This window comes from uncultured Kriegella sp. (genome assembly GCF_963975415.1).
Taxonomy (GTDB): domain Bacteria; phylum Bacteroidota; class Bacteroidia; order Flavobacteriales; family Flavobacteriaceae; genus Kriegella.
This window is the reverse complement of record NZ_CAXBGN010000008.1, coordinates 115,344-230,344: the sequence shown is the minus strand read 5'-3', so window position 1 is coordinate 230,344 and position 115,001 is coordinate 115,344. Positions and strand designations below refer to the sequence as shown.

Below are 115,001 nucleotides of genomic sequence, written 5' to 3'. Positions count from 1 at the left end.
TTGTTTTAGAGAACTTTAAAGATAATGGACACGCTGCTTTTACATAGATGCTATACGTAATGCGGACTTTAGGGCAAAGCTGAAAGGTCTGTGTATATATATGAGGTCGCAAAATCTTCGGGATTTTGCTTTGAACAAAAAAACCTAAGAAACAAACAAGAATCTACAAGGTTGGAAACTAATTTAGTGTAAACCATGTCTCTTAACGAACATTTGGGCAATTAATTATCATCTATAAAGCTTAATAAATAAATTTTTAATGAAAAAAACATATTTCTTAATTAGCATTTTTATTTTGTCAATATGCTTTTTTTCATGTGCAATAAAACGGTCCAATTCTAAATTAAATATTGAAAAATGTGAATGTACTGTTGATTCAGCTTCTGTTGATTCGGTTTCATTGGAACAACAAGAACTTGACTATTTTTATTCCTTAATGGCATATGCAGTAGTTCATAAAGATTGGCAAGTTAACGCTCTTGAAGGTAGAGGATATAACATTGGTTCTGTGTTGGTGGATAGTGCTAAATATGTTGTTAACTGGGCGAGAAATTCAGTAAATATTAAAATGAACGGAACGCAACATGGAGAAGTACGAGTGATACAATCCTATTTAGACAGTGTTCCATCCTTTTCTTTAAAAGGCTTTTCAATATATACAACATTAGAACCATGTGCAATGTGTTCTGGCATGATGAAATTGACCAATGTACATAGAACCATTTATGGTCAAACAGATCCCACCTACGGAAAGGCACTGGAAAGACTCCAATTAGAATCAGGCTCATGTTGCAGAGGTGGTTATTTCCCATATCCACGACCTGTAATTTCAGATAAATCACCTGACCTTATATCAGTGGAAATAGATTCAGCATATGCAAGGTACAAAGGAAAATATATAGTTGATTTTTTAACAACACCAGTAGCTGAAAAATTATTTAAGAAAGCATCAAAAATGTTTCAACAATATAAAAAAGCTAAATATGTAGAAAATCAAAAGTATATTGATAGTGCTCATAAATTTTATAATTTAGTTGATGCCTCCATTAAGTAGCAAATAAAGAACTATTGGCACAACCTATAAAATTAATTGCTTGTTACTAGCCTACTTACGAAAATCCTCCCGGATTTTCTATCTAGTTTTTATTTTCTAAATTAGGTGCTTAAAAACGCCACTAACCATACACAAACACGTTGTGTGACACCATCGGTGGCAGTACTGTACTACGAATTCATATTACACACGAATTGGGTCAACTGTTTCAGACTTGTCGCCAAAGATTAGCTTTCTATGATTGACACCCCAATTGTGCAATTCAAAAATGACTTTTTCCAGCGTTTTAGAATGGTTTGTAGGTTTATATTCTGTTCTCACCGGAAAACCATTTAAAACTGTTCTAGTAATCAACTGATTTTCTTCCATATCTTTCAATTCCTTTGACAAAACTTTGGTGCTTAACTTCGGAATACTGCGCTCTATTTCCCTAAAGTGCTTATTTCCTTCCCAAACTGAAATCAAGATTAAAAGTTTCCATTTTCCACCGATTACATCTAAAGTGTCCCTTACGGGCAACAAAGCTGACGTACACTCTTTATGTTCTTTCTTTTTCATCTCCATTAATTTAATGATTACCTAAAAGTAACTGATCACCTTTAGGTAACTGATTACTAATGGTAATCAAAAATAGTTAATTTAGCCGTATTAATAATTATAACGATTTAAAAATGAAAAACAAGATTCTTACAGCTTTATGTATACTATTCGGATTAATGATGATTAATTCAGGTGCAAACAAATTCTTCAATTATATGCCCATGCCCGAAATGTCGGAAGAAATGATGCAAATTATGGGCGGATTTATGACCATTGAATGGATTTTTCCGCTTGTAGCAATTATTGAAATCATTGGAGGAGCTTTAATCGCAATCCCGAGAACAAGAGCATTGGGTGCATTAATAATCCTTCCTGTTATGGTGGGAATATTTGTTCACCATCTAGTTCACGACCTATCGGGCATTGGAATCGCATTACTATTATTCGCCATTAATATTTGGGCAATTGTTGCCAATTGGGATAAATACGAACCCATCATAAAAGGCAAATAGAAAAAAATAATAAAATGAGAGTTCATAGGCTATGAATATAATGACGGTGATGGCGTAATTGTTAATACCGGGACATCCAATATCGGTAAGAGCATTATAGTAAATGCTTCTACAGGTAATGTAAATTGTACTGACCTGGCCTTTGGAAAAGTTTCTGATTACAACCTGTTCGAACTGGCCTATGGATATACTTACATTGAGGTGAAAATTGATGATACATACTTTAGTGCCAAATCGAATGGTCTGCGTATATTTATAATGCCGTAATTTTTTCTGCCCCGACGCTTTCGGGTTTGTTCGGACAAGCATAAAATAAAACGGAACAATACGCTTTAGCTCAACCGCTGTACTCCGTTAGCGAATGAACCATAAAAAATGAAAGCATCAATACGAAGAAATTATTGTTTGCCAAGTCAATTAAAGATTGAGCAGATTGAAAAACCAATTCCAAAAGACAATGAAGTATTGATTAGGGTTTATGCTACCACCGTCAATAGAACAGATTGTGCCAACCTTACAGCTAAACCCTTTATCATGCGGTTTGTTTTGGGGTTATTCAAACCAAGGAAAATCATCGTGGGCACAGACTTTGCAGGAGAAGTAATAGCAATTGGAAAAAATGTCAACTCCATAAATATGGGAGACAGAGTATTCGGTTTTAATGATACAGGTTCCGAATCTCAAGCCGAATACTTAACAACTGTTACGGAAAATACCTTCACTATTCCAAAAAATATTGATTTCAAACAGGCAGCCGCAAGTTTGGAAGGAGCCCATTACGCTTACACTTTTATTCATAAAGTAAATATCAAATCGGGGCAGCGCATTCTAATAAATGGAGCAACTGGAGCCATTGGTTCTGCACTGTTACAATTTGTCAGGCAATATGAGGTCAACATAACCGCAACCTGCAACACTAAGAATATCGAACTAATACAAACTTTGGGAGCTGACAAAATTTTTGATTACACGAAAAAAGATTTTACCGATGATAGCGGAAAGTATGATTTTATTTTTGATACGGTTGGAAAAAGTACTTTTGGGAAGTGCAAATCATTATTAAATAAAAAAGGAGTTTACATTTCCTCTGAATTAGGCCCTTATAGTCAAAATGTCTTCTACCCCCTATTGAATGCTATCTCAAGTAAAAAAGTAATCTTCCCTATTCCATACCATAAGAGCGAAACCATACCATATATCAGTAGGCACTTAGCGAAAGGCAGCTTTAGGCCAGTGGTTGACAGAGAATATCAATTGAAAGATATCGCCAAGGCCTACGAATATGTAATCAAAGGAGAAAAAACAGGAAATGTTTTAATCAATATTAAGAATAATCAAAGTACAATAGAACCAAAACAGCATTCAAACACCGTTTAACCAGACGTTGTGCTTGATTCATCAATGGACTTATCGCCAAAAAGAGTTTGTAAAATAGCTGCATTAGGTTTTATAATTGATGTTAACCCTAAGGGCATCCTTAAAAAATCACTCGGGAACGCACTCAATTCCCCAATTTAAAATAGCATTTACCGTAAGCAGTTGCAACAGAAAACACATTCGCTTTAAATTCTTAATTACATATCTTTATAGAATTAGGGGTGTGACCAAAATCAGCAAAGCAAGGGGGTATGTCGCCATAAGTAAGATATTTGCTCTGTGATTGATATTCTTGGACCCATCCAAATATTTTAAACCGATCACCCATAAATGAAAAAAAATATTCCGCTAGTATTGATATTTTTCGCAGTGCTTCAGATAACGGCACAGCAATTCGATGGCCCATTACGTGTACACCCGGAAAACGGTCGATATTTCACCGACAATTCGGGAAGAGCCATTTATTTGACAGGCTCGCACACTTGGGCGAATTTTCAAGAAAGTAGAACGCCGAGCGATTCTCTTTTCGATTATCAGGGCTATTTAAAAATGTTAAAAACTAACAATCACAATTTTATTCGCCAATGGACATGGGAACATGCCAGAAAAGCTTCTTGGACAACCGATGATGTCGTTTTTTCACCATTGCCCTACAAAATGGTAAAGCATAAAGGCAAAGAACGTTATGATTTATCGCAATGGAACGAAAAATATTTCGAACGATTGCGAACTCGAGTTAAAGCGGCCGCCGATGTGGGTATTTATGTTTCCGTTATGCTCTTTCAGGGGTGGAGTCAGAATAGATTAGAGACACCTGGTAGCGACCCGTGGGTATATCACCCGCTTAATCCGGTCAACAATATAAATGGCGTAGGAAAATCGGTGAAGAACAATGGTTTTGACGATGAAACTATGGGTACTTTACATTCGATGAATAATGGCGATGTGCTTGAACAGCAAGAAGCGTATGTAAAAAAAGTGATTGAAACCGTAAATGATCTTGACAATGTACTTTATGAGATATTAAATGAGGGGGGAACGAAAAAATGGCAATACCATATGGTGAATTTAGTAAAGGAAATTGAAAAATCGATGCCCAAACAGCATCCTGTGGGCATGACTCATGCTTCGGTGGTAAGCCCACCAATGTTTAATGATGATTTATGGGAAAGTCCGGCAGATTGGATATCTCCGGCAACCGAACCCATTGCGTGGATGTACAAGGGCACTGATTATCTTCAAGATTATAAAAGCGATCCCCCTGCGAATTCCGGCAAAAAAGTAGTACTGCTCGATACAGACCATTTGGGAGGGCACTGGGGAAATTATAGCTGGGCATGGAAATCGTTTGTTCGCGGTCATAACCCAATTTTTATGGATTCGTGGGTACCATTGGCCGGAAACTATGATAGGGCGAAAAGCCCATCGATATTCTACGTTGGCGGGGTGACCAAAAATGACGCAGACCATCCGGATTATGAACCTCTACGTAAAAATATGGGATATATACTTGCTTTGGCAGACCGCATAGATTTAGCAAAAATGACTCCACAAGACCAATTATGCTCTACCCGGTTTTGTTTAGCCGACCCTGGGCAAGAATATGTTATTTACTTGCCAGAAGGCAAGGGAACGCTAGATTTGAGAAATGCGGATGTGGAATTTAATGTCGAATGGTTCTTTCCCATAATAAACAGAACTATCAAAGGAAAAGAAACCTTGAAAGGCGGCAGTTATAAGGCCCTTATCGCTCCGTTCACGGGTGCTGCGGTCTTATATTTGAAAAAGAAATGAAAAAATGGGTTATTTTTAAACAGCTTTATGGCATAAAGAATGCCATAATAGCACTGTTCAATGATCACTTAACTGATTTAAGATAAACAAAATGCTAAATTAAAAGATTTGGACCGTTTTTCAAATCTGCTACCCCGATGTCCACCGGGGATGAATTTGGTTTTAAAATAAAAGAAATATAAAAATAGACCGAGTGCCACTCCTTGAAAAAGTATGAAGAATAAGAAACGACCAAAACAGATATTTAGAATAGTATTGCTTGTTGGAACTATTATCTCGATGTTTTTTGTTCCATGGATCTTGGTAAAGGCGTGGATATTACCACTACCCGATACGGTACAAGAACAAGTTGATCAAGCCATTGACCATGATTTTGATGGAATGATCGTCTATGTCGATGAGCCAGGCAAACCGCCAGCATTCTATGCAGCTGGCTGGCATGATCGAAAAAACAAAATTCCTGCCGATCCAAAAGCCTTATTTAAAATAGCAAGTATCGGCAAATTGTATGTTGCCGTCGCCATAACAAAATTAGTTCATGACAACCGTTTGTCCCTAGACAAAACCCTTGCTGATTATTTTCCCGAACTTGTGGGGAAAATTGAAAATGCAAAAAAAATAACCTTACGCATGATGGTACAACATCGAAGTGGCATTCCGAACTATGTCGACCATCCTGAATTTTGGAATAAGCAACCTGGGAGTAATGACGAAGCACTTGAATTAGCAATTGATATGCCCGCCAGCTTTATGCCCGGTGAAGATTATGGCTATTCAAACACCAACTATTTATTGCTTCGCAAGCTCATAGACAAAGTTGTGGGCTATGATAATCACCAATATATCAAAGAGGAAATTTTGATGCCACTCGAGCTCAACAATACGTTTGGGTCCCTTAGTGAGGTGAATATAGACGATGTAATGAGTGGCTATTACGTTGGCTATGAGGAAGATTTTAAAACAGAGGAACGGGGAATGCTAGCTACGGCAGAAGACGTGGGCATATTCTTGAGGGCATTAAACGATGGCTCAGTGTTCCGTGAAGGGGAACAAGAAATTTATTCTTCCATTTATGTCTACGAACATACAGGTCTTGTTGTTGGTTATCAGAGTATAGCGAAATACCATGAAGACATTGATACGGTTGTCATTCAATTTAATAATACAACCAATTTTAATGGATATGACTGGAATTTATCGGAAATTATATACAGTCGTATTGTCAAAATTCTGAAAAACAAAAGAAGCTCATGACCAAGATAAGGAACATAAAACTGCCCGTTGGTTTACCCTTCCATTGCTAAAAAAAGGGCTTTAGTTGATGCCATAACGCCCAATTTTCCAAACTAACCAATCAAATAGTCCATTTGTAAACTATTGTTATTCCTTTTGGGAACTTATCCAATCATTGACCCTACGTTCCAATAATTCCAGTGGCAAAGCCCCGCCCCCGAGAATGGTATCATGAAACCCCTTAATATCAAATCGATCTCCCAATGCTGCTTCCGCATTTTTACGCAATTCCTGAATTTTCAGCATTCCGATTTTATAACCGGTAGCTTGACCCGGCATGACCATGTAGCGCTGTACCTCTGCTTTTGTTGCCCCTTCTGAAATGGAGGAGTTTTCCATGAAGTACTTGATTCCGTCCGCTTCTGTCCATCCCTTGACATGTAATCCGGTGTCTACCACTAGACGAATAGCCCTCCATATTTCATTGACCAAACGACCAAAATCATAATATGGATTTTGATACCCGCCCATTTCCTTGGCCAAAGCCTCTGTATACAATGCCCATCCTTCACTATACGCATTAAAGCCTGCTTGCGTTCTAAACTTAGGAACATCATCTAACTCTTGGGCAATGGACACCTGCATATGATGACCTGGGCTTCCTTCGTGATAAGCAACGCCTTCCAAGGTTGAACGGGGCATCGCATTCATATCCGATAAATGCACATAATACGTACCCGGTCTAGATCCATCAGGTGTTCCTTTCATATAGTGCTGCGGTGCACCATCTTGTTCCCTAAAGGCCTCAACACGCCTCACTTCCAATTTGGCTTTAGGTAGTATTCCGAAATAATCAGGTAACTTATTATTAATGGCATCCAAATATTTAGTGGATTCATCCAAATAGGCTTGTCTGCCTTCATCGGTATTCGGAAAATAGAACTGCTCATCTGTATTTACAAACGTAAAGAACGCATCTAAATCACCATCAAAACCAACTTTATCTTTTATAGCCATCATCTCCCCTTTAATTCGGGCCACCTCTTTAAGACCAATTTCATGAATTTCATCGGCAGAAAGGGCTGTCGTTGTTGAAACCTTTAATTTGTAATTATAAAAATCTTTGCCATTGGGGTGACGACTAACCCCTGTTGGCTCTGCCACTGCATTATCCAGCTCTCCCTCTAACCAGGATATCAGATTCTCATAGGCGGGTGTAAAATAATCTTTAATCGCCGATTCCGATTGTGCTTTAAGTGCGGTTGCCTCTTCCGAAGCGATTTTCTCCGCTGCCAAGAGGGTGTCTATTTTTCGTTTCATGTCTTCCAAAACGGGCGCGCCACTGAGTAAGCCCTTCGCTTGCCCAATTACGATTTCAAATGTAAATTTTGGAGGCAATATTCCCAAAGCAGCTTGGTCTTTTGCCCTATCTATCAATTGATTTATAGCCCTGCCCGTTTCCTGAATTCTAGAAATATAGGCGTTCATATCGGCAATACTGTCCACTTTATGAAAATTGATCAAATAGCTCGGTAGGCTGGTATGGTATCCGCGCATTTGGTCAAATACATAACTCATATCCCTATAAGCCTTACCCTCCTTTAATGTTTCATATTGATAGCCCCATAAATCATACGAAGTTTGATCGGTATCATTAAGGTTTTCGTAATCAAATCTTTCTTTTAATTCATTAATGCTCTCGGTATACCAAGCCAATTTTTTATCCTCGGCTTCCTTGCTCATGTCATCGATCTTGTCATACTGATCTTTTCTACCTTGAACGGTAAGACTTAAAGGGCTCATCTGCAACAACTCTTCGTATTTAAGATCAAACCATGTGTTGAGCTCTTCCGATTGATCGACTTCTTGTTTGGGTGTTTCTTTACATGCGGAAAATGATAAAAAAAGAAGCATAGTAAAACCGAGGAAATTATTTCTTTTCATAATATATCTGTTGGTTTAGTTCTTGAAAATGGTTAAAGAGCAAAGCAAATGCCAATAAAATTGGTAAGCTCTTCAAATTTATGGTAAGTTACTTAATTTGGTTCTTTATGTAGTATTTCAAGCCCCAAAAGAATTATAGCCTGTTTTCTGTCACCTTATGAACAAATCAAAAAAAATTATCGGCTATTTGAAAGAAACCGGCAACTAAAGTAAGTAAGCTTCATTAATTATTCCGGTCTTAGTATTTCACTACTTTCTATTTATCAATAGGTAAACTTTATCGAGTACTCAAAATCTACTACTGGTTAAAGAATTCTTGCAATGCTACTTAAAATCAAAAAAAAATAGACACATTTTTAAGAGGTATTTTACCTATCATACATCGTATTTTGTACTTTTTCCCACTCAAATGCAACCTTAGCAATTCTCTATTGTCTTTACTAATGAAATAGCGACAAAAAACCTGACCAACTCGTTGGAAACTGAAATCCGATTTACGCACCAAGCGCTTGTAGAGCAATCTAAGACAGGCCATCGCAGTTCGCAATACCAATTGTATTCGCTCTATGTTGATGCGATGTACAACACCGGTTTGCGAATGTTGGGCAATAAAGAAGATGCCGAAGATATTGTTCAGGACAGTTTCGTCGATGCTTTTAAAAATTTAGGAAGTTTTAAATACGACAGTTCGTTTGGGGCTTGGCTCAAACGCATCGTTATCAACAAGAGCATCAACTATCTAAAAGCAAAACGAATTGCCGTTGTACCAATGGATGACCATGAATATCATCTCTGTGAAGAAACTGATGAAAAGGCGGAAGCAGTCGATATTAAGAAGGTAAAGAAGGGAATTGAAGCACTGCCCACAGGTTACCAACAGATTATAAACCTGTACTTGATCGAAGGGTATGACCACAATGAAATTGGGGAAGTTTTAGGTATTTCGGTATCGACCTCCAAATCACAATACCATAGGGCGAAGAAAAAATTAGTTGAAATTATAAAGGAATTATGATGGATGATTTTGAAAAACACATTAGGAAGCATAGCAAAGAATTCGATGAACATACAGCGCATAGGGATAAACTTTGGGCGAACATAGCATCGGAATTAGATAATACAACGGTTAAAGTAGTTCCCTTATGGAAATCACCGTTCCTCAAAATAGCTGCAACAGTGGTAATTCTTCTAGGTATTGGCGCTTTTATTGGCCTGAGCATATTTGGCGGAAGTTACAACACCAAAGAAGATCGTTTTGCCTCTCAGGAACTGATGGATATCGATATGCACTATAAAAACCTAGTTTCGCACCAGGTACAATTACTACAGAACAATCCAAAGCTTTCCGATAGCGATAAAACCGCGTTTCTCTCCTTTATGGATGAGCTCGACGAAGAATATGATGTACTGCGACAAGAGATGCAAAAAAACTTGGATAATGAACTAGTACTCGAAGCCATCATTACCAATTACAAAAAGAGAATTGAACTGATAGAGAATTTGCTCAAGCAAATAAACAATGCTACACTAAAAGATGACAATTATGGCTATACCCTGTAAAAATCTGCTGATTATCATGGCTGCTGTTCTTTTTAGCCTGTCGTTGCCCGCACAGACGGAGGTGTCCAAAAAGATATCGAAAACCTATGATATGACCAGTGCTGGTGAACTATACCTTGATAATAAATATGGCGATGTTACCATTCAAGGCTGGAAAAAGAATTCAATTTCCATTTTGGTTGAAATTACGGTCACCCATAAAAAAAAGGAGAATGCCGAAGACCTTTTAAGTCGTATTTCTCCAAATATAAAAGTAATAAACAACTTTATATCGGTAAGTTCAGATATCGCCGAAAAAAGTACCGGCTTTTTTGCAAAATATTTCAACAAAGCGAATCCGTTTGATTTTGACCGAAGCAATGTGCAGATAAATTATACGGTCAATCTACCGGCAAAAGCAGAATTGGAGATTATAAATAAGTTCGGTGATGTCATTGTAGAGGATTATTCCGGAAAACTAAAGTTAGACGCACAACACGGCGATGTATGGATCAATGAAAACCTCAATAATGCCGATGTAAACCTAAGATACGGGAAACTCAGGGCCGAATCAATAAATTACGGAAGTATACGTCTAAAAAACGGAAGTCTGAATCTAGAAAAATCAAAAGATCTAAGGCTGAATAGTAGTGGGTCGAACATTGACATTGAAACGGTAACCGCTCTTGAAATCTATTCCAGTAAAGATGAAATTACCATCGACGAGGTCGAATCGATACAGGGATCATTAGAGTTTACCAATATGCAATTAAACAATGTAGACGACCAAATCAATCTCGGTATGAAAATAGCCGATTTTAAGGTACTTGAGGTTCATAGTGCTGATGCATCGATTGTCATTCATCAAGAATCGTCTGAAATCAGCCTGAATGTCGATGGCTTTTCGTTCAATTTCGATGCTACTTTAGAGGAAGGGTTGGTGCGCCTGCCAAAATCTTTTGAAAATGTGCATACCAAGATGCTCGATAAAGGAAAGAGAATTCGCGAAATAACTGCAAAATATGGGAATGATACACAAGGGAAAATTTCGATAACAGGCGAAAAAGGGGTGATTTTATTGAAAGAGTTTTAACACCTGTTGAGAACATGTCAATTAGTTTGTTTCATTTATCCCGATGACTTGAAATTTCATGTTTTTCCTTTTCTATGTAGGCGTACCACGACACTACTTTTTGAATCATTAGCTTGGCTTGTGCACTCTGCGTTTCGGCGAGGTTATGACGTTCACTAGGGTCATCGACAATATTATAAAGCTCGGGTCGGCTCCCGTCATAATCGCATAAAAGCTTCCAATCTCCTTCACGAACTGCCAAATCAGGAAGGTTCTCGAAACCGTAATAATTCTTTCTGTCGGGAGGTCGACTATAGAATATAGGCGAAGTACGAGACAAAGCTGACTCACCAAGAATCGTTTTTAGTACGTTTTCTCCGTCAATATTAGAATTTTGCGAAGCCTTTGTTCCTGCAAACGCTAACAAGGAAGGTGCCATATCGATGGCCGAAAAAACCGATTCCCTATTACGTGTCCCCTTTGCTTTTTTATCTATAAATGAGGGACCCCAAACGATTAGGGAAGAACGGATACCCCCTTCGTATAAATGGGTTTTATAGCCTTTTAATGCCCCGGCTCTCCCCGCGCCCAATTCAGGTCCATTATCGGAACAAAACACAATCAACGTATTATCGCGTAATGCATCGCTCGAGCGAATATAATCGAAAAGTTTACCGAACTGTTGGTCCATAGCCTCCAAAACCGCAAGGTATAACCCTCTTTTCCCAGCTTCTTTTGCGAGTCCGTATTCCTCGAATGGCGGCCAATAGGGGCTATGCACATCATCGGGCCATATATTTACGTAAAAGGGTTTTCGCTCTTTAGTTGCATTCCTCATAAATTGTATAGCTGCATCAATAAATCCGGTGGTGATCTCTGACCTTTGCATCCACGTAACTGGATTCCCAAGTATTTCGGCTTTTTCCCAAATCTGACCAACTTTCCCCGTTTCGTCTTTTGTTAGTGGGAGTAGCTTGGCACCCATTCCCTCAAAATTGGTCAATGATGCATCAAAGCCATATTCGGTGATTTCCGGTGCTTCATCGACATCGCGTTGTCCGCCCATATGCCATTTGCCAAAATGACCAGTGGCATATCCCGCCTTTTGAAGACTTCGTGCCAACATAGGGGCAGCAGGGTCCAACCAGTTGGCCATACCTCTTTTTGCATTATCCGCACGATGTGATAGATATGAGGTAATATTCCAACGCTGCGGATAGGTTCCCGTAGAAATAGCCACGCGCGACGGCGAACAAATGGGAGAATTCACATAAAATTGCCCAAAGCTGATACCTTCCGAAGCCAGTTTATCGATATTCGGGGTCTTGGCATCAGTATTACCAAAAGAAGATAAATCTGCCCATCCCATATCGTCAATAAATATCAGTATAATATTTGGCTCCCGGTCTTTTTCAATAGTTGAGCAACCACATAAATAAAGTACGGCAGCGACAATAAATAGCTTATGGATTCTTTTGCTAATGGTCATTCGTCTATTGTTTTTTTTAGGATAGGCACTCAAACGGATGAGGACAAATAATTAACACAATGTAACCATTTTTATTCCACTTTTACAATCCTATATGTTGTGACTTTGCACAAAATTCAGCTTGTTAAATTTTTTTTTTCGAATTCGGTGCAACTTTTTTAGAGTTGATCTGTCTATTAGGTATATCAACATGTCTTGTACATGGCTAGAATCAACTATTCAATCGAAAATCATCACAAAATGAAACAATTATTATTTAGCTTTTTGACCTTATTTTTCGGAGCCATTTTTTCAACCATGGCCCAACAAACAAACGACGACTATGTCGAATTCAACGACCGTAACAATGTTGTACATGGCGTTTATTTGGGTTTAAATATGCGTGTTGGCGAAGTCGAAAATAAAGATGCATATATGGCCGCACTTAAAATTGCTTATGTTGCCAACCAACAATTCGAAGTCGGTTTTGAGGGTAACTTCATTTATTCTGAACAAGATGTTTATAATAGCTCGTTGTCGAGACATGAAGATCTTGTGGGTGCCTACGGGGGGCTACACCTAGAACCGATACTTTTCAGCAAATCTAGGGTCAATTTATCTTTTCCCCTTTTAATAGGTGCAGGTGGAGTTGGTTATATCGGAAATAATTTTCATGATGAGGATTTTGATGAAGAATTGGACGAAGATGATTTTGATGGCTTTATTGTAGCCGAACCCGGTGTGAATTTACTGTTCAATGTTTCAAGATATCTTCAGTTGGAAGCAGGTGTCAAATATCGCTTTACGAGCAAAATCGATTTGGTTCCCGGTAGTCTTGAACGGGTCAATGGGTTTTCTGCAGGAATCGGCATCAAGGTCGGAATTTTCAACATGGGTAGAAATCGATACAAAAAAAATATCTAAGATGAAAAATACATCCGTCACCCGCTGTAGCATCTGCCACGATGCTATACAGACACAGCATGTTTTTTCCGAAAACGATCAGGTATATCTAAAAATCGATTCAGTCGAAATTGCATCAGAGAAAACTTTTGAAGACCAATGGTCGCCCATAAATTTTCAATGGATATCCGATTTCGAACTTAGAAAAAATTTCATCAATCAATCAAATCAATAAAATGAAAACTACAACAATTTTTTTAAGTCTTATTTTTGGGAGCCTTCTTTTTTCCTCCTGTGACCTTGACCATGTTCTGGTATCTAAAAGAATTACAACTCGGGAATTCACCTACTCCGATTACAGCGGGATAAAGGTTTCCAACGCCTTTAACGTTTATGTGACCTTTTCCGATACGGAAGAACGAATTGAAGTTGAAGCCAATGCAAACTTGCATGATAAAATTCGTGTTCAAAAGGAAGGAAATGATCTTGTCATTGAAATGAAAAAACACACGTTGATTCGCGGAAAATCGACTCTGGACGTTTATATCAAAACAAAAAATATTTCAAATTTCGATATTTCCGGGGCATCGGAGGTTTTCCTAGAAAACGAACTGATCACACAAAGCGCCAACATCGAGTTATCGGGCGCTTCTGATTTCTATGGCGCCTTGAACGTATCGGCGTTGGAGATACAGGCAAAAGGGGCTTCGAACATTGACCTATTTGGTAATGCAGCCCATTTAGACGCCTCCCTTTCGGGAAGCAGTGAACTAAAAGATTATGACTTTATCGTTGGGGCAATAGACCTTCGTCTTTCAGGAGCAAGCGAAGCCTTTCTTTCCGTTACGGAGTCTATTGATATCAACGCTTCCGGAGCCAGCACTTTCAATTATAAAGGAAATGCCACAATACGCGATGAAAGCTTATCAGGTGGCTCAAAGGTCAGAAGAAGGGATTAATGTTGAATCAATTTATAGAGTGAGGGTGTCTAAAAAGCTAAAATAGTAGTCATTGCGAACGAAGTAAAGCAATCTGCAGGTTCACAGTAAATATATTACAGATTGCTTCGTACCTCGCAATGATGCAGCACATGACTTTTTAAACACCCTCATTGCTGACAAAATTTTTCTTTAGTGCTTGAAGTAAAGAACAAGATTTGTCATTTTTCCGGCTGTACCATGATATTTAAATTTTGGGAAGACATGCTTCCCAACACTTTAAACCGTATGCGATATAACAGCGCTCCCCAGATAGGAAACAATCTTGAATCTTCGTCAATAGCTACCTCCTCTATCGTGGGTTCCAAAAGTTTCTGGTCATATTGCAATAGTAAGCCACCTTTTCGCTGACCAAGTCGCAATAGGCCAGGCTTAATAATTTTCGGTTCAAGAGCGGCCATAAAATTAAGTTGTGTTTCCCCAGTATTTTCTAAAAGGGAATATGTGTCCGAAATTTCAAATTTTTCACCTCGTAACAGGGTATAACTACGTTGCCAATTTTTCACTTTGGCTTCCTTCGGGTATGCGCCAGAGATATCAAGCGAATAGAAAACCTTATCCTTTTCGGCTGTATAGGAGCTATTCTTTGCCTTAAATTCCAAACCATCCTTTTGGTCTACCCCATTGATTGTAGGTAAATTATGGTAACCCGATTGCATGGTCCATATCGAATATCTTTCCTTGCTAAATGTTTTGGCAGTATAAGTATCGACGCCAACATCGATCAATGCCGGCATACCATTGTAGTACAAAATAAAAGTACCGACATCATTGTGATTGTGGCTTTCTGCATTATGCCCTCCTTTTGCCGCAAAATAGAAGCCATCTAGACTTTCTGCTTGATCTCGTGCTGCCATTATCTGAGTATCCGGCAGATAAAAATCTCCTAACAACGGTTCCTTGGCTTTGGCATTTTTAATTTCTTCCAAATTGAACAAATCATCGAGTGCCAATTCTATTTTTCCTTTAAAGGCATTTTTTCCAAAATCTTGCTGTTTGGCCAAAAAAGCTCCAAAACCACTCATTATTGAATCGTTGATACGTTTGCCATAGCGATAAATGGTTCCCGGCCGGGATTTTAATTTGGCTGATGCATCGGCAAAATTCACAAAATATTCTCCATTGATATAGGCCCTGTAAATATATTTTCCAATGTTCTGCACAAGTGCTTCATCATAGATATCTATTTTTCCCTTGCTTCCTTTATAAAGCAATTCTAAATAATCGAACAATTTTCCACCTGCGTGACTCCAATACGATGGGCCTTCTTCACAACCTCCATCATCTTTATAGTAATTCATAAACTCATCAACTGAGAGCATGCTTTTTTGCACGTTCACGCTTCGGGTTATGGAATCTTTCTCCATTAACAGCATACAGTTTAGGGCATTATAATTGCACCAGGGGTTCCAATTATTCACGCTTTCATTGGTATAGCCCATCCACCAAAAATCATTTCGGGTATAGTATGGCGTTAATACCTTTTTATCGATTTCAAGTCTTAACCGTTCTAATATCAAGGGGTTCACCTTATTAATTTCCTCCTCTAGAAAATGGTGCGTCCATGCTAAATTGGCCGCCACTTTACCAACGCCCAAATCAATCGTAGGTTCCAGCACGTCGGGCAATCCCGCTCCGGCGCGTTGAAGGGACAAATGGGCTGAATTTCCCCAGTACGTCTGTTCGCTATAGTAGAATATACCGTTAATGATATCTTTTAAAAAGCGGCCCTTTCCTTCTACTAACTCTGCCAGTACCAAAGCCTCAAAAGCTTTAATGTTTTCTCGATAGGGCTTCTCCATAATTGTACGGCTTCCACTTTTCGTAAATTCTAAATAATGTGAAACCGGAATATACTTCCAACTGTACTCTAAATAGGCTTCCCCATTTTTGATATAATCGGCCCTTAGGTTTTGAGGAATTTTTTCCCATTCGCCCCGATCATTATAAGCCGGATAAGGCACCCATGATTGATCTTTAACAATATGTTTTTTAATCGTATCGTAAGGATAATTTCCGCTCAACAAATTCCGATAGGCCTGCGCATTGGTAAAATGTGCGCTGATCAAAAGAATGAAAAGGAATAGTACAGTTCTCATGTTTTATTTAGAAGTTTAATTTTGGAAAGTTAAAATGACCGATTCAAATTCTTTTTGGTCGGAAGCAACACAAAAAAAGCCCCGAAACGGAGCTTTTCATATATGTTTGAAATAATTATGCTATGATGCCAAGTGCCTTTGTGGTTTTCCAAGCCCCACGGGTGAAATCAGGAAACTCTTGAGGCGCACCATTCTGTGCAACCGAAGCTTCGCTAAGCGGGCCTACGGCACTCCAGTAACAGCCTTCATATACATTTTGGTCTAATGGCTCCCCTTTTCTAAGACATTCTATGATACGGTAACGCATAATAAAGTCCATGCCGCCATGACCGCCCATTTTTCTTGCCAATTCTCCCAAACGTTTATACAATGGGTGTTCATATTTTTCGAAGATGGCTTTCAGCTGGTCGCCCTCGGCCCATTCATGATGATTGTCAGGCCCACCGGGAATACCCCCTTCTAAAGCGACACGGTTTGGAAATCCGGCCAATGTTCCTTTGGTACCTTGAATCAAATTATGACGGGAATACGGTCTCGGACTGGTCTCATCCCATTGTACCATAATGGTTCGTCCCATATTGGTTTTAATAATTGAGGTACTCATATCCCCTCCTTTATAATCCAATTGGTTCCACTGATGGTCGGCAGGAAAATTCTTTTTAGCGTAAAGTGCCCGACCTTTTGCCGGTGAAGAAAAAGAATTCATAAATTTAAAATTATCCTCACCTCTTGCCAAGTTCATATACTGGGCCACGGGCCCTAGGCCATGTGTTGGATAGAGATTTCCGTTTCGATTGGCATAATGATAGGTACGCCATGAACCGGTTCCGCGTTCCACCTCATTCATTTGTCCTCTTAACTCATGAATATAAGATGCTTCTCCATGTAAAAGCTCACCAAGCACCCCTTGGCGACACATATTTAAATAAATAAGCTCTTCGCGACCGTAGTTGACGTTTTCCATCATCATGCAGTGCTTATTGGTCTTTTCGGAAGTGTCGACAATCTCCCACATTTCCTCTAAAGTGAGTGCAAGTGGCACTTCAACAAATGCATGCGAACCACTTTTCATGGCCTCAATGGCCATTGGTGCGTGTAATTTCCACGGTGTACAAATAAAAACAGCATCGGGCTTTTCCTTTTGCAACATCTTCTTCCAATCATTCTCCCCGTCTGTATATAATTTGATTTTTTTGTGACGTTCCCCTTTCCCGTTCTCTTTGCATTTATCGGCTGACCTTTGCGCTAAATCTTCATACAAATCGCAAATCGCCACGACCTCTGTTCCCTCAATAGAAGCAATCTGATGGGCATGACCGGCACCACGAGCTCCAACACCAATAAAAGCACAACGTACGGTATCTAATTTCGGAGCAGAATAATCGCCCATGTAAGAGGCGCCGGGAGATGGTGATGGTACATCATTTTTTAGTATTTGACCTTGTGCATTTGACAATGCAGGTGTTACCGCCAGTCCCAGCCCGGCAATCGATGTTTTTCTAAGAAAATCCCTTCTATTTGTGCTCATTATATCTTTTATTGTTATGATCGTTGCTAAAGTACAAAAAAAGGGAAAAAGAAAGGACGAAATAGATTTACGGATTTAGTGGCGTGATTTTAACACCTTTTCCACATCGTGTAACGTAAAGCCTTTGGCCTGCAATAAAATCAAATAATGAAAAAGCAAATCGGAACTTTCATCTAAAAACAATCGATCATCATCGTCTTTCGCCTCGATGACGACTTCCACGGCCTCCTCCCCTACCTTTTGGGCTATTTTATTAATACCTTTTCTAAAAAGGGAGGCAACATAGCTTTTCTCGTTCTCCTTATTGTCTTTTCTGTCTTTGATAACTTTTTCCAACTCGGACAGAAAACCAAAAGAGGATTTATTCTCTTCGTTCCAACAGGTGTCGGTACCTTTATGACAGGTAGGGCCGACCGGATTTACGGTAATCAATAAGGTATCTTTGTCACAATCATTTTGAATGCTCACAAGGTTTAAAAAATTACCGCTCTCCTCCCCTTTTGTCCACAACCGTTGTTTGGTGCGGCTATAAAAGGTAACCTTCCTGGTCTCTTCGGTCTTTTTCAAAGCCTCTTCGTTCATGTACCCCAGCATCAATACATTTTTAGTAATGGCATCTTGTATAATAGCGGGTACGAGTCCGTCTTTATTCTTCTTAAAATCTATCTGCATAATTTTGTTTTTCATTGTTCACTTTACGTTGTTCGTTGTTGGTTACTCTCGAACAAACCATCAACCAACCCCGTTCCATGCTATTGTAATCTGACTGGAATTCCGTTTTCCTGTATTTCTTTTTTTAAATCTTTAATCTCTATTTCCTTAAAATGGAAAACACTGGCTGCAAGGGCGGCATCAGCCTTTCCCTTTGTAAAAGTATCTACAAAATGTTGCATGTTTCCCGCCCCGCCAGAGGCAATAATGGGAATGTTCAACTCGGTCGACAATCTGGCCAAGGCATCATTTGCAAACCCATCTTTGGTACCGTCATGGTCCATTGAGGTAAACAAAATCTCCCCTGCACCCCGTTCTTCAACTTCTTTCGCCCAATCAAATAAATTAAGTTCCGTTGGGACCTTCCCTCCTACCAAATGTACTTTCCATTCGCCATCAATTTGTTTCGCATCTATGGCTACGACAATACATTGTGATCCAAATTTGGCCACCAAATCATTAATCAACTGCGGATTTTTAACGGCTGAAGAATTGATAGAGACTTTGTCGGCTCCATTATGTAACAGAATATCGACATCTTCCACGGAAGAAATGCCACCGCCTACGGTAAAAGGTATATTTACTTTCTCAGCGACATGATAGACCAATTCGGCCAAGGTCTTACGCTTCTGTTCTGTAGCCGATATATCAAGAAATACAAGTTCGTCGGCACCGGCCTTACTATAAATTTCCGCTAGTTCTACAGGGTCGCCAGCATCTCTGAGGTCTACAAAGTTAACCCCCTTAACTGTACGACCGTCTTTAATATCCAAACAGGGAATTATTCGTTTTGCAAGCATTCTTTTCTTATTGATTTAATATAAAATTTTCCAATTGTTTTAATTGGATACGATTTTCATAAATCGCCTTACCGATAATGGTACCCTCACAGCCTATTTCCCGCAATCTTGGAAGTTCGTCAAAAGCCGATATACCACCACTAGCTATTAGTTTTAAGGAAGGGTCACATTGCGATAGTATTTTCTCATACAATTCAAAGGAGGGCCCCTCTAACATGCCATCTTTACTTATGTCAGTGCAAATAACATAAACGATTCCCTCGGCTTGATACGATTTTATAAAGGGAATCAATTCTTCTTGGGATTCTTCTTGCCAACCAGAGACCGCGATTTTCTCATCCATGGCATCGGCGCCCAATATGATTTTATCGGCCCCATATTTACTTATCCATTGGGTAAACGTATCTCTGTTTTTTACGGCTATACTACCGCCGGTGATTTGTTGAGCACCGCTTTCAAAAGCAATGCGCAAATCATCATCTGTTTTCAAACCGCCACCAAAATCAATTCTTAGGGCCGTGTTGGTTGCAATTCGCTCCAATACCTTGTGGTTTACGATATGTTTCGACTTGGCACCATCTAAGTCGACCAAATGTAAATGTTGTATGCCATGGGCTTCAAATTGCTTGGCAACTTCCAACGGATTTTCATTATATATTTTTTTGGTATCATAGTCCCCCTTCGAAAGTCGAACACATTTACCGTCTATGATATCTATTGCTGGTATAATTCTCATAATTAAAAATTAGAAGTACGAAATTAGAAATGCTAAATCTACTTGACTACCCTTTTTGATTTAATGGTTACTTTTTGTTTGGCGGCAATCATAGAAGCTACGGTTATCATCAAGAGTTCATTAGCTTCCTATTCATCACAATTTCAAAAAGTTCTTTAAAATGTTCTCTCCTACCACACTGCTCTTTTCCGGATGGAACTGAGTTCCGTAAAAATTATCCTTTCCTAGTGCAGCACTATACATCAAATCGTACTCCGATTCGGCTATCGTCTCATTACATAACGGGGCATAAAAACTATGCACGAGGTAGATGTGTTCCTTCGCCGCAATGTTCGTAAAAAGATCGGATTTTAGGTTGGAAATTTGGTTCCATCCGATTTGCGGAACCTTAACCCTTTCTGAGAATCGCAGAACATCGACATCAAAAATTCCCAAACCTTTCGTATCACCCTCTTCAGATGAATTACACATCAACTGCATACCGAGACATATGCCCAGAACGGGTTGTTTTAATTCAGGTATCACCTTATCCAAACCACTGGCTACTAGTTTTTTCATCGCACTGCTCGCCTCACCGACACCTGGAAATATCACTTTATCAGCCTGTTGAATTTCTGAAGTATTATGGCTCAAGACAGCATCGTGACCCAATCGCTTGATAGCAAATTTTATGCTCTGAATATTTCCTGCGCCATAATTTACAATTACAATTTTCATTTATAGCACACCTTTAGTTGATGGCAAGACCATCTTTTCAACGTCACGTTTCACCCCCATTTTGATCGACTTTGCAAAAGCCTTGAAAATGGCCTCGATTTTATGGTGTTCATTGGTGCCCTCTGCCTTGATATTAAGGTTTGCCTTTGCTCCATCTGTAAAAGACTTAAAAAAATGATAAAACATTTCAGTCGGCATGTCCCCTACTTTTTCACGTTTAAAATCGGCATCCCATACCAACCAATTTCGTCCTCCAAAATCAATGGCTACCTGAGCCAGACAATCATCCATAGGTAAACAGAAGCCATAACGTTCAATCCCTAGTTTATTTCCCAAGGCAATGTGAAAAACTTCTCCCAACGCAATAGCAGTGTCTTCAATGGTATGGTGTTCGTCAACTTCAAGGTCACCATCTACTTTTATATCAATATCCATCTGACCATGACGGGCCAATTGATCCAACATGTGGTCAAAAAACGCCAAACCCGTTTCAATTTTACTTTTTCCCGTACCATCAAGGTTGATTTTGATGAAAATATCGGTTTCATTCGTTTTTCTACGAATCTCAGAAGTGCGATCATTCAACTTTAAAAATTCATAAATCTTTTCCCAATCATTGCTTTCCAATGCAATAACATCGTTAAGAGCTTCACGCTTAACCGTTATCTCACCTGTTCCCAAATCGGTGTTATCATTAATAAAAATACCTCTTCCTCCCAAGTTCTTGGCCAACTCCACATCGGTTAATCGGTCACCGATCACAAAGGAATTCTTCAAATCATAATCTTCAGAGAAATATTCGGTCAATAAACCGGTGCCGGGTTTGCGCGTATCGGCATTTTCATGAGGGAAAGTACGGTCTAAAAAGACCTTATCAAACACAACCCCCTCATTTTCAAATGATTTTAAAATAAAATTATGAACGGGCCAGAAGGTTTCTTCAGGAAAAATATCGGTACCCAAACCATCTTGATTCGTAATCATCACCAATTCATAATCAAGCTCTTTGGCTATTTTTCCTAAATAAGTAAATGCCTTGGGGTAGAAAATCATTTTATCGAATGCATCGATTTGTTCATCTTCCGTTTCTTTAATGATGGTTCCATCCCTATCAATGAAAAGTACTTTTTTTGCCATATTCGATTCTCCTGAATTTGATAGAGCCCCTCGGTTTTTAAGCCAATATTAATGCTCTAATACGATTTATACTATTTATTCTTTTTTATTCTTTGCTTAGCATTCTAAGCACTGCAATCAATTGTTCGTTCTCTTCTTTGGTTCCTATCGTAAAACGCAACGTATTTTCACATAAAGGCTGTGTTGTTCTATTTCGAACGACAATACCCTTTGAAAGTAGTTCTTGATAACGCGTGTCGGCGTTATCAACCTTTGCCAAAACAAAATTAGCATCTGAGGCGTAAACTTTCTCGATGAAGCTTATTTCCTTTAAAACTTTTAGCAATTCCTTTTTCCCTGCCAAGATATCGCCAACTTCTTTTTCGACCAAATCAAGAGCCTTCACCCGTTCGAACGCTTTTTGTTGCGTGAGTTCATTAACATTATATGGCGGCTTTATTTTATTGACCACATTAATAATTTCCGAGGAAGCGACACAAATTCCTAATCGAATACCAGCCATTCCATACGCTTTTGAGAGCGTTTGGGTAACGATCAAATTAGGGTATTCCGCAAGCCTTGTTGTCCAACTCGTATCACTCGAAAAGTCAATGTATGCTTCATCGATTACAACCAACCCTTGGAAACATTCAAGTAACTCCTTAATGATATCCGACGAAAAGCTATTCCCAGTGGGATTGTTCGGAGAACAAAGAAATATCATCTTTGTATGTATATCCACTTGTTGCAGAATGGCATCAACATCGGGTTGAAAATCCGGGGTCAGTAAAACTTCCCGGTTTTCGATGTTGTTAATAGCTGATAACACCTTGTACATACCATATGTAGGAGGTAATGAAATAACATTATCTTCCTTTGGCTCGCAAAACGCCCGGAACAATAGGTCTAAAACTTCATCACTACCATTGCCGAGCAATATATGCTGTGGTTCAACGCCTTTTTGTGCTGCCAAAACAGCTTTGAGACCCCGCTGTTGCGGATCGGGGTACCGATTGACCCCATTCTCGTATGGATTCTCATTGGCGTCTAAAAACACCATTTTAGAGCCATCGGAAATATATTCATCGCGCGCAGAGGAATAAGGTTTTAATCCTTTTACATTTTCCCTGACGAAGTTATTTATACTAAATTCTTTTTTCACGTTGTAGCGTAAGTTCTATAGACCGGCAATACGATCTCTTTATTATTTTAATTTTTTTAAACGTAAGGTGACCGCATTTTTATGCGCCTGCAACCCTTCGGCCTCGGCCATTACCTCTATCGTATTTCCAATGCCCCTCATGCCCTCCTCGGAAATCTTCTGAAAGGTGATACTTTTCATGAAACTATCTAAATTAACACCACTATATTGCTTGGCATATCCGTTTGTCGGCAGGGTATGATTTGTTCCCGAGGCATAATCGCCAGCACTTTCGGGCGTATAATTCCCTATAAAAACTGATCCGGCATTTGCTATATTATCTACAAAAAAATTTTCATTGCTCACGCATATAATAAAATGCTCCGGACCATATTCATTGATCAAGTGCAACGCCGTTTCATCATCTTCCACAAAGATAAGCTTGCTGTTGGCAATTGCCTTTTCCGCAATTTCTTTTCTGGGTAACAGGGAAATCTGGGAGGCTACCGCTTTCTCAACTTCGGCCATTATCATTTCTGATGTCGTCACCAAAATAACCTGGCTATCGATACCATGCTCCGCTTGACTTAAAAGATCCGACGCCACAAACGAAGCATTTGCCGAATCATCTGCCACTACCAGTAATTCACTCGGGCCCGCGGGCATATCGATAGCAACCCCGTGTTTGGTCGAAATTTGTTTGGCTACGGTTACATATTGGTTACCAGGGCCGAATATTTTATAAACTTTCGGAATACTTTCGGTACCAAAAGTCATGGCAGCAATCGCTTGAATACCTCCTACTTTAAAAATCTGGGTTACCCCACATAAACTTGCAGTGTAGAGAATTGCAGGGTTGATTTTACCCTCTTTATTGGGAGGGGAACACAATATAACTTCATTACATCCGGCAATTTCTGCCGGTACGGCCAACATCAAAATAGTCGAAAACAAGGGAGCCGTACCCCCAGGAATATATAATCCTACCTTTTGTATAGGACGCTTTTCTTGCCAGCATTTGACCCCTTTGGCCGTTTCAACTTCTATTCGTTCCGTTTTTTGTGCACTATGAAATTTCTCGATATTCTGTTTTGCCTCCTGAATGGCCAACATCAATTCTGGTGACACCAAATTCTTTGCTTCATCGATTTCAGCATTTGAAACCCATTGGTTTTTTAAAACCGCGCCATCAAATTGCCGTGTATATTTTTCCACTACGGCATCTCCTCCATTTTTAACTTCCTCAAAAATAACATTCACGGTTGCCTCAATATCGGCTACCGTTTGCGTAGGTCGTTTCAGTAAAGCTTCCCAATCAGCTTTTTCAGGATTGTATATTTTGTTCATTCTCTTTAAAATTTCTTCTGAAAGTGATACCCTATTGCCGTATAACCATGTTGTTCCCAAAATCGCCTTCCCGCTTCGTTATCAACATAACAATTCAATTCGGAAGCCTCACAGTTGATGCTTTTGGCATACTCAAAAATCCAATTCATCATCAATTTCCCAACTCCCCTTCCTTGGTACTCGGGAATAATATAGACATTGTCAGGCTCAATATGCTTGCCTACATAATACTTGGTTAAAACCCACAACCCAGAAATACCGATCAGCTTTTGTGCATCATATACCCCTACACATTGATACCCTTGTAAAACCATTTGGGCCAAACGCTTTTTTAATATTGTTTTTGATATCTGCGGATTTAAGCCCTGTAATAAAGGAATTATATCATCTATTACTGCTGTATCTATGAGTTTTATATCATACATTATAAGACCATTTTCTCAATTGGACAAACTAAAATCCCTTCTGCTCCCGCTTGCTTTAGCTCACTGATAACCTCCCAAAATTTATCCTTGTTGATTACCGTATGTACCGAGCTCCAGCCTTCTTCGGCCAATGGCAAAACTGTTGGGCTTCGCATGCCCGGTAATAAGGAAATGATGGCATCAAGTTTATCGTTTGGGGCATTTAACAGCACATATTTTGATGCCCTAGCTCTTAAAACGGATTGTATTCGGAATTGCAATTTTTCTAGGAGAAGGGTTGCTTTTTCGGATATCTTGGGAGAAACCGCCAACACCGCCTCACTCTTAAGCATCACTTCAACTTCTTTCAAATTGTTTTTGAACAAAGTACTACCGCTGGAAACAATGTCACAGATAGCGTCTGCCAATCCGATATTAGGGGCTATTTCCACCGACCCGTTGATAATATGCAAATCTGCATTTACACCATTTTTATCAAGATACATATTCACGGTGTTCGGATACGATGTAGCGATACGCTTACCTTCAAAGTCTTTTACCGAGCTATAATCGGCATCTTTTGGAATCGCCAAGGATACCTTGCATTTCGAAAACCCAAGTTTTTCGGCAATTGAAATATCCCCTCCTTTTTCAATAAGTACATTCTCGCCAATAATGGCAATATCAACCACCCCATCACGAAGGTACTGGGGAATATCACCATTTCTTAAGTAAAAAACTTCTATGGGAAAATTTCTCGACGATGCCTTTAACTGATCTTTACCATTATCAATTGATATGCCACAGTCTTTTAATATCTGTAGTGAATCTTCATTTAGTCTACCCGACTTCTGTATTGCTATTCTTATTTTGGTCATTTTACATTCAATTAAATAGGGTTCAATATCGATTTTCGCTTTTTTACCAGTAATTTCTTGAAACAAAAAACCCGTTTGATTTCTCAAACGGGTCGTAAATATGTTGTAACACTACAATACATTTCTACCTCGCTTGAGAGCAAGTATAAAAATGATGATGTACGTTGTTATTTTTCATTACGAGTGTAAAATTAAAACTAATTTTTAATCGACCAAATTTTATTTTAATTATTGCCCAAAATCAACGGTAGGCCCGATTCGCCACCTCCTACGATTACAACCTTGCTATTGGGCGACTTTGAAAGTTCTAGCGTAGCATCAATACCCTTATCCTGTAAAATTTTATCATTTAAGGAAGCGCTTAAAATTTGATTGGCATCAGCCTTACCCTGCGCTTCGATACGCACTTTTTGAGCCTCTTTTTCAGCAGTAACCAAGCGAAACTCATATTCTAAAGATTCTTGCTCTTGTCTTAACTTTCGCTCAATGGCTTCTTTAATCGTTGGTGGCAGGGTTACATCTCGAACCAAAATTTCATTCAATTGAATATATTGTCCTGATACTATTTTTTCAGTCTCGTCAAAAATCTCCTGCTGAATAGCGTCTCTCTTGCTTGAATACAATTGTTCTGGTGTATAACGCCCAACTACTGACCGGGCAGCCGACCTTATTGTTGGCAATAAAACCCTCTGAATATAATCTTGTCCTTTTTCTTGGTGTAGTTTGCCTAAATCACTGCGTATAGGTTCAAACCAAGCCGATGCTTCCAATTTGATATCCAAACCATTACTAGATAAGACGTTCATTTGCTCAAGCACTTCTTGCTGTCTAACTTCATAAACAGTTACCCTATTCCAAGGAGCTACGAGATGAAATCCTTCACCCATTGGAGGTTCATCGGTTACTACACCTCCACCAAACGTTTTATATAAAACACCCGCCTGACCCGAGTCTATGGTTACGGTAGATTTAGAAAGTAAAATAAAAAGTATAATTATTCCGACCACTACTGGTACTGCAATTCTTGGTAATTTATCCATTATATATCTATTGTTTTTAGATTAATCCATTATATTTTCGAATCGTCCATTCCAAAGCTAACGCCGTTGCGATTAGCGCCAATAAAAATCGAAAATCAATCAAAGATACGATATTTTCCTTGCCTTTTTGGGTGGGCACAAACCGCTCATCACTACTCATATTTTGAATCAACGAATCTATATGGGCCGGAAAATAAACCGCACCCTCAGAATCTTTTGAGAGTTGGTTCAATTTCATATAGTTACTCGACGAAAACTGCTTTTCTACATCAAAATCCATGATGGTGAAGTTTCCTGATTTTGATTGATTTTTATTTTCCACGGATACTTTAAAACTATAATTGCCCACTGGTAAACTACCTAGGTCAACTTCATAAAATCCCCCTTTAAGCAATAGCGGAAATTCACGATCAATTATATTGTCTTCATTTGTAACATTTATCGAAATATCTGCATTTCCATCAAAAACAAAGGCTTCATCGAAATAGGTGGCAGAAATTTTAACATCGTTACTGCCTTGATAGATGGCATTGTAGTCTACATTCAATCGACTCTTTGATTTTGATGAGGACAGATACAATATAAGCTTGCCGATAAAATCATCAAAATTTTTAAAATCACGGTTATTTCGATAACTCTGTACGCGCCATTTCCAAAGGTTTTCTCCAAAAAGCACGGCCTCTCGTCTATTGTTTCCTTCTAAAATAGCGAACAACGGACTAGACATATCCACTCCCTTTATTTGCATTTTTAAGAGTGTCGTATGCTCTCCTTCTAGACCAATGGGGCCCGCACTACTTTCAAGCGGTGGAAAATCTTCTAAAGAAAAATCGGAGATATCAAACTTAGAAAAAGCTTCGTTCTTAACTGAAAATACTTCTTGAACCGGATAATTATCCTCAATTCGAAACCGTTTTTGTATCGTGTTCAAAAAATTAAAATCTGTCTTGGTTCCCGTTATAGTAATCACACCGGTGTTCTTTTTTTCGATATAATCATAAACAGGTGCAAAAGCCCGATTTGGTTGATACAAAACAAAAAGATCAACATTGTCTACCTCTTTGATTGTCTCGCTTGGTTTTTTAATATTAACTGAACGTTGTTCGTTCGATTCGATGGCTTTTTTTAAAGTCCCTATGTCAGGATGTAATACATCTGAAACAATTGTAATATTCGTTTTTTCATCAATGACCTCTACAATAGCATTCTTGGCATTATTAGCTGTATTTCGCTCACTTTCTAAAGGGTTTATAGTCACCTGAATATTTTTAGTTCCAACGGAAGCTGCATTTAAAAGCACATTGACTACGCTGTTGCCATTACCTTTGGAGAAGTCGATTGTTTCACGATGCACATTGCTGCCATTGATGGAAATACTCAGCGAACTACGGTTGCCCGGCCCATTGTACGTGACATGAACCTCAAGCGGAAATTTGTTTTTTAAAAATGCATATCGGTTCGCATTTATTTGGCCGATGCCTAAATCTTCGTATTTCGTGGTGTCGCCGACTACGACAGAATACACAGGAAGTTTGAGGTGTGTTCCTGAAAACTCATAATTTTCACCTAAGGTCTGGTTGCCATCGGTCAAGAGTATGGCAGCCGCCTTCGAAGTAGCATAAATATCGTTTGTAGCCGAAAGTGCTCTACCAATATCGGTATTGGTTTCCCGAAAGGACAGACTATCCATTTCACTTAAATTGGAACCAAATTGATAGTATTTAACATTGAACCGCTCTTTGATTTGAGCATCGGACCCAATTTTATTTAAAATAGCGTTTATGATGTCATGGAATGGGGCTACGGAAGTAGAGTTATCGGTTAGCACGACCAAATTGACCTTCTCCAAGGTATAATCGAACTTTGAGAATTTAGGATTGATAAGGAGCAAAAGCAAACCAAAAATTGCTATGAAACGTAGAAATGAGAGCAAAAGAGATAATCTCCCATTTTTCTTCGACCGATAATAGTATTGTAAAAATACAATGGCCAAGGCCGCTATGGCTGCTAAAAGAATCCACAATAAAGTTACGACCTGCATCCGCTATTTATCTCTCTTCTCGAAATCTTCCTTCTTATTCTGCTTTCCAATCATTATCCCTACTATTTTACGCGCACAGAATACTCCATTTTAAGTATTTACGCCTTAAGTCAACATACCCCCGTCAACATTCAAAACCTGACCTGTAACATAAGCCGAAAGATCGGAAGCAAAGAAAAGGCAAGCATTCGCAATATCTTCTGGGGTACCTCCTCTTTTCAATGGAATGGCCTCTCGCCAACCCTGAACCGTTTTTTCATCTAATTTACCTGTCATTTCTGTTTCTATAAATCCGGGTGCAATGGCATTACATCGTATATTTCTTGAACCCAATTCAAGCGCTACCGATTTCGTAAAACCTATCATTCCGGCTTTTGATGCCGCATAGTTGGTCTGACCTGCATTTCCCTTGACACCGACCACGCTGCTCATATTGATAATAGAACCTTTGCGTTGCTTTAGAAGGGTACGCTGAACGGCCTTGGTCATATTAAAAATTGATTTAAGGTTAATTTCGATTACGGTATCAAAATCTTCCTCAGACATACGCATCAGCAAATTGTCTTTTGTAATCCCGGCATTATTGATAAGCACATCGATACCCCCAAAATCGGCCAAGATTTCGGCTACTAATTTTTCCGATTCGGCAAAACTAGCGGCATTACTTTTATAAGCTTTTGCCTTAACGCCCTTCTGCACCAAAGCCTTCTCCAATTCTAGAGCTGGTTTTTCACTGGAGCTATAAGTAAAAGCTACATTGGCACCGTGATCGGCAAATATTTCAGCAATTCCCCTGCCTATTCCTCTACTTGCTCCCGTGATGATTACGTTCTTGTCTTCTAAAATTTTCATTCTTAATGTAATTTGCTTAGTCGTTTATCAAATATAAGTTTTGTTTCACATAAAGGCGAAAAAAAATCCCGCGATAAACGGGATTTATTCCTATAACACCTTTTAAGACATTGTATTTCCGAAAGGTAAATTAACGCATTACTTCTTTCACTTTTAAACCTATTTCTGCAGGAGAATCTACAACATTGATTCCACATTCCGTCATAATACGCTTCTTTGCCTGAGCGGTATCATCACTACCACCTACTATAGCGCCTGCGTGCCCCATGGTTCTACCTGCAGGTGCGGTTTCCCCAGCGATAAATCCTACGATAGGTTTTTTACTACCACTTTCTTTATACCATTTTGCCGCATCAGCTTCCAACTGTCCTCCAATTTCACCGATCATGACTACACACTCTGTCTCGGGATCATTTATCAACAATTCTACCGCTTCTTTGGTCGTAGTTCCAATAATGGGGTCACCACCAATACCAATTGCCGTTGTTATACCCAGACCTTGTCGCACCACTTGATCAGCTGCTTCATACGTAAGTGTTCCTGATTTTGAAACGATTCCGACATTTCCTTTTTTAAATACAAAGCCGGGCATAATACCAACTTTGGCCTCTTCAGGAGTTATAACTCCAGGGCAATTGGGACCGACCAACCTACAATCCCTATCTTTTATATAAGCTGCCGCTTTTACCATATCTGCCACAGGAATGCCCTCCGTTATGGTGATAATCACTTTTATACCCGCATTGGCGGCTTCCATAATGGCGTCAGCCGCAAAAGCCGGAGGTACAAATATAATAGAGGTATCGGCGCCAACTTTTTCTACAGCTTCGGCCACGGTATTAAAAACGGGCCTGCCCAGATGTTCTTGTCCTCCTTTTCCAGGGGTCACGCCACCAACAACATTGGTACCATATTCAATCATTTGTTCGGCATGAAAGGTTCCTTCGCTACCTGTAAAGCCTTGGACAATTATTTTGGAGTTTTTGTTGACTAGAACGCTCATTTTATTTATTGTTTATTTATAACTGCACAAAAATATAGGTTTGCCTTGAATTCCGAAGCAATCTTTGCTTAATTTATTCATCCAATCTTTTTAAAATGGAAGGAATCTTTTTAACATAGGCCAATTGTTTCAATTTTTCTCGGGATTCTTCTATCGGTGTTCCGAAATAGCTTTTCCCTCCAGGAACCGATTTTGTAACCCCTGTTTGCCCCATAATAACGGCCTTTTTTCCAATAGTGATGCCACTATTAGTTCCTACTTGACCCCATAGGGTCACTTCATCTTCTATGATTACACAGCCGGCAATTCCCGTCTGCGATGCAATTAGACATTTTTCACCAATAACGGTATCATGGCCTACGTGCACCTGATTATCTAGCTTCGTCCCTTTTTTAATACGAGTATCTCCCGTTACCCCTTTATCTATAGAACAAAGCGCTCCTATTTCCACATTATCTTCCAGTACAACACGGCCACCCGATTTCAATTTATCTAAGCCTTCAGGTCTATTCTTATAATAAAACGCATCGGAACCCAATACCGAACCCGAATGAATGATTACATTATTACCGATTACACAGTTATCGTAAATGGAGACATTGGAGTGAATAAGACATCCGCTACCTATTTTTACATTATTGCCAATAAATGTATTTGGTTGAATTACTGTACCTTCTCCTATACTAGCTGAAGTAGAAATTAAATTGTTAGATTTTTCAAAAGGCTTGAAAAATTGGGTCAATACATTAAAATCACGAAAAGGATCGTCTGAAATTAGCAGTGCTTTTTTCTCAGGGCAATCGACTTGCTTATTAATTAAAACAACGGTAGCCTTGCTTTGTAATGCCTTATCATAATATTTGGGATGATCTACGAAAACAATATCACCCGATTCGACCACATGAATCTCGTTCATACCCAAAACCGGGAAATCATCTTCACCTACATACTCAGAGCCAATAATCGTGGCAATTTGTCTTAAAGTATGCGGATTCGGAAATTTCATAACAAATTTTGAGGTTAGTAGTTTACCATCGAAAAGCGACCAAGATTACCTATTCTTTGACCCGCTCCATGTAATTTCCTTTCTCGGTATCTATCTTAATTTTATCACCTTCATTGATAAAAAGGGGGACATTAACTTCTGCACCAGTTTCAACTTTCGCCGGTTTCGTTGCATTTGTTGCCGTATTACCTTTAACACCAGGCTCTGTATAGGTTACTTCTAAAACCACACTGGCAGGCATATCAACGGATAAAGGCATACTATCTTCGGTATTGAACAATATGGTTACAACTTCCCCTTCCTTTAACAATTGCGGGGCATCCAAGGAACTTTCCTGCAATGTGATTTGGTTGTAATCGTCGGTATTCATGAAGTGGTATGTATCTCCTTCAGCATATAAAAATTGGTAGGAACGTGTTTCAACACGAACATCTTCGATTTTATGTCCTGCAGAAAACGTATTGTCTAAAACCTTCCCAGATGATACACTTTTTAGTTTTGTACGAACAAAAGCAGGACCTTTTCCTGGTTTTACGTGTAAAAATTCAATGATTTTATAAATATCGTTATTGTACCGAATGCACAATCCTTTTCTAATGTCTGATGTTGATGCCATACTTTTATATTGTTGGGTAAATATTATGATATTCAGTAATTTAAAAACAAAAAGAGCCAAATTTATTTTTTGGAACCTTAAAAGAAAAACTACTATTGAAATTATTTATGTGCTCTAAATTCGACCAATCATACCTAGTTATTACTAAAATATCCTTTCATGATTCCGCGTTGGGAATCTCGAATAAATTGTAAAATCTCATCCCGCTCTGGCGTCGCCTCCATTTCGGCCTCGATAATCTGAACGGCTTGGGTATTGTTGTAATTCTTTTGATACAAGATGCGATAAATGTTCTGTATTTCCCGAATTTTCTCCGACTTATAGCCTCTGCGCCTTAAGCCCACAGAATTAATGCCGACATACGATAAAGGTTCACGCGCCGCTTTCACAAAAGGCGGGACATCTTTACGAACCAAAGACCCCCCGGTAACGAAGGCATGTTGTCCTATTGCCACAAATTGATGTACTGCAACGAGACCTGCAAGAATAACGTTGTCTCCAATGGTCACGTGACCCGCTAAGGTCGAATTGTTCGAAAAGATACAATTGTTGCCCACAATACAATCATGGGCTATATGACAATAGGCCATAATCAGACAATTTTTGCCTATTACGGTTTTATTTCTATCCGAAGTTCCTTTATGTATCGTTGCACACTCCCGTATTGTGGTATTGTTGCCAATGGTAACGGTAGTTTCTTCCCCATTATATTTTAAATCTTGAGGAGGTGCGGAAATCACGGCCCCGGGGAAAATGTTACAATTTTTTCCTATTCTGGCACCTTCCATTATGGTCACGTTCGAACCGATCCAAGTTCCATCACCAATAATTACATTATTATGTATGGTCGTAAAAGGCTCCACCACCACATTCTTCGCTATTTTAGCTCCCGGGTGTATGTAAGCAAGGGGTTGGTTCATATTTATTTCTTTTTTGCGATTTGTGCCATAAGTTCCGCTTCGCAGACCAATTTGTTGTTTGCATAGGCATACGCCTGCATGTGGCAAATTCCCCTTCTAATGGGAGTAATGAGCGTACAATTAAAAATCAAGGTATCGCCCGGCAAAACCTTTTGTTTGAATTTGACGTTATCAATTTTCATAAAAAAGGTCAAATAATTTTCTGGATCTGGCACAGTACTCAATACAAGAATACCCCCCGTTTGAGCCATTGCCTCTACCTGAAGAACCCCTGGCATCACTGGAGCACCTGGGAAATGGCCTACAAAGAAAGGTTCGTTCATGGTTACATTCTTCATTCCCACAACATGGGTATCAGAAAGTTCCAAAATTCGATCGATCAACAGAAAGGGAGGTCGATGGGGCAGCATCGCCATAATTTGATGAATGTCCATCAAAGGCTCCTTGCTCAAGTCGTATTGTGGAATTTTATTTCTTTTCTCCAGCTTTATTATTTTGGATAATTTTTTTGCAAACTGCGTATTCACATAATGTCCAGGTTTATTGGCAATAACTTTTCCCCTTATGCGCGTACCGGTCAGTGCTAAATCACCAATAACATCTAATAGTTTATGCCTTGCAGCCTCATTTGGGTGATGCAGGGTAAGGTTATCAAGAATACCATTTGGCTTTACCGAAAGTTTCTTCTTGTTGAAGGCTTTTTCGAGCTTTTTCATGGTATCTTCAGATATCTCCTTATCGACATATACAATGGCATTGTTCAAATCACCACCTTTTATAAGCCCTTCTTCCAATAACATCTCCAATTCATGTAAAAAACTGAACGTACGGGCATCGGCAATATCTTCCTTAAAATCTGACAATTTCTCCAAGGTTGCGTTCTGCGTTCCCAGAATTTTTGTTCCAAAGTCGACCATAGCGGTAACCTGATAGCTATCTGATGGAATGACCGTAATTTCACTTCCGGTAGCCTCATCTTTAAAAGACATCACATCTTTTACCACATATTCTTCCCGTACGGCGTCTTGCTCAACGAGTCCGGCCTCCTCCAAAGCTTCCACAAAAAACTTCGATGAGCCATCTAAAATAGGTGGTTCTGGCGAATCTAATTCAATAAGAACATTATCGATCTCTAGGCCTACAAGTGCAGCCAAAACATGTTCCGATGTTTGAATTTTTACCCCTCGTTTTTCTAAATTGGTACCTCTTTGCGTATTTACAACGTAATTGGCATCTGCCTCGATAACGGGTTCACCCTCAAGGTCAACGCGTTTAAAGGCGTAGCCATGATTCTCTGAAGCGGGCAAGAATTTAAGGGTAACGTTTGCTCCTGTATGCAGGCCTACCCCTTTCAAGGTGACCTCTTTCTTGATTGTGCGTTGTTTATTACTTGTATTGCTCTCCATGAGTTCCTTTATCCAATTGGTCAATTCTATTTATAATCTTAGGTAAGTTTTTAAAGTGCACATACGACTTGTTGTACTCTCCATAATTCAAAGCGGGAGATCCCTGCAGTACTTCATTATCTTTTACATTTCTTCCAATGCCTGATTGCGCTTGAATTCGTACGTTATCACCAATAACGATATGCCCCACGATACCCACTTGGCCCCCTATCATACATCTTTTTCCGATCTTCGTGGAACCTGCAATACCTGTTTGCGCCGCAATTACCGTGTTCTCACCGATTTCAACGTTATGGGCAATTTGTATCTGATTGTCGAGCTTTACTCCTTTTCGTAAAATTGTAGAACCCAAAGTGGCTCTATCAATAGTAGTGCCCGCGCCGATGTCGACATTATCTTCAAGAATTACATTTCCTGTTTGCGGTACTTTGCTAAACTCCCCTTTTTCGTTAGGCGTAAAACCAAAACCGTCTGCACCAATTACAACACCACTATGCACGACACAGTTATTTCCAATAACCGTTTCTGAATATATTTTGGCTCCTGCAAAGATGACCACATTGTCACCTATCGAAACATTATCTCCAATATATGCATTGGGATAAACCTTCACATTATCACCAATTTGAACATTATTTCCTAAATAGGAAAACGCCCCCAAGTAAAAATTGGCACCATAATTAACGGTCTCCGCCTTGAAAACAGGTTCTTCAATCCCTACTTTATTGTTTTTCACTTCATTGTAATATTCCAATAATTTAGAAAAAGACTTGTAAGCATCATCAACCTTTATCAAGGTCGTCTGAAGATGCTGTTCAGGGGTAAAATCTTTGTTTACAATAGTAATAGAAGCCTTAGTCGTGTAGATATATGACGTATATTTCGGGTTCGCCAAAAAAGTCAAAGACCCTTTTTCACCCTCTTCAATTTTCGCGAGTTTGTGAACGGCTATCTCAGGGTCACCCTCTATTTCACCTTCCAAAATATCTGCAATCTGAACTGCTGTAAATACCATGGAGACAAATGTAAGAAAAATTGTTAATCGGAAACCTATTGAAAAAACTTCTGTCACATTCCGTTCAAAGTTTGTTACTGCTATAAAATGGCAGTTTACCATCTATTTCCACTCGTCACAAGCATTTGCAGAACTAGTTTTCAATCAAAGATGATTTGAGACTTTGGGTAACAAAAATAATGCTTGGTCACTGTTTTCGATAAAGCCTTTAAATTCAAATGATCCGAGGCCTTGGCTACATCAACGATCTTTTTATCTTTTTTTAGAATATTTATATTCTGCCTATTTAGGTCATAAGCCCTATTTTCAATAGAACCGGAAAAAACAAAGTATTCGGTCTCGGTATCAGAAAGCCCATACTTTTTCTTCAGATTGTTGAAATGCTTGTCTATTTTAACTTTGTCAATAGGTTTGTTTTTCAATTTGATGTGTAGCAATCTTCGATTTATAAGCATCTTACACAATCGAGACAAAACAAAATCGTCATGTGTTTGCCATTTCTTAATGGCGGCAAGTACATCTATATCATCAAGTTGAGCGAATACATTTAAAACTTCCAAATTAAAACCCTCTTTTGTAACACTGTTTTTCATAAAAAACAATAGTGATTTGCCACAATCAACAGCTACACCGGCAACGGTAAGTTCTTTAGCCCGCTGTAATATTCTGTTTAAAAGTTGTTCCCCTACGATTCCTGTTTTATGAAGATAAACTTGCCAATACATAAATCGTCTAGCCATTAAAAATTTCTCGACCGAGTAAATTCCTTTTTCTTCAATAACCAAATTGCCGTCTATTATGTTCAACATCGTAATCAACCTCTCGGCATTAATGTTTCCTTCAGCAACCCCGGTATAGAAACTGTCTCGTTTTAAATAATCTAAACGATCCATATCCAATTGACTAGACACCAATTGGTTCATAAACTTCTTTTCGTACTTGCCTTGAAAAATTTCTATGGCCATCGTTAAACTTCCGTTAAACTTGTCGTTCAACGCTTTCATAAAAAGCAACGAAATATACTCATGGCTCGTACTTTCAACAATACTATGTTCCATGGCATGAGAAAACGGACCATGCCCAATATCATGTAATAAAATTGCACAAAGCAAAGCCTGCGATTCTTCATCAGTAATTTCAACACCCTTAAAACGAAGTATTTGAATCGATTTTTCCATCAAGTGCATACTTCCCAGTGCATGATGAAACCTCGTATGATGTGCACCTGGATACACCAAATAAGAAAGTCCCATTTGGGAAATTCTGCGTAAACGCTGAAAATAGGGATGCTCTATCAGACTAAATATAAGAGGATCCGGAATACCAATAAATCCGTAAATTGGATCATTGAATATTTTTAGTTTTTTTGAATTTGTCAAAATCTGTTCTTAATTGACGGTAAATATAGGTACTAAATGAACAAGATAACAATACTTTGGGTCGATGATGAGATTGACCTTTTAAAACCACATATACTTTTTTTACAAGCCAAGAACTACAAAGTTGTCACCTGTCGAAGTGGTCAAGAGGCATTGCAGGAGCTTTCCAATACCCGGGCAGATATCGTTTTTTTAGATGAGAACATGCCGGGTATCTCTGGTCTCGAAACACTTAGCGAGATCAAAGCTCTAGATTCGTCGTTGCCAGTGGTCATGATTACCAAAAGTGAAGAAGAATTCATCATGGAGGAAGCCATCGGGTCAAAAATTGCGGATTATCTGATAAAACCTGTCAATCCGAATCAAATTCTTTTATCGCTCAAGAAAAATTTAGACCACTCGCGCCTAGTTTCCGAAAAGACGACCGCGAATTATCAGCAGGAGTTTCGAAAGATTGCGATGGACCTGGCAATGGTAGATAGCTTTAAGGAATGGGCCGATCTTTATAAAAAATTGATTTACTGGGAGCTACGTCTTGAGGAAATCGAAGACTCGGGTATGTTTGAGATTTTGGAGTCCCAAAAATCGGAAGCCAACAACCAATTCGGAAAATTTGTTGACAAAAATTACGGAGATTGGTTCAATAATACCGATTCCCCGATAATGTCACACACCCTTTTTAAAGAGTGGGTATACCCCGAACTTAAAAACGCACCTACACTTTTGGTCGTCATTGACAACTTACGTTATGATCAATGGTATGCTTTTGAAGATACGATTACCTCATTTTATAAAAAAATAAAGGAGGATTCTTATTACAGTATACTGCCTACTGCAACACAATACGCCCGCAATGCCATTTTCTCAGGCCTCACCCCTTTGGATATGGAAAGGAAATACCCCCAATGGTGGCGAAATGATACCGATGACGGCGGAAAAAACCTTTATGAAGACAAATTTTTAGGAGAACAAATCAAACGGCTCGGTCTTGACATTAAATGGGAATACCATAAAATAAGCAGTCTCAGACAAGGAAAGCAGTTGTCGCAAAATTTTAAATCGCAGAAGGATAATGACCTAACGGTAATCGTCTACAATTTTGTCGACATGCTCTCGCACTCCAAAACCGAAATGGAAGTCATAAAAGAGCTGGCTTCAAACGACAAGGCCTATCGCTCTTTGACCCAAAGCTGGTTTAAAAATTCGCCGCTGCTTGAAATCATTCAACAAGCCCAGAACATGGGCCTTAAATTGATTATCACCACAGATCATGGAACAATCAACGTAAAGCAGCCCTCAAAAGTAATTGGAGACAAAGAGACCAGCTTGAACCTTCGTTATAAAACAGGACGTAGTCTTACTTATGAAGACAAAGATGTATTAGAGGTAAAACATCCGGCAAAGATTCATTTACCAAGTATTAATATGAGCAGTTCTTTTATTTTTGCAAAGAATGATTTGTTTTTTGCTTATCCTAATAACTACAACCATTATGTAAGTTATTATAGAAATACCTATCAACACGGAGGTGTTTCACTTGAAGAGATGATCATACCCTTTGTAGTTCTTGACCCAAGATAAATTCGCAATTACTGTATGGAAATAAACTTTAATAAGAGTCAAATTCAAAAAGTCGCTCGACAACTCCTTACAAATACAAAATCTAAGACACTTTGTTTCTATGGTGACATGGGAGCAGGAAAGACTACGCTGATAAAAGTTTTGGTCAAACAGTTAGGAGGGGAAGACAATGCCAATAGTCCTACTTTTGGTATTGTAAATGAGTACCACTCAGAAAGCGGAACACTTTTAGCGTATCACTTTGACTTCTACAGATTGAACGACGAGACCGAAGCATTGGATCTAGGTTTAGAAGATTATTTAAACCAAAATGCCTGGGTTTTTATTGAATGGCCTGAAAAAATAAAATCTTTTCTCCCTGAAGATTCCACTACTATTCTTTTGGAAGTACTCGGTGCCGACACCCGAAAACTTAAAATTATAAGTCGATAACATACCCCCCCCCAACATCATTTTTACGTCTTTTTTTGAACAATTTGAATGCTTCAAAAGGCATTAAAGTGTCGAAAATTAATTTTCCAACCACTTAGACCCAACAGATCTTGGCATGCATAAGCTTCAGTGCTTGATGATTGCCTGTCATTATAAAAAATTTGAAGAAAAGCAATAAATTCGACAAAAACACCGTTTTATAGGTTGAAATGCATTATTTTTAACTTCATAAGTGTTTTTTTGGATTGACTTTGATTACATTTGCGTCAATTAAAAACCAATTTTTAACATTAAAAACCCTCGAAAATGAAAACCAAAAAAGTTCTATTCGCCGTCTTAGCTAGTGTATCATTGTTGGCCGCTTCTTGTACTTCCGCATCTACTGCCGAAGAAGATAGCATTTACCAAACACAGAGCATTGATAGAGATATTTCCAAAAAAAATATTAGAGCCTAATATATCCATAACATATAATTATTGTGATTAGGGCAGTACAAAATTTGTGTACTGCCCTGTCTATATAATAATATTTGTATTTTTGTGTTAGGTATATATGTCTAACAGAAATCGCATTAAAAAAAAATTGATAATTGAAGGGCTATTTGCCCTTTTAATTGCCATTTCCCCTATTTTATTCTACTCTTATAAATACCTTCCCGTAACTTCTGATAATACGTGGTCGATACTCGGAATCACTTTTTCGAACAATGGTTATGATGATATAACAGTAGCTTTCTACTTTTATTTAAGCAAATTAATTCCGTTAGCATTACTTATTATCTGGTTTACGACTGCAAAAAATTGGTGGTACCACATCATTCTGATACCAATTTCAATGTATGCTTTTCAGCTTTACAGTGTTTTCAGTGAAGATGCTAGTAAAATTGACGAAAACGAAATACTCTATTTAGTTGCGGTATGTATGGTTATCATACCCATCGTATATTTTATCAGGGTAAAATTGGTGGATAGATATGTTCACGGTATTGATCTTGAGGCAATGGAGGCCGAATTAAAAATTTTAAAAGAAAAGCAAGGACTGAACAGTACGCTTGATGCCCCCATAAAAGATGAATTTAATGGAAAAGAAACCAATACTGACAACGACCAAGGTATCGAACAGACTGTGCCGACCAAAGGCCTAAACAATATTTTCCATCAGGTTCGACATGTTTTGCAAAGTTGGTTCTAATCGAGCAATTGCAGTAACAGTCCCCTTTCTATTCCCGTTTAGGCAGCTGATTTTATCTTAAAATGTTGTAAATTTGGCACGAATCTTTTCCTTGGATTCCAGACTTACGCCATATGAACCAACCCACCTCTCCTTTTAGCAAACAGCAATTACTGCCTCAGGAAGAAACTTTGGAAGTACTCAAACAGAAAGGAGAACTTTTTATAGGAATCCCCAAAGAAAACCAATATCAGGAAAAACGAATTTGTCTTACCCCTGATGCCATAAATGCCATTACAAGTAATGGGCATCGTGTATTAATCGAAGCAGGCGCAGGCGAAGGTGCCAATTATACCGATGTTGACTACACCAATGCGGGTGCTGAAATCACTAGAGACACGAAGAAGGTTTTCTCATGCCCGCTACTCTTAAAAGTCGAGCCTCCCACCCTTGCTGAAATCGCAATGATCAACCCGCAAGCAATAGTCATTTCAGCGCTTCAAATTAAAACACAGTATAAAGAGTATTTCGAGGAAATGGCCAAAAAGCGAATCACTGGCATAGCCTTTGAATATATTCGTGATGAAGATGGTAAATACCCCGCTGTTCGTTCACTAAGTGAGATTGCCGGAATTTCGTCAGTACTTATCGCTTCAGAGATTATGGCCGCAACGAACAAAGGTAACGGCCTAATGTTCGGAAACATCAGTGGCGTACCACCCGTGGAAGTAGTAATCATTGGAGCCGGAACTGTTGGCGAATTTGCTTCTAGGTCGGCAATAGGCTTAGGTGCCAACATAAAAGTCTTCGATAATTCGATTACCAAACTAAGAAATATTCAAACAAATCTAAAACAGACCATTTACACCTCTACTATTCAACCAAAAAACTTGCTTAAGGCTTTAAAACGTTGCGATGTAGCCATCGGTGCCGTGCGAGGAACCGATAGGTCTCCCGTAGTCGTTTCGAATACCATGGTCGAACACATGAAAAAAGGTGCCGTAATTATTGATGTCAGCATTGACATGGGTGGCTGCTTCGAGTCTAGCGAAATTACGAGCCACAATAAACCTACAATCGAGAAATATGGAGTTATCCATTATGGAGTTCCCAACATTCCTTCTCGCTATCCAAAGACAGCCTCAATTTCAATAAGCAATATTTTCACGCCTTATCTACTGAAACTCGGAGAAGATGGCGGTCTTGAAAATTCGCTGCGTTTCGACAAGGGCCTCCGTAACGGCCTATATATGTACCACGGTATTTTAACCAGTAAATCAGTTGGGGAATGGTTCGATTTACAATACAGTGACATCAATTTCCTTATTTTTTAATTTTCTAGTTTATGGATTTTTTAAAACGCTTGGGGTTTTATATGATTGGTTTGGCCATAGGCATCGTTTTCTTGGCTTTTTTCCTTAAAAAAAAGTCAGCGGAAACCGGAACGGAGTTTTGCTATTTCCCAAACTGTAGAACCTTAAAAGATATTCGATCGAAACCGCTATCCTATTCCGAAGAAATCAAAGCGATGATTGAAACGAAGGAACTAGATTCTCTTGACATTACTTCTCTATTGACCGGTGGCGATGTTGATTTTAGACGTAGTGATACCAAATCGAAAGGATGCAAAACCTATTTTATCGAGGGGGAACTCAAAGGAGAAGATGTCATTCTAAAAGTCAAGAATTGCCCCAACAAAGCACTTGCTGAGCAAATTTTAGCAGAATAATAGTTACCGGAACAAAATTTAGAAACACCTTCATTTAGAACAGTACCGACTATCGCCCGATGACCTGCTTATAAAGTACTAGAAAGTTGTACCGTACCCCCATCAGGTCTAGCGGGCCTATAGCTCCCCCCCTTATTACAGCGTTTTTATATGCATGAACACACCCAATCGAAGATATAAAGTTGAAGAAAACCGAACCGGAGCATTTCAAATTTGATCGACAAATAATACAAATTGAACTATTGTAGACCTTACGGTAAATCAACCCATCAAAAATAAGAAGGTTTTTGGACCAATAAATGTTTAACTTTAATTAGAATATTCATATTATGTTTCGAATAATTAACTTCAATACTATATGAATTTATATGCCACCATACTTATAGAGTTTTTGCTCACGTCTTTAAGTATTCTTTTCCTATTTAAATTTAGAAAAAGATTAGGCTTGGCACCGCTTTACATTCTTCTAGGGTCCGTACAATACCTACAAGCCCTTTCAGTAACGATGGTCAGCTTTAAAGTATTCGGAGATGTTATTATTTATCCGGGTTCGGTCATCGTTTTTTCTGCTGTCTTATTCGCTGTCTTATTGATATATATTAAAGAAGGAGTGGCAAGTGCAAGAGCGCTTATTATCGGAATAATCATTTCAAACTTTATCTTATCGGCCTTGTTCGGTATTACGTATGTTCATGAGCAGGCAGCACAAACCATGAATTATGTAGATTCATCGTCTGTTTTTCTCATAAATTACAAATATTTCATTACTGGTACACTAATATTACTGGTTGATTTCATTTTATTGGTGATAATATACCAAGCTCTAATTTCTAAAATTGGCAGACGACATTTCTTTTTAGTGCTTTTTATCTCCTTGTTTTCGGTTCTTATTTTTGATGCCCTTGCCTTCAATGCTATTCTTAGATATGATGCACCGGACTTTAAAACTTCGTTGATCAGTCATCTCATTGGAAAATCAATTTCGGCATTTGTATTTTCTGTGCTATTATATTGCTATCTAAAGTATATTGATAAAGAAAAAGATAATGCAACTTTTATAGCGAATCAAAGCAGAGATACCTTTTCAATAGTCAAGTATAAAAAAAAATATGAAGATCTTAAGGTTGAAAAAAATCAAGTAGAGAAAAGACTTGTATCGCAAATAGAGTCTACTTTAAATCACATTTCAGATGGTTTTATTTCGTTAGACACCAATTGGTGCTATACTTACGTAAATAAAAAGGCGGCAGGGTTTATAGGAAGATCACCAGAAAGCTTGATAGGTAAAAATATTTGGACAGAATTTCCAGAGGGTGTTGGTTCCAAATTTTATAGGATTTACCATAAAGCTTTTGATACGCAAGAAACCATTTACTTCGAAGAATATTATGAGCCACTAGATAAATGGTTTGAAAACAGAGTTTACCCCTCTTCTGAAGGAATAACAATTTATTTCACCGACATCACGAATCAAAAAAAGGCTGACTTGTCTTTAAAAGAAAGTGAAAATCATTTAAGAACAATATTAGAAACCGAGCCTGAATGTATAAAACAATTAAATTCTAAAGGGGAATTAATTTATATGAATCCTGCCGGGTTGGCCATGATCGAAGCTGAAAATCTAGCTATGATTAAAGGTAAATCGGTTATAAACCTAATAAGTCCCGAGTATCAATTTGCATTTAATAAACTAATAAAAAATATATTCAACGGTGATTCGGGAATGCTCGTATTTGAAATTATTGGACTAAAGGGCACACAAAGATGGCTTGAAACACACGCCGTACCCCTAAAAGATGATAATGGTACTATTATATCCTTACTTGCGATTACAAGAGATATTACCGAGCAAAAAAAAGCGCAAAAGGAAATTGAAGAAATGCAGCAAAAAATTGAAGCTGCAATTAGAATTGGCAAAATAGGACATTGGAGTTGGGATATTAAAACCGACGAGGTGTTTTGGTCAGATCTCATGTACACAATTTACGATGTAGATAAGGATACAAAATTAAATTACAACTCCGTTTTAAGTCGCGTACACCCTGATGATAGGGATTTTCATAATAAAATAACAGAAGATAGAATTAAAAATAAAAACAATGCCTCGTTTGAATATCGCGTGCTTTGGCGAGACAAAACGGTAAAGCACGTAATGGTGCAAATGGAAGTAGTACGAGATGAAGCTGCCAATGCCATAAAATTTCAAGGAACGGTAATCGATATAACCGAGCGTAAAGAAGCTGAAGAAAAAATTAAAAGTAGTGAAACATATCTTGAGAATATTATCAACAATATTGGTGATCCGGTATTTGTAAAAGACAGCCAAAGCAGAATGATACTCGTTAATGATGCACTCTGTTCAATTTTCAATATGTCCAGAACTGATATTATTGGTAAAACCCTAGCCGACAATGTTCCCAAAGAAGAAAGAGAGCGTTTCTTGAGTAATGATAAACATGTGATTTTAACCGGTGAAGAAAATATTACGGAAGAGACACTCAGTTTAAACCAAAAAGATATTCGTACCATTTCCACTAAAAAAACGAGATTTATTGATAAGGCGGGTAATAAGTTTTTAATCGGGGTTATTCGAGATATTACAGCGCGCAAAAAAGCAGAAAAGGAAATTCTTGCGCTTGGAAAGCGAAATACACTAATAATTGAAACCCTACTTGATGGATTTTTATTAGCCGATACTACTGGAAAAATTCTGGATGCAAATCCTTCTTATGTTAATATGATAGGGTATACCCTAGACGAATTGTTAACCATGAATATCAATCAACTTGAAGTTGCCTTGAATCAGACAGAAATAGAAGAAAGAATAAAGGAAATGGTGCGTAAAGGATTCGCTAGATTCAATACGAATCACAAGAAAAAGAACGGAGAAATACTTGATTTAGAAGTAAACACTTTTACAATGCAGGTAAATGAACAATTTGTTGTGGCGGCATTTATGAAAGATATAACCGAAAGTATAAAAGTGGAAATTGAATTAGAAAAACACAGAAACAACCTTGAAGAATTGGTTAAAATTAGAACCGAAGAGGTCGATTTAAAAAATGCTGAATTACAGCGTATGAATAAATTGTTCGTTGGGAGAGAATTGAGAATGAAAGAACTCAAAAATATTATCAAAGAAATGCAGTTGAAAAAAAATAGTTAAGTCAAACAATTTAACTATAGATTAATTTATTCGCGTGATTTTATGAAAAGTAACGCTTTACATCTAGTTTTAAAAAAACCCATGGTTGCGGGGTTTACATCGCTTATAATTCTCCTTTTTATTGCGCAATACATTGCATATCAAAAGTATTTAATTAATGAAAATGAGCAAAAAAAAGAATTAAACAATCAGGTAGATTTAATTAAAGAGAAGTTGCAAGCCTTAGTAATGTATAGCTATTCAGCAACAGAAACTCTCGGCTATCTTGTCGAACGAAATGGAATACCGACTGATTTTGATAGCATAGCGATTGAATTATTAGATCGCTATAAATATTTTGACGTTGTAGAATTAGTTGACAAAAATGGTTTTATCACGCACGTTTATCCATTAAAGGATAATGAAGTGATTGGTTTTAATATTTTAACAAGTTCTGAGGCTAGAAACGCTGCGCTCGCTACTATCAAAAGAAAAGATTTTTTTATTGCCGGCCCGGTAAACCTAAAACAAGGTGGCGTTGGCATGATAAGTAGACAGCCGATTTTCATAGATGACGAATTTTCAGGGTTTTCGGCGGTTATTACCAAACTATCCACTTTTTTTAATGACCTGAATATAAATACTTCCAATGACAGCCGCTTTATTTATCAATTATCAAGGGTCAATCTCGAAACAGGCAAAGAAGATTTTTTTTTAGAGAACGACATGTCTTCTTTTAAAGAATTTGCCGTTCCTATTGAAATGTCTTTTGGTGAATGGAAGCTGTATGTTGTACCTGTACAACGAACAGCAAATGCAGCGATTTGGTTTTCGGTATTCGGGCTTATAGTAGCAATTGGTTGTAGTTGGGGCGTCTGGCTTTTAGTAGGCCAATCGGAGCGGTTAAACAGACGGATCAATCGAAGGCTGGCAAGTCAAGAAATAAAATTAAAATCTATACATGAAACCACGAGAAGTCGAATAGAAAGAAGTGAATCAAATTTAAATAGAGCGCAACAGATTGCTAGCCTCGGAAGCTGGGAACTAGACATGGTAGAAGATAAATTAACTTGGTCAGAAGAAATGTTTAGAATATTCGAAAAAACACCTAACACATTTGAAGTTACCAATGAAACTTTCCTCCAAGCCGTTCATCCAGACGACAGGGATTTTATATTAAAAACATACAACGATTCGATAAAAAACAAAAAGTCGTATCAAATCACTTATCGTTTGAAATTTGGCGAAAACCACATAAAATATGTTGATGAACAATGTGAAATAATGTATGATAAAGATCAAACACCTATAAGGGCATTTGGTACAACACAAGATATTACGGAAAGAATTAATAATGAAAAGGAATTGCTGAATTATAAAAACAACCTAGAGCAATTGGTAAATTTGAGAACCGAAGAACTCAATGATAGTAAAGAAGCCTTATTAAACCTCTTGGAAGATTTAAATTTACAATCCACTGAATTAGAAAAAGAAAAGATAAAAGCGCAATCTGCCGATTTAATGAAATCAGCATTTTTAGCAACCATGTCACACGAATTACGAACACCAATGAACTCCATTATCGGTTTTACCGGTATTCTATTGAAAGAATTTGCAGGGCCTTTAAATGAAGAGCAAAGAAAGCAACTGTCGATGGTTAAAAACAGTAGTCAGCATTTACTAGGTCTGATTAATGATATTTTAGACATCTCTAAAATAGAAGCAGGGAAATTAAAAGTATCCATTTATCCTTTTAATTATGTAAAGACTCTAGAGAAAACCATTGACTTTTTAGTACCGCAAGCCCATAAAAAAGGACTTGATATACGTTTGGAAATCGATGAGGCAGACATTACTTTAAATAGTGATGAGCGAAGAATTGAGCAAGTTTTACTCAATTTAATATCGAACGCGATTAAATTTTCAAATACGGGAACCATAAAGGTCAAGGTAGCTATTATTGATAATCTAGTTGTAACCCAAGTAATAGATCAAGGAATTGGAATCGGAAAAACTGACCTTAATAAGTTATTTGCACCGTTTATTCAATTGGAAGGGGGAATAAGTAGAAGCCATGAAGGTACGGGTCTCGGTTTGGCGATTTGCAAAAGTTTGGTGGAAAAATTGGGAGGAACAATAAGTGTGCAAAGTAAAAAAACAAAAGGAAGTAATTTTACATTTACATTGCCTTTTAGCAATGCCGATAAAAAATGACCCAAATAAAAAATATTAAACTGTTTTTACATTTATAGTCTAATAGACATTAACTTTCTGGTTATAAAATATATACGATATAAAATTTATGAAAAAAACAATTTTAATAATCGAAGATAACGAGCAAAACATGTATATGCTATCGTATCTGCTAACCCAAAGTAATTATACGATTATAAAGGCGTATAATGGGGTCGACGGGTTAAGGTTGGCGCATGAAAACAATCCAGAAATTATATTAATTGATATTCAGCTTCCAGATATGGACGGATATGAAATATGTAATAAATTAAGACACAATGGTCTTCCTAAGAACACCACGATCATTGCGGTAACTTCCTATGCTATGGGAGGGGATAAAGAAAAAGCAATCGAGGCAGGTGCAGATGGCTATCTGGAGAAACCCATAAATCCTGAAACTTTTGTAGGCGATATGGAAAATATAATTCATGGAAAATAAGAAATGAACAAAAAGACTATCTTAATAGTAGATGATACCTTTGAAAACCTCTATTTTTTAAGAGTGATTCTTCAAGAAGCAGGTTTTGATGTTATTGAGGCCACTGATGGGAGCGAAGGGCTTAAAAAACTACATGAAAATAGCCTAGTAGATCTTATTATTTCTGATATTCTAATGCCGGTAATGGATGGCTATATGTTCTGTCAAGCCTGCAAAAAAGAAAAACAATTCCGGCATATTCCTTTTATCTTTTATACCTCTACCTATACCGAAAAACTTGATGAAGATTTTGCTTTAAAACTTGGTGCAAATCACTTTTTAAGAAAGCCTACCGAACCAGATGTAATACTGCAACTCGTGCAAGAGTTATTAACGGAAAACAGATCTGAACCAGCCCGAAAAAACCAATTTACCGAACATGAAGTTTTAACACTCTATAGTAAGAGACTCATTAGTAAGCTAGAGCAAAAAAATTTAGATCTCGAAAATGAGGTGTTCGAGCGAAAAAAAGCAGAAACAGCGGCTATTTCAGCCAACAAGCAGCTCGTTATAGCCAATAAAGAACTAAATGCCTTAAGAAATCAACTAGAACAAGAAAACGTTTATCTTAAAAACGAGTTAGACCTGGCTTTTAACTATGAAGATATGGTTTATGGTAGTGCAGTGTTCAGTAATGTACTAACAGAGGTCGAGAAAGTTGCACCAACAACGGCTACCGTAATGCTGTTCGGAGAGTCTGGTACTGGTAAAGAACTATTGGCAAGGGCAATTCATAATATTGGATTGCGCAATGACAAACCCTTAATTAAGGTGAATTGCTCAGCTATACCCAAAGAACTTATAGAAAGCGAATTTTTTGGACATAAAAAAGGATCGTTTACAGGAGCATATAGTGACAAAATCGGAAAGTTTGAATTAGCAGATGGAGGTACTTTGTTTTTAGATGAAATAGGAGAGATGCCTTTAGATATGCAACCCAAAATACTACGATTTTTACAAGAAGGGGAAATAGAAGTGGTTGGCGGTACGGAATTAAGAAAATTAAATGTCCGCGTAATTGCTGCTACAAATAAAAACCTAAAAGAAGAAATTGAAAATAAACGATTTAGGGAAGACTTATATTTTCGTCTTAATGTTTTCCCTATAAAAGTGCCGCCTTTACGCGAACGCCAAGACGACATTCCTTTATTGCTAGAACATTTTATAGATAAATTTAATAAGTCGTATGGAAAAAGCATCAAGTACATTGCTGATGAGGCCATGAGTAAATTAAAAGTCTATGCATGGCCAGGAAATATAAGGGAACTTGAAAATTTAATTGAACGCGCAGTAATACTATCAAACGATGAAACGCTAGTAATACCAGGTTTTGAATCACAGGCACAAAAAACTAAATTACCTATTATCAATAAAGATTTATCATTAGACACCGTTCAACGCAACCATATACTTCAAGTATTAGAGCAGTGTAATTGGAAAATCAGCGGTCAAGATAGTGCTTCTACATTGCTTAAATTAAAACCGAGTACACTTCGTGACAAAATGGCCAAACTGGGTATTAAAAAATAAACCCCTATAAGCAGAGTTCCGTTGGTATTGAAGAGCAATGGTCTGAACCTTTAGTACAGGGCTACAACCTTTGGGCAAATAATACTTTACTTACACGGTATACCGTTTTTACCTATATATTTTAAGAATAAGCACACGGTATACCGTGTGCTTATTCTTAAACAGCCACAACTACTACGATGTAAGTAGCCTATATACAAGTGTTTACAATATAACGGTTAAACGAATTGTGCTTTGGCATATCAATTGGATAGAGTTTTTCAAAGGGAATCTGATGAAGAACATTATTCAATTTGATGGTGTTAAATTTTGGATGTATCAAAATATAATCCATTGTGAAATCAATAAAGATTTTGATTATCAATGGCTTAAAGGCAATATTTCGAGAATTATTCCTAAGGTAACTAGATTGTTGTCAAATGGAAAATATCTTCCATTGCTTATCGATTTAACCAAAGTCAGTAATGTAGCGGCTATAAAGATATTTGTTCTTCTCTCCCCCTATTCCCTACTTAATAAATCCGTTCTTTCCTGGTCTTTTTTAGCCAGATCGGCTATCCAAAAGATGATACTGTTAGTATGTAGGGTTGATAGTGGTAATTATGTTTCGAGTAATGTCTATAAAGATATTGATAAAGCTACGCGTTATTGCAGTACGAGATTTAAAATATTTAGCGCGAAAAACACGAATAAGATAGAAATGATTATATACGAACACGCAACTTTTAGTCTTCAAAGCAACGGAATCCTTTTTTGTAAGATTAGCAATTTAAATGCTTACAACAAATTGGATTATAAAGTTGCGCAACGCTATTTGGAAGCTATTTTTAAATTATCAAAAGGAGAACCGTTACCTATTATTGTCGATTTAAGAGATGCGAAAGGTACTTTTTCTATTGAAGCCGCACGATTGCTATCAAAAAGTTTTAATAGTGGGACTTTAATTATTTCCGAAGCTTATGTGGTGAACTCTCTCCCTATAAATTTGTTAGTCAACTCTTATAAAAGGTTATTTTATTCGAAGATACCGTTTGCCATATTTAAGAACGTGTCAAAAGCTGAAGAATATAGTCTGACCACTAAAATGAACGTATGCGCGCCTTAGACTATTTTCGAACATATAATATGAATACCTTAGATAAGCGAGTACAAGATATTCTCAAAGCAAACGCTATATATACCATTACCGATATAGTGGGTAAAATTGAATATGCCAATGAGAAGTTCTGCGACATTCTAGATTTTAATGCCGATATGTTGGTTGGAGAATTTCTTCAGTTATTCAAATCTGAAACACCTTCAATCGACAATGACAAAAATTTATGGAGGGCAATTAGTCAAGGAGAAAAATGGTCCGGTGACCTAACGCACAAATTAAAAAATGGAAAATCAGTATGGTTAAAAACTACAATTTTTCCGATTAAAGATGATAGGGCCAGTGATTATAAATTTCTAAGCATTTATGAAGATGTAACTGAATTAAAGTCTGGAAATGAAAAACTAAAGAATGAACTAGAATTGTTTTTATACCGTTCCGCCCATGACCTCAATGCTCCCTTTTCCTCGGCACAAGGTTTGATAAACCTTATTAAAGAAGAGCAATCGATTGAAAAAGTGCAAACTTTAATCGGCATGCTTGAAAAAACGATAAATCATGCTAAAGTATTATCGGACGGGCTCTCTAGCGCTTCTCAAATTTCAACCCGTTCCAAACAATTAAAAGTTATAGATTTTTCTCATATCGTAAACAGTGTTTTAAAAATGCTTAGTAGCAATGCGAAATATGAGAATATTAAATTTAATGTCGAGATTCAAAATACAGAAGGTTTTATGTCTAACCCCGAATTGCTTTTCGCGATATTTAAGAATTTAATACAAAATGCGATAAAATATTCCCTACCTCCTTCTGAACACCATAAGCCCTATATAGCTGTAAATGTAACCACAATTGCAGACGAACTAACCATAACAATATGCGATAATGGAAAAGGTATAGCTGAAAAAGAGTTTGATAAAATATTCGAATTGTATTACAGGGCCGAAAAGGAGCATAATATGGGATCTAATGGACTGGGGTTATATATAGTGAAAAATGGTGTTGAAAGTTTAAAAGGAAAAATCAAAGTGGAAAGTAAAATTAACAAAGGGGCCTGTTTTGCCATTTATTTACCAAAAGCAATTTAAATATTAGAAGCTATGAAAATAAATTTTATGCTCATTGATGACAGGGATATTGATTTGTTTATTACTCAAAAAATCATTGAAAAGCTGCCCTTAGACTCGAATTTCAAGACCTTTACCAAGGCCAAGGCAGCCATGGAATATTTAAGCTCCTTGAATACTAAAATGGGGTTTGAACCCACCTTTTTTCCAGATATAATTTTAGTAGATATCAATATGCCTGAAATGAATGGGTTTCAGTTTTTAAACAAATTTAGCGAGCTTAAAAATGACAAACTCAATGCTATAAAAATCTATATGTTGTCTTCTACCACTAACTTGACTGATATTATTGATGCAGAACAAAATGATGTCTGTGATGGGTTTATTAGTAAACCATTAACAGCTCATAGGGTTGAGTCAATAGTAAACGAATTAAGAAAACCTTGCGTATAAAACAACGTTACATTCTCGCAATAGCCTAAGGTCAAATCTACACTACTCTTTTATGGAAGGTTAAAACGTTATACAAAAACTAAATTTTTCTTCGTTTTCGTTCCTGTTTGAGTAGTGACAATTCACGACTGGTCTGCCCTGCTACCGATGTATTCTCTTCGGCTCGCCGAATAAGGTAAGGCATTACATCGCGCACAGGTCCGAAGGGCAAATATTTTGCCACATTATAGTTTTTAGCGGCCAAATTAAAAGAAATGTGGTCGCTCATGCCGTACAATTGACCAAACCAAATATTCGCGGCATTATGTCGCACTCCCCTATCTTCCATTAGCTGCATGAGCTTGTAGCAACTGTTTTCATTATGGGTTCCGGCAAAAATGGAGATAGTATTCAAATCACCCAACATATATGCTACTGCCGCATCAAAATTATCATCTGTAGCTTTTTTCGAAGCACATATCGGTGAAGGATACCCTTTATCTTCGGCGCGTTCGTTTTCTTTTTCCATATATGCACCGCGAACCACCTTTATTCCAATTTTAAAGCCATCCTTTATCGCTACACTATGTAATTTTCTCAAATAATCCATACGATCCCACCGGTACATCTGAAGTGTATTGAACACTACGGTTTTCTCGGTATTATACGTTCGCATCATTTTCTCTACCAGCGCATCCGCAGCGGTCTGCATCCAACTTTCTTCGGCATCGATTAAAAGCGATACACCTAAATCAGAGGCTTTCTTGCACGTGACCTCAAACCGTCGTTCGACCCGTTTCCATTCGGCCGTTTCGTTTTCGTTCAATGCCACACCACTTCCTATTTTCTCAAAGAGTTCAAAGCGTCCATATCCGGTCGGTTTAAAAACCGCAAAGGGAATGGCATCTTTTTCCTTAGCAAAATCCAGCACCCGTAAAACCGTCGCAAGCGCATTATCTAAAGGATCTTCTTCATTACTTCCTTCGACAGAATAGTCTAATACCGAACACACCTTTTTTTCCCACAGTCTATCTACCACGGTCATGCAATCTTTTTCGTTGACCCCTCCACAAAAATGATCGAATACTGTTGCCCGAATAAGTCCTTCTACAGGTAGTTTGGCCTTAATAGCAAAATTAGTGGCAACGGTGCCCATTTTTACCAAAGGTTGATTGGAAATCATTTTAAACAAAAAATAAGCCCGTTCCAATTCAGAATCAGACTTTAGTTCAAATGCGATTTGAGTATCTTCGAATATTCTATTCATTTAGAGCAAAATTATAGTGAATCAAAGATAATGACAGAAAATATATTCTTTTGACAAAAAATTACCTTTATTTTGCGGTCTTAGATTGAGCTATTTCCAGCACTTGGAAAGTACAAATGAAATGATATTTTAATGGAATCGATTACTTCTGCCTCATACGCTGTTCATTTTAACCAAAACGCATATGCTGTTCTCGAACAGCATTTGACCAAAAAGAACTATTCGAAATTATTCATTCTTGTAGACACCAACACGCGTCGAGACTGCCTACCCATTCTTAAATCGAGGTTACGTGGGAAATATGATTTTGAGATACTCGAAATTATTCCAGGAGAAGAAAACAAGAATATCAGCACGTGTACCAAAGCATGGGAAGCGTTGTCGAACTTGGATGCTGATCGCAAAAGTCTACTTATCAATCTTGGTGGAGGTGTAGTCACCGACTTAGGAGGATTTGTCGCATCTACTTTTAAGAGAGGCATTTCTTTTATCAATATACCCACAACCTTACTCGCAATGGTCGATGCTTCGGTAGGGGGAAAAACAGGCGTCGACCTCGGACCATTGAAAAATCAAATCGGCGTTATCAACCAGCCAGAGATGGTATTGGTGGTAAGCGAATTTTTAGCAACGCTTGAGGTCCGTCAATTGAATAGTGGTTTTGCCGAAATGTTGAAACACGGACTAATTCAAGATGCTACTTATTGGAAATCACTGAAGCTGATTACAGATTTTGTTGCCTTGGATCAGCTAATTTATGATTCGGTCATTATCAAAAACAAAGTCGTTCTGCAAGACCCGACCGAACAAGGTTTGCGTAAGATACTGAACTACGGACACACCTTGGGACATGCTATAGAATCATATTTCCTGGAAAGCACCAATCACGAAACCTTACTTCACGGCGAGGCCATTGCTATCGGTATGATACTGGAAGCATATTTGTCACATCATTTGACCGGCCTTAGCGAGGGATCTTTAGAAGATATCAAATCAACATTTTTGGGTCGATATAAAAAGGTGAGGTTTTCCCCTTCCGATATTCAAAACATCTTGTCATTATTAAAGTTCGACAAGAAGAATTCACATGGTAATATTAATTTTGTCCTGCTCCATGCCATTGGAAAACCCGCAATCGATGTGAAGATTCCTGAAAACTTATACAAAGAAGCCTTCGCATACTACAATGGGCTCTAGGTTCGTGTACTAATATCGGGATTTGACAACTCTTTGATTTCTTCAAAGAAAAATTTATATAGTTTAGTTTCATAATAACAAATCAAACCAATTTATTATGACACGTAAACTTGTTGACTACAAAAAGTTAGATCACACACTTGCCGCCCTTCTTATTGAAACCTACCCCTATGGATACGGGGATGACGACATCCTTACTTTTAAAAATGCCAACGGAGAAATTGTTGAAGCCGTCGAACTTAAAACTGACGAGACGATTTATATGGTAAAAATAAGCAAGAGTCTGGCCAGTTTTATTTCGAATTTCGAGGAAAATATCGAAAAGGAATTGGAAGACAAATCGAAGCCCGTTCTTGAAAAGATAGATGCTCAAGAAGCAAACAATGAATTTATTTCGGATTTCGAGCCTGAGGAAGAAGATGATTTTGAGTAATTAACTCAAATATACCGCTGTCGTAGAATATTTCTATGGTGTTTTTGGTGGCCGCAAATAACAAAACCTAAAGTAGCTACACTCCACTCTAGGCCACTTGCAGTACCTTTCAAATCTAACACGGGACGACTAAAACCCGAGAATAAAGTGATGGTAGCATTTCTTACCGCTTTATACTCTTGAATAAGACTCTTCTTAGAACGTGAGCCGTAATTACTATTAGAAACAAACAAATCTTGATCAAAACCTGGCAGTGCAGTTTTATCTCCCCTAGAAAACCGCAAAGCTCGATATTGAAATACGCGCTCGGCATCTAAAATGTGTAATAGCACCCCCGCGATACTCCATTTACCTTCAGCATAAGCATAGCTAATATCAGGTATACTTTCAATAAATTCCGGAAAATTTTTCAGCTGCCTTTTTAGCATATCATCTAAATTCACCTCCCCTAAAACATCAATATAAGTCTTGTAAAAAGGAATCGGATCGGGTAGTTGAATTTCAGAAGTCATCATACCTCTAAGATAAAAAAAATCCCAAAACATCTTATGCCTTGGGATTCATTTCAATTAATTGACTTGTGCTATGCTACAATTCATTAAAAATAGTATGCATCAAGCGTTTTTTATCATTTATACTTTCTTCCAACGAAATCATGGTCTCCGTTCTACTAATACCATCGATATCATCGATTTTAAATATGATATTTTTTGCATGCGTGGTATCCTTCGCCCTTATTTTACAAAAAATATTGAATTTCCCTGTGGTTATATGTGCGACAGTAACATTCGGTATTTGTTCCAATCGTTCTAATACAAATTTAGTCTGATGTGTTTTTTCCAAATAGATACCCACATAGGCGATAAATGCATAACCCAGTTTCACGTAATCCAATGTCAATGAAGATCCTTTTATAATACCGGCCTCTTCCATCTTTTTTACACGTACGTGAACGGTTCCTGCAGAAATCAAAAGTTTTTTCGCAATATCCGTAAAGGGGGTTCGGGTATTGTCGATTAACATATCGAGAATCTGATGATCAATTTCGTCTAGCTTAACTTTATTCATAATCAATGGTATATTTTGGACAAAAGTAAAAAATTAAGAAAATAAACTCATTAAAACTCACACTTTTTTAACAAAAATGTAATTTTCAAACGTTTTCGTTGAAAAAAAACACGATGAATCAGCCTTTTACGCTATCCCAGTATGGCTGTTTTTTCAGTTCATTCAACTCTTCATCGATCATGCAGTCATAAGTTTTGTGACCATGAAAACCTTTTAAATTACCTATTTCGGCAACCTTAGGCACAAAATCGATATGGTCGTTGCATAATGTCTCGACAAACAAAATACCTATATCCCTAACTTTTTCTATTGATTTGTCGACCGCTTGCACATTTTTGATCAAAACATCAAAAAATAATTTGTTGTTCTCAGGAATAGCAAAATAATCTTTGCTACTAAAATTAGAAACTTCGCCTAAAGCCAACGTTTTAAATGCCGTTAACAATGCATAAAAGATAAACTCCCTGGTTCTTTCCCTATGATAATCCCCAGGATAATGGCCCGCTTCAAAAAGCACTGTAGGGGTATTGAGCATTTGAAAGGCGTCTCCAACACAATTTTCATTAAAAGCATCATCGTAGCGCCCCACCTGACCCGGAATCAACTCTTGTAAGACTTGATTGATGGCTACAATAAGCTTCATACTAAGTTCTCTGGAAGGTGAAATATTTCGTTCCACATTATGGGCAGGAGCCAAAAATGAGACGGTTGCCGGTCTTGAGGTAAAGCCTACATTAAAAATAGTACGCTGACCGTGCAGGTTAAGACAAAAGTCAGGCTTAAACTCATCATATGTTTTTCGCAGTGTCTTACTTTCAGGCTGACTACGTTTTTGAGCATCTCTGTTCAAATCAATACTATTTGCATTTACCCGCGTATAAACTTCCGCTCCATCTGGATTTAGAATAAAGATAATTTTCAGGGTACACTGTCGTAAAACATTTAGAATGGCAGATTGAGATTGCAATAAATTGATGATATCGAAGAGCGCTTTAGTTGTGGTAGATTCATTGCCATGCATCTGAGACCAAGACAATACTTTTGTCTTTCCTTTCCCCCAAGTCACACTTTCAATGGGGCGACCCTCAACAGAATACCCAATTGTTTCCCTTATAAAATCGGCTGGTAACTTTTCAAGAAACGACAAAACCTGTGCGTTGGTAACGTACCTACCTTGAATAGCGTTTTCTTTAAATGCTTGGTAATCTATAGATGTATTCGGCATAGTTGACTATTATTTTGCAAGCGCAAAAATAAGTCCTAATTATGTTACATTCGTAAACAAAACAAATCACATTTGTAAACAACAAATCTTATTGATTGTGCCGCTATGTACACATTTGTAAATACGAGTTATTGTATTTTTTCAATTTTAACAAAAATAAATATAATAAACTATAATTCAGTTAATTAAATCACTATAATTAAACTTATTATTTATAATTAAAACAATGATACCACCGCATAACCACGCTTCAAACAGCTCATTTTACCTATATTTGAATATTATTTTGATACAATGGTAAACACTGAGGATTTTATCGGTCGGTTAGATAAATTATTGCGGTACCACAACCTCTCCGCCTCCAGTTTTGCCGACAAGGTCGGAGTACAACGCTCAAGTATATCACACCTGCTTAGCGGCCGCAACAAACCGAGTCTTGAATTCGTTTTAAAGGTGATCAAAACTTTCCCTGAAGTAAACCTATACTGGTTGCTAAACGGAAAAGGTGCTTTTCCCTCCGACAATAAAGAAGAGCCCCTTCCTACCACTTCCAAGAGACAAAATGTAAGCGAAAAACCTAAAAAAGCTGTTATTCAAAACAAAGAGAAGTCGATTGAAAAAATAGTGATTTTTTATTCCGATGGAAGTTTTAAATCATATGACGGAGATTAGCTTTATATTTATTTATTTTGCAGCATGACAAAAAAAATATTTCTCTATTCGGCAACACTGGTTTTAATCTACTCATGCTACCAACCGCAACGTGATTGCGCCAAGTTTAAGAAAGGTAATTTTTCCTTTACCTCAGAAATCGACAACAAGGAAATAACTACGACTTTCATGAGAAACGACACCTTAGAAATAGACTTCTTTAATGGCGTTGCCGACACTTCTAGCGTAAGATGGATAAACGACTGCGAATATATTGTCAAGAAATTACACCCAAAGTCCAAGTCGGAAGAACAATCGATTCATATGAAAATATTATCGACCACTGAAAACTCATATACCTTCGAATACAACATAGTAGGCAAAAGTCAAACCTCCAGAGGAACAGCCATTAAATTGGAATAATTAGTTCTAGATTTACAAAATGATACTGTATTAAAAGTTTTACTCTTTTGTAAAGGTAACCATATATAATAATTTATTAATCAATAATATATGTTATTATCTACTTGTTGGCTTAGGGTTTTGCCCCACCATTTCCAATAACCCGGAAATCAACAATTCGCCTGTACTTTCCCCGAGACTCGTTCTGCTAATATATTGATAGGTGTCAAAACTATTAAAGTCTTCTTTAGTCAAAATATAACCAAAGGCATCATTGGTCAACCCAAAAAGAAAGGCGTGCTCCGTTGGCATTTTACGTTTTAAATAGTAACCTATATTTGGCAAAGCTTCCCCGGGAATAGTTAAGACCTGAGCAGTTCCTATATTTAAAAGATTAAGGGTTGTGCTGATCGAATCCGAATCGCCTTCCCCTATGCCCAAAGGAGAATTCTGAAGAATATATTTTAACATGGCAGATTCTATGGGAAAAGTAACAGTCTTATTGGCGCAGTAGATATCCGGATTATTTTGAATAGGCGCCTCTTCAATTATGCGAAGCGCCTCATCACCCAAAAGGTTTCCGATTCTTTGGCATTCTTCCCAATTCCGAGCTTCTTTCCCGCCATCCAACCGATTATCCGCTGTTACCATTCCACCTTGGGCTCCATTCATAAAAAGGGCCATACCACCTGTTTTTTGCTCAATTCTATCATAAAGAGGGGCCACAAGGTCTCCACTTAAAATTCCCCTATCGCTACCCAATACTTCTGGATGTATCGCATAATTAACCAAGGTAACGATAGGTTTTCCTGAAACATCAAGAGCTTGAATCACCCCACATCTTGGGTCGTACAATTTAGGCGCATAATAGTTATAAGCTATTTTACCTTCGGCTTTTGCTACCGCAATTTTTAAATTGGCCGGGGCGATTTTTTCCAAAGCCTCATTAACGGCATCCGCTACCTGAACAACACATTTATCCAAATAGTTCAAATCTGCCCCATGCCCTCCTTGCTCATTAGGAAATGCATAGGCATCAGGAGCACTATGGGTATGTGTAGCACCTATAAGTATATTCTCTGAAGCAATCCCCTTAATCAATGCTCGTGATCGGTCGCCCAGAGCGGCAGGCCAGCCCAAATTATCAATATTCACAATCGCAATTTTCTCACTCCCCTTGACCAGAACCATTGCGCGTACAAAAAGATCTCCTTTTTTCTCGTGAACCGATTTCGGAGTTCCGACACCACCAGAAACAGCCAATAAAGGATCGGGAGTGATCACACGCTTGGCAGCACCGATCATTAATCGTTGTGCATCAACATTTATAGAAAAAAGAAGAAAGATTAAGCCAGGAAAAAGAACGGATTTTGTGGCGCTGGAAAATAGTCTGGATAGAATTCTCATGGTAGCAGCGTAAAGAAATCAAAAAATGTAAGAATATTAACATATTTAACAAATATATTATTAAATAGTTAATTCGATAGTTAATATTTAATGTATAATTAACAAAATAACCGAAATACAACGCGTTTTTAAATGCTATTTTTGTTAATATTGCGTTAACATTTAACATTATCAAAGTATAATGTTACGGATTCAACAACTAAAAACGAAGTGCTTTCTCATTATAAACTAAATGATATGTATAAATTAAACACCTCAAAAGTATTGGGCAGTTTTCTCTGTTGCATACTCTTACTAACTTCCTGTGACTCGGACGATTCGGGCGCGTCGGATTTTCCGCTATCAGCGGACATCTCACATAGTGTAAATGGAAAAAAGGTAGCTTTTCAAGCACTCACCCATAGTGCCAGCAACTGGTCCTGGGATTTTGGGGATGGCACCACCAGTAGTGAGAAAAATCCTGTTCATGTATATAGTGAAGCAGGTTATTACACGGCGGTACTAACAGCTACAGATGCAAGTGGAGGCTCAATTACCGATGAAGTAAAGCTCGCCCTTGATATTACGCCATACGTGTTATTGACCGGTGGTGCAACAGCAGTTGATGGCAAAACATGGAAACTTTCAAGTGGCCATTCCGATAGCGATTATTTTGCCAATGCCGACGCAGAACTTTCACCTTTTGATGGAGCTCCAAATCCCCTTCCCGCTGGTATATTCGGTGCTGGTTTAGGAATGAGCGAAGTATATGAAGACGAATTCACTTTTTATTTCGATGGTAGCTATGGCCATGATGTTAAAGCTGACGGGGCCGCATTTAGTGGGTTGGTATTTCAGTTCGTCTCAACCGGGGGGGCTGGAATCGTAAATGACGGAGGGGCCGATTTCGGTCTCTGTACGGGGCTGTATACCCCAGAAGCGAATGCAACTTTCACCTATGTCGAAAACGAAGATTTTACCACATCATCGGTGTACGGAGCAGGCGGTATGATAACCTATGAAAATGTAAGTACATTAGATTTTTCGGGTACCGAATTTGTAGGCTTCTACGATTTTGAAAACAAAGCGATCATTCAAAGTATTTCAGATACTTCAATGCGTTTGGTGCTGTTCGTAGCGGCGTCACCTGACGCAATCGGAATTAACACCAATGCGATTGTACTGACATTTGAAGTTGTAGAATAAATTAGACCTCCTAAAAAATTTGATCAAAATATATAACCAATTCAAAACAATTTTATGAACACGTATATAAAGAAGACTTCATCCTTCGTCGCTTTAAATTTTGTGCTATTTATGTGCAGTGCGATGGTTTTGGCTCAAACGAATGTATCTGGTACGGTTAGTTCGAGTGAAGACAATATGCCTTTACCCGGTGTAAGTATTGTACTGAAAGGAACCGCGACCGGAGTAACAACGGATTTTGACGGCAACTACAGCATTAATGTCTCCGATGCCAATAGCATCTTGATATTTTCCTATATCGGATTTGAAACTCGTGAGGTTTCGGTAAACGGCCAGACTACCTTGAATGTTACAATGGCCACTAGCGCCCAAGCATTGGATGAAGTTGTTGTTACGGCCCTTGGCATAAAACGAGAAGACAAATCGTTAGGGTACTCCGTAGAGAATGTAGCTGGGGAAGAACTAACGCGGGTTGCCCAAGAAAATGTATTGAACTCACTATCAGGTAAGGTAGCCGGGGTCACCCTAAACTCTACCGGTGGGGCGGGTTCATCAGTAAGCATGGTTATCAGGGGGGCTATCTCTTTGAGTTCGGACAATCAACCGCTCTTTGTCATTGATGGGGTGCCCGTAGTTAATTCACTCAATAATATTGGCGGATTCGGTAATGATAACCGGGTAGATTACGGGAACGCCATTTCTGATTTAGACCCTAATAGTATTGAAGATGTAAGTATCTTAAAAGGACCCAGTGCGGCTGCGCTTTACGGATCTAGGGCAGGTAATGGCGTTGTATTGATTACTACCAAAAAAGCAAAGGATAAGGAGAAAATGAAGGTTTCCTTTTCTTCGAGCACGGTTTTTGACGTTCCTTATAAATTCTTGGAACAACAAACGAGATTTGCTTCCGGATTGTTTTCATTTTCCCCAGAATCACAAGGAGGAAGTAATCTGTTACCGCCAGTAGCATTGTCAGGTGGCAATGGGGGCCCTGAATTAGATCAAGGATATTTCGCTGTACAATGGAATGCTCCTTTGGATGCCAATGGCCAACCAATTCCTACGGAATTAAAATCATACCCGAATAATGTCAATGATTTTGTCCAAACGGGCATTACTTCCACCAACAGTCTTTCCGTCACGAATAGTACCGAGGCGTTAAATTATAGAGTGGGCATCACCAATATGTCAAATACCGGTTTGGTTCCCAACTCAGATGTCAATCGTAATAGTTTTTCACTATCGGCATCGTCTAATTTGAACAACAAGTTCATTTTGAGCACCAATGTTAATGTGGTACACAGTTATGCAGATAACCGGCCAGCATCCAACAGGGGGGCCAACCCTTTGCAATGGGCTTATTCCACTCCCGCAAACATTGATTTGAACCTTTTAAGAGACTATGATTTGCCGGGCACAGAAGTTTTGACCTTGGCACCCGGATACAATAATCCTTATTTTCTAGCTTATGATGTAAATAACAGCTATTCCCGTTTCCGGGTTTTTGGAAATATGGCATTGGATTGGAATATTTCAGAATCTTTTAAAATAAGAACGAGTTACAACTTGAACAGCTTTAATCAGACCCAAGAAAGTAAAATTGCACCTGAAGGGTATGAAGCCGAATCGAACAATGGAACTTATGGTATTTCCAAAACAGATGGTATGGAGACCAATATAGATATCTTGGCCACCTACACCAAAGATTTCGGAGATTTTGACTTATCGGTTTCCGGGGGTGGAAATTTAATGTACCAAAAAAATACAGGGCTAAACAACTCCGCATTTTCCAGCGTCGGTTTAATTGTCCCCAATTTGTTTACCGTTAAAAACATTGCCCCTACCGCTTTAAATTATTCTAGCTTTATTAGTGAAAGAAGCATTAATAGCGTTTATGCCCTTGGAAATTTTGGTTTTAAAGACATGCTATATTTAGATGTTACGGCAAGAAACGACTGGTCAAGTACATTGCCCATAGACAACCGTTCATATTTCTATCCATCGGCATCCTTAAGTTTTCTGCTAAGTGAAGTGGTCAACATTCCCAAAGTAGACCTTTTCAAACTAAGAGGAGGCTGGGCTCGGGTAGGTAACGATACAAGTCCATATCAATTGGGGGCCTACTATAATAACGCCGGAGTTTGGGACAATGCCACGCTATATACTGCAGGCGGTTTGAATACCCCTACTTTAGAGCCAGAGGAAGCCACCTCACAAGAATTTGGTGTTGACCTGACTATGTTCAATAACAGGTTCCGTTTTGAAGGCACGTACTACACGGTCGAAAACAAAAATCAAATTATCAGGGTACCTCTCGCAGGGTCTTCGGGAAATACGAGTGTTGGCATTAATGCCGGAATTTTGGAAAGCAACGGTTGGGAGCTTTCATTGGGTGTCACCCCCATCCGCAACGAAAACTGGAATTGGGACTTGAATTTTAATTTTACTACCAATGAATCAAAAATTTTGGAATTATATGAAGGTGTAGACTATATAGAGTTTTGGAGCGAGAACAAAAGTGTATCACGAGGTTATGTAGCGAACCCCGCAACGGGAGAAGATGGCTTGGTAGGAAATATTTACTCTCCCAAAATATTACGGGTCACGGACGCTAATTCACCTTATTTTGGATACCCATTGATTGGCGCAGGTGAAGATTCTGAATGGTTGCCCCAAGAAGAACGGGTCAAAGTGGGCAACTACAACCCTGATTTTGTTATGGGGCTGCAATCGAGTTTCTCGTATAAGAATTTATCATTGAACTTGACCTTTGACTGGCGTTCTGGCGGGCAGTATATGTCGCAAACTTCTCGGTATATGGTTGAAGATGGTTATGGCCAGCAACTTATAGACAACTTAGTCGATCCCGGTATCGCGGAAGCCGGACCGGAACTTAAACAATGGGTTTTAGATCATGCCGATGAATTTCTCTTTGCAGAGAACTTTAAATCTATTGGAGGAACACCTGGAAATGGTGGATTTCCCGAGGCATTTAGCGGTACGGTCGTTTATGACGGTATCTTTAGTGCAGGCGTCGTAGGGCATCATGACGAAAATGGAAACTTTATTTTAGACCACGAAAACCTTGGTAATGTGGGCACTACGTTTCTTCCCTTCTCAGTGGGTAATCCATGGGAGTTTGGAACACCTCATATGTTCGATGCCGATTATATTAAGTTAAGGGAGGTTTCGTTGAGCTATGATTTACCTAATAAGATTTTAGACAGAACCGGGCTTGACAATGTTAGCTTGTCACTATATAGTAGAAATATAATGCTTTGGACAAAAGACTCGGCCTTTGGGGTCGATCCTGAAAGGGCTTTTCAGGCAGAAACAAGTTCAGGAAACAGAGGAACACAGTTTAAGCAGGGTATTGAGCGCTACAATGTAGATCCTTGGGTAATTCCTGTAGGATTTAAAATTGGCATAACTTTTTAAAAATAAAACGAAAATCGTCATGTATCAACTAAAAAATAAAATAGGCATATTGGTTTTGGGGCTTACCGTCTTAATCTCATGCCACGGTTTAGAAGATTTGAATGAAAACCCGAACCAGATAGGTTCCGACAATGTTGACCCCAACCTTTTAATGGCGACGGTGATTTCTGGTACGGCGAAGAATGTCGTCGGCCTTGGGTTTGGCGATATGGCAGGGGTTATGCAACACACTCAAAAAGATGGATGGTCAGGAGGTCATAACTCTTATGATTGGAGCAACGATTCCCACAGTTGGAACGGGTATTATAGCCTTTTGAACAATAACAAGACACTGATTGAAAAAGCGGAAACTGATAACTTGGATTTTCACTTGGGCGTTGGCTTGGTCATGAAAGCCTATCTATTCGGTATGATTACAGATTTATGGGGAGATGCCCCATACTCGGGAGCCTTAAGAGCCGACGAGGGCGTCGATTTCTTCGATGCTGTTTTCGATGACCAAAAAGATATTTACACCGGTATCTTTGCCGACCTTTCTCGAGCCAACACTTTATTATCTAAAAGTCAGGATGCTTATTTTAGTATTCAGACACAACAAGATATTTTATATGCGGGCAACGTCGCACAATGGCGTAAATTTGCAAATTCCCTGGCATTGCGCTACTATATGCGTTTATCGGTCAAAGAACCTGGAGTGGCCGCTGAAGGTATTCGAAGAATAGCATCCAACCCACAGCAATATCCTTTAATTACAGATGCGACAGATGACGCAAACGTTGATTATGTCGGCGCCAGCCCCAATGATTCTTGGCCTAGTAACACAGAATTTGATACCAGTCCCCAAGGTGCTTATTTTAGAATAAAAATGGCTGCTACCCTGGTAGACGCCCTACAAATGTTAGAGGACCCAAGACTGGCTGTTTGGGCCAATAAAATTGAGATTCCATTGGTAGAAGATGTCGGTTCACCTGATGATACCGATTATATAGATGATACCACCGGTGAAAGACATGTCTCGGAAAAACTTGTCGACGACCATTTGGCCATTGTAGGCGAACCGGTAAATTTTGACAAAGAATATGTGGGACTGCCAACCGCCATAACGCTAGGGCCAGCATACAATTTAAAGAAAGAATTCAACCAAGGGTCTTACAACCCCCACGTTTCTCAATTAAATGATATCTATAAGGCGGCAAGTGGTCCCTTGTTAAAATCGCGACTCATTTCCGCTGCCGAGGTACATTTTATTTTGGCGGAGGCTGCACTTAATGGCTGGGCGACCGGTTCGGCCGAGCAATATTACAACCAGGGTATTCAACAATCTTTAAATGCATGGGGTGTTGGAGATTCGTATGCAACTTACATTTCTGGTCCAGCGGCTTATGGTGATTATGAAGATATCATTGAACAAAAATGGATTGCCAGCTGGACATCGGCGGCCCAGTCATGGTTCGATTACCGAAGAACAGGGCTTCCAGACCTACAAACGGGACCTACGGCAAAAAGGGCAGCCTTACCACTGCGATTCTATTACCACATTGATGAAATCGACAATAACACGGCTAATGCCGATGCCGCTATAAATAAGTTAGAAACAACACCTTTTAAAGGAGAAGACACCACCAACAACAGCGCTTGGTCAAAAATGTGGCTATTGCAAGGTACCAATCAACCTTACTAAGGCCTTAAACATATAAAGAATGAATCGAACACCAAAAGAGACACTTTACTTTAAGTGTCTCTTTTTTTAAATAGCGCTATGTTTTCCTTATATCCCAAAACCGCGATACAAGATTTTTTAAGGCGACCTATTTTATTTATTATATGACCAAAACAAAAATCATAATGCACTCACCAATACGACATAAAGGGGTAAAATATAATATATTTAATACAATATTGTAGTGGTATGAAGCTCGATTTTGAGCTTAATTTGTTACTATAATCAATCACACCAACACTTATGAAATTGCCTCTAAAAGGTATTATCCCACCAATGATTACCCCTTTGTTAGAAAATAAGGAGCTCGATAGCAAAGGGCTTAAACTGCTTATCGAACATGTAATCGAAGGTGGGGTTCATGGTATTTTTTTACTTGGAACGAATGGCGAAGGCCCTAGCCTTGATTACAGCCTAAGAAAGCAATTGATCAAAGAGGCCTGTGAGATAGTAAATCATAGAATACCCGTATTGGTCGGAATTACTGATACTTCCTTTAAGGCTACCATAGAAATAGCGAACTATGCTAAAGAAATGGGGGTAGATGCCCTCGTAGTTGCCCCTCCATATTATTTCCAAATTACACAGCAAGAAACGATCGATTACTTGGAAGCATTGGTCCCAGTGCTACCCTTACCCTTTCTCTTGTACAATATACCAAGTTGCACCAAGGTAAACCTAACCGTTGAAACGGTAAAAAAAGGCAAAGAATTAGGAGCAATAGGTGTTAAGGATAGTTCCGGTGATATGTCTCTATTATACGCACTCATTGATGAATTTAAAGATTCACCAGACTTTTCAGTCATCGCCGGGGCCGAACTTTTTCTTACAGATACCATTCTAAACGGTGGTCACGGAGCTGTTGCCGGTGGAGCTAATTGCTTTCCGAAACTTTTTGTAGATTTATATGAGGCATCACAGTCCCGTGACCTAAAAAAAATCGCATTTTTACGAAATCAATTGCTCTACGTACATAAGACAATTTACAACTTGGGTGATTCCCCTACGAAAAGTATTCAGGCGATAAAATGTGTTTTATCACTCAAGGGAATTTGCAAAGATTATATGGCCCTGCCTTTGAGCCCTTTGAACAGTGCACATCGAAAAGAAATCAAGCGCTATTTGAAAAAATTCGATTATAGTAATAATAAGTCGCCTGTTTAAACTCGAATATGTCATAAATAAATAATGAATGAAAAAATACCGAACTCAAAAAATCATTGTTGGAACAATCATTTCCAGCATTGTTTTATTGGCTTTGTTTTTTCATTATCCAATTTATTACGAAGATGTACTTACGCTCGACAGAAATTCCGACTTTGGTGTTCACATAGATTTTTTCAGAATTTTATTTGAGCCATTCTTAGGGCCCCTACTCTATCTTAATCGAACACTATATCCTTTGACGGAAATTCCTCTGGTCTTATTATGGATTCTTATTTTATATTGTGTTGTCTCGATGATAAAGGCATTCAGGCAGCCGTCAGGCAAAAAGAGCAGGCTTCTAAGTATTTTGGTCGATTTACCCATGTTGATTGGCCTTTCTTTTACAATTTTTGTTATTATTTTATTTATCCCCCTACCGAACAATACCATTGTAAATAATTCTAAGGATTCAGTTCTGGTAACTACACATTCCCATACCGAATTCAGTCATGATGGATTGATCTCCCAAGAGAAAATGTGGGAATTCCATAAGAGAAATGGTTTTGACGCATTCTTCATAACAGATCATGCACATCATAGAAAAAGTCTTGAATTTGAACAGAAACAAAGAAAAGGTACAATTCCTGAACATCCACTGATCATGGTCGGCCAAGAATACTCTGGCAGTAATCATATGAGTTTATTGGGGTTGGATGGTAGTTTTGAAACTGAGGGCATGGATGATAAATCCGTAATTGATGCCGTACACGCCCATGGCGGTGCCGTACTCATAAACCACTGGTTCGACGGTAAAGGCAAGGATAAAGAATTTTATGCCACAATGGGTGTCGATGGCTTTGAAATCGAGAATGTAGGCAAAGATCTCTATTACAACAGAACATTGTTTCAAGAACTAAGGGAGTTCTGTACCGTGAACGAACTTATGATGGTCGGCGGATTGGATTTTCATGGCTACGGCAGGGTGTGCTCGCTTTACAATGCTTTCGAAATACCCAATTGGCAACATCTCGATGCCAATGCTAAAGAAAAAGCCATTTTAAATATTCTAAAAAATGGCCCGCAACAAAAGCTGCAGATTCTTATGTATAAGGATCGCCCCTTTTATGCTAAATCCAACCTATTCTTTAGACCATTTTTGACCCTTATCAATTATTTCAGAACACTGAACGGGTTACAGGTCATATCATGGGTACTCTGGCTGCTTGCGTTATGGTTGACTATAAATCGAAAAAAAGCTTTTTTTAAAAAACTCAAAAATATTACCACGCCGGCCTTGATCAGTTCTCTATTTCTTATAATTCTTTGTATTATTTACTACGTTCAAGGAAACGCCGTCGCCGGCTATAGCGATGTATATTCCGAATACAGTCGTCTACTTGGGCCAATCGGCATCATACTTTTCTTATATGCAGGTTCGGTTTGGTATTTTAGAACTTCTCATAACAAAAAAATACAACTAAAACAATGATTAAGAAGGTATTAAAAGTAACGTTTTGGTTATTAATACCGTTTTCAATAATTGTATATTTCTACTGGTTCTTGCCATTTTGGGGTATGCCTTTCAACGCGCAGCGCCAAGGAAACCCTCCGCTCACTCCAGCTTGGGCCCTGGAATGTTGGCTTTGGGAAGACGATGTGAATACCTCCGATTATGTTGATGAATTGCTTCTTGGATATCGCGAACACGACATACCTGTGCGTACCATTCTATTAGACAGCCCTTGGTCATTGCGCTACAATGATTTTGAAATTGATACCATTCGCTATAAAAGTCCTGATAGTTGGTTCAAAAACCTTGAAAAGAATGATTATCGTGTAGTGCTCTGGATGACCTCCATGATAAATAGTTCTAATAAAGACACCCATATTGAAGAAGATAAAGATTGGTACGATGAGGCCATGGGCAACGGTTATTTAGCCAAAGCGAAGAAACCTGATTCTTGGTGGAAGGGAAAAGGTGGATTTATTGATTATAGCAACCTTGAAGCCATGAAATGGTGGAACGGCCTTCAACAAAGAGTTTTCGACCTTGGAATCGACGGATGGAAACTAGATGGCACCGCTACCCTTTTTATGCACAAAATCGGAAGTGTGCCTTTTTTCTATAAGAAAACATCTAACGGGTTGATGACAACAAGAACCTATATGGATCTTTATTATCGTCAAGAATATCGACACGGACTAACGCAAAATCCAGAATTTGTCACCCTTTCCAGGTCAATTGATCGGTGGTATCACCCTGAGGGCTTTGCCCCGATCGACGCATCACCTGTGAATTGGGTAGGTGACCAAACACATGAATGGGTCACAAACGATATGATCAAAAAACAAGACATTGAACAAAAAGATATTGCCCTTGAAGGCGTTCAAGGGTTTGAATCGGCCATAAAGAGCATTTTAAAGAGTGCAAAGTTAGGGTATAATATCATTGGATCGGATATTGCCGGATTTTCTGGAAAAGAAATTCCGCCGCGACTGTACATTCGTTGGGCCCAGTTTTCAACGTTCTGTGGTCTATTTCTTAATGGGGGTCATGGGGAAAGACGACTTTGGAAAAGAACTTCACAAGAATTGGAAATTATACGGAAATACGCTTGGCTACACACAGAATTCGTACCATACATGTATCATTATGTGATACGCGCACACAAAGGAGGGCGAAGATTGCAAGTACCGCTAAAAAACGGCAAGTATCATTATATGTTCGGTGACGACTTTCTAATTGCTCCCATTTATGTCGACTCAAAAAACCGGGAAGTCAATTTACCCGACGGAAAGTGGCGCTATTTTTTTGATGATGAAAAACTGCTTTATGGTCCACAAGTTTTTAATAAGGAATTTCCTTTGGAAGAGTTTCCGGTATATGTACGGGAGGGAGCTATTGTTCCTTTAGACGTCAAAAGGGATTACACGGGCTTAGGAAAAGAAGATTCCGAGGGTTTCATCACTGTTTTAATATACCCTGACCAGCAGAATAGTTTTGTCTACTATGACCCTAGAACAAAGGAAGAAACCAAGATTACTTACGAGCGTAAGGAACAGGAATTACAAGTGTTTCTTGAGGGAGCAAAAATTTCACATATTCTGAGAATTCATTCCGAAAAACCTCCGAAAACAATACGCTTTTCAAATAAAGATCTCGATTCAGAATGTTGGAGCTACGATTCGAAAAAGCATAAAATTAAAATTACCACACCACAACCTTACGATGACAACCATTATCAAATACAATTTTAAGGAAGCATGCTAAAATGTAGAAAAGTCGTGTGCAGTCTTTACGGGCAAAAAGTGACCTGAAACCTATTCATCAAAAAAAACAGATTATTTCACCTCTTACACAATAACCAGGATTGGATTTGCCACTAACCGGAAAATCAATTCGGCCTGCTATAGGCCATTTCAGGATTCTTTAGTTTCTGTTCACGGTATAAACGCTGCTGTTGCTTTACCGTCATTGTTGAGCCATCATGGCTCCATCCTGGAGGCCCAAAAATATACATCAGCTTGTGAGAAAACTTTTTAACCTTTTTTACATCCTTCCAAATATCCTTAAATTCATGGGTTAGAATAACAATGGGATTATAGGAATCGGGTGAATGGATGACTCCGTATTTTACGTCAATATCATCATCCAACTCTTTCCAAGTTCCGAAAATTTTATCGAAAATATTTAAAAACCCCCCATGGTTCTTATCTAAATATTCCACATTTTGCGCATGGTGTACTTGGTGCATGGTATGTGTATTGAAAACTTTTTCGATCCACCCCATCTTAGGGACATATACAGAATGTAGTTGAAATTGCCATAACGCCTCTATACCTAAACACACCACGACCATTTCCGGTGGGAAGCCTAAGGCCGGCATCCACATATAAAACAAAGGCTTATATAAAATCGTAAACCAACCATTGCGAACCGCCGTACCTAAATTAAAGTTATCTGACGAATGGTGTACAATGTGAGCAGCCCATAAAATACGTACTTCATGGTTCGCACGATGAAACCAGTAATACGTAAAGTCATCAGCAAGCTGACAGAGCAACCAAACGTACCAAGCATAACTAAAAGACTCATACCCCATTATATTGGTACGAACACCATCAACCATAGGGTTGAACAATTCATAGGTGTAATCAAACAAAACAATAGCAAAAATCACCTTGAACAAAGGTCCGATAATAGCAGAACCGACTCCCATGAACCCACTTGCGAATAAGTCTTTCCAGACATACAAATGATCATCCCCATGGGTCTTGCTATAGGTGATTTCCAATAAGATAAATGCTATAAAACAGGGTACGCCGTACACCAAGGGGTTGGTAAGATCCATTTCGAGTAAAAAAATTTGGTTAAAGATAGCAATATTAACGGCTAAATAAGCAATTGTCGTTCAATTGGGCCAATTTTAACCTTAATGACTATGTTTTCGATCGATGAACGGTATTTACTGCCATTTCTTTTTAATAAGTTCATTTTGTTCTTTCATCAATTTCTCCATATTTGAAAGAAGTTCAATATTCTTTGGAGTTTCTACTTCGAGATTATCCGGATTCTCCGCCTTATTCCTAAATCGATTCATAAATTTCAAGACTACAAAAATAGTCAATGCGATTATTATGAAATCAATCAATACCTCTATCAATTCTCCATAGCCAATTGCAACTTCAACGACATCGCCATGCGCCGCTCTCAAAATCAACTTCCAATTGGTAAAGTGCACATCATCGGTCATTAACGACAAAGGGGGCATAACTACCTTTTTAACCAAAACATTCACCACATTATTAAAAGCGGTACCAATAATTATACCAATGGCCATGTCGACCATATTACCCTTGACTGCAAATTTCTTAAATTCTTGAAAGAAGTTTTTCATTTGGTTAAAATAAGGTTGTCTGCCCTTCGCCGTCACCTTCTTCGTCACCTTCTTCATCTCCGGCTGCACTTGATCTGGCCTGATTCGTGTTATGATTCGATGCTTCAGTATTCTTATCGGAAGTTATATTTTCTTCCTCAACCACTTCAATATCCTCTGTTTTAGGAACTTCCGGCAATTCATAAGGCAAGGGTTCCATGGCGTTAATTTCAAGCACTTTTTCTTTGGTCAGTTGATTGCCCATGGCACCAATGCCCTTTACAGAAATAAACTCTTCTAGATCCAATTCTAAATTCTCCTTTCTATCCTGCCCTCTTTTTTTAGCATAGACCACTTCGGCTCGCGGTCGATAATCGGTAAAAACAGCTTCTAAATAAGACTTCGGATGATCGGTAATAATATTTTCTTCCTTATCAGGATTATCGACCAAAAAGCGTTTCACATAAAATAGTTCCTTATCCCCTTCCCAATATATGGCCGTTAGCGGCTTTTTCGGCACCCATTTTTCCAACACTATCATCTCATCATCAAAACGAAGAGTCAGTTCTGGGATAAGGGTTTTAACCGTACCGTTCGGATTTATGACCAACAGACGGTCTTCACTGGTGAATTCCCCTAAAAGTTCACCCCTGCCATCTATATTCAATCGTTGTACAGTATCATCAAACCACAATTTTCGAGGTTTTAAAGTAGACAACCCTTTTTCTTTCAATTCAATTCGTTTTACCGAATACTTCGTAACAATGTTTCCTTTCGATGCTCTTCCCTTGATAAGCACATCGGCAAAATCAATATCCCATTTCAATTTTTTTATACTCCCCACTTGGCGAAGATTTACCGTCACGACCTCGGCTTCCCCGTTGGGGTTTGCCGAGAAATACAGTACATCGGTACCCGCTTTTCCTGTACCCAGTTCATAAGCCCTGTCTCTCGTTATACTAGTAACAGCGAAACGTTTGATATGTGTAGGCCCTCCTTTTCCATCTTTATAAATCATATTATAGATGGTACGTTTATCTTTTTTCTTGAACACGGCCACATAAAGAATATTCTTTCCTACAAAGGTCTTCGCATCAACCTTAGTAACCATCATGTGCCCATCTTTCGTAAAGACAATGATATCATCGATGTCACTGCAATCGGTAACATATTCATCACGACGAAGCGATGTGCCCACAAAGCCTTCTTCACGGTTTACATAAAGTTTTGTGTTTCGTATCACCACTTTGGTAGCCTCGATATCATCAAAAACCCTAATTTCAGATTTGCGCTCCCGACCTCTTCCATAGGTCTCTTTAAGATTTTTGAAATAGTCGATGGCAAAATCCACCAAGTTTGCCAAATGATGCTTTACTTCAGCTATTTTTCTTTCGAGGTTATCTAAATTTTCTTGAGCCTTGCCCAAATCAAATTTTGAAATTCTTTTGATGCGAATTTCAGTTAATCGCACTATATCTTCTTCGGTTACCGCTCTTCTCAGATGTTCGGTATAAGGCTTAAGTCCCTTATCAATAGCTTTTATGACCCCATCCCAAGTTTCTTCTTCTTCTATATCTCGATAGATGCGATTTTCTATAAATATACGTTCCAATGAAGCGAAATGCCACTGTTCTTCAAGTTCCGCCAATTGAATTTCAAGCTCTTGTTTCAGTAACTCTACCGTGGCATCGGTGGATCGTTGTAACATTTCGGTAACCCCGATAAAAAGGGGTTTATTATCCTCAATAATACACCCTAAGGGCGAAATTGACGATTCACATGAGGTGAAAGCATACAAGGCATCGATGGTTTTATCAGGCGATATACCATTTGGAAGATGCACCAGAATTTCAACCTCCGCCGCCGTATTATCCTCAATTTTTTTAATTTTTATCTTTCCTTTGTCATTAGCTTTTAGGATGGAGTCTATTAAAGTAGAGGTATTTGTACCGTAGGGTATTTCATTAATTACCAGGGTACTTTTATCATACTGTGAAATTTTAGCACGCACCCGAACCTTACCACCTCGAAGGCCATCGTTATAGTTGGCTATGTCGATAATACCAGCTGTTGGAAAATCAGGGAACAACTTAAAACGTTGGCCTTTCAAATGTTTAATCGAGGCCTCAATCAGTTCGACAAAGTTATGTGGAAGTATTTTTGTGGAAAGTCCTACTGCAATACCTTCGGCTCCCTGAGCCAATAACAATGGAAATTTCACTGGCAGGTTTACCGGCTCCTTCTTTCGCCCGTCATAAGACGACTGCCACTCTGTTATCTTAGGGCTAAAAACTACCTCAAGGGCAAATTTTGAAAGTCGTGCTTCAATATACCTCGAAGCCGCAGCACGATCCCCGGTCAAAATATTACCCCAGTTCCCCTGTGTATCTATCAATAGATCTTTTTGGCCAATTTGCACCATTGCGTCGGCAATACTCGCATCACCGTGGGGGTGATACTGCATGGTATGCCCTACCACATTTGCAACTTTATTATACCTACCATCATCGAGATCTTTGAGGGAATGCATAATTCTGCGCTGTACTGGCTTAAAGCCATCTTCGATAGCGGGTACCGCCCGCTCCAAAATAACGTAGGAAGCATAATCTAAAAACCAATCTTTGTACATTCCTGAAATGCGGGTAAGCGCCTCGTTGGAATCGTCGGTGTTTTCGTTCTGTAAATTGTTCAGTTCTTCATTATCTTCCATAAAGAAGAATTCGTATTAGTTTGGTTTATAATTAATTATTTTCTATTAAATCAATCTCTACTTTAAGATTGTTAATAATAAACTCTTGCCGATCCGGTGTATTTTTACCCATATAGAAATTCAATAATTCTTCTATCGACATGGCTTTATCGAGCATCACTGGCTCCAATCGAATATCACCTCCAATAAAGTGTTTGAATTCATCCGGAGATATTTCCCCCAACCCCTTAAAACGCGTTATTTCTGGTTTTCCCGAAAGCTTTCCGATAGCATCTCTTCGCTCATCCTCGCTATAACAATATATCGTTTCTTTCTTGTTGCGCACACGAAACAAAGGGGTTTGCAGAATATACAAATGGTTCTCCTTTATTAGCTCAGGAAAAAACTGGAGAAAGAAAGTAATCAACAACAATCGAATATGCATACCATCAACATCGGCATCGGTAGCGATAACAATATTATTATACCGAAGATCTTCCATCGATTCTTCAATATTGAGGGCCGCTTGAAGCAAATTGAATTCCTCATTTTCGTATACGATTTTTTTAGACATACCGTACGAATTCAAAGGTTTTCCACGCAGACTAAAAACTGCCTGGGTATTTACGTCCCGTGATTTTGTTATCGAACCTGAAGCCGAATCACCCTCAGTAATAAATAAGGTACTTTCTAGCCTTCGGTCGTGCTTCATATCGCCTAAATGGACTCTACAATCACGTAACTTCTTGTTATGCAAGTTGGCCTTTTTTGCGCGATCACGGGCCAATTTCCTTATGCCCGAAAGCTCTTTCCGCTCCTTTTCGGCCATCATGATTTTACGCTGTAATTTATCGGCAGTTTCAGGATTTTTATGCAAATAATTGTCAAGATACTTCCCGATGAAATCATTAATATATGTGCGTACGGTAGGAAAATCACCCCCCATATCGGTTGACCCCAACTTGGTTTTCGTCTGACTTTCGAACACAGGCTCCATCACCTTAATGGAAATTGCCGATATGACCGACTTACGAATATCTGAAGCATCATAATTCTTTCCGTAAAAGTCGCGCACTGTTTTCACCAATGCTTCCCTAAAGGCCGACTGGTGGGTACCACCATGAGTGGTATGCTGGCCATTTACGAACGAATGGTATTCTTCACTATATTGTGTTTTACTATGGGTAATGGCCACTTCGATATCTTCCCCTTTCAAATGAATTACAGGGTAGAGCATATCATCCTTGTTATTATTATCCTCTAACAAATCTTTCAATCCGTTTTCAGAATAAAATCTTTCCCCATTAAAAAGAATACTTAACCCTGGGTTTAAGTATACATAATTTTTAAGCATGCGCTCGACATACTCGTTTCTGAACTTATACTTTTTAAATATAGTTTCGTCGGGAATAAAAGTAACCTTGGTACCACGTCTCCGTGTGGTTTCCTCTAAAAGTTCCTCATCCTTTAATTCACCGATTTCAAACTCTGCCGATTTTGATTTGCCCTCACGGGTACTTTCGACCCTGAAATAACTAGATAGCGCATTGACAGCTTTGGTACCAACGCCATTCAGACCTACAGATTTCTTAAAGGCACGTGAATCGTACTTGCCCCCTGTGTTCATTTTTGAAACTACATCAACAACTTTACCCAATGGAATGCCACGACCGTAATCACGAACGATGACCCTTTCCCCTTGGATGGAAATTTCTATAGTTTTTCCGGCCCCCATGACGAATTCGTCAATACAGTTGTCTATAGTTTCTTTTAAAAGGATATAAATACCATCATCGGCCGAAGAACCGTCGCCCAATTTTCCAATATACATTCCCGGGCGCAAACGAATGTGTTCTTTCCAATCAAGCGACCGAATATTATCTTCGGTATATTGCGATTCTGCCATACAATTAGGGTTTACTTCTGCTAATATAAAATTCTAATGCAATAATCAAAATGTGCGATAAGGAAAGTAATTAACAAAGTTAAAATAAGGGGTTTGCTGATAGCCAAACAAACCCAAAACTATCTTCTTAGGTAAAGAAAACCTTTTTTTCTGACACCCTAGTCTACAAAACAAAGTTATTTTTTTGAAACAAATGCAACCCCCCCAATAACGACAAGCATACCAAATAATTGAATTAATGTGATTTGTTCACCAATAAATAGATAGGCGAGAATAATGGTCGATACTGGACCAAGGCTTCCGAATATAGAAAAAGTGGATGCACCCAAACGCTCAATTGCCGCAGAGACCAAAAACGAAGGTAGCAATGTTGCAAAAAAGGCCATGGCGCAACCTAAAAGGTAAACTTCCCATGAAAACCGAAAAATATCAAGGTCACTAACCAACAAGTAGTGAACAACAACACAAAAGGTCGAGACGATCATCGCATAGGAGGTAAATTGCATTACCCCAAATTTTGGAATCAACCATCCGCTCCCCACTAAATATGCTGCATATGTTATGGCGCTTAGGAAGACTAAAAAACCGCCCCAAAGTACTTTTTGCCCGCTGTTCACTCCCATTTCGTTCGAGAAGATGACGATAACTCCGATATATGTAATAGCAATGGCCACAGCTTGGGTCTTTGTAATCTTTTTCTTAAAAACTACCCAAGACAAGAGAACTACAATAGTCGGGTAGACAAACAAAATAATACGTTCGAGTCCGGCCTTGATATGTTGTAACCCCATGAAATCAAACAAACTAGCTAAGTAATACCCCACTACTCCAAAAAAGACAAGCCAAAGAAAGTCTTTTCTTTGAATCTGTTTCGGGTTTAAAGGCTTCTTCCAAAAGGCGATAATCACATACACTGGCACCGCAAAAATCATCCGAAACAAAAGCAGGCTTAGGTGGTCGACTCCATAGCCATAGGCGATTTTTACCATTACAGCCTTTGTTGAGAATAAAACAACCCCCAAAATAGCAAAGAGAACCCCGACCCGTTTTTCAGAAATATGAATTGACATATTGACAAGTTCTAATTTTTGAAAAAGATGAATGTTACAATTTCAAACGAATTACAATGCCCATGTACATTTTTTTTTAACAACCAAGACTTTATTCAGTCTTGAAAAAAAAACGAATTATCGTATGAATTCCTCCATTTTTTCAAAATATACCAATAATTATGTTATTTTTTTGGTAGTAATTAACTTACAATATATTAACTTTGAAACTCTTCTATTTTTAAAGAATAGAATTCGAATAGTGGACAGGAATATTCGAAATAGATAAAAAGAGTTATCCTAAACGATTAGATGGGCAAAAGAATAACAATTACGGCAAGTGCCATATTTTTGATTTCCACAATATTACTCTGGTACAACGCTTTTGAGCGTATTAAAACCTATCATAAAAACATTACACTTGTTGCGAACATAAAGGCCAACAATCGGTTAACCGATGGTGAAGATCGGCTTCACAAGCTCTATAACATAAGCAAGAAAGACATTTTGTTTATTAAGGACCTGATTGAACTTGATTTCAAAACAAAGCAACCGACGAATCTCTCCGCCTTAAAGTTTTTACGATTTCTGGAAATAGAGGACAACTATTTTCAAGCTAGGTATATTGACCTCAATGGGAAAGAAGTTATTAGGGTCGATAACAGAAATGACAGCATCACTATTTTACCAGATAGCCAATTACAGCATAAAGGAGAGCGCTACTATTTTAAAGAAACAATAAAATTGGCATCTGGGGAGGTTTTTATTTCGAGTCTCGATTTCAATGTCGAAAACGGCAAAGTCGAAGTACCCTATAGACCCACAATTCGATTTTTCACGCCAGTTTTTTCTGAAGATAATCTGAAAGGAATCGTTGGTTTAAATTTTAACGTCAATAATTGGCTCAAAAACTTCAGCGATTTAGATATTGGCCTACTCAATGCCGATAACGAAGTGTTTTATCATGATGATGAAGTTCAATTTTCGACTTCAAAAACAGATTTGACTGAAGTAAACGATAAAGGCAATCCAGTATATTTATCCAAATCAGTAAATTTTGATGGAGCCCATAACTGGACAATTTATACAAAGCCCGATTTTTCAGCAATTGACAGTGATTATAACAATTATAAGTTTTCAATATTCAAAACCGCAGCGATTTTAACGTTAAGCATTCTGGTTTTCCTCATCATTATATATTCACTTTATCAAAAAAACAAGTACATCACCGCCCTTAACGAAACCTCGGAACTTCGCTTGTTGGAAAGAAATACGTTATTAAAGGAAATACATCATAGAGTCAAAAACAACTTGCAGATAATCACCAGTTTATTAAGCCTTCAATCAAGTTTTATTGAAGATGACCAAGTTAAAGGGCTTTTTAGATACGGTCAATACCGTATTAATTCAATGGCCATAGTTCATGAAATGCTCTATAAAAATAGTGACCTTAGCCGAATTAATTATGGGGAATATCTTCATCAATTGGTCGGCACATTGATTACATCTATGAAGGGCTCAAAAAATCAAATTGAGCACAGAATTGATGCAGATGATTTATTTTTAAATATCGACACCTCGATACCACTCGGGCTTCTTATCAACGAAATAGTTACCAACTCGTTGAAATATGGATTCGAAAATGGAGAAGGAATTATTTCAATAGAAGTCAGGAAATTGAAATATCCAAATTTTATATTACGCATAGGAGACAATGGTGCAGGTTTTCCCGATGATATCAATTTTAGAAATACGGTATCGCTCGGATTGAAGCTGATTCACAAATTGGCATTGCAGCTCAGGGGCAATATTGAAAAAGATAACTCTAAACAAGGAACCCACTATATTATAACCTTTCAAGAAATTGAGCAAACATCGTAGGCCAATGCAATTAAAAGTTTTGATTATTGAAGATAATTTTATTATTCAAATGTTTTTAGAAAGTATCATAACGGATATGGGTCATGAGGTTGCAAATACTGTCGATAATAGTGAAGATGCACTTGATTTTATAGAAGCGAACAAACCAAATTTAATACTCTTAGATATAGGTATTTCAGGGAGCAGAGATGGCATTGAAACCTCCCAGATAATTTACGAAAAATATAAAATACCTGTTATATTTATTACAGGGAATTCAGATGAATCTACCTTGGAAAGAGCTAAAAAAACCAAGCCTATCCATATCATTCACAAACCTATTGACGACCATAAGCTAAAATCTGAGTTCGCCGGTATTTTCGAGAAACTAAATATAACTTCTTAGTACTTACGAATCTCCCACAGCTGAAAATCTGGGGCCAAGCAAAACAAATTCTACTGGGGTAATTGAGGCGAATCCATAATACAAACAAGCGCCTATATTACACATTGAACCTGAAGTGCATAACATCACCATCTTTGACGACGTAATCTTTGCCTTCGACACGCATCTTTCCGGCCTCCTTTACCTTTGCCTCACTCCCATATTCAGTATAATCGACATATGAAATAACTTCTGCCCGTATAAAACCTTTTTCAAAATCGGTATGAATAACACCGGCCGCTTGAGGCGCAGTAGCACCCACAGGTATAGTCCAAGCACGCACCTCTTTCACCCCTGCCGTAAAGTAAGTTTCAAGATTCAATAGTTTATAAGCCCCACGAATCAATTTAGCAGAACCAGGTTCGTCCAACCCTAAATCCTCAAGAAACATTTGCCGTTCTTCATAAGTATCCAACTCGGTAATATCGGCTTCGGTACCAACAGCTAGAACTACAACTTCAGCATTTTCACTTTCGACTGCAACTTTTACCTTGTCAACGTATTCGTTTCCTGATACAGCAGATTCCTCATCCACATTGCAAACATACATTACCGGTTTATCTGTGATAAATTGTAAGGGTTTTACAAATTCATTTCTGGCATCTTTCTCAATTTCGATTGCACGTACCGAAATTCCAGACTCTAGGCCGCCTTTTAATTTCAAAAGAACGGCTTCCTCTTTTTGAGCCTCCTTATTTCCTGTTTTTGCCGCCCGTTTTACCTTTTCCAGTTTCTTTTCAACAGTTTCCAAGTCTTTCAACTGCAGTTCCATATCAATTGTTTCCTTATCACGAATAGGGTCGACTGAGCCATCGACATGAACAATATTATCGTTATCAAAGCAACGAAGTACATGAAGAATTGCGTCGGTTTCACGAATATTGCCTAAAAACTGATTGCCTAGCCCCTCCCCTTTACTGGCACCTTTAACCAACCCGGCAATATCAACAATCTCTACCGTTGCGGGTAAAACTCTTTCAGGAGTAACCAGTTCTTCAAGTTTCTCCAACCTATAGTCAGGTACATTGACCACACCTATATTAGGCTCTATTGTGCAAAACGGAAAATTGGCGCTTTGTGCCTTTGCATTGGATAAACAATTAAAAAGTGTTGATTTACCAACATTGGGCAACCCTACAATACCTGCTTTCATAATCAAAAGATGTAAGAATCAAAAAGCGATAATACCTAAATAGCCGTTGATTCGATTTTTTTTAAACAGCTGCAAAGATAATAGGAAGAATGTAAAACTGCTCTGTTATTACAACATATTAAGCAGAACAGCGACAAATAAATATTAAGAAGACAAACCGAAAGCAAAACCATAGGCGACATAATCAACCAATGTTTGTCTCTATAACCGAGTACCCTTATAACTATTTAATAAATAGTAACTTTACATAAGTTACATGAACCTTTTATTAGATCACATCTCATTACAATTTATAAGAATTAAACTACTTTTTTTATTTTTTTCCGATAGTATTCCTTTCTATATTATACTACGTATTCCCTAAGACGTTTCAAACTTTTCAGCCGCTTCGTGTTCATTCAACAACAAATAATGTTAATTTAGTTTAACTAACTTCTAATACTTTATGATTATGAAACAAACCTACGTATTAATTTTAAACCTGTTTTTTAGCGGTTTTATCGGTTTTTCACAAAATACGATAAGTGGAGTTGTAAAGGATCAATCGGATCTACCTCTCGTCGGGGTCAATATTGTGGAAAAAGGCACAACGAACGGCGCGACCACGGATTTTGATGGCAATTACGAAATAACGGTTGCCGAGGGAGCGACTTTAATATTTAGCTATATCGGTTTTAATACGGCTGAAGTGGATAGTTCTGGAAAGACAATCATTAATATGACACTTACGGAAGGAGTTCAACTCGATGAAGTGATGCTTGTGGGCTCTAGAAGCCCCAAACGAACCTCTACCGATACTGCGGTTCCCGTGGATGTAATCGATGTTGCCGAGGTAGCTACGCAAAGTGGTAAAATTGAGGTCAACGAACTGTTACAATATGCAGCCCCCTCCTTCAATGCTAACAAACAATCGGGTTCAGATGGTGCCGACCATATAGACCCGGCGACGCTAAGAGGCCTCGGTCCCGACCAGACTTTAGTACTGATCAATGGAAAAAGAAGGCACCAATCTTCACTGATCAATGTTTTTGGTACCCGTGGAAGAGGAAATACAGGAACCGATTTAAATGCCATTCCCTCATCTTCAATAAAAAGAATAGAGATTTTACGAGATGGTGCTGCGGCACAATATGGTTCTGATGCCATAGCGGGGGTAATCAATATTGTTCTAAAGGATAATGTCGACCAAGTAACGGGTTTTGTAAGTTATGGCGCCTATAGTACAAACGCACAAGGAGATTTCCCAACAGGCACAGCCAATACAGATGGCTATCGCCTCGATACCGAAAAAGATGGCAACGCCATAGGCGATGACCAAAGTTTTGACGGAGGCTCGTTAAAAGCTGGGGTGAATTTCGGTGCTGCCATTGGCAAAGATGGCGGGTTCGTAAACGTTACGACAGAATATGTGAGCAAAAACAAGACATTGCGCCCCGGTTTTGATTTTAGAAAAGGATTTGGTGAAGCGGCAATTGACGGTTTTAATTTAATGGTCAACGCTTCTGTACCCCTCAACGCCAACTCTGAATTCTATGCTTTCGGAGGTAGAAATTATAGAGATACCGATGCGTATGCTTTTACAAGAAACGGCGGAAATAGAGTTATCCCCTCGATTTATCCGAATGGTTTTACACCTAGAATCACGTCTAATATCATTGACAATTCCGTTTCGGCCGGGTTTAGAACCACCTTGGCAAACGACTGGAAATTAGATGTTAGCAATACGTATGGTAGAAATAATTTTCATTATTATATAAAAGGTACGCTGAATGCTTCTTTGGAGGATGGGTCGCCAACAGATTTTGATGCCGGAGGTCATACCTTGTCACAGAATACGGTCAACTTAGATTTTTCGAAGTATTACGATGATGTATTGGAAGGCATGAACTTGGCCTTTGGTGCAGAGTATAGAACTGAAAACTTTGTCATTTTTGCAGGTGAAGAGGCCTCATGGGGAACTTACGACGTCAATGGCCTTCTCATTACCGACCCGGCCAATCAGACCCAACCTACCGAACCAGGTACGGGAGACGTAAGACCTGGTGGTTCCCAAGGTTTTCCAGGATACAGTCCGGCCAATGAAGTAGACAGAAGCCGTAGTAACTTTTCCTTATATGCCGATGGCGAATTTGACTTTAGTGAAACCTTTCTAATGAGTGCCGCTGCACGTTTTGAAAACTTTAGTGATTTTGGCAGTACCTTAAATGGAAAACTGGCCGGAAGATTCAAGGCTTCTGAGAATATAAACATAAGAGGTTCGGTGAGCACCGGTTTTAGGGCTCCCTCCCTAGCTCAAAAATATTATAACCTACGCTTCACCAATTTTGTAGGCGGTGCGGCCTTAGAGTCATTATTGTCTCCTAATAACAGTCCGGTAACCGCTTCCTTTGGAATCGAGCAACTTAAGGAAGAAAAGGCACTGAATGCAGGCCTGGGTTTCACGGCCACCTTTGGTGCCTTCAACGCTACGATAGACGGGTACTATATTCATGTACAAGACCGCATTGTTTTAACGGGTAATTTTGACACACCTCAAATTGATGGCGTGGAAGCCGCTCAGTTTTTTGTCAACGGTGTTGATACCGAAACTATGGGTCTTGATATCGTTTTATCATGGAAAAAGCACTTTGACGACAGTAGTCTTTCCGCCACTATCACAGGCAATTTAAACCATATGGAAATAACCAATGTCAATAACGCAAGTCTTGATGCCGAGACTTTTTTCGGGGAACGCGACAAAGCTTTTCTTTTGGCCTCGGCACCTGAAAGTAAATTGACTTTCAACGTCAATTATAATAAGAACAAATTCGACGCCGGATTGGGTTTAACGCGTTTCAGCAGTGTCGATCTTTTAGACTATCAAATGTTGGAGCCCACCTCGGACTATGCAAGTTTTGCAGATAAAATCAATCAAGCTACCGATCATTACAGTCCTAAACTGATAACGGATGTGGTATTGGGCTATCAATTATGTGAGGGTCTTAAATTGAATGTCGGGGTCAATAACTTGTTTAACGAATATCCAAGTCAACAAGACGATTGGGTAGAAGGCGGCGGGTACTGGGATTCGTTACAAATGGGCTTTGGAGGGGCCTATTACTACGCAAGAATCGGCTTTACCTTTTAAAGGGAAACATGCAATCATAAAAAAACCGGACGATTGTCCGGTTTTTTATGATATATCTTATTTTTTGTTTATCCCTCTCCGTGCATAAAACGTTGTTTGCCCAAAAGCGTTTCTTCAGACTCGACCCGATCTTCATCAGGCACACAACAATCTACAGGACAGACCGCGGCACATTGAGGCTCTTCATGAAAGCCCATACATTCGGTGCATTTATCCGGTGATATATAATAAATTTCATCGCTGATCGGCTCTTGAACTTCTTCGGCATTTACCGCTTTACCATCCGGTAGTACCACATCTCCCTCCAAAGAGGTGCCATCACTGTAACGCCATTCATCGGCACCTTCATAGATCGCCGTGTTGGGGCATTCCGGTTCACAAGCTCCACAATTGATACATTCATCCGTAATTATAATTGCCATAATCTTATTTTATGCTGTCTCGATTCCATCGAGATTATTTCTAAAATCTAATTTACCAAAGTATCCTTACTTTTGCACAAAGGTAAAACCTATATAAGTCCTTTACAAATATAATGGAACACATTCAACATAAGGTAAAAGCTTTTATTAAACTTGGAAGTTTTTTCAAGGAATATTGCGAATATTCTAAAAATCCTATAGATTTAGTAGGAATTAATGGTTCAAATTTAGCACAATTCCACGAAAAAGTAACCCTAGCAACGCATAAGAACGGGTGGTTCTCACAAGAAAACATCAATTTCTCCCTACTACAATGGAGTGAATTACTTACTGAGAACAAGCTTGAAAAATGGCTGACCGCTTATAATCTGGCACAAAATAATAGTAAGACCGTGGCCATAATCATGGCCGGAAACATTCCCTTGGTAGGGTTTCATGATTTTCTTTCCGTTGTTTTAACAGATAACAGGGCGTTAATCAAACAATCATCAAACGATGACGTATTGCTCCCCTTTCTTGCCGATTATTTAATTCAGATAGATCCTACCCTTAAAGATAAAATAGTTTTCACGGAAGGTAAGTTGGAAAATTATGACGCCGTAATTGCCACAGGAAGCAACAACACCGCGCGTTATTTTGAACACTACCTTGGCAAAAAGCCACATATTATCAGAAAAAACAGAAATTCCATTGCAGTCTTGACTGGAAAGGAATCAACGGAAGAACTTCGAGCCTTAGGACAAGATATCTTTCAATATTATGGATTGGGCTGCCGTAGTGTCTCTAAAATTTTTGTTCCTGAAGGGTACAACTTCGATACCTTTTATAAAGCGATATATTCGTATCATCCTATCATTCATCAGAATAAATATGCTAATAATTACGATTATAACAAAGCGGTCTACTTGATGAGTGAATTCAAAATTTTGGATAATGAATTTCTTATCCTCAAAGAAGATGAGGGCTATGCCTCCCCCATCGCCACGTTATTCTACGAGTTTTATTCCGATAAAACTGCACTTCTAGAAAAATTAAGACAGGACGAAGAAAAATTACAGTGTGTGGTGGGTAATTGGCCCGAATTGGAAACCATTAGGTTCGGATCCACACAAAAGCCCCGTCTAGACGACTATGCCGACGGTGTTGATACTGTTGATTTCCTGTTAAAAACATAATTGAATTAGTTATTTTTACACGTTATGATTTACGATAAAATCATGACCTTTACATCTTAAATTTCAAAATTATCATGAAGAAACATAATTTTAGTGCCGGTCCCTGTGTCTTACCTCAAGAAGTCTTGTTAAAAGCATCGGAGGCCGTTATGGATTTGAACGAATCCGGGTTGTCACTCATCGAAATCTCGCACAGGAGCAAAGATTTTATCGAAGTTATGGAAAAGGCTAAGGCTTTGGCCTTAGAACTTTTGGGGCTTGAAGGCAAAGGCTACCATGCATTATTTCTTCAAGGCGGTGCGAGCTTAGAATTTTTAATGGTTGCCTATAATCTTCTTGAAAATAAAGCCGGATACCTAAATACAGGTACTTGGAGCGAAAAATCGATAAAAGAGGCGAAGTTGTTTGGTGAAATAGTTGAGGTTGGCTCTTCGAAAGATGAAAATTTCAATTATATACCCAAGGGCTATGCGATTCCTGAAGATATTGATTATTTGCACCTAACTTCCAACAACACAATTTTTGGTACACAGATCAAGAAATTTCCGAGCATTAAAGCTCCGTTGGTATGTGATATGAGTTCTGATATCTTCTCACGCCAGCTCGACTTTTCGCAATTCGATTTGATTTATGCAGGTGCTCAAAAGAATATGGGACCTGCAGGAGCCACTTTGGTCGTAGTCAAAGAAGATGTTTTGGGCAAGGTTTCACGTAAGATTCCTTCAATGCTCGATTATAAAGTACACATCAGTAAAGACAGTATGTTCAACACTCCTCCCGTGTTTGCCGTTTATGTTTCAATGTTGACCTTAGAGTGGTTGAAAGACTTAGGAGGTATTGCCGCCATTGAAGAAATCAATAATAAAAAAGCGCAACTGCTATATTCTGAAATTGATTTGAATCCTGCATTTCAAGGCTTTGCCAATACCGAAGATCGCTCGAACATGAATGCTACCTTTAACTTGACCGATGACAAACTGAAAGATACGTTCGATGCCCTGTGGAAAGAAGCTGGAATCAATGGCCTTAACGGACATCGTTCTGTCGGAGGTTATCGCGCATCAATGTACAACGCCCTTTCGTTGGAAAGCGTGGGCGTATTAGTCGATGTTATGAGTGAAATGGAACGAAAAGGATAATTCACAGTTCTTAAGCTATGGCGATTTACTTTTTAGATTGTCTCCATAGCCTCCCAGCTGTAAAATAGAATAAAAAATATGAAAATTTTAGCAAATGATGGTGTTTCACAAACTGGAATAACTGCATTGGAAAATGCGGGTTTTGAGGTATTGACCACCACAGTAGCGCAAGAACAACTTATCGATTATATCAACACAAATGAGATTATCGGCTTATTGGTCCGCAGTGCGACCAAGGTCAGAAAAGATCTTATTGATAATTGCCCGAACCTAAAATTAATCGGGCGTGGGGGCGTTGGCATGGACAACATAGACGTTGAATACGCCAAAGAAAAAGGGCTTCATGTAATCAACACCCCCGCAGCCTCTTCAGAGTCGGTTGCAGAATTGGTTTTTGCACATTTATTCGGAGGGGTTCGTTTTCTTTACGACGCCAACCGAAATATGCCTTTAGACGGAGACAGCAAATTTAAGCAGCTCAAAAAGTCATATGGCGGCGGTATGGAACTGAGAGGTAAAACTTTAGGTGTTATCGGCTTTGGCAGAATAGGAAGGGCCACTGCTAAAGTAGCATTAGGTGTAGGTATGAAAGTGGTGTTTTTCGACCCTTTTATCGAAAAGGCATCAATTGACCTTGATTTTTTCGATGGGCAGTCAGTTTCTTTTAATTTTAAGGGCATAGGTAAAGAAGAGGTACTCAAAACTTCTGATTTTATCACATTGCACGTTCCTGCCCAAAAAGAATATGTCATTGGTAAGAAAGAATTCGAAGTAATGAAAAATGGTGTAGGTATTGTCAATGCAGCACGGGGAGGCGTTTTAGACGAGGTAGCTTTGATTGAGGCTCTCGAGAACGGAAAAATCGCCTTTGCAGGTCTCGATGTTTTTGAATCGGAACCAAAGCCTGAGATAAAGATACTTATGCACAGCAATATTTCTTTGACACCACACATTGGTGCAGCTACACTCGAAGCACAAGATCGTATCGGGTCTGAATTGGCTTCCCAAATCATTAATTTACTCAAATAGACGCCATTCTTTCTTGCAATTTGACCAGTATGACGGTCTTTTTTGTACATTGGGAAGTGAATTATAAAACAAACACTACATCATGGCAGGATTATTAGATTTATTAAACAGCCCTATGGGTCAACAACTCGTTAGCGGAGTGGCCAGTCAAACCGGGCAATCGGAAAACAAAACGGCGGATGTGTTGGGTATGGCAATGCCTCTTATTTTAGGGGCTATGAAAAAAAATGTTTCTTCCCCAGAGGGGGCCCAGGGGTTATTGAGCGCACTTTCGAGCAAACATAATGGGGGTATCTTAGACAACCTTGGAGGATTGTTCAGTGGGGGCGTCGACCAATCTGTAATGGATGATGGCGCCGGTATTCTGGGCCATGTATTTGGCAACAAGCAAGCGAATGTGACGAATGCCTTAAGTCAAAAATCAGGAATGGATGCGGGCGCCATTGGTGATATACTAAAAATAGCTGCCCCAATTGTAATGGGACTTTTAGGAAAACAAACCGCACAAAGCAATGTAAACGATTCCAGTGGTATGAATAGCCTTCTGGGTAGCATGTTGGGTGGACAGCCGCAACAAAATCAGAGTCTAATTACAACCTTATTAGATGCCGATGGAGATGGGAGTGTTTTAGACGACGTCGCTGGCATGGTAATGGGGGGCTCCAAGAAAAAAGGTGGTCTTGGAGGACTCCTCGGAGGCCTTTTCGGAAAATAATAAACAATTTCAAATTTTCACAAAGTCGCTTGCATCACAAGCGACTTTTTTTATGCTCTATTGTCAAACAGTAGTTTATCTCATCGTCTGCGGATAAGTTTGAGTCGTTTTCTTCGACTAACTATTAAAAAAATGGCTAAATTGAGAATATGATGAAAAAAATAATTTTAAAATCGGCAGGGCTAATTATATTTTTAAGCCTATTAATAGTAAGTAGTTGCGGAAGCACTAAGGAGGCTATGGAAATCTCCTCGGATGAAAAAAAAGCCTTCGAACAAAAGCAAGGGGATACCATCTCAATTGCGAATGAAGAGGCTGAATATGAAATAATAATCATTGAGCCTGGATTCGATTTCTGGTTGAAAAGCGTTGCGAGACCCGAAAACTATTATTCGCAATCCTTTCTTGAAAACCGGAATCAAATTTACGTCGTCAATTGGAATCAGAGGGTATTACAACCCCAGCGGTACGGCCCTAACCTTTATGAACTCCAAATAGATTACAATCCTAATATCGATTACGGCTATGAGGTGAACTACAAGCTCTATAATTATTTTATTTTCTTCCAAAGAAAATACAACCAACGTTTAGGTCCTTTTTTCCCTCGAATTTAAGGCTTATATTTACCAACTCTTGTGAAGGTTTTATGGATAAATTAAAAAAGCGTTGGGGTATTGACTCCAATTTTCAGATAATTATAATTTTGATAGTTTTTGCAATTACGGGCTCTATTGCCACCAAACTTGCCGCCCCTTTAACTGATTTTATAGGGTTGCAAAGAGAAACTACTGCATCTTGGCTGTATTGGACGGCGCGAATACTTTTAATATTTCCGATATACCAGGTTTTATTGGTTTTTTTCGGTTGGCTCTTTGGTCAATTCCAGTTTTTCTGGAATTTTGAGAAAAAAATGTTGAACCGTCTGGGCTTGGGCTTTCTGTTCAAATAAATTATATATTGTTTAACGTTGATGATGGTTTGTAGACCAACAATAACTTGTTAAATTTGCTCCGTGGTACATTTCCTGAAAAAAAGAATACTATCCTCCTGTATTTCTGCAGCTTTGATGGTATTACTTTTAACCCCGTCGATTATAAAATTGCACCATGCGGTATGCGAGCATTTTGAGGAAAAATGCATCAACCCAGGTACCGTCCATTTACATAAGGTTGAACTTGATTGTGATTTTCAAAAGTATCAGTTTTCATCCCCATTTCACCCCTCTGTTTTTACATACATCTTTTACAAGACATTTGATATAAAGGAAAATAAAGAAAATTTTTATTCTTATATAGCCCCTCATACTAAACTTCACTTCACCCTAAGGCCCCCCCCAACTGCATAGCCTATTTCTTTTTGAGTCTTAATTTTTCAATGTTATTGCAGAATTAAGGAATGAATCCAATTTTACACAGTACTCAGAATCTATATATTAGTTATGCAAAAATTATTTTTTGTTTTACTTGCGGTCTTATTTTACATAAGTGCCCAAGCTCAAAATTCATTATCCGGAACTATAAGTAATACTGAAGACAACACAGTGATGGCCTTTGTTGAAATATATTTTCCAAAATTGGAGAAAGGTGGTGTTACAGACTTATCCGGAAAGTTTCAAATAAATAATTTGCCTTCTGGCGAGTATAAAGTCGTTATCTCGTACATCGGTTTTGAAACCTATTCAAAAACCCTACAGATTCTCGATGGACCGAATAAATTAAACGTAAACCTTACACCCAGTGCCATTGAAATGGAAGAGGTCATCGTTTCAACACCCTTTCATCAATTACAGCGTGAAAATGTCATGAAAGTAGAAAGGGCAGATGTTGCAAACCTCAAGATGAAAGGCGCTATTACCCTTGCCGACGGACTTAATAATATAGCCGGTGTGTCAACTGTTTCCACTGGTGTCGGTATTGGAAAACCGGTCATTAGGGGGTTGAGCGGTAATCGTGTGCTAGTGTACACCCAAGGAGTTCGTCTTGAAAATCAACAATTTGGCGATGAACACGGGTTGGGCATAAACGATGCGGGCATCGAGAGCGTCGAAGTCATCAAAGGCCCGGCCTCACTACTGTATGGTTCAGATGCACTCGGTGGGGTGCTTTATCTTAATCCCGAGAAATTTGCAGTGGCAAATGAAACTGCCGGTGATGTTGGCTTCGATTATTTTAGTAATACGGAAGGGCTTCGTACAAATGCCGGATTCAAATCATCTGGCAATCGATTGAAGTTTTTAGTAAGAGGAAGTACCACATCACACGTCGATTACAAAGCGGGTAATGAACTTCGAACTACAAATTCACGTTTCCGTGAAAATGACCTGAAAACTGGTCTAGGATATCAGGCAACTTCCTTTAAAACAGCACTTCGTTATAATTATAACGAATCAACCCTGGGCATTCCTGAAGGCATTGGTGAACAAACAAAACGCAGGTCTCCAGACATGCCCTATCAAAAAATAAACAATCATATTTTAAGTTCTAAAACCAACATTTTCTTTAAAAAATCAAGTTTAGAAGCAACCTTCGGTTATATCTTTAATGACAGAAAAGAATTTGAGGAACACCACCACGACGAGGAACATGAAGAAGAGGGAGAAGAACATGAAGAAGAAGAACATGAAGAGGAAGGACATGAAGAGGAAGAAGGGGCCGCCCTTTCCATGGATCTAAAAACATTCAATTACAACATTCAATATCACTTGCCCAAATGGAAAAATCTGGAAACTATTGTCGGTGTGCAGGGAATGAATCAAACCAATGAAAATTTTGGGGAAGAAATACTGATTCCAAATGCGACCACCAACGATTTCGGGGTACTCGCAACCTCTCATTTACATTTTGAAAACGACAGCGATTTACAATTCGGCATACGGTATGATATCAGGTCCATTGTCGGGGAAGTCAATGGGGTCGATGGAGAAGAAAGGTTCATACCTGCTTTAGACAGGGATTTCAACAGTTTCAATGTTGCCCTTGGCTATAAAATGCTTTTAAACAAAAGTATAATCGGAAGGCTAAACCTTGCTTCGGGTTTTAGAGCTCCGAATTTGGCCGAACTTACGTCGAACGGATCACACGAAGGAACCAATCGCTATGAAATTGGTAATGCTGATTTAAACAATGAGCAAAACTTTCAAACCGATCTAAGTTTTGAATACAAAGGGAAACATATAGAGCTATTCGCCAACGGGTTCTACAATAACATCAATGATTATATTTTTATCGAGCCCAATGGGGAGGTAATCGACGGAGATGATGTTTTTTTATACCAACAACAAGATGCAAATCTATATGGTTATGAACTTGGCTTTCATTTACATCCACATCCACTCGATTGGTTACATATAGAAAGTAGTTTTGAGAGCGTAACCGGTAAATTGAGTAGCGATGAATATTTACCCCTAATACCGGCAAACAATCTAACCAACACCCTAAGGGTTGAATTCAACAACCGAAGCACTTCATTACAAAGCTATTACGCTTTTGTAACCCTAAATTCAGTCTTCGACCAGAATAAGACCAATACTTTTGAAACCAATTCAGACGGATACAATTTGTTAAATTTAGGTTTAGGCGGAAGCATTTTTCTTGGAAAGCAGCAGATAGACCTTCGAATAAGTGGTAACAATATATTGAATAAAACCTATATCTCTCATTTGTCAAGATTAAAAACCGATGGTATAGCCAATATTGGGCGTAATGTAAATTTAGGAATAAGCATCCCCTTGTAGCACTAAAAATGGGGGGGCAATACCAAATTTGGTATTGCCCCCATTCTTGTTCATGTCTTAGGTTTTGCATTCATACAAAACCATGGAAAGCTATCAATCTTTCAATTCATACCATTCGATATTGGCAAGGGTCTCCCTTCTACCCTTCTTCTTCGGCGGGTAGTTCGTTACCAAATAATTGACAATAATATCTTCGTTCGGACCAAGATCCCATAAATTCTGTGTTTCCTGCATCCATCGTATCGTTGCCAACCATCGCTCTTTGTTCATTCGGTTTTGCGTGACCAATTTGGCCGAATGACAATTAGTACAATTATTGACCACGGTCATCAATCCTTCCGCTTCAACAAGTCCCGTACGAACATGAATTCCATTTTCAATTTTATCAAAATCGTCTTCCCCCTTAGGAACATCAACAAGCTCCGAATCTGGTTCCTGCACATCAAAAAAAGACAAAGTAGGGTCTGTCAAAAAGTAAATACCCATTGCCCCAATAATCAAAAAAACAGCAGAAAACATGATTAAAATTCTTCGGGCACCTGACCTCAAATGTTCATTCTTTTTTTTAGTATCCCCCATATTAACTCACCTTTATGGCTATTCTGTGACACGCATTGTTTAAATAGCCCTTCGGGTTCCAGCCGGGCAGCAACATGGGTTGTGCCGTACCATTCGAATCTGTAGCACGTGCCCAAACTTCGTAATATCCCTCTTCCGGAAAGTCAACGGCAGCAGAAAAATGCTGCCATGCGAGTCGATTGATAGGTTTTTCTACATTGCAAGTCTGCCAAGTTGAACCAAAATCAATGGAAAATTCCATTTTAACAACTTCCAATTCCCCAGCCCAAGCATGACCACGAATGTTCAACTTTTTCCCCTTTGCAATCACTGCCCCCGATTTCGGATAGGTAATCAGTGATTTTACGGGCATCGATTCGATGATACACATTTCTTCATCAGGCACTTTCTCCCCCGGAGCAACGGGCTTACAGGGCACTCGATAAGCGGTTCCTAACATTTTTTCTCCATCATGCACCTTATTGCGCACACTGATGCGTTGTAACCATTTGCCAGAAACTGAGGCAGGCCATCCACCGGCAATCAAACGCAGCGGATACCCATGTGTTAATGGAATATCGGCACCGTTCATTTGAAAAGCCAAGAGCGTTTCGTCCTGTAATGCCTTAAACATCGGCGCTCCTCTAGATATGGGCTCTTTATTGGGGTCTCTACTCAGGTGAATGTCTGCCGCATGATAACCAATATAGACTGCATCATTTTGAATACCCACATCTTCAAGTACGTCACGTAAGCGTATTCCTGTCCACGTGGCACATGAAACCGCTCCTATTGTCCATTGATTTCCTTTGGCCGGTGGATCAAACTCACTGCGTCCATTCCCTCCACACTCCAAAGTGAGTTGGTAAGTATGTTGTTTAAACTTTGATTTTAGTTCAGAAAGTGTATAGGTTTTGGGTTGACCAACAGATTCTCCGTCTATGGTCAGAGTCCATTTTGAAACATCAATTGTTTCCGGTATCAAACCATTGTTGCGAACGAACATATATTTGTTTGGAGTAATCTTATCATCCAACAAATGGGCCTGCGCCTCCATATTCCATGGCTTATCATTCAAAACAACCATCTCCTTGTCCTTTTTGAACAATTCGAACGGATCGGGATCTTGAAGTGCCAAGGGAACATACCCATCTGGCATCGTTGTACCAAATACAATATCGACACCTATAACGCTGGCCATAGAGCTCAATACCGTATTCTTAACAAAATTTCGTCTACGCATATTCAATCAAATTACATCTATTTATAATTTCAAAGTTATAATTTTCAACCGTACTTCTATTACAAAAAAATCATAAGGAATTTCAATTGTGGGTTAATATATTCAATCCCAAACAGTAAGGGCATTAAAAAAATCCCACTAAAAACGAGCTCGTAGTAATCGATAAAGACAAAAGGATTTTCGTTTAGATCAACTACATGATAAACTAATGCGTATATATGGGTGTTCTTAAAAAACTGTAATATGAAAATTAAAGCACTCTTATTTATCATCTCAATAAGTTTAATCTCCTGCAAGTATTTCGGTCATGGAGAAGGAATCGTTCAACCCCCACCTAATGTTGTGGGCTTAACCTTTTCAAAAAGTGAAATTCCTCTTGAAGACACCTACACAACCTTACGGAATGCACTTCAGGAGAATCCTAATATTACCATAGTTGCTGAAGTTGACCATACGGCCAATGCCAATACTGTAAGCTTAGAACTAGACCCCACGCGTATCATTTTTTTTGGAAACCCGAATTTGGGTACTCCTTTAATGCAGAGAAATCAATTAGCGGGTTTGGATCTTCCCCAAAAAATTCTAGTATATAAAAATAAGAGTGATGTGACCTATTTGGGTTTTAACAATACCTCTTATTTAGCAAGTCGCCATGGTCTTGAAGGAGTACCTACGTTGCCGACCATTGAAACCGCATTGACCAACCTAACGACCGGAGCTAGCCACGGCACCATTGTAGAGGCCGAGCGTAGCATGGTCGGTTTGGGAGCAGGAATCATTACCAAAAAAAGTAATCAGACATTTGAAGACACTTACAATAGCCTCCGGGCGGCATTAGAGAACAATCCGAACCTAAATATTTTTGCCGCTGTAGACCATGAAGAAAATGCTTCAAAAAACGGACTTGAATTAAATCCGACACGACTATTGATTTTCGGAAACCCACAGCTAGGTACGCCCTTGATGCAAAATAGACAGACTACCGCTTTAGACCTGCCCCAGAAAATGTTGATATGGGAAGATGAAAATGGAATGGTTCATGTCTCGTATAACAACCCCTCATTCTTGGTAGAACGTCATAAAATTAAAGGAAATAGACAAATAATAAGTACGATTGCCAATGCTTTGGATAGTTTATCGGATGCTGCAATTGGAGAATAGGGCACTTTAGAAAACAGGGCATTTTAGATACTAGTGGGCGGGTTTCACTCTCTTTCTACTTCTAGAATTTTCTTTTTCTCCGAACGTTTGAACACATAGGTATAAAACCACATTATGGTAAAGGTGGGAATCACGTCCAGCCCTGGAATTATTTCTTCAACAAAGGTAATTATACCAGCGGCCTTGCCTATTTTACCTTTGTACATCCTGGTCATTAACCAACCGGCCACGGGAGCCCAAACAATATCGGAAAAATCCCCAATGAATGGAATGGCAAATGACAACATTCCGATGCCGTCGAAAAGCAATCCGAAAAAAAGGTCGTTATACTTTTTGTCTTTCTTTGCTGACATAGTTAAAAATAAGGATTCACCTCACATGAAGCAATAAGAATGCCAAAAAAGCATTCATTTTAATACGAACAGTTTCCTTGGCTGCATCTAAATAAGAAGTATCACAACCCTATTTAACCCATAATTACGATAAATGCGAACTAATCAATTTTAAAAACTCATTTCGGGTCTCGATTTTTTCGAATTGTCCGCGAAATCCTGAGGTAGTGGTCACCGAATTCTGCTTTTGAACCCCACGCATCATCATACACATATGGGCGGCCTCAATTACCACAGCCACACCTTTAGGTTTCAGGGTATCGTTGATACATTCTAAAATATCGTGTGTCAATCGTTCTTGCACCTGTAAGCGCCTAGCAAAAACATCGACCACACGTGGAATCTTACTTAACCCCACAATATGTCCGTTTGGTATATACGCCACATGGGCTTTACCGAAAAATGGCAGCATATGATGCTCACACAGTGAATACAATTCGATATCTTTAATGATAACCATATCATCATATGATTCTTTAAACATTGCCCCTTTTAAGATTTCGACGGCATCTTGTTTGTATCCTTGGGTTAAAAACAACATGGCTTTGGCAGCACGCTCCGGTGTTTTTTCCAATCCTTCTCGAGCAACATCTTCCCCTATCTCATTGAGAATGGAGGCATACCTATCTCTTACTTCATCTGTTATTTCAAGATTATACTCCTCTAAATTTCTATATGGCGACATTTATTTTTTCTCTGTTTAATTATTGTTATCGTTACTAAAACAATAAGACGATAATTTAGGTCAAAACTAACAATTAATAAGCTAAAGGCGGTAAACTTTTATATTTTGCTGTCTCTTCGTTAATGACTAATTTTCGAAACTCAAATTTTAGCTAATGATCAAAGCCACCAATATCCAAAAATTCTATGGAAAACTTCAAGTTTTAAAAGGCGTTGACCTTCATATTAAAAAAGGGGAAGTCGTCTCTATTGTCGGGGCTTCCGGAGCCGGAAAAACAACACTTTTACAAATTTTAGGTACTTTAGACTTACAATCGAACAAAACGGGAAGTAAGCTGATCATCAACGGTATTGAAGTAACCGGCTTATCGGATAAGGAACTCGCCAAATTTAGAAACGAACATATCGGTTTTATTTTTCAATTTCACCAATTACTTCCCGAATTTACCGCTTTGGAAAATGTTTGTATTCCGGCATATATAAAAAAAACGGCAAAAAAAGATGCCGAAAAAAGAGCAAAAGAATTATTGGATTTTCTGGGACTCTCACAGCGTTACAACCATAAACCGAATGAACTTTCTGGAGGTGAGCAACAAAGGGTCGCGGTAGCAAGGGCCTTGATCAACAGCCCTTCAATTATATTTGCTGATGAACCTAGTGGAAATTTAGATACCGAAAGCGCTGACAACCTACATCGGTTGTTCTTTGAACTTCGAGATCAATTCGGGCAAACTTTTGTCATTGTAACCCACAACCAAGAACTTGCCAATCTTGCCGATCGCAAGTTGACGATGGTAGATGGTTTGATTACTATGCCCGAAGAGACAATTGATGAATCAAAAGCATAGGTTCTGCCTTTTTTTCTTTTAGAACTATGGCATACACGCGTAGCCAGACCACCTAAAAATTGATAACGATATTTTTATCCCATTAGATGAATAATGAAACGCTAAAGGATTTTTTGAACGCCAAAGTTCTGCAATACAACCACCCTAAATTTTTAGAGAGTGACCCACTGCAGATCCCCCATTTATTCAGTAAAAAGCAAGACATTGAAATCAGTGCCTTTTTAACGGCCACTATCGCTTGGGGCAATAGAAAGAGCATTATCAACAATGCCAATAAATTAATGGCACGAATGGACCATTCGCCTTTTGATTTTGTAATGAACCACCAAAAGCAAGATTTGGAGCAGTTGTCAGGTTTTGTTCATAGAACCTTTAATGAGATAGATCTGGTCTACTTTATTCAAAGTTTGAAAAACATTTATGACAAAAAAAATGGCCTAGAAGGGGTATTCGCCGAATATACATCCCCTAACACCTTGCAACCTGCAATATCCCATTTTAAACAGACTTTTTTTGAACTGCCCCACCCTGTCCGTACGACGAAACATATCTCAGACCCTTTAAAGGGTTCTGCTGCGAAACGCATCAATATGTTCTTGCGTTGGATGGTACGAGACAATGCAACAGGTGTTGATTTTGGACTTTGGAATACGATTTCCCCAGCACAATTATCATGTCCGTTAGATGTGCACTCGGGAAATGTAGCCCGAAAATTGAAATTGTTGCGCCGAAAACAAAATGATGCCAAAGCACTGGCGGAATTAGATCAAAACCTGAGAAAATTAGACCCGAAAGATCCTGTTAAATACGATTTTGCTTTGTTTGGCTTAGGTGTTTTTGAAAAATTCTAACAAGAAGACATCTTATTATCGGCGTATTTTTTTATAAAGCGCAATAGCTTCTTAGAACAACTGCCATTACCGGGCGCATTAATTTACGTACATTTAGTATTCTAAAGCGCATCTAATATGAAAAACCGTTACCTGACCATAACCTCTATTCTGTTACTGCTAGTGGGTACAGCGATAGTTGTTGCCCAAGACGAACCTTTTCTGTATGGGGATGCACTCCCTGACGCCCCTGAACTTGCCCCCCGAGGGGCCTATACCGTAGGTGTTCGTACTTTGAATTGGATACATAAAGGCCAAGTCGATATACTCAACTCAAAAAAGGGGGTAGACCCTATATACGACCGACCATTGACCGTTGAAGTTTGGTATCCTGCGGCGTTGCCATCTGACACGGATGCCTCGGTAATGTATGATGAAGTCATGGGTTCGGCCAATGACTCCCTAAGACCTTTGATACCATTTACTTTTGAAGGAAGAGCCGTTCGCAATGCAGCCCCCTTGGTTTCCGATGGCGCCTTTCCTTTGGTGGTTGTTAGCCATGGGTATGTCGGTACACGCTACATCATGTCATATTTAACGGAAAACTTGGCCTCAAAAGGATATGTTGTCATAGCCATAGATCATACCGATTCTACTTTTAAAGACGCCGCACCTTTTCAAAGTACCTTACTCAATCGAGCTATAGATATTCCGTTTGTTATTGATCAAATCGAAACAATGGAAAAAGATACTCAGGTCAATTTCTTATCAGGATTGGTCGATGCCCAAACCACCGCAATTATTGGCTATTCGATGGGTGGTTACGGGGTTCTGAATGTTGCTGGAGCCGGTTATAGCGATGGCTTGACGGCCTTCTTCACTGCAATGACCGGAGGTAGTACCGCCATTATTAAACATGCGGCAAGCAACCCAGACTACAAAGCCAAAAAAGATGCCCGGATAAAAGCAGTAGTGACTTTTGCCCCATGGGGTATGGAGCGTGGTGTTTGGGATGCCGAGGGGTTAAAAGGCCTAAAAACACCAACTTTTTTTGTTGCAGGAAGCCAAGACGATGTCTCAGGATATGAAAAGGGAATAAAAGCCATTTATACCGGAGCCGTGAATGCTGACCGTTATCTGTTAACGTACAAAAATGCCCGTCACAATGTGGCTCCCAATCCTCCTCCGGCAGAAGCTTTAGCGCCCGGTTTGCACATCGATGAGTATTACCGTTATGCCGAACCCTCATGGGATGAACGACGCATAAATAACATCAATCAGCATTTCGTGACGGCCTTTTTAGGCATCCACCTAAAACAAGAAAACAACCAAAAGTATTTAGAGGTACAGAAAGGTTCCAATGAAAAGGACTGGATCGGCTTCGTACCGAGATCATCTACCGGAATGGAACTCTTACACATGACCCCAAGACCATAGAAAATTACTGAATATTCTTGATGCAACCGAATAAGCGCTTACAGACTATAAAAATTATACATCTCTCCTTGTTAGCGGGGCCTTTGGCCTTTGCTATTTTTGCTTATTTGAAAAAGCACAGCTTTAATGCGGTGATGGATGTCCATAGCATTTTCACCTACGTTGTTCCTATAATTGCAGCTTTTGGTTATTTTATGGGTATCTTTCTTTTTCAAAGGCAAATTCGATCCATAAAAAAAGAAAATTCCCTTCAAAGCAAACTGAGTGCATACCAAACGGCACTTCTTATTAAATATGCGCTTTTAGAAGGCCCTGTCTTTTTGGCCTTGGTAGCATATTGGTTAAGCGGCAATGCTTTACATCTGGTAATTGCCATTTCGTTACTCCTTTATTTGTATGCACAACGACCTACCAAAGACCAATTGTTTAAAGCACTACCTTTGAATTTGGAAGAGCGAAAATCATTTGATACTTTTCGAACTTAAATTTAGAAGAACCCAACATGAAACGACCTTTACTTATAGTACTATTAATGATTCTAGGAACAACAACGGAAATACAGGCTCAAGACTGGCCCAACCTCGAACAATTCAAAGATGCGAATACCAAAGTCGCTATAGCTTCAGACCACGAGAATCGCGTGGTTTTTATGGGCAATTCAATAACCATTGGCTGGTTGAACAAAAGACCTGAATTCTTTAAAGGCAAGCCGTATATCAACCGAGGTATTAGCGGACAAACCACACCACAAATGTTACTCCGTTTTCGCCAAGATGTAATCGCACTACAACCAAAAGTCGTAGTTATTCTTGCTGGAACCAATGATATAGCCGGTAATACAGGACCGTCTACGCTTCCAATGATTCTTGATAACATCAAATCTATGGCCGAGCTCGCAGAGGCTAACGATATCAAAGTCGTGTTGTCTTCCGTTTTACCCGCATTTGATTATCCCTGGCGACCCGGACTTAAACCCAACGAAAAAATTCCGGCACTGAACAAACTTATAAAGGACTATGCCGCAGAAAAAGGTTTTATTTATTTAGACTACTTTTCGGCAATGGCCGATAAGCGCAACGGACTTCCAAAGGAATATGCTTCAGACGAAGTGCATCCCACGGTTGCCGGCTATAAAGTAATGGAGCCCATGGTAGAAGCGGCAATCGCAGAAGCCTTGAAAAAAGAATAGCATTACTGCAGCACGTTTAAATTGGAACACCTGGCTTACTGCATTTCTTAACACGATTAAGGCATTAATTTTCAATTAGTTGACCAACACACCTTAGCACCTATCTATGAACAAGGCATTATAAGGGTCAAAATGTGCTATATATACTAAAAGATGTACAATGCATACAATTTAACACCAATTTACCCATTACATCCCCTATTTTTAGTTTGATCAACCACCTCGGCCTGAAAGCCAATAGTATATTATCAATGTAATATATTTCTACCCCCGGAAACAAATAGTTCCTCCCAGCAAAAAACCGAATAAATATTGTTTACAGTCAAAAAACGCGATTTTTTTGATAGTACGAAACCAATCGGTTCCCTCACAGTTGAAAAAATTCGACCCTTTTTATCAGGTTGATTGAATTTACGACAAACGGACTCCTATAAACTGGCAAAATTTAACATAAAAATAAAAATCATGGCAAAAAAGGCAAGCAAAGCGGTTATCGTAAAAGTAAAAACTGACGGAGGAGACATACAAAAAGACCTTTACCTGTACCTTTTTGATTCTGAAGAAAAATTTTTGGAATCGGCAGAACTCAAGGATGGAGAGGCCAAACTGAAAACCACTGCGGAAAAACTCAGCGGCAGAAGTCAAATCATAATAGGTCCTGAAATGCCCAAAGAGCTTAAGGGGCGTAAAATAAGTCCTATTCTTATCAAAAAAATGGGAGGATACCAACCCTCGATTAAACTCGATAGAAACAATCAAATGAACATCGTAGGACTACCTAAATTCAAGTTTCCTACTTGGGCATGGTGCCTAATTACCGGTAATCTTTCTAAATCATTCTCCATCGACGGAGAAAACCAAGTATTGCCCATTTGTGACGCTCGGGTCAATATCTGTGAAATAGATCGTATCAAATGGTGGTGGCCAAAAATTCCAAGGCCTGTCATTACCGATCTTGGAAAAAAGCTGAAGGATATGGTATTAAGACCAGAAATCGAAATCCCTCCTATCATCAATCCAAAAATTCCAATAAAAAAAATAGTAAACCCCAAAATTGATTTAGAATTAAGTTCCCCTGAAGGTCTGCAAAGAGCTTTATTGGTAAAACTACCCGATGACGTTAAGCGAGGTCTGTTGTCTAATTCAGAGGCCACGGTAAATGCAACTATTTATAAAAATTTCCATCTTTTACATCCATATCTTTGTTTGTGGCCATGGTTCTGGCCTTACTTTTATCGTTGCACTAAAATCGCAACGGTCTATAGTGATTGCAACGGAAGTTTTGATTTCAACTATCTAAACTTTACCAATGACAAGGATATTTATATTTGGGTGGAAGTCAATATTGATGGCGAATGGGTAACCGTCTATCGCCCCTCAATTCCATGTCATACGCATTGGAACTATGAATGTGGCAAAGATCTGAACATAAGAATTACCGATCCACGGGTACTACCTTGCAGTTGTGATGATGAATTGGAAGGTGAATTGGTCTGGTTCCGGTCGATAGGACATCATGCTACGGCACTTCATATAAAGCAGGAAGACACACCAATAACACTTCAAGGAACAAGTTTTAGAAATGTTGGTTGTACCGATATACTTGATGCTGAACAAATAAACCCCTTCGGAAGCACACTGCTGTTCAAACTATTATTCGGTGATGGTTTGCCAAAAACTGGAATTACACACTACCGATGGACAAAAACCCTAATAAAAACGGCAAATTTGGATCTTATTCCTTCCCCTGAGACAACGGTGGTTGACGGGTCGATTAAAAAATACTACTTTGTAATCACCACAGATTCCGATGGGCACAAACACTTTGAAACAAAATGGGTAACTCTTGGTGCAGAAGGCAGCGAACAAAATATCGGTTACCGCATTCCTTCTTGGAACATTTATGATGATGAAGGTGTTCCACCCGAACATAAGGCATTGACCATTCAATGGACCAGTCCAGACTTCTGGTCGGCGGCCTTAAATACAAAAAGCCCTGACATTGCAGACGGGCTATGGCGTTTTGACCTGGAATTATTGCGAATGGACAGCGCAGGGGTATTTCAAGTAGTGGATGTTCCTAAAGAAGTATTCCAAGTTTCCAATTTCAACAATTCGGGTAATTCTGTAAATGCACCGAATAAACATCTAAATATTCCACTCGCTAATCCGCCGGATCCAGGCCATGCTCGTAATCTAAAAGTGCTCGTACGCATTGACAATAATAAATGTAAGGCAGACATTCAAGATGTCGAACTTGGGGGGAATCTCTCGGGCCCCTGTGGTTTCTTGCGATATACTACTGCAGGCGATCCGGTCAAAATCAGTTTTGTTGCATCGCATGTTCACGACTTCGCCAATTTTGTCTTCAGGGTCGTAAAAGGTAACAATACCGAAGCAATAAATCCGAGTATTAATCAAAGCGGATATGTAATCAATGATGTCGGACAATATGACCTTAACGCAGGCATATTTGAAAACAATACGCCCTTTCCAGTATCTAGGCTAGTAGGTGGTTGTCTTCAAGCGGCCTTTGCAGAAAACCTATGGGTATATTCTCTGGCCACAGATGGTACACAACGATTAGACGAATACGATGCCGGAGATACAAATGCATTTGCACTTAGCAATACATGATCTCAACCCTTTAACCTTGAATACCATGCACGAAGGTTTTACCCCATTGCTCTTGAAAGATCAATGGGGTTTGCATGTTTTAAAGTTCAATTGTCAAATATCACCTAAAAAGGTAGCACTCCTCTACCCGAAGGGGTTATCGTCATTTCATTTGTATTTCTTATCACCTACATTTAAATTTTATGCATATCTTCGACTGGCAATAGCGCACTAGTATCAAATCATCTTGTTCCCGAAGATGATTTCAAGAACCACTATGAATACGATAAACCATACCTCGAAGTCTTTTTCAAATCAAACGAAAAATGATGTGGTTTCCGAAGAATATGACACCATTATTATTGGTTCCGGTGCGGGCGGGTTGGCCACCGCAATTTGCTTGTCCCGGGCCGGGCAAAAAGTTCTGGTGTTGGAACAGCACGATGTTCCGGGGGGCTGGTGCCACAGTTTTTATCTTAACGGCCATCGTTTTACGCCAGGTGTTCATTACGTCGGTCTTATGGGAAAGGGTGAATCTACCAGTGATTTGTACCGAGGTCTGGGTATTGCAAATGATCTCGTGTTTTTTAGAATGAACCCTGATGGGTATGAACACTGTCGCATCGGCGATGAACATTTTGACTTTCCATCTGATTTTGACGAATTGGTAGAGCGGCTTTCCAAACGCTTTCCAAAGGAAAGAAAGCAAATAACCAAGTATCTTACATTGGTACGAAATGTGAGTACGCAGCTACAATTATTGCCAAAAATGAGTGGTTTTTGGGATAATGTTACAATCCCCTATCGCACAAGGCATATGGGTAAGTTCGGGCTTTTCAGTCTACGGACGGTTATCAATTGGCATATTAAAAATCCCCTTTTGAAAAATATTCTTAATGTACAATGCGGTGACCACGGACTTCAACCCAGAAAGGCAAGTTTTCCTTTACATTGTGCCGTTATGGATCATTATTTTAAAGGTGGTTTTTATCCAATGGGAGGTGGGGGCGCACTGATTAAATCTATGACCAATGCCATTAAAAAAAATAAGGGAGAAGTACGTACAAGCCAAAAAGTAAATAAAATACTACTCAAGGGACAAAATAAAAAACAGGCGATTGGGGTTGAATTGGAAAACGGACAACAATTGTTCGCAAAGCGCATCGTTTCCAACGCCGATCCAGGAATCACCTTTCTAAATTTGGTCGGAAAAGAAAATTTAAGTAAAAAATTAAATAAGAAGTTAAACCGAACAAAATACTCGTGCACCTCGTTAATGTTGTTTCTTACCGTTGATATGGATTTACGGGCAGCAGGTGTAGATTCAGGGAATATCTGGTCGATGCCCGATATGGATGCCGACGATCTCTACGATAAAATGATGGCGACCGATATTTCTTCAGAAGAAGCTTTTGAAGGGTTATTCATCAGCTGCACAACCCTTAAAGACCCAACCGGTTATGATGGAAAACACCATACCTTAGAGGCGATTACCTATATCGATTACAAACCTTTTGAAAAATTCAGCAAAGAAAAAGACCCACGCTCACCCGAATACTTAGCTTTTAAAGCGTTGTTAACGCAAAAAATGATGAAAGGGGTAGAAAAGGCGATTCCAGGTATTAGCGACCATATCGTACATCAAGAATTAGGCACTCCTGTTACCAATAAATATTATATAAATACTACGAGAGGCAATGTCTACGGTACCGAAAAAAGTTTGAAGCATATCGGCCCCTTTGCCTTTAAAGTAAAATCTGAAATTGACGGACTATATATGTGCGGCGCAAGTATCTTATCGCATGGCGTGGCCGGAGCCGGTTATTCAGGAGTAAATACAGCGGCGGCTATACTAGGCTGTAAACAAGATGACTTACTGCAACTCGATGAATCACAGGAGGTACGTATTTTCAATGCCGATAATGATTCAGATTACCCGCAATGGTTGCAACAAAAAATAGCCCTTAAAAAACAACGTTCGGTTTCCAATCACAACAAAGAATCCTTGAGCTAAGCCTATCACATAAAAATTGGCGAATCAATTTTTGTATGTATGCTATTATAACTATTTTGGTATTCTTGACCAACTTAGTAAGTTTCACTTTCAAACAGCAACAATTTAAATAAAAACACATACGATGACAATAGACTCGCATCAGCATTTTTGGAAATACGACCCCGTTCGTTACTCATGGATCAATGATAGTATGGCCATACTACGAAGGGATTTTCTTCCAACTGATTTAAAAAAAATACTCGACAACAATGGTGTTGATGGCTGTGTAGCCGTTCAGGCCGACCAAAGTCTTGAAGAGACCGACTTTCTATTAAAGTTGGCCAAGGAAAATGATTTCATAAAGGGTGTCGTGGGTTGGATAGACTTAAGGGATCCAAAGGTAGACGAAACGCTTCAACGCTACAGTGACCAGGAAAAATTAAAAGGATTTCGTCATGTAGTGCAAGATGAACCTGACCATAATTTTCTTTTGCGCCACGATTTTTTAAGGGGTGTTGCCCATTTGGAAACACATAATTTAACCTATGATATTTTAACTTTTCCCCATCAATTGGGGGCTGCGCTTGAATTTGTAAAACGGTTTCCCAATCATAAATTTGTAATCGACCATATTTCCAAGCCCTATATAAAAGATGGTTTTTATGATGGATGGGCCTTATTGATGAAAGAAATTGCCCAACATGAAAACGTTTACTGCAAATTATCGGGTATGGTAACCGAAGCCGACATGAATTCATGGAAAGCTCAAGATATCACTCGCTATATGGAATTGGTTATGGAGGTTTTTGGAACCGACAGAGTCATGTACGGATCCGATTGGCCGGTTTGTTTTCTTGCGGGAAAATATGGCGAAATAAAGAATCTAGTGACCGATTTTATTGCTCCCCTTAGTGAGAATGAGCAAAAAGCTATAATGGGCCAAAATGCTATAAATTTTTACAATTTATAGCCGTTCATTTGCAAGAATATCTGAATAATACAACTATTAATATTTAATACACAACACTATTTGAATTATGGCAAATACAAAAAGATTCTGTTTCTCTTGTGATTTAAAGGACGATCCGAAATTGATCGCCGAATATAAGCACTATCATTCCAAAGGGGTCACTTGGCCTGAAGTGACCAAAAGCCTTAAAGATGCAGGTGTCGTAGATATGGAAATTTACTTAACAGGCAACCGTATGTTTATGATTATGGACGTCGATGAAACTTTTGACCTTCAAAGAAAAGCAGATATGGATGCCAACAATCCAAAAGTACAAGACTGGGAAAAGCTTATGTGGGACTACCAACAGGCACTACCATGGGCCAAAGCTGGTGAAAAATGGATTTCATTGGAAAAAGTTTTTCATTTGGAAGAGCATTAGTGTTTTAGATAATTTACGGTCCCTACCCTCTATGTGTTTTCAATCCATTGACTACATTTACAGGAAAGGGGCCATATTTCATAGGAAATCTTCCTCCATGGTTCACGTCTAAAACTCCCTGCTCTTTCTGCCGCGTAAGGCATTGGCCTCACTATCCCCATTAAATTGTTCTTTTTTAGGGTCCCACTCTAACGGTCTTCGCAATTTATAAGCAATGTTCGCGATATTACATACGGTAGCCGAACGATGTCCGGTTTCCACATCGCAAATGGGCGAGGTTCGGTTTTTAATGGCATCTAACCAGTCTTGATAGTGATTGTCGGAATGGTAAAGTCTCGTATCTGAATCTTTTAATTCAGCAGTAAGAATATTTACCGGGTCGGTTTCCAAATAACTTCTGCTTACATCCATCTTGCCTTCAGATCCCATAAACCGAACGCCCCAACCCCGACCAAAATCTTCATGAACCATTTCAATACCATTTTCATAAAACATTCGAAGTCCTCTTACAGCTGTAGGGTCGCTGGGCGGCAAATACCGAACCGGCCCTGATCGGTCCATTCCAAGTGCCCATTGCACGATGTCGAACATATGAGCTCCCCAATCGCACAAGATACCACCCCCGGTCTCTTCGAACAGACGCCAATCGGGCCAAAACTTCACGTCATTATTGGAAGGTGCCAAACGATGGTTATACTCCAGCAAAGGTGCCGGTCCACACCAAAGGTTCCAATCAACCTCTTTTGGCGTATCCTCTTTACTTAAATTATAGGGTATCGCCGGGTCGCCTACATTGACCAAAATTTTCTTTATTTCCCCAAGATAACCGTTTCGAACAAGTTCACAGGCCTTTCTAAAATTCTCCCAAGACCGTTGCATACTTCCGGTTTGCAAAACCTTTTTCGTAGACTTGGTAGCCTGTACCATATCAATACCTTCCATGATTTTTAGAGAAAGTGGTTTTTCGCAGTACACGTCTTTTCCGGCATTCATGGCATCGATCGCATGTCGGGCATGCCAGTGATCCGGTGTTGCAATGATTACGCCGTCGATATCTTTATTGTTAAGCAACTTCTGATATTCACTGTAACTCGTTATTCCTTTATGCCCACTTGTTTTCCTTTTTTCGCCGTATAATGAATTTACATGATTTTCAAACCAAGCCGTCTTGGTGGTCCAAACATCACAACCCGCTACAATTTGCGCATCGGTTTCCCCAATAAATCTTGAGGCCAGTCCCCTGCTTTGTTTTCCAAGACCAATAAATCCGAGATTGATACGATCACTTGGTCCTAAAAACCCCTTTCCAAGAACATGCCTTGGAATAATGCTGATAGCACCCGCCGATAATATGGTAGTAGAAATAAACTTTCGTCTCGTGAAATTTGTTTTTTGCTTTTTGCTTTTTTCGAAGGATATCTTTTTTTTCATTGCAACGTACTGGTTAAATCAATGTTCTTGTCTCAAAAATATGCGTTACCGAAATATACCGATTTTGTTTTTTTGTAAAAAGCAATTTTCATAAAGACTGAACAAAAGTTTCAAAATTATTGTTTTATCTTCCCGACCGAAAATAATAAAGTATGAATGACATATTTCAGATAAAGGATAAAGTTGCTGTGATTACAGGAGCTAGCGGGGCACTCGCCCAAAGTGCAGCCACTAGTTTGGCTCAATCGGGAGTCAAATTGGCTCTTTTGACACGCAAAAAATCATCGTTAACCCAATTAATAGAAAAGATAACATCTGAAGGTGGCGAGGCCACAGCTTATGAGGCAGATATCCTCTCCGAAGAATCGCTAAAAAATGCCAAAGATGAAATTCTTGCCCATTATGGCAAAGTTGATATCCTCTTGAATATTGCTGGCGGAAATTTACCCGGTGCGACTATTGCCCCTGACAAAACGATTTTTGATCTTGCTATGGATGATTTTAAAAAAGTTACCGACTTAAACCTCAATGGTACTGTGTTACCTTCCTTGGTGTTCGGAGCTAGCATGGCCGAGCAAAAAGAAGGCACCATTATCAATTATTCATCGATGGCTGTCGATAGGGCCATTACAAGGGTGGCTGGTTACTCGGCTTCAAAAGCAGCCATGGAAAACTTCACACGTTGGATGGCTGTTGAAATGGCTACAAAATTTGGTGGGGGAGTTCGCGTCAATGCTATTGCGCCCGGTTTTTTCATAGGAAACCAAAACAGGGCCTTGCTTACGAATACAGATGGATCTTATACCGAAAGAGGACAGACCATCATTCGAAACACCCCCATGGGGCGTTTTGGGGAAGCTGAAGAATTAAATGGAGCGGTACATTTTTTATGCAGTGATGCCGCACGATTTATTACAGGAGTTGTTCTCCCCATCGATGGTGGCTTCAGTGCATTTAGCGGTGTTTAATTAAGAATAACAAGATATTAAATTCATAGAAAAGATGAAGATGGAACAAACATGGCGGTGGTACGGTCCGAGTGACCCCGTAAGCCTTAGTGATATAAAACAAGCCGGAGCTACGGGTATCGTTACGGCGCTACATCACATACCGAACGGTGAGCTTTGGTCTAAGGATGAAATCAATAAGAGAAAAAAAGAAGTAGAAGATAGTGGCCTCGTGTGGTCGGTCGTAGAATCTTTGCCCATACATGAGAATATAAAGACCCGGACTGGGGACTTTGAACGGCACATCGTCAACTACAAACAAAGCCTCATCCACCTGGCAGAATGTGGGGTACATGTGGTCTGTTATAACTTTATGCCGGTTCTTGACTGGACCAGAACAAGTTTATACCGTGTTATGGCCGATGGCTCTAAAGCTTTATCTTTTGAGCATGCCGCCTTGGCTGCTTTTGACCTGCACATACTTAAGCGGCCAGGTGCCCAAGAAAGCTATACCGCTTCTCAAATCGATAAAGCGGCTGAGTACTATAAGAGCATGTCGGATGAAGCGGTTAAAGATTTGGTAAAAACGATTATTGCCGGCCTTCCCGGATCGGCAGAAGGCTATCCTGTTTCTGAAGATGGTTATGATCTGAGTAAATTTCAAGATATTCTTGATACCTATAAAAATATCGGGGAAGACGAAATGCGAGAGCATCTTGTACAGTTTTTAAGTGAGGTCATACCTGTTGCCGAACAAAATGGCGTCAGAATGTGTATTCACCCCGATGATCCACCATTCACTATTTTAGGGCTACCGAGAATCATGGGTACCGAAGCAGACTATGCCCATATTTTCAATAAAGTTCCATCGTTGAGCAACGGTATCACTTTATGTACGGGTTCTTTGGGAGCTCGTGGCGATAACGACTTGTTGCAAATAACGGAGCGATTCGCCGAGCGCATTCATTTCTTGCACTTGAGGAGTACCCAGCGTGATGCAGATGGTAATTTTTACGAGGCCAACCATTTGGAAGGAAATGTTGATATGTACGGCATTGTAAAACGAGTTTTGTTGGAACAAAAACGTCGGCAGAAAGAAGGAAGAAAAGACGCTTCCATTCCGATGCGGCCCGATCACGGCCATCAAATGTTGGATGACCTAAACAAAAAAACCAACCCTGGTTATTCTGGAATTGGAAGATTACGCGGACTTGCGGAACTAAGAGGTTTAGAGCTGGGCATTTACAAATCGCTCATCGAAACTGAATAAACTCAAATTAAGGACACTTAAAAAGGGCTGCAAAATAATTTTCGCAGCCCTTTTTTGTTGAAATCTACCTTGCTTATTTACTACCCAAATATGTTCCCTGACCAAAGGTGAAAATCTCTGAAGGAGTTCTGGCTTCCTTAAAAATTTTCTCCATTTCCTGAACAACCTCTGGGTGATTCTGTACTACATTGTTTTCTTCGCCAATATCGGTCGACAAATCATAAAGCTCTAAGGGAGCATCCGGGCTTTTAAAAACATTGTATCGCACAGCCTTCCAGTTTCCTTTTCGAATGGCCTGTCTTCCTCCTTTTTCATGAAATTCCCAATACAGGTATTCATGCTCTTTTTGCAGCTCTTTATCTAACAATGTTGGCAAAAAAGATATTCCATCTAAATTATCCGGAGCATCGATTCCGGCAATTTCTGAAACGGTAGGAAAAACATCCCAAAATGCCGAAACATGGTCACTTTGCGAATTCGGCGCAATTTTTCCAGGCCAACTGACAATCATAGGCACCCGGATACCCCCTTCATATAAATCGCGTTTTATCCCTTTAAGCGGACCATTGCTCTCGAAATAATCGGGATCTGCGCCACCTTCCTCATGCGGACCATTATCGGAAGTAAATATAATTAAGGTGTTATCGGCAATGTCCAGCGCTTCTACTTTATCCATAATCTCCCCTACTTGATCGTCCAATAGATTGACCATAGCGGCAAAAGCGGCATGAGTATCCTCTTGGGAACGGTAGGGCCCTAAATTAAACTCCTTGCCGTCATCCACCCCCTCATAAGCCTTTTCAGGAGGGTATTTCCCACGGTGCTTCTCCATATATTCTTCTGGAGCAGCCAGTTCGGCGTGGGGAATAATTGAAGGGACATACAAAAAGAAAGGTTCATCTTTATGGTCATCTATAAACTTCAGCGTTTGCTCATGTATTAATTTCGGCGCATAAACTCCATCTTTCATCCCTGAATTTTCAGCAAGCACTACCGAGTCTTTATTCGACCATAAGTGATACGGGTAGTAATTATGGCCTAAACGTTGGCAATTATAGCCATAAAAGGTATCAAAACCCTGATTATTTGGATCACCTTCAGAACCCGGAAATCCGAGCCCCCATTTGCCAAAAGCCCCAGTGGCATAGCCCGCTTTTTTCATGGCCTCGGCCAAGGTATAGGTCTCATCGGGAATTGGGTGTTGCCCTTCTGGTCTCACCTCCTTATTTCCACGAACAACAGTATGGCCCGTATGCATGCCGGTCATCAAAGCTGACCTTGAAGGAGCACAAACGGTACTTCCTGAATAATGTTGGGTAAAAAGCATCCCGCTTTTGGCTAGTTTATCAATATTCGGAGTTTCGAACTTTTGCTGTCCGTAAATACTTAAATCCCCATAACCTAGATCATCCGCAAGAATATAGATAATATTTGGTTTTTGGGAAGCACTTAAGGAATCTATGTTTTCAGTGGTTTCGCCAGATTTTTTTTTGGAAGAATCGTTACAAGAGCAAACAAAAATTAAGACAAAGGGCAAAAGAAATAAAAAAGGTCTTCTCATTATAAAAAGTTAAGATGCAACGGGTTTATACAATTTGGAATTTCTAAATCAGGATTTGATAAATTCAAAAATAGAATTTATTTTATATGTGTACGAACAGACTACAAAGTATTTAAATCTTTTCTGATATTTGGAGCATCGATATTTTCATTGGTCGGTTTTTTATGCCAATAGGAAGCGAGAATAGACCCGGTAATATTCATTAGCGGGCCGAAAACGGCAGGCGCCAAGCCCATTGTGGCAATCTTACCCAAAGAATTAGCAATACCCGATGCCAATCCGCCATTTTGCATGCCTACTTCTAAGGCAATCGTACGCGAATCTTGTTCGTTCAATCGTAGTAAACGGGCATACCAGTATCCGAGAAAATAGCCAAATACATTATGGATCAAAACCAGAACCATCAATATACCCCCAATATCAAGGAGACTGTCTCTACCGGCCGCAGTTATGATAGTGATTATAATGCCAATGGCCAACATTGATAAAAGGGGCATCGCCTTATGCAACCATCTCCCCTTTTCCCCCAATAATTTATTGAACACTAATCCCGCTCCAATAGGTAGAATAATCATTTTTACAATACTCCACATCATCGTTAACACATCGATTTCTATAAACTCTCCTGCCAATAGCTTCATCAATAATGGCGTCAAGAACGGGGCTAACAATGTTGCAATGGAGGTAATGGTTATGGAAAGTGCCAAATTCGCCTTTGCCAAATATGCCATTACATTGGAGGCCACTCCACTCGGGGAACATCCTATTAAAACGATACCAGCAGCTATTTCAGGAGGAAATCCGCTTAACTTGGCCAATACAAAACCCATAATAGGCATAATGCCTAGTTGGGCCGAAACACCGATAAGCACGCCCTTCGGAGACTTAAATATAGCAGCAAAATCGTTTATGCTCATCGAAGTACCCATACCGAACATGATAATTTGAATCAGCGGGATGATGAGTGCCGTTAATTTGAAATCACCGATATGGGTAAAATACTGGGGATAATAAAGTGCAAGGGCTACCCCTGTAAAAATCATTGTGGTAAAAACATAATCATTAAATGATTTATAACCACTAAAGGCAAAAGCCAGAATACCAAAAAATACTATCATTAATGGTCCCGATTGTTGGATCTTACCCATAAAAACCATTAAAAGAATACTTATGAAAAGTAGTATGGCAAAGCCAAAAGCTATGGAATAAATGGTTTTTTTATTCAAAATATCGATTTTTTAGGTTGATTATTTAGTTGCTATTAGTGGGAAGTTATTCATGAGAAATATGAAGTTCAGGATTTTATAACTTATAAGCCTGTCTAGCCAAAAGTTTCCAATTTTTATTATGCTTTTGAAAAACCATCAACACACCGATCCGAACATCTGCAGGTTTCCCTTCATTTAGTCCTTTTGCTTCAAAAAAATGTCGAACCAAGGCTGTTTTTTTATCTGAAAAAGAAATACGCTGTTCCGCTGGATTTATCGAAATAAAATCGAAAGTGCCATTTATGACTGCGTCGACATATTCCGCCTTATTTTCTATTGTTCCACTTGAATGGCCATAAGTAAGTGCAGTATCAGTAAGATTTTCGAGTGTAGCCTTATTCTTTTCGACCATAGCAGCGTATAACTTCTCAACTACTCCTGCGACTTCCGTTTCTTCTTCCTTTAGAGACTGGGCGTTGGTAGCAATGGCCCAGAAAACGAATAGTAAAATCACCTTGAAACTATATTTCATCTTTAAGTATATGTTAAAGTAATTATTTAAATCGATTGTTGGTTATTTCTTCCCCTTGAAGTAATCGTTCAATTCTTTTCGGGTCATCGGCAACTTATTATCTGGATAGTTCTTAAGCCAATTCATGAAATCGGCATCAATGGTATCGGTCCATTTTGTGTCGATTTGACCAGGAGTGTATTTTTTCTCCCGCAGCCGTTGGAATCCGAATTGATCTCGCAAACCGACTACTTCTGAAGATATTACTAATCTATCGACCAAATGGGATGGAATAAAAATAGTTCCGTGGCGGTTCGCCAATACCACATCCCCCGGTAAAACCGTAGCGCGCCCGATTCGAATCGGAGTGTTGATGCTGGTCAACATTTCGTGTTGAAGGTATGACGGGTCTTCTCCCCTGAACCACCCATTAAAACCTTTAATTTGGAGTAAGCCGGCGAGGTCTCTCACGCCCCCGTCAAAAATTACCCCATTATTTGAATTCGTATAAATGGCATTTCCTAAATTAGACCCGATCAAAGTTCCATCAACAATACGACCGTAGCCATCGGCCACATAAACATCTCCATTGCGTAATATCTCTATAGGCCATGAATTGCTCCCTCCGATAGTATCCCGGTTTTCTTTGCCCCCTTTTATTTTTACCAACTGCTGATAATCAGGCCTTAAAGGCATGTACTGAGCCGTGACCACACGACCTGTCATTACACTATCAGGATGAATAACCTCCCAACCACCTTCGTACTGATTATGGTAGTCACGGCTTCGTAAATACCCCCATGCTTCTTCTATTTGAATATTCTTTAATCTCTTTAAAAGCGCATCAGAAACTTTTGGGCGTCCGTCGGCAAACCGTTCTCCGCTCCAACCGGCGGTCAATTCTTTAATATATTCCGGTGAGGCGGCGACCCCTTGGGATTCTACATGAAAAAAGCTCATTACGAGCATCATAATCAATACTGTTCTGTGATTCATAACTGTGACTTTGTTGACTGTTAGTTGTAAAATTGGTTCTTTGTTTGTTGAAAATGTTAGGTTCAAGATATGTTTATAGCATATATCTTTCGAATAATCTTAATTACGACAAGACAAGTTCTCCCCGTTAAAACGCTTGTACTCCTTATGTTTCACCGAATATTATCAGGGCTGGACATTGGAATACGC

Annotated in this window: 101 protein-coding genes; 56 read left to right on the top strand and 45 right to left on the bottom strand. The window is 39.0% G+C overall.

Annotation, left to right across the window (positions count from 1 at the left end):
* Positions 1–259: 259 nt before the first annotated feature.
* Entirely contained in the window at positions 260–1,054 is a 795-nt protein-coding gene (locus tag AACZ88_RS17485) for a nucleoside deaminase (RefSeq protein WP_339712967.1), read from the top strand.
* A gap of 183 nt (positions 1,055–1,237) precedes the next feature.
* Here AACZ88_RS17485 and AACZ88_RS17480 read toward each other — a convergent pair whose 3' ends face one another.
* Complete coding sequence (locus AACZ88_RS17480; RefSeq protein WP_339712964.1) at positions 1,238–1,612, bottom strand: helix-turn-helix domain-containing protein; 375 nt, start codon at positions 1,610–1,612, stop codon at positions 1,238–1,240.
* 113 nt (positions 1,613–1,725) lie between these two features.
* On the opposite strand from AACZ88_RS17480, the gene AACZ88_RS17475 reads away from it, so the two are divergent.
* The 4 genes from AACZ88_RS17475 (at position 1,726) to AACZ88_RS17460 (ending at position 6,531) form a co-directional block, all read left to right on the top strand.
* Positions 1,726–2,106 carry a DoxX family protein gene (locus AACZ88_RS17475; RefSeq protein ID WP_339712961.1) on the top strand — a complete coding sequence of 127 codons (381 nt, stop codon included), beginning with the start codon at positions 1,726–1,728 and terminating at the stop codon, positions 2,104–2,106.
* Between the two features lie 375 nt (positions 2,107–2,481).
* Complete coding sequence (locus AACZ88_RS17470; protein WP_339712958.1) at positions 2,482–3,483, top strand: NAD(P)-dependent alcohol dehydrogenase; 1,002 nt, start codon at positions 2,482–2,484, stop codon at positions 3,481–3,483.
* Positions 3,484–3,813: 330 nt separating this feature from the next.
* Positions 3,814–5,277, top strand: coding sequence for a DUF6298 domain-containing protein (locus AACZ88_RS17465; RefSeq protein WP_339712956.1), 1,464 nt, complete (start codon positions 3,814–3,816; stop codon positions 5,275–5,277).
* Positions 5,278–5,490: 213 nt separating this feature from the next.
* On the top strand, positions 5,491–6,531 hold the full coding sequence (locus AACZ88_RS17460) for a serine hydrolase domain-containing protein (protein WP_339712954.1): 1,041 nt from the start codon (positions 5,491–5,493) through the stop codon (positions 6,529–6,531).
* Between the two features lie 126 nt (positions 6,532–6,657).
* Here AACZ88_RS17460 and AACZ88_RS17455 read toward each other — a convergent pair whose 3' ends face one another.
* A complete protein-coding gene (locus AACZ88_RS17455) occupies positions 6,658–8,454 on the bottom strand; it encodes a DUF885 domain-containing protein (RefSeq protein WP_339712951.1) in 1,797 nt (598 codons plus the stop codon).
* Between the two features lie 475 nt (positions 8,455–8,929).
* On the opposite strand from AACZ88_RS17455, the gene AACZ88_RS17450 reads away from it, so the two are divergent.
* From AACZ88_RS17450 to AACZ88_RS17440, 3 genes are read left to right on the top strand one after another with little or no spacing between them, the layout of a single operon-like run.
* Positions 8,930–9,469: an RNA polymerase sigma factor gene (locus tag AACZ88_RS17450; protein ID WP_339712948.1), complete on the top strand. Its 540-nt coding sequence runs from the start codon at positions 8,930–8,932 to the stop codon at positions 9,467–9,469.
* Positions 9,466–10,014 (top strand): hypothetical protein, encoded by a 549-nt coding sequence (locus AACZ88_RS17445; protein ID WP_339712945.1) that lies wholly within the window; start codon positions 9,466–9,468, stop codon positions 10,012–10,014. The genes AACZ88_RS17450 and AACZ88_RS17445 overlap by 4 nt, the downstream gene beginning before the upstream one ends.
* Entirely contained in the window at positions 9,998–11,086 is a 1,089-nt protein-coding gene (locus tag AACZ88_RS17440; RefSeq protein WP_339712942.1) for a hypothetical protein, read from the top strand. Before AACZ88_RS17445 ends, AACZ88_RS17440 begins: the two co-directional genes overlap by 17 nt.
* A 31-nt stretch (positions 11,087–11,117) precedes the next feature.
* Here AACZ88_RS17440 and AACZ88_RS17435 read toward each other — a convergent pair whose 3' ends face one another.
* Positions 11,118–12,554, bottom strand: a complete 1,437-nt coding sequence (locus tag AACZ88_RS17435; protein WP_339712939.1) for a sulfatase-like hydrolase/transferase — start codon at positions 12,552–12,554, stop codon at positions 11,118–11,120.
* Between the two features lie 240 nt (positions 12,555–12,794).
* On the opposite strand from AACZ88_RS17435, the gene AACZ88_RS17430 reads away from it, so the two are divergent.
* Genes AACZ88_RS17430 through AACZ88_RS17420 form a run of 3 tightly spaced genes read left to right on the top strand, consistent with a single transcriptional unit; the run spans position 12,795 to position 14,395 of the window.
* Positions 12,795–13,457: a hypothetical protein gene (locus AACZ88_RS17430; RefSeq protein WP_339712936.1), complete on the top strand. Its 663-nt coding sequence runs from the start codon at positions 12,795–12,797 to the stop codon at positions 13,455–13,457.
* A 1-nt stretch (position 13,458) separates the two neighbouring features.
* Entirely contained in the window at positions 13,459–13,671 is a 213-nt protein-coding gene (locus AACZ88_RS17425) for a hypothetical protein (protein ID WP_339712933.1), read from the top strand.
* 1 nt (position 13,672) lies between these two features.
* Positions 13,673–14,395 carry a head GIN domain-containing protein gene (locus AACZ88_RS17420; protein ID WP_339712931.1) on the top strand — a complete coding sequence of 241 codons (723 nt, stop codon included), beginning with the start codon at positions 13,673–13,675 and terminating at the stop codon, positions 14,393–14,395.
* A 200-nt stretch (positions 14,396–14,595) separates the two neighbouring features.
* On the opposite strand, the gene AACZ88_RS17415 is transcribed toward AACZ88_RS17420, so the two are convergent.
* The 21 genes from AACZ88_RS17415 to AACZ88_RS17315 all read right to left on the bottom strand — a co-directional run bounded on the left by AACZ88_RS17415 (position 14,596) and on the right by AACZ88_RS17315 (position 37,189).
* Positions 14,596–16,533, bottom strand: a complete 1,938-nt coding sequence (locus tag AACZ88_RS17415) for a heparinase II/III family protein (protein ID WP_339712928.1) — start codon at positions 16,531–16,533, stop codon at positions 14,596–14,598.
* 115 nt (positions 16,534–16,648) lie between these two features.
* Entirely contained in the window at positions 16,649–18,061 is a 1,413-nt protein-coding gene (locus tag AACZ88_RS17410; RefSeq protein WP_339712925.1) for a Gfo/Idh/MocA family oxidoreductase, read from the bottom strand.
* 75 nt (positions 18,062–18,136) lie between these two features.
* The gene (gene hisIE / locus AACZ88_RS17405; RefSeq protein ID WP_339712977.1) at positions 18,137–18,733 is read right to left on the bottom strand and encodes a bifunctional phosphoribosyl-AMP cyclohydrolase/phosphoribosyl-ATP diphosphatase HisIE; all 597 of its coding nucleotides are present in this window, start codon (positions 18,731–18,733) and stop codon (positions 18,137–18,139) included.
* A gap of 80 nt (positions 18,734–18,813) precedes the next feature.
* Positions 18,814–19,572 (bottom strand): imidazole glycerol phosphate synthase subunit HisF, encoded by a 759-nt coding sequence (gene hisF, locus AACZ88_RS17400; protein WP_339712923.1) that lies wholly within the window; start codon positions 19,570–19,572, stop codon positions 18,814–18,816.
* A gap of 7 nt (positions 19,573–19,579) precedes the next feature.
* Positions 19,580–20,308, bottom strand: coding sequence for a 1-(5-phosphoribosyl)-5-[(5-phosphoribosylamino)methylideneamino]imidazole-4-carboxamide isomerase (hisA, locus tag AACZ88_RS17395; RefSeq protein WP_339712920.1), 729 nt, complete (start codon positions 20,306–20,308; stop codon positions 19,580–19,582).
* Between the two features lie 135 nt (positions 20,309–20,443).
* A complete protein-coding gene (gene hisH, locus AACZ88_RS17390) occupies positions 20,444–21,025 on the bottom strand; it encodes an imidazole glycerol phosphate synthase subunit HisH (protein WP_339712917.1) in 582 nt (193 codons plus the stop codon).
* On the bottom strand, positions 21,026–22,162 hold the full coding sequence (hisB, locus tag AACZ88_RS17385) for a bifunctional histidinol-phosphatase/imidazoleglycerol-phosphate dehydratase HisB (RefSeq protein WP_339712915.1): 1,137 nt from the start codon (positions 22,160–22,162) through the stop codon (positions 21,026–21,028).
* 85 nt (positions 22,163–22,247) lie between these two features.
* Positions 22,248–23,303, bottom strand: a complete 1,056-nt coding sequence (hisC, locus tag AACZ88_RS17380) for a histidinol-phosphate transaminase (RefSeq protein WP_339712913.1) — start codon at positions 23,301–23,303, stop codon at positions 22,248–22,250.
* Positions 23,304–23,345: 42 nt separating this feature from the next.
* Complete coding sequence (gene hisD / locus AACZ88_RS17375; RefSeq protein WP_339712911.1) at positions 23,346–24,629, bottom strand: histidinol dehydrogenase; 1,284 nt, start codon at positions 24,627–24,629, stop codon at positions 23,346–23,348.
* Positions 24,630–24,634: 5 nt separating this feature from the next.
* Positions 24,635–25,054 (bottom strand): GNAT family N-acetyltransferase, encoded by a 420-nt coding sequence (locus AACZ88_RS17370; protein WP_339712909.1) that lies wholly within the window; start codon positions 25,052–25,054, stop codon positions 24,635–24,637.
* Positions 25,054–25,911: an ATP phosphoribosyltransferase gene (gene hisG, locus AACZ88_RS17365; protein ID WP_339712906.1), complete on the bottom strand. Its 858-nt coding sequence runs from the start codon at positions 25,909–25,911 to the stop codon at positions 25,054–25,056. Before hisG ends, AACZ88_RS17370 begins: the two co-directional genes overlap by 1 nt.
* Positions 25,912–26,135: 224 nt before the next feature.
* A complete protein-coding gene (locus AACZ88_RS17360) occupies positions 26,136–26,951 on the bottom strand; it encodes a prohibitin family protein (RefSeq protein ID WP_339712903.1) in 816 nt (271 codons plus the stop codon).
* A 16-nt stretch (positions 26,952–26,967) separates the two neighbouring features.
* The gene (locus AACZ88_RS17355) at positions 26,968–28,992 is read right to left on the bottom strand and encodes a VWA domain-containing protein (RefSeq protein ID WP_339712900.1); all 2,025 of its coding nucleotides are present in this window, start codon (positions 28,990–28,992) and stop codon (positions 26,968–26,970) included.
* Between the two features lie 105 nt (positions 28,993–29,097).
* Positions 29,098–29,844, bottom strand: coding sequence for a 3-oxoacyl-[acyl-carrier-protein] reductase (fabG, locus tag AACZ88_RS17350; protein ID WP_339712897.1), 747 nt, complete (start codon positions 29,842–29,844; stop codon positions 29,098–29,100).
* Positions 29,845–29,974: 130 nt separating this feature from the next.
* Positions 29,975–30,847: a succinate--CoA ligase subunit alpha gene (gene sucD / locus AACZ88_RS17345; protein WP_339712894.1), complete on the bottom strand. Its 873-nt coding sequence runs from the start codon at positions 30,845–30,847 to the stop codon at positions 29,975–29,977.
* A gap of 73 nt (positions 30,848–30,920) precedes the next feature.
* The gene (locus AACZ88_RS17340) at positions 30,921–31,853 is read right to left on the bottom strand and encodes a UDP-3-O-(3-hydroxymyristoyl)glucosamine N-acyltransferase (protein WP_339712892.1); all 933 of its coding nucleotides are present in this window, start codon (positions 31,851–31,853) and stop codon (positions 30,921–30,923) included.
* Positions 31,854–31,902: 49 nt separating this feature from the next.
* Positions 31,903–32,469, bottom strand: a complete 567-nt coding sequence (gene efp, locus AACZ88_RS17335; protein WP_339712889.1) for an elongation factor P — start codon at positions 32,467–32,469, stop codon at positions 31,903–31,905.
* A 134-nt stretch (positions 32,470–32,603) separates the two neighbouring features.
* Complete coding sequence (gene lpxA, locus AACZ88_RS17330) at positions 32,604–33,389, bottom strand: acyl-ACP--UDP-N-acetylglucosamine O-acyltransferase (RefSeq protein WP_339712886.1); 786 nt, start codon at positions 33,387–33,389, stop codon at positions 32,604–32,606.
* Positions 33,390–33,391: 2 nt separating this feature from the next.
* Positions 33,392–34,795: a bifunctional UDP-3-O-[3-hydroxymyristoyl] N-acetylglucosamine deacetylase/3-hydroxyacyl-ACP dehydratase gene (locus tag AACZ88_RS17325; RefSeq protein WP_339712884.1), complete on the bottom strand. Its 1,404-nt coding sequence runs from the start codon at positions 34,793–34,795 to the stop codon at positions 33,392–33,394.
* Positions 34,776–35,810 (bottom strand): UDP-3-O-(3-hydroxymyristoyl)glucosamine N-acyltransferase, encoded by a 1,035-nt coding sequence (lpxD, locus tag AACZ88_RS17320; protein WP_339712881.1) that lies wholly within the window; start codon positions 35,808–35,810, stop codon positions 34,776–34,778. The genes AACZ88_RS17325 and lpxD overlap by 20 nt, the downstream gene beginning before the upstream one ends.
* A 140-nt stretch (positions 35,811–35,950) precedes the next feature.
* On the bottom strand, positions 35,951–37,189 hold the full coding sequence (locus tag AACZ88_RS17315) for an HD domain-containing protein (RefSeq protein ID WP_339712878.1): 1,239 nt from the start codon (positions 37,187–37,189) through the stop codon (positions 35,951–35,953).
* Between the two features lie 36 nt (positions 37,190–37,225).
* Here AACZ88_RS17315 and AACZ88_RS17310 point away from each other — a divergent pair, with 36 nt between their 5' ends.
* From AACZ88_RS17310 to AACZ88_RS17250, 13 genes are all read left to right on the top strand, one after another.
* Positions 37,226–38,770, top strand: coding sequence for a response regulator (locus tag AACZ88_RS17310; protein WP_339712875.1), 1,545 nt, complete (start codon positions 37,226–37,228; stop codon positions 38,768–38,770).
* A gap of 15 nt (positions 38,771–38,785) precedes the next feature.
* Complete coding sequence (gene tsaE, locus AACZ88_RS17305; protein WP_339712873.1) at positions 38,786–39,202, top strand: tRNA (adenosine(37)-N6)-threonylcarbamoyltransferase complex ATPase subunit type 1 TsaE; 417 nt, start codon at positions 38,786–38,788, stop codon at positions 39,200–39,202.
* Between the two features lie 306 nt (positions 39,203–39,508).
* Entirely contained in the window at positions 39,509–39,658 is a 150-nt protein-coding gene (locus AACZ88_RS17300; protein WP_339712870.1) for a hypothetical protein, read from the top strand.
* A gap of 97 nt (positions 39,659–39,755) precedes the next feature.
* Complete coding sequence (locus tag AACZ88_RS17295) at positions 39,756–40,394, top strand: hypothetical protein (RefSeq protein WP_339712868.1); 639 nt, start codon at positions 39,756–39,758, stop codon at positions 40,392–40,394.
* Positions 40,395–40,507: 113 nt separating this feature from the next.
* Positions 40,508–41,707 carry an alanine dehydrogenase gene (locus tag AACZ88_RS17290; RefSeq protein WP_339712865.1) on the top strand — a complete coding sequence of 400 codons (1,200 nt, stop codon included), beginning with the start codon at positions 40,508–40,510 and terminating at the stop codon, positions 41,705–41,707.
* A gap of 11 nt (positions 41,708–41,718) precedes the next feature.
* Positions 41,719–42,102, top strand: coding sequence for a DUF4258 domain-containing protein (locus AACZ88_RS17285; RefSeq protein WP_339712863.1), 384 nt, complete (start codon positions 41,719–41,721; stop codon positions 42,100–42,102).
* 358 nt (positions 42,103–42,460) lie between these two features.
* Complete coding sequence (locus tag AACZ88_RS17280; RefSeq protein WP_339712860.1) at positions 42,461–45,268, top strand: PAS domain S-box protein; 2,808 nt, start codon at positions 42,461–42,463, stop codon at positions 45,266–45,268.
* Positions 45,269–45,310: 42 nt separating this feature from the next.
* The gene (locus AACZ88_RS17275; protein ID WP_339712858.1) at positions 45,311–47,461 is read left to right on the top strand and encodes an ATP-binding protein; all 2,151 of its coding nucleotides are present in this window, start codon (positions 45,311–45,313) and stop codon (positions 47,459–47,461) included.
* A gap of 88 nt (positions 47,462–47,549) precedes the next feature.
* Positions 47,550–47,921, top strand: coding sequence for a response regulator (locus AACZ88_RS17270; RefSeq protein ID WP_339712855.1), 372 nt, complete (start codon positions 47,550–47,552; stop codon positions 47,919–47,921).
* 3 nt (positions 47,922–47,924) lie between these two features.
* Positions 47,925–49,490, top strand: a complete 1,566-nt coding sequence (locus AACZ88_RS17265) for a sigma-54 dependent transcriptional regulator (protein WP_339712853.1) — start codon at positions 47,925–47,927, stop codon at positions 49,488–49,490.
* Between the two features lie 274 nt (positions 49,491–49,764).
* Positions 49,765–50,595, top strand: a complete 831-nt coding sequence (locus tag AACZ88_RS17260; RefSeq protein ID WP_339712851.1) for a hypothetical protein — start codon at positions 49,765–49,767, stop codon at positions 50,593–50,595.
* Positions 50,583–51,674: a PAS domain-containing sensor histidine kinase gene (locus AACZ88_RS17255; protein WP_339712848.1), complete on the top strand. Its 1,092-nt coding sequence runs from the start codon at positions 50,583–50,585 to the stop codon at positions 51,672–51,674. The genes AACZ88_RS17260 and AACZ88_RS17255 overlap by 13 nt, the downstream gene beginning before the upstream one ends.
* Before the next feature lie 12 nt (positions 51,675–51,686).
* The gene (locus AACZ88_RS17250; protein ID WP_339712845.1) at positions 51,687–52,106 is read left to right on the top strand and encodes a response regulator; all 420 of its coding nucleotides are present in this window, start codon (positions 51,687–51,689) and stop codon (positions 52,104–52,106) included.
* 79 nt (positions 52,107–52,185) lie between these two features.
* Here the strand turns inward: AACZ88_RS17250 and AACZ88_RS17245 are convergent, their stop codons facing one another.
* The gene (locus tag AACZ88_RS17245; RefSeq protein WP_339712842.1) at positions 52,186–53,352 is read right to left on the bottom strand and encodes a proline dehydrogenase family protein; all 1,167 of its coding nucleotides are present in this window, start codon (positions 53,350–53,352) and stop codon (positions 52,186–52,188) included.
* 132 nt (positions 53,353–53,484) lie between these two features.
* Here AACZ88_RS17245 and aroB point away from each other — a divergent pair, with 132 nt between their 5' ends.
* Together aroB and AACZ88_RS17235 are read left to right on the top strand one after the other, a co-directional pair.
* Positions 53,485–54,549 carry a 3-dehydroquinate synthase gene (gene aroB, locus AACZ88_RS17240; protein ID WP_339712840.1) on the top strand — a complete coding sequence of 355 codons (1,065 nt, stop codon included), beginning with the start codon at positions 53,485–53,487 and terminating at the stop codon, positions 54,547–54,549.
* Positions 54,550–54,646: 97 nt separating this feature from the next.
* On the top strand, positions 54,647–54,982 hold the full coding sequence (locus tag AACZ88_RS17235; protein ID WP_339712837.1) for a hypothetical protein: 336 nt from the start codon (positions 54,647–54,649) through the stop codon (positions 54,980–54,982).
* Positions 54,983–54,987: 5 nt separating this feature from the next.
* Here AACZ88_RS17235 and AACZ88_RS17230 read toward each other — a convergent pair whose 3' ends face one another.
* The 3 genes from AACZ88_RS17230 to AACZ88_RS17220 all read right to left on the bottom strand — a co-directional run bounded on the left by AACZ88_RS17230 (position 54,988) and on the right by AACZ88_RS17220 (position 57,275).
* Positions 54,988–55,497: a DinB family protein gene (locus AACZ88_RS17230; protein WP_339712834.1), complete on the bottom strand. Its 510-nt coding sequence runs from the start codon at positions 55,495–55,497 to the stop codon at positions 54,988–54,990.
* A 73-nt stretch (positions 55,498–55,570) separates the two neighbouring features.
* Positions 55,571–56,050 carry a winged helix-turn-helix transcriptional regulator gene (locus AACZ88_RS17225; protein WP_089884641.1) on the bottom strand — a complete coding sequence of 160 codons (480 nt, stop codon included), beginning with the start codon at positions 56,048–56,050 and terminating at the stop codon, positions 55,571–55,573.
* A 118-nt stretch (positions 56,051–56,168) separates the two neighbouring features.
* Positions 56,169–57,275, bottom strand: a complete 1,107-nt coding sequence (locus AACZ88_RS17220) for a M14 metallopeptidase family protein (protein ID WP_339712825.1) — start codon at positions 57,273–57,275, stop codon at positions 56,169–56,171.
* A gap of 294 nt (positions 57,276–57,569) precedes the next feature.
* On the opposite strand from AACZ88_RS17220, the gene AACZ88_RS17215 reads away from it, so the two are divergent.
* The gene (locus tag AACZ88_RS17215) at positions 57,570–57,947 is read left to right on the top strand and encodes a helix-turn-helix transcriptional regulator (protein ID WP_339712823.1); all 378 of its coding nucleotides are present in this window, start codon (positions 57,570–57,572) and stop codon (positions 57,945–57,947) included.
* 24 nt (positions 57,948–57,971) lie between these two features.
* A complete protein-coding gene (locus tag AACZ88_RS17210; protein WP_339712820.1) occupies positions 57,972–58,349 on the top strand; it encodes a DNA topoisomerase IV in 378 nt (125 codons plus the stop codon).
* A 96-nt stretch (positions 58,350–58,445) separates the two neighbouring features.
* Here the strand turns inward: AACZ88_RS17210 and AACZ88_RS17205 are convergent, their stop codons facing one another.
* Positions 58,446–59,735, bottom strand: a complete 1,290-nt coding sequence (locus AACZ88_RS17205; protein WP_339712817.1) for a hypothetical protein — start codon at positions 59,733–59,735, stop codon at positions 58,446–58,448.
* Between the two features lie 237 nt (positions 59,736–59,972).
* Between AACZ88_RS17205 and AACZ88_RS17200 the strand changes: the two genes are divergently transcribed.
* The 6 genes from AACZ88_RS17200 to AACZ88_RS17175 all read left to right on the top strand — a co-directional run bounded on the left by AACZ88_RS17200 (position 59,973) and on the right by AACZ88_RS17175 (position 70,482).
* Positions 59,973–60,920, top strand: coding sequence for a PKD domain-containing protein (locus AACZ88_RS17200; protein WP_339712814.1), 948 nt, complete (start codon positions 59,973–59,975; stop codon positions 60,918–60,920).
* 54 nt (positions 60,921–60,974) lie between these two features.
* On the top strand, positions 60,975–64,358 hold the full coding sequence (locus AACZ88_RS17195) for a SusC/RagA family TonB-linked outer membrane protein (protein ID WP_339712811.1): 3,384 nt from the start codon (positions 60,975–60,977) through the stop codon (positions 64,356–64,358).
* A 19-nt stretch (positions 64,359–64,377) separates the two neighbouring features.
* Positions 64,378–66,039, top strand: a complete 1,662-nt coding sequence (locus AACZ88_RS17190; protein WP_339712808.1) for a SusD/RagB family nutrient-binding outer membrane lipoprotein — start codon at positions 64,378–64,380, stop codon at positions 66,037–66,039.
* Positions 66,040–66,321: 282 nt separating this feature from the next.
* Positions 66,322–67,242, top strand: coding sequence for a dihydrodipicolinate synthase family protein (locus tag AACZ88_RS17185; protein ID WP_339712806.1), 921 nt, complete (start codon positions 66,322–66,324; stop codon positions 67,240–67,242).
* Positions 67,243–67,270: 28 nt separating this feature from the next.
* The gene (locus AACZ88_RS17180) at positions 67,271–68,713 is read left to right on the top strand and encodes a PHP domain-containing protein (RefSeq protein WP_339712804.1); all 1,443 of its coding nucleotides are present in this window, start codon (positions 67,271–67,273) and stop codon (positions 68,711–68,713) included.
* The gene (locus tag AACZ88_RS17175) at positions 68,710–70,482 is read left to right on the top strand and encodes a TIM-barrel domain-containing protein (protein WP_339712802.1); all 1,773 of its coding nucleotides are present in this window, start codon (positions 68,710–68,712) and stop codon (positions 70,480–70,482) included. The genes AACZ88_RS17180 and AACZ88_RS17175 overlap by 4 nt, the downstream gene beginning before the upstream one ends.
* A 137-nt stretch (positions 70,483–70,619) precedes the next feature.
* Here AACZ88_RS17175 and AACZ88_RS17170 read toward each other — a convergent pair whose 3' ends face one another.
* The 5 genes from AACZ88_RS17170 to AACZ88_RS17150 form a co-directional block, all read right to left on the bottom strand.
* Positions 70,620–71,576, bottom strand: coding sequence for a sterol desaturase family protein (locus AACZ88_RS17170; RefSeq protein WP_339712800.1), 957 nt, complete (start codon positions 71,574–71,576; stop codon positions 70,620–70,622).
* 114 nt (positions 71,577–71,690) lie between these two features.
* Positions 71,691–72,122: a large conductance mechanosensitive channel protein MscL gene (gene mscL / locus AACZ88_RS17165; RefSeq protein WP_339712797.1), complete on the bottom strand. Its 432-nt coding sequence runs from the start codon at positions 72,120–72,122 to the stop codon at positions 71,691–71,693.
* Between the two features lie 4 nt (positions 72,123–72,126).
* Positions 72,127–74,811: a DNA gyrase/topoisomerase IV subunit A gene (locus AACZ88_RS17160; RefSeq protein ID WP_339712795.1), complete on the bottom strand. Its 2,685-nt coding sequence runs from the start codon at positions 74,809–74,811 to the stop codon at positions 72,127–72,129.
* A gap of 31 nt (positions 74,812–74,842) precedes the next feature.
* On the bottom strand, positions 74,843–76,696 hold the full coding sequence (locus AACZ88_RS17155) for a DNA topoisomerase IV subunit B (protein ID WP_339712793.1): 1,854 nt from the start codon (positions 76,694–76,696) through the stop codon (positions 74,843–74,845).
* A 176-nt stretch (positions 76,697–76,872) separates the two neighbouring features.
* Complete coding sequence (locus tag AACZ88_RS17150; RefSeq protein ID WP_339712791.1) at positions 76,873–77,766, bottom strand: DMT family transporter; 894 nt, start codon at positions 77,764–77,766, stop codon at positions 76,873–76,875.
* A 291-nt stretch (positions 77,767–78,057) separates the two neighbouring features.
* On the opposite strand from AACZ88_RS17150, the gene AACZ88_RS17145 reads away from it, so the two are divergent.
* Together AACZ88_RS17145 and AACZ88_RS17140 are read left to right on the top strand one after the other, a co-directional pair.
* Entirely contained in the window at positions 78,058–79,626 is a 1,569-nt protein-coding gene (locus AACZ88_RS17145) for a sensor histidine kinase (RefSeq protein ID WP_339712789.1), read from the top strand.
* Positions 79,627–79,630: 4 nt separating this feature from the next.
* The gene (locus AACZ88_RS17140) at positions 79,631–80,011 is read left to right on the top strand and encodes a response regulator (protein WP_339712786.1); all 381 of its coding nucleotides are present in this window, start codon (positions 79,631–79,633) and stop codon (positions 80,009–80,011) included.
* Positions 80,012–80,108: 97 nt separating this feature from the next.
* Here the strand turns inward: AACZ88_RS17140 and ychF are convergent, their stop codons facing one another.
* On the bottom strand, positions 80,109–81,203 hold the full coding sequence (gene ychF / locus AACZ88_RS17135) for a redox-regulated ATPase YchF (RefSeq protein WP_339712783.1): 1,095 nt from the start codon (positions 81,201–81,203) through the stop codon (positions 80,109–80,111).
* Positions 81,204–81,654: 451 nt separating this feature from the next.
* On the opposite strand from ychF, the gene AACZ88_RS17130 reads away from it, so the two are divergent.
* Positions 81,655–84,330 (top strand): TonB-dependent receptor, encoded by a 2,676-nt coding sequence (locus tag AACZ88_RS17130; RefSeq protein ID WP_339712780.1) that lies wholly within the window; start codon positions 81,655–81,657, stop codon positions 84,328–84,330.
* Positions 84,331–84,398: 68 nt separating this feature from the next.
* Here AACZ88_RS17130 and AACZ88_RS17125 read toward each other — a convergent pair whose 3' ends face one another.
* Entirely contained in the window at positions 84,399–84,752 is a 354-nt protein-coding gene (locus tag AACZ88_RS17125; RefSeq protein ID WP_339712777.1) for a 4Fe-4S dicluster domain-containing protein, read from the bottom strand.
* A 113-nt stretch (positions 84,753–84,865) separates the two neighbouring features.
* Between AACZ88_RS17125 and AACZ88_RS17120 the strand changes: the two genes are divergently transcribed.
* From AACZ88_RS17120 to AACZ88_RS17090, 7 genes are all read left to right on the top strand, one after another.
* Entirely contained in the window at positions 84,866–85,927 is a 1,062-nt protein-coding gene (locus AACZ88_RS17120) for an acyl-CoA reductase (protein WP_339712774.1), read from the top strand.
* Between the two features lie 74 nt (positions 85,928–86,001).
* Positions 86,002–87,066, top strand: coding sequence for a 3-phosphoserine/phosphohydroxythreonine transaminase (gene serC, locus AACZ88_RS17115; RefSeq protein WP_339712771.1), 1,065 nt, complete (start codon positions 86,002–86,004; stop codon positions 87,064–87,066).
* A 78-nt stretch (positions 87,067–87,144) separates the two neighbouring features.
* Positions 87,145–88,095, top strand: coding sequence for a D-2-hydroxyacid dehydrogenase (locus AACZ88_RS17110; RefSeq protein ID WP_339712768.1), 951 nt, complete (start codon positions 87,145–87,147; stop codon positions 88,093–88,095).
* A gap of 82 nt (positions 88,096–88,177) precedes the next feature.
* On the top strand, positions 88,178–88,810 hold the full coding sequence (locus AACZ88_RS17105) for a DUF937 domain-containing protein (RefSeq protein ID WP_339712765.1): 633 nt from the start codon (positions 88,178–88,180) through the stop codon (positions 88,808–88,810).
* Between the two features lie 152 nt (positions 88,811–88,962).
* On the top strand, positions 88,963–89,424 hold the full coding sequence (locus AACZ88_RS17100; RefSeq protein WP_339712975.1) for a DUF6146 family protein: 462 nt from the start codon (positions 88,963–88,965) through the stop codon (positions 89,422–89,424).
* 32 nt (positions 89,425–89,456) lie between these two features.
* Positions 89,457–89,759 carry a DUF6787 family protein gene (locus AACZ88_RS17095; RefSeq protein WP_339712762.1) on the top strand — a complete coding sequence of 101 codons (303 nt, stop codon included), beginning with the start codon at positions 89,457–89,459 and terminating at the stop codon, positions 89,757–89,759.
* 489 nt (positions 89,760–90,248) lie between these two features.
* Complete coding sequence (locus AACZ88_RS17090; protein WP_339712759.1) at positions 90,249–92,543, top strand: TonB-dependent receptor; 2,295 nt, start codon at positions 90,249–90,251, stop codon at positions 92,541–92,543.
* Positions 92,544–92,636: 93 nt separating this feature from the next.
* Here the strand turns inward: AACZ88_RS17090 and AACZ88_RS17085 are convergent, their stop codons facing one another.
* Together AACZ88_RS17085 and AACZ88_RS17080 are read right to left on the bottom strand one after the other, a co-directional pair.
* Positions 92,637–93,122 (bottom strand): monoheme cytochrome C, encoded by a 486-nt coding sequence (locus tag AACZ88_RS17085; protein ID WP_339712756.1) that lies wholly within the window; start codon positions 93,120–93,122, stop codon positions 92,637–92,639.
* 1 nt (position 93,123) lies between these two features.
* Positions 93,124–94,344, bottom strand: a complete 1,221-nt coding sequence (locus tag AACZ88_RS17080; RefSeq protein ID WP_339712753.1) for a sulfite oxidase — start codon at positions 94,342–94,344, stop codon at positions 93,124–93,126.
* A gap of 243 nt (positions 94,345–94,587) precedes the next feature.
* Between AACZ88_RS17080 and AACZ88_RS17075 the strand changes: the two genes are divergently transcribed.
* The gene (locus AACZ88_RS17075) at positions 94,588–95,505 is read left to right on the top strand and encodes a DUF302 domain-containing protein (protein ID WP_339712751.1); all 918 of its coding nucleotides are present in this window, start codon (positions 94,588–94,590) and stop codon (positions 95,503–95,505) included.
* 44 nt (positions 95,506–95,549) lie between these two features.
* Here AACZ88_RS17075 and AACZ88_RS17070 read toward each other — a convergent pair whose 3' ends face one another.
* Both AACZ88_RS17070 and folE read right to left on the bottom strand, forming a co-directional pair.
* Positions 95,550–95,858 carry a hypothetical protein gene (locus tag AACZ88_RS17070; protein ID WP_339712748.1) on the bottom strand — a complete coding sequence of 103 codons (309 nt, stop codon included), beginning with the start codon at positions 95,856–95,858 and terminating at the stop codon, positions 95,550–95,552.
* 124 nt (positions 95,859–95,982) lie between these two features.
* Positions 95,983–96,582 (bottom strand): GTP cyclohydrolase I FolE, encoded by a 600-nt coding sequence (gene folE / locus AACZ88_RS17065; protein WP_339712745.1) that lies wholly within the window; start codon positions 96,580–96,582, stop codon positions 95,983–95,985.
* A 154-nt stretch (positions 96,583–96,736) separates the two neighbouring features.
* Here folE and AACZ88_RS17060 point away from each other — a divergent pair, with 154 nt between their 5' ends.
* The 9 genes from AACZ88_RS17060 (at position 96,737) to AACZ88_RS17020 (ending at position 106,888) form a co-directional block, all read left to right on the top strand.
* Positions 96,737–97,429, top strand: a complete 693-nt coding sequence (locus AACZ88_RS17060) for an ABC transporter ATP-binding protein (RefSeq protein ID WP_339712742.1) — start codon at positions 96,737–96,739, stop codon at positions 97,427–97,429.
* Positions 97,430–97,515: 86 nt separating this feature from the next.
* Positions 97,516–98,280: a TIGR02757 family protein gene (locus tag AACZ88_RS17055; protein ID WP_339712739.1), complete on the top strand. Its 765-nt coding sequence runs from the start codon at positions 97,516–97,518 to the stop codon at positions 98,278–98,280.
* Between the two features lie 117 nt (positions 98,281–98,397).
* Positions 98,398–99,696, top strand: coding sequence for an alpha/beta fold hydrolase (locus AACZ88_RS17050; protein ID WP_339712736.1), 1,299 nt, complete (start codon positions 98,398–98,400; stop codon positions 99,694–99,696).
* Positions 99,697–99,716: 20 nt separating this feature from the next.
* The gene (locus AACZ88_RS17045; RefSeq protein WP_339712734.1) at positions 99,717–100,181 is read left to right on the top strand and encodes a hypothetical protein; all 465 of its coding nucleotides are present in this window, start codon (positions 99,717–99,719) and stop codon (positions 100,179–100,181) included.
* 17 nt (positions 100,182–100,198) lie between these two features.
* Positions 100,199–100,885 (top strand): SGNH/GDSL hydrolase family protein, encoded by a 687-nt coding sequence (locus tag AACZ88_RS17040; RefSeq protein WP_339712731.1) that lies wholly within the window; start codon positions 100,199–100,201, stop codon positions 100,883–100,885.
* Positions 100,886–101,350: 465 nt separating this feature from the next.
* On the top strand, positions 101,351–103,522 hold the full coding sequence (locus AACZ88_RS17035) for a hypothetical protein (protein ID WP_339712728.1): 2,172 nt from the start codon (positions 101,351–101,353) through the stop codon (positions 103,520–103,522).
* 256 nt (positions 103,523–103,778) lie between these two features.
* Entirely contained in the window at positions 103,779–105,515 is a 1,737-nt protein-coding gene (locus AACZ88_RS17030; RefSeq protein WP_339712725.1) for an NAD(P)/FAD-dependent oxidoreductase, read from the top strand.
* 124 nt (positions 105,516–105,639) lie between these two features.
* Entirely contained in the window at positions 105,640–106,467 is an 828-nt protein-coding gene (locus AACZ88_RS17025) for an amidohydrolase family protein (protein WP_339712722.1), read from the top strand.
* Positions 106,468–106,534: 67 nt separating this feature from the next.
* Positions 106,535–106,888 (top strand): L-rhamnose mutarotase, encoded by a 354-nt coding sequence (locus AACZ88_RS17020; RefSeq protein WP_339712719.1) that lies wholly within the window; start codon positions 106,535–106,537, stop codon positions 106,886–106,888.
* A 108-nt stretch (positions 106,889–106,996) separates the two neighbouring features.
* Here the strand turns inward: AACZ88_RS17020 and AACZ88_RS17015 are convergent, their stop codons facing one another.
* The gene (locus AACZ88_RS17015) at positions 106,997–108,319 is read right to left on the bottom strand and encodes a Gfo/Idh/MocA family oxidoreductase (RefSeq protein ID WP_339712718.1); all 1,323 of its coding nucleotides are present in this window, start codon (positions 108,317–108,319) and stop codon (positions 106,997–106,999) included.
* A gap of 152 nt (positions 108,320–108,471) precedes the next feature.
* Between AACZ88_RS17015 and AACZ88_RS17010 the strand changes: the two genes are divergently transcribed.
* Together AACZ88_RS17010 and uxuA are read left to right on the top strand one after the other, a co-directional pair.
* Positions 108,472–109,287: an SDR family oxidoreductase gene (locus AACZ88_RS17010; protein WP_339712716.1), complete on the top strand. Its 816-nt coding sequence runs from the start codon at positions 108,472–108,474 to the stop codon at positions 109,285–109,287.
* A gap of 34 nt (positions 109,288–109,321) precedes the next feature.
* Complete coding sequence (uxuA, locus tag AACZ88_RS17005) at positions 109,322–110,536, top strand: mannonate dehydratase (RefSeq protein WP_339712713.1); 1,215 nt, start codon at positions 109,322–109,324, stop codon at positions 110,534–110,536.
* Positions 110,537–110,609: 73 nt separating this feature from the next.
* Here uxuA and AACZ88_RS17000 read toward each other — a convergent pair whose 3' ends face one another.
* The 4 genes from AACZ88_RS17000 to AACZ88_RS16985 form a co-directional block, all read right to left on the bottom strand.
* Positions 110,610–112,097, bottom strand: a complete 1,488-nt coding sequence (locus AACZ88_RS17000; RefSeq protein WP_339712710.1) for an arylsulfatase — start codon at positions 112,095–112,097, stop codon at positions 110,610–110,612.
* A 101-nt stretch (positions 112,098–112,198) separates the two neighbouring features.
* Positions 112,199–113,323, bottom strand: coding sequence for a bile acid:sodium symporter family protein (locus AACZ88_RS16995; protein ID WP_339712707.1), 1,125 nt, complete (start codon positions 113,321–113,323; stop codon positions 112,199–112,201).
* Positions 113,324–113,399: 76 nt separating this feature from the next.
* The gene (locus AACZ88_RS16990) at positions 113,400–113,837 is read right to left on the bottom strand and encodes a nuclear transport factor 2 family protein (RefSeq protein WP_339712704.1); all 438 of its coding nucleotides are present in this window, start codon (positions 113,835–113,837) and stop codon (positions 113,400–113,402) included.
* Between the two features lie 42 nt (positions 113,838–113,879).
* A complete protein-coding gene (locus AACZ88_RS16985; RefSeq protein ID WP_339712701.1) occupies positions 113,880–114,812 on the bottom strand; it encodes an RraA family protein in 933 nt (310 codons plus the stop codon).
* Positions 114,813–115,001: the final 189 nt, after the last annotated feature.

Coding starts and splice junctions, on each gene's coding strand:
- AACZ88_RS17270 (WP_339712855.1), top strand. CDS start 47,550: ATGAAAAAAACAATTTTAATAATCGAAGATAACGAGCAAAACATGTAT.
- hisF (WP_339712923.1), bottom strand. CDS start 19,572: ATGCTTGCAAAACGAATAATTCCCTGTTTGGATATTAAAGACGGTCGT.
- fabG (WP_339712897.1), bottom strand. CDS start 29,844: ATGAAAATTTTAGAAGACAAGAACGTAATCATCACGGGAGCAAGTAGA.
- AACZ88_RS17310 (WP_339712875.1), top strand. CDS start 37,226: ATGAACAAGATAACAATACTTTGGGTCGATGATGAGATTGACCTTTTA.
- AACZ88_RS17420 (WP_339712931.1), top strand. CDS start 13,673: ATGAAAACTACAACAATTTTTTTAAGTCTTATTTTTGGGAGCCTTCTT.
- AACZ88_RS17060 (WP_339712742.1), top strand. CDS start 96,737: ATGATCAAAGCCACCAATATCCAAAAATTCTATGGAAAACTTCAAGTT.
- hisD (WP_339712911.1), bottom strand. CDS start 24,629: ATGAACAAAATATACAATCCTGAAAAAGCTGATTGGGAAGCTTTACTG.
- AACZ88_RS17255 (WP_339712848.1), top strand. CDS start 50,583: ATGCGCGCCTTAGACTATTTTCGAACATATAATATGAATACCTTAGAT.
- AACZ88_RS17370 (WP_339712909.1), bottom strand. CDS start 25,054: ATGTATGATATAAAACTCATAGATACAGCAGTAATAGATGATATAATT.
- AACZ88_RS17140 (WP_339712786.1), top strand. CDS start 79,631: ATGCAATTAAAAGTTTTGATTATTGAAGATAATTTTATTATTCAAATG.
- AACZ88_RS17080 (WP_339712753.1), bottom strand. CDS start 94,344: ATGCGTAGACGAAATTTTGTTAAGAATACGGTATTGAGCTCTATGGCC.
- AACZ88_RS17180 (WP_339712804.1), top strand. CDS start 67,271: ATGAAAAAATACCGAACTCAAAAAATCATTGTTGGAACAATCATTTCC.
- AACZ88_RS17410 (WP_339712925.1), bottom strand. CDS start 18,061: ATGAGCACAAATAGAAGGGATTTTCTTAGAAAAACATCGATTGCCGGG.
- AACZ88_RS17195 (WP_339712811.1), top strand. CDS start 60,975: ATGAACACGTATATAAAGAAGACTTCATCCTTCGTCGCTTTAAATTTT.
- AACZ88_RS17040 (WP_339712731.1), top strand. CDS start 100,199: ATGAAACGACCTTTACTTATAGTACTATTAATGATTCTAGGAACAACA.
- AACZ88_RS17355 (WP_339712900.1), bottom strand. CDS start 28,992: ATGCAGGTCGTAACTTTATTGTGGATTCTTTTAGCAGCCATAGCGGCC.
- AACZ88_RS17170 (WP_339712800.1), bottom strand. CDS start 71,576: ATGGATCTTACCAACCCCTTGGTGTACGGCGTACCCTGTTTTATAGCA.
- hisA (WP_339712920.1), bottom strand. CDS start 20,308: ATGAGAATTATACCAGCAATAGATATCATAGACGGTAAATGTGTTCGA.
- hisH (WP_339712917.1), bottom strand. CDS start 21,025: ATGAAAATTGTAATTGTAAATTATGGCGCAGGAAATATTCAGAGCATA.
- AACZ88_RS17025 (WP_339712722.1), top strand. CDS start 105,640: ATGACAATAGACTCGCATCAGCATTTTTGGAAATACGACCCCGTTCGT.
- AACZ88_RS17475 (WP_339712961.1), top strand. CDS start 1,726: ATGAAAAACAAGATTCTTACAGCTTTATGTATACTATTCGGATTAATG.
- AACZ88_RS17150 (WP_339712791.1), bottom strand. CDS start 77,766: ATGTCAATTCATATTTCTGAAAAACGGGTCGGGGTTCTCTTTGCTATT.
- hisB (WP_339712915.1), bottom strand. CDS start 22,162: ATGGCAAAAAAAGTACTTTTCATTGATAGGGATGGAACCATCATTAAA.
- AACZ88_RS17200 (WP_339712814.1), top strand. CDS start 59,973: ATGTATAAATTAAACACCTCAAAAGTATTGGGCAGTTTTCTCTGTTGC.
- ychF (WP_339712783.1), bottom strand. CDS start 81,203: ATGAAAGCAGGTATTGTAGGGTTGCCCAATGTTGGTAAATCAACACTT.
- AACZ88_RS17235 (WP_339712837.1), top strand. CDS start 54,647: ATGACACGTAAACTTGTTGACTACAAAAAGTTAGATCACACACTTGCC.
- AACZ88_RS17440 (WP_339712942.1), top strand. CDS start 9,998: ATGGCTATACCCTGTAAAAATCTGCTGATTATCATGGCTGCTGTTCTT.
- AACZ88_RS17190 (WP_339712808.1), top strand. CDS start 64,378: ATGTATCAACTAAAAAATAAAATAGGCATATTGGTTTTGGGGCTTACC.
- AACZ88_RS17265 (WP_339712853.1), top strand. CDS start 47,925: ATGAACAAAAAGACTATCTTAATAGTAGATGATACCTTTGAAAACCTC.
- AACZ88_RS17340 (WP_339712892.1), bottom strand. CDS start 31,853: ATGAAATTTCCGAATCCGCATACTTTAAGACAAATTGCCACGATTATT.
- AACZ88_RS17085 (WP_339712756.1), bottom strand. CDS start 93,122: ATGGGGGATACTAAAAAAAAGAATGAACATTTGAGGTCAGGTGCCCGA.
- AACZ88_RS17030 (WP_339712725.1), top strand. CDS start 103,779: ATGAATACGATAAACCATACCTCGAAGTCTTTTTCAAATCAAACGAAA.
- lpxA (WP_339712886.1), bottom strand. CDS start 33,389: ATGAACCAACCCCTTGCTTACATACACCCGGGAGCTAAAATAGCGAAG.
- AACZ88_RS17120 (WP_339712774.1), top strand. CDS start 84,866: ATGGAACACATTCAACATAAGGTAAAAGCTTTTATTAAACTTGGAAGT.
- AACZ88_RS17480 (WP_339712964.1), bottom strand. CDS start 1,612: ATGAAAAAGAAAGAACATAAAGAGTGTACGTCAGCTTTGTTGCCCGTA.
- AACZ88_RS17210 (WP_339712820.1), top strand. CDS start 57,972: ATGACAAAAAAAATATTTCTCTATTCGGCAACACTGGTTTTAATCTAC.
- AACZ88_RS17015 (WP_339712718.1), bottom strand. CDS start 108,319: ATGAAAAAAAAGATATCCTTCGAAAAAAGCAAAAAGCAAAAAACAAAT.
- AACZ88_RS17455 (WP_339712951.1), bottom strand. CDS start 8,454: ATGAAAAGAAATAATTTCCTCGGTTTTACTATGCTTCTTTTTTTATCA.
- aroB (WP_339712840.1), top strand. CDS start 53,485: ATGGAATCGATTACTTCTGCCTCATACGCTGTTCATTTTAACCAAAAC.
- AACZ88_RS17000 (WP_339712710.1), bottom strand. CDS start 112,097: ATGAGAAGACCTTTTTTATTTCTTTTGCCCTTTGTCTTAATTTTTGTT.
- AACZ88_RS17360 (WP_339712903.1), bottom strand. CDS start 26,951: ATGGATAAATTACCAAGAATTGCAGTACCAGTAGTGGTCGGAATAATT.
- AACZ88_RS17295 (WP_339712868.1), top strand. CDS start 39,756: ATGTCTAACAGAAATCGCATTAAAAAAAAATTGATAATTGAAGGGCTA.
- AACZ88_RS17110 (WP_339712768.1), top strand. CDS start 87,145: ATGAAAATTTTAGCAAATGATGGTGTTTCACAAACTGGAATAACTGCA.
- AACZ88_RS17250 (WP_339712845.1), top strand. CDS start 51,687: ATGAAAATAAATTTTATGCTCATTGATGACAGGGATATTGATTTGTTT.
- AACZ88_RS17245 (WP_339712842.1), bottom strand. CDS start 53,352: ATGAATAGAATATTCGAAGATACTCAAATCGCATTTGAACTAAAGTCT.
- AACZ88_RS17460 (WP_339712954.1), top strand. CDS start 5,491: ATGAAGAATAAGAAACGACCAAAACAGATATTTAGAATAGTATTGCTT.
- AACZ88_RS17300 (WP_339712870.1), top strand. CDS start 39,509: ATGAAAACCAAAAAAGTTCTATTCGCCGTCTTAGCTAGTGTATCATTG.
- AACZ88_RS17070 (WP_339712748.1), bottom strand. CDS start 95,858: ATGTCAGCAAAGAAAGACAAAAAGTATAACGACCTTTTTTTCGGATTG.
- AACZ88_RS17225 (WP_089884641.1), bottom strand. CDS start 56,050: ATGAATAAAGTTAAGCTAGACGAAATTGATCATCAGATTCTCGATATG.
- AACZ88_RS16985 (WP_339712701.1), bottom strand. CDS start 114,812: ATGAATCACAGAACAGTATTGATTATGATGCTCGTAATGAGCTTTTTT.
- hisIE (WP_339712977.1), bottom strand. CDS start 18,733: ATGCAGATAGATTTTAAGAAGAATAAAGACGGACTCGTACCCGCTATT.
- AACZ88_RS17290 (WP_339712865.1), top strand. CDS start 40,508: ATGAACCAACCCACCTCTCCTTTTAGCAAACAGCAATTACTGCCTCAG.
- AACZ88_RS17160 (WP_339712795.1), bottom strand. CDS start 74,811: ATGGAAGATAATGAAGAACTGAACAATTTACAGAACGAAAACACCGAC.
- AACZ88_RS17105 (WP_339712765.1), top strand. CDS start 88,178: ATGGCAGGATTATTAGATTTATTAAACAGCCCTATGGGTCAACAACTC.
- AACZ88_RS17435 (WP_339712939.1), bottom strand. CDS start 12,554: ATGACCATTAGCAAAAGAATCCATAAGCTATTTATTGTCGCTGCCGTA.
- tsaE (WP_339712873.1), top strand. CDS start 38,786: ATGGAAATAAACTTTAATAAGAGTCAAATTCAAAAAGTCGCTCGACAA.
- AACZ88_RS17205 (WP_339712817.1), bottom strand. CDS start 59,735: ATGAGAATTCTATCCAGACTATTTTCCAGCGCCACAAAATCCGTTCTT.
- AACZ88_RS17125 (WP_339712777.1), bottom strand. CDS start 84,752: ATGGCAATTATAATTACGGATGAATGTATCAATTGTGGAGCTTGTGAA.
- efp (WP_339712889.1), bottom strand. CDS start 32,469: ATGGCATCAACATCAGACATTAGAAAAGGATTGTGCATTCGGTACAAT.
- AACZ88_RS17425 (WP_339712933.1), top strand. CDS start 13,459: ATGAAAAATACATCCGTCACCCGCTGTAGCATCTGCCACGATGCTATA.
- AACZ88_RS17050 (WP_339712736.1), top strand. CDS start 98,398: ATGAAAAACCGTTACCTGACCATAACCTCTATTCTGTTACTGCTAGTG.
- AACZ88_RS17155 (WP_339712793.1), bottom strand. CDS start 76,696: ATGGCAGAATCGCAATATACCGAAGATAATATTCGGTCGCTTGATTGG.
- AACZ88_RS17175 (WP_339712802.1), top strand. CDS start 68,710: ATGATTAAGAAGGTATTAAAAGTAACGTTTTGGTTATTAATACCGTTT.
- AACZ88_RS17010 (WP_339712716.1), top strand. CDS start 108,472: ATGAATGACATATTTCAGATAAAGGATAAAGTTGCTGTGATTACAGGA.
- AACZ88_RS17430 (WP_339712936.1), top strand. CDS start 12,795: ATGAAACAATTATTATTTAGCTTTTTGACCTTATTTTTCGGAGCCATT.
- serC (WP_339712771.1), top strand. CDS start 86,002: ATGAAGAAACATAATTTTAGTGCCGGTCCCTGTGTCTTACCTCAAGAA.
- AACZ88_RS17090 (WP_339712759.1), top strand. CDS start 90,249: ATGCAAAAATTATTTTTTGTTTTACTTGCGGTCTTATTTTACATAAGT.
- AACZ88_RS17230 (WP_339712834.1), bottom strand. CDS start 55,497: ATGATGACTTCTGAAATTCAACTACCCGATCCGATTCCTTTTTACAAG.
- AACZ88_RS17275 (WP_339712858.1), top strand. CDS start 45,311: ATGAAAAGTAACGCTTTACATCTAGTTTTAAAAAAACCCATGGTTGCG.
- AACZ88_RS17445 (WP_339712945.1), top strand. CDS start 9,466: ATGATGGATGATTTTGAAAAACACATTAGGAAGCATAGCAAAGAATTC.
- hisG (WP_339712906.1), bottom strand. CDS start 25,911: ATGACCAAAATAAGAATAGCAATACAGAAGTCGGGTAGACTAAATGAA.
- AACZ88_RS17075 (WP_339712751.1), top strand. CDS start 94,588: ATGAAAATTAAAGCACTCTTATTTATCATCTCAATAAGTTTAATCTCC.
- AACZ88_RS17100 (WP_339712975.1), top strand. CDS start 88,963: ATGAAAAAAATAATTTTAAAATCGGCAGGGCTAATTATATTTTTAAGC.
- AACZ88_RS17280 (WP_339712860.1), top strand. CDS start 42,461: ATGAATTTATATGCCACCATACTTATAGAGTTTTTGCTCACGTCTTTA.
- AACZ88_RS17215 (WP_339712823.1), top strand. CDS start 57,570: ATGGTAAACACTGAGGATTTTATCGGTCGGTTAGATAAATTATTGCGG.
- uxuA (WP_339712713.1), top strand. CDS start 109,322: ATGAAGATGGAACAAACATGGCGGTGGTACGGTCCGAGTGACCCCGTA.
- AACZ88_RS17055 (WP_339712739.1), top strand. CDS start 97,516: ATGAATAATGAAACGCTAAAGGATTTTTTGAACGCCAAAGTTCTGCAA.
- AACZ88_RS17485 (WP_339712967.1), top strand. CDS start 260: ATGAAAAAAACATATTTCTTAATTAGCATTTTTATTTTGTCAATATGC.
- AACZ88_RS17095 (WP_339712762.1), top strand. CDS start 89,457: ATGGATAAATTAAAAAAGCGTTGGGGTATTGACTCCAATTTTCAGATA.
- AACZ88_RS17465 (WP_339712956.1), top strand. CDS start 3,814: ATGAAAAAAAATATTCCGCTAGTATTGATATTTTTCGCAGTGCTTCAG.
- AACZ88_RS17260 (WP_339712851.1), top strand. CDS start 49,765: ATGAAGAACATTATTCAATTTGATGGTGTTAAATTTTGGATGTATCAA.
- lpxD (WP_339712881.1), bottom strand. CDS start 35,810: ATGGTATTTACAGCAGTTCAGATTGCAGATATTTTGGAAGGTGAAATA.
- AACZ88_RS17045 (WP_339712734.1), top strand. CDS start 99,717: ATGCAACCGAATAAGCGCTTACAGACTATAAAAATTATACATCTCTCC.
- AACZ88_RS17415 (WP_339712928.1), bottom strand. CDS start 16,533: ATGAGAACTGTACTATTCCTTTTCATTCTTTTGATCAGCGCACATTTT.
- folE (WP_339712745.1), bottom strand. CDS start 96,582: ATGTCGCCATATAGAAATTTAGAGGAGTATAATCTTGAAATAACAGAT.
- AACZ88_RS17020 (WP_339712719.1), top strand. CDS start 106,535: ATGGCAAATACAAAAAGATTCTGTTTCTCTTGTGATTTAAAGGACGAT.
- AACZ88_RS17145 (WP_339712789.1), top strand. CDS start 78,058: ATGGGCAAAAGAATAACAATTACGGCAAGTGCCATATTTTTGATTTCC.
- AACZ88_RS16990 (WP_339712704.1), bottom strand. CDS start 113,837: ATGAAATATAGTTTCAAGGTGATTTTACTATTCGTTTTCTGGGCCATT.
- AACZ88_RS17285 (WP_339712863.1), top strand. CDS start 41,719: ATGGATTTTTTAAAACGCTTGGGGTTTTATATGATTGGTTTGGCCATA.
- sucD (WP_339712894.1), bottom strand. CDS start 30,847: ATGAGCGTTCTAGTCAACAAAAACTCCAAAATAATTGTCCAAGGCTTT.
- mscL (WP_339712797.1), bottom strand. CDS start 72,122: ATGAAAAACTTCTTTCAAGAATTTAAGAAATTTGCAGTCAAGGGTAAT.
- AACZ88_RS17035 (WP_339712728.1), top strand. CDS start 101,351: ATGGCAAAAAAGGCAAGCAAAGCGGTTATCGTAAAAGTAAAAACTGAC.
- AACZ88_RS17220 (WP_339712825.1), bottom strand. CDS start 57,275: ATGCCGAATACATCTATAGATTACCAAGCATTTAAAGAAAACGCTATT.
- AACZ88_RS17325 (WP_339712884.1), bottom strand. CDS start 34,795: ATGGAGAGCAATACAAGTAATAAACAACGCACAATCAAGAAAGAGGTC.
- AACZ88_RS17130 (WP_339712780.1), top strand. CDS start 81,655: ATGAAACAAACCTACGTATTAATTTTAAACCTGTTTTTTAGCGGTTTT.
- AACZ88_RS17185 (WP_339712806.1), top strand. CDS start 66,322: ATGAAATTGCCTCTAAAAGGTATTATCCCACCAATGATTACCCCTTTG.
- AACZ88_RS17470 (WP_339712958.1), top strand. CDS start 2,482: ATGAAAGCATCAATACGAAGAAATTATTGTTTGCCAAGTCAATTAAAG.